Below are 113,531 nucleotides of genomic sequence, written 5' to 3'. Positions count from 1 at the left end.
CGCGCTCACGCCTCGAACGCGGCCGGCCGGATCGCGATGATCCGCGAGCCCGGGAAGCGCGCGGTGAACGTGCTGCCGCGCCCTTCCTCGCTCTGCACGTACAAGTGCGAGTCGTGCCGCTGCAGCACGTGCTTGACGATCGCGAGGCCGAGCCCCGTGCCGCCCGTATCGCGCGAGCGGCTGCGGTCCACGCGGTAGAAGCGTTCGGTCAGCCGCGGCAGGTCGGCGGCCGGAATGCCGAAGCCGCTGTCGGTGACGGAGAACACGCCCTGCGCGCCCTCGCGCCGCCACGACACGAAAATCTTGCCGCCGTCCGGCGTATAGCGGATCGCGTTGGTCACGAGATTCGCGAACGCACTGAACACTTCGGTCTGCGCGCCCGTGACGCCGAGCGTCTCGTCGATCGCGAACGTGATCTCGTGATGCCCGTTCGACAGCGTCTGCGCATCCTCCTTCAGATGATCGAACACGGCACGCATGTCGATCGCGTGATCCATCGGCGGCTTGCTTTCGCCCTCGAGCTTCGCGAGCACCAGCAGGTCGGTGACGATGTGCCGCATCCGCGACGCCTGCTGCTCCATCATCTCGAGATAGCGCGCGCGATCTTCCTCGTTCAGCGGCAGTTCGCGCATCGTCTCGAGGAAGCCCGACAGCACGGTGAGCGGCGTCTTCAGTTCGTGCGACACGTTCGCGACGAAGTCGCGCCGCATCGCGTCGGTCCGCTCGAGCTCCGTGATGTCCTGCGTGAGCAGCAGCTTGCGGTTCTCGCCGTACGGGAACACCTGCACTTCCAGCACGTTCTGCCGCGAGTCGCCCATCCCGCGCATCACGAGCGTCTCGTCGTAATGCTGCGCGTTCAGGTAACGGACGAACTCCGGATGACGCACCAGGTTCGTGATGTGCTGGCGCAGGTCGCGCTTCGCATCGAGGCCGAAGTGCACCTCGGCGATCGCGTTGCACCACTCGATCTGGTCATGGTCGTCGAGCATCGCGACGCCGTTCGGCGACGCCTGGATCGCCTGGATGAAGCGCGAATGCTGTTGCTCGACCTGGCGCACCTGCGCATGCCACTGCTTCGCGAGCTTGTGCAGCCGGTAGTAGATTTCGCCCCAGATGCCCGGTGCGCTCGGCACCTCGCCGTAGACGGGTGCATCGAGCAGACGCCACAGGCGTTGCGTATGGAAGGTGCTGAAGAAGCCCTGCGCGACCAGCATCACGGCCGCGAACCCGAGGGCCGCGGTCGGGCCGGCGAATACGCCGACCAATACGCTGATCAGCACGAGCAGCACGAGCGACACCAGAAAGCGCGCCCAGATGATGTTCATGATTCAGCGTCCGAAAGAATGAACGGCATGCCGCGGCACACGGCATGCCCGGATACGTTACGCGTGCTTGGCGAGCCGGTAGCCGCTGCCGCGCACGGTCTCGATCATCGCATCGCAGCCGGCCGGTTTCAAGGCCGCGCGCAATCGTTTGATATGGACGTCGACGGTGCGTTCCTCGACGAACACATGATCGCCCCAGACCTGGTCGAGCAGTTGCGTGCGGCTGTGCACGCGCTCCGGATGCGTCATGAAGAAATGCAGCAGGCGGAATTCGGTCGGGCCGAGATCGAGCTTGATCTCGCTGCCGTCGCCGTGCGCGGCGACCCGATGCGTGGCCGGATCGAGGCGCAGCCCGTTGATCGACACGACGTCCTCGGTCAGCTGCGGCGCGCGGCGGCGCAGCACGGCCTTGATGCGCGCCATCAGTTCCTTCGGCGAGAACGGCTTCGTCACGTAGTCGTCCGCGCCGATCTCGAGGCCGAGCACCTTGTCCTGCTCGTCGCCGCGCGCGGTCAGCATGATGATCGGGATGTGCTTGGTCCGTTCGTTGTTGCGCAGGTCGCGCGCGAACGCGATGCCGGACTTGCCCGGCAGCATCCAGTCGAGCAGCACGAGATCGGGCAGCACGTCGCTGATCAGGTTCTGCGCCTGCTCCGCGTTGTACGCGCGGATCGGGCAGTGACCGGCATGCTGGAGATTCACCGAGATCAGTTCGGAAATCGCTGGCTCATCTTCGACGACGAGAATGTTGCTGGGCATCGGCACCTCTGTTCTTCCTATACGGAGTCGATTAACTGTTGGCTTCGCGATCGAGCGTGTCGCGCGGCTGGTGCCGCACGTCGGTGCCCTTCACGATGTAGATGATGAATTCGGCGATGTTCTTCGCGTGGTCGCCGATCCGTTCGATCGCCTTCGCGATGAACAGATACTCGAGGCCGACCGAGATCGTGCGCGGATCTTCCTGCATGTACGACACGAGCTTGCGCACGAACGCGCGGAATTCGAGGTCGATTTCCTTGTCGTCCTTGACGATCTGCGCGGCCGCCACCGTATCGAGGCGCGCGAACGCGTCGAGCGCGCGGCGCAGGATCGTCACGGCCATCTCGCCCGACACCTTGATCTCGGCGATGTTCACCGTGCGCGCGGCCGGCTCTTCGATCAGGCGGCGCACGCGCTTCGCGATCTTCTCGGCCTCGTCGCCGGCGCGCTCGAGGTTCGTAATCGTTTTCGAAATCGACATCAGAAGACGCAGGTCGCGCGCGGCCGGCTGCCTCCGCGCGATGATGTTGCCGCACTCCTGGTCGATGTCGACTTCCATCGCGTTCAGCGTTTCCTCGGCCGCGATCACCTTCTCGGCCCGCTCGCGGTCGAATTCGTTCAGCGCATGCATCGCGCCGACGATCTGCGACTCGACGAGCCCGCCCATTTCCAGCACTTTCGACGACACGGCATTCAGGTCCGCGTCGAACTGGCTCGACAGATGTTTATCCGACATGGTTGTGATTCTCCGTCATCAGCCGAAACGGCCGGTGATGTAGTCTTCCGTTTCCTTGCGCACCGGCTTGATGAAGATCTTTTCGGTTTCGCCGAATTCGATCAGCTCGCCCAGGTACATGTAGGCCGTGAAGTCCGAGCAGCGCGCGGCCTGCTGCATGTTGTGCGTGACGATCACGACCGTGTAGTCGCTCTTCAGCTCCGCGATCAGTTCCTCGATGCGGCCCGTCGAGATCGGGTCAAGCGCCGAGCACGGCTCGTCGAGCAGCAGCACTTCCGGACGGATCGCGATGCCGCGCGCGATGCACAGACGCTGCTGCTGGCCGCCCGACAGCCCGTAGCCGCTCTGGTTCAGCTTGTCCTTCACTTCGTTCCACAGCGCGGCCTTCGTCAGCGCCCACTCGACGCGATCGTCCATCTCCGAGCGCGTGAGCTTTTCGAACATCTTCACGCCGAACGCGATGTTGTCGTAGATCGACATCGGGAACGGGGTCGGCTTCTGGAACACCATGCCGATCCGCGCACGCAGCAGCGAGATGTCGCGCTTGGTGGTCAGCAGGTTCTCGCCGTCCATCAGGATTTCGCCTTCGGCGCGCTGCTCCGGATAGAGCGCGAACATCTTGTTGAACGTGCGCAAGAGCGTCGACTTACCGCAGCCCGACGGGCCGATGAACGCCGTCACCTTCCCTTCGGGAATGCGCAGGTTGATGTTCTTCAGCGCGTGGAACTTGTTGTAGAAGAAGTTGAGGTTGTTGACCTCGATCTTCGCGTTCAGCGGCGCCAGCGGACGGCCATGCGCCGCATCGTGCGTGCCGGCGGGCGCAGCGGTGCGCTCGACGGGATTCAGGTGGCTTTCTGCCATATTCATCGGATTGCTCCGCCGTTACTTTTTCGAGAAGATCGAGCGCGCCAGGATGTTGAGTCCGAGCACCCCGAGCGTAATCAGGAACACGCCCGCCCATGCGAGCGACTGCCATTCGGCGAACGGGCTCATCGCGAACTTGTAGATCGTGACGGGCAGGTTGGCCATCGGCTGGCTCATGTCGACCGAGAAGAACTGGTTCGACAGGGCCGTGAACAGCAGCGGCGCCGTTTCGCCGGCGATCCGCGCGACCGCGAGCAGCACGCCCGTCACGATCCCGCCGACCGACGCGCGCAGCGTGATCTTCAGCACCATGCGCCACTTCGGCGTGCCGAGCGCGACGGCTGCTTCACGCAGCGCGTTCGGCACGAGCTTCAGCATGTTCTCGGTCGTGCGGATCACGATCGGAATCTGCAGCAGCGCGAGCGCGATCACGCCGGCCCAGCCCGAGAAGCGCCCCGACTTCGCAACGACGATCGCGTACACGAACAGGCCGATGACGATCGACGGCGCCGACAGCAGGATGTCGTTGATGAAGCGGATCGTGCTCGCCAGCAGGTTCTTCTGGCCGTATTCGGCGAGATAGACGCCCGCGAGGATGCCGATCGGCGTGCCGACCAGCGTGCCGAAACCGCACAGCAGCAGGCTGCCGACGATCGCATTCGCCAGGCCGCCGCCTTCGGTGTTCGGTGCCGGCGTCGATTCGGTGAACAGCTGCAGCGACAGGCCGCCGACACCGAGATGCACCGTCGTGTAGAGAATCCACACGAGCCACAGCAGGCCGAATGCCATCGCGCCGAGCGACGCGGTCAACGCGATCGCGTTGGTCACCTTGCGCTTGCGCTGCAGGCGGTTGCGCATCGCGTCGAGCGCGGCGCCGTTCGGCCCCGGGAAATTCATGATGGGCTCGCTCATTTCTTGCCCTCTCCCTTCTCGAGACGAAGCAGCAGCAGTTTGGAGATGGACAGCACGATGAACGTGATCACGAACAGGATCAGGCCCAGTTCCATCAGGGCGGACGTATGCAGGCCCGGTTGCGCTTCCGCGAATTCGTTCGCGAGCGCCGACGTGATGCTGTTGCCCGGCGCGAACAGCGACACGCTGTCGAGCAGGTTCGTGTTGCCGATCACGAAGGTCACGGCCATCGTTTCGCCGAGCGCGCGGCCGAGGCCGAGCATCACGCCGCCGATCACGCCGGTCTTCGTATAGGGCAGCACCACCTTCCACATCACTTCCCACGTCGTGCAGCCGATCCCGTACGCCGATTCCTTCAGCAGCACGGGCGTGACTTCGAACACGTCGCGCATCACCGATGCGATGTACGGGATGATCATGATCGCGAGGATCACGCCGGCCGCGAGAATGCCGATGCCGATCGGCGCGCCGGCCGTCAGCGGACCGAGCACCCACACGTCCTTGAAGAGATGGCCGATCGGCTTCTGGAAGTATTCGGCGAAGATCGGCGCGAATACGAGCAGGCCCCACATGCCGTACACGATCGACGGAATCGCGGCGAGCAGTTCGATCGCGATGCCGAGCGGGCGGCGCAGCCACACGGGCGACAGTTCGGTGAGGAACAGCGCGATGCCGAAGCTGACTGGCACCGCGATGACGAGTGCAATCAACGACGTCACGATCGTGCCGTAGATCGGCACGACTGCGCCGTAGACATCCGAGTTCGGATCCCACTCGGATTGCCACAGGAAGCCGAGGCCGAACTTCTGGATGGTCGGCAGCGACGCAATGATGAGGGAAACGATGATCCCGCCCAGCAGCAGCAGGGTCACGATCGCGGCGAGCCGTGCGAGGCCGCCGAACAGAACGTCTCCGAGACGGCTCGGCGCGCGTTGCTGCGCGGCATCGGACCGGGAGGACGTGTACGAAATATCAGACATGGGCGCCTGTTCTGGATCGCCGGGCGCCGTAACGCCCGGCCTTACCGCACACACTGCCCGGCCGGCACGACCGGGCAGCGAACCGCTGGATGGCTTACTCTGCGGCGACTGGCTTGCCCGATGCGTCCGTCACCTTCGTCTTCCACTGCTTGCGGATTTCCGTCTCGACCGATGCCGGCAGCGAGATGTAGTCGAGGTTGTCGGCGGCCTTCTCGCCGTTCTTGAACGCCCAGCTGAAGAACTTCAGCGTTTCGGCGCCCTGCTCCGGCTTGTCCTGCTTCGCGTGCAGCAGCACGAACGTCGCACCGACGACCGGCCATGCTTCCTTGCCCGGCTGGTTCGTCAGGATCTGGTAGAACGACTTCGACCAGTTCGCGCCTGCGGCAGCGGCCTTGAACGTTTCGGTCTTCGGCTCGACCACCGTGCCCGTCGAGTTCTTCAGGGCCGTGTAGATCATGTTGTTCTTCTTCGCGTACGCCCACTCGACGTAGCCGATCGCGCCCGGCAGGCGCTGCACGAACGCCGCGACGCCGTCGTTGCCCTTGCCGCCCGTACCCGTCGGCCAGTTGACCGTCGTGCCTTCGCCGATCTTCGACTTCCATTCGTCGTTGACCTTCGACAGGTAGTTCGTCCAGATGAAGCTCGTGCCCGAGCCGTCAGCGCGGCGAACGACCGCGACGTCCGTATCCGGCAGCTTGACCTTCGGGTTCAGCGCGGCGATCGCCGGGTCGTTCCACTTCTTGATCTTGCCGAGATAGATGTCGCCGAGCACCGGGCCCGACAGCGTCAGCTCGCCGGCCTTCACGCCCGGCACGTTGACCACCGGCACCACACCGCCGACCACCGTCGGGAACTGGAACAGGCCTCCCTTCGCGAGTTCGTCATCCTTCAGCGGCGCGTCCGAACCGGCAAAATCGACCGTCTTCGCGACGATCTGCTTCAGGCCGCCCGACGAGCCGATACCCTGGTAGTTCACCTTCGCGCCGCCGGACTGCTGGTAGTCCGCAGCCCATTTCGTATAGATCGGCATCGCGAACGTGCTGCCTGCGCCCGTGATGTCGGCAGCTTGCGCGGCGACTGCGAAAAGCGCGCCAGCCAGGCCGGCAATCGCGGTTTGCATCAATTTCATGAGACCTCCAGTGTGTGAGCGGATGACTACGGCACCGCGAAGGTTAGGGGCTCCTCATGACGATAATGTGACAATCGATGAAACTGGCGTGACAGTAACATGACTGGTTGAAAGGGTGTAGCGGACCCGGTTCGGGCAGCCGCACAAGCGCGGCGTGGCGGGGTTGGCGGCAAGAATTGCCGGCCGGGAAGAGGTAGATTGGTACCCGCCGATGCGGGGCGCGAGCGGATCGTATCGCAGCGCACGCCGGTCGGAAAGCCCCTTGCGCGGCTGTCGCGATTCAGGGTCGGAGTGTGCGTTTGATCAGACGAAATCCGCGTCGAAAGCGCCCTCTATTTAATAGCGCAAACCTTTGCGTCTGACGAATTGCGGCGCCCGCAGGCGCCGCATCTGAAATTACCGGAGCGGCGGCGCGCACACGGCCGGACCGTCGCGCGCCGTCGCCGAGCCGGTTCAGGCCGTCGCCGCGCGCACCGCGTCGGCGATCGCTTCCGCGTGACGCGTCGCGTCGGCCGCATGCCGGGCCTCGACCATCACGCGCAGCACGGGCTCGGTGCCCGACGCGCGGATCAGCACGCGGCCGTGACCGGCCAGCGCGCCTTCGGCCGCGTCGATCGCCGCGCGAATCGATGCGTTGCCCTTCCAGTCGGCACCCGGTTTCATCCGCACGTTGATCAGCTTCTGCGGGAACAGCGTGACGCCGTCGAGCATCTGCGCGAGCGTGCGGCCGCTGCGCTTGAGCGCGGCCAGCACGAGCAGCGCCGACACGATGCCGTCGCCGGTCGAATGGCGGTCGAGCGACAGGATGTGGCCCGAGCCTTCCGCGCCGAGCTGCCAGCCGCGCTCGCGCAACTGTTCGAGCACGTAGCGGTCGCCGACCGCCGCCCGCACGAACTCGACGCCCTCACGCTGCAGCGCAACTTCGACCGCGAGGTTCGTCATCAGTGTGCCGACCGCGCCGTCGACCTTGCCAACGGTCGCGATGCGGTCCTTCACGAGCACGTAGAGCAGCTCGTCGCCGTTGTACAGCCGGCCAGTCGAATCGACGACCTGCAGGCGGTCCGCATCGCCGTCGAGCGCGATGCCGAGGTCCGCATGGTTCGCCCGCACCGCGCGCACCAGTGCATCAGGCGCGGTGGCGCCGACGCCGTCGTTGATGTTGAAGCCGTTCGGCGCGACGCCGATCGGGATCACTTCCGCGCCGAGTTCGTGGAACACGTGCGGCGCGATCTGGTACGCGGCGCCGTGCGCGCAGTCGATCACGAGCTTCAGCCCGCGCAGATCGTAGGCGGCCGGGAACGTGCTCTTGCAGAACTCGATGTAGCGGCCGGCCGCATCGTCGAGGCGGCGCGCCTTGCCGAGCCGGTCCGACGATGCGCATTCGAGCGGCTTGTCGAGCCATGCCTCGATCTCGGCTTCCGTTTCGTCGGGCAGCTTGTTGCCGTCGGCGGAGAAGAACTTGATCCCGTTGTCCTGGTACGGGTTGTGCGATGCGCTGATCACGACGCCGGCCGACAGGCGCAGCGCGCGCGTCAGGTACGCGACGCCCGGCGTCGGCATCGGGCCGGCCAGCATCACGTCGACGCCGGCCGCCGAGAAGCCGGCCTCGAGCGCGGCCTCGAGCATGTAGCCCGACACGCGCGTGTCCTTGCCGATCAGTACCGTCGGCCGTGCACCGGCCGCGACGTCGGCCGCACCGGCCAGTACCTTGCCGGCTGCATAGCCGAGACGCAACACGAAATCAGGCGTGATGGGCGCCTCGCCCACCGTGCCGCGAATGCCGTCCGTGCCGAAATATCGACGTCCCATGGCGAACCTTCCTCCTTCGTCTTTCTGATTTCTGACTTATCGTTGCCGCGCGGCTTCGCGCACGGCGTTCCAGACCTTCAACGCATCGACCGTCGCCGCGACGTCGTGCACGCGCACGATCGCAGCTCCACGCTCGACCGCGCACAACGCGGCCGCCACGCTCGCCGCGACGCGTTCCATCGGCGGCTTGCCGCCGATCACCGCGCCGAGCATCGACTTGCGCGACATGCCCGCGAGAATCGGATACGCGCGCCCGTCGGGCCGCGCCGGCGCCGTGTCCGGCAACGCGGCCAGCAGCGCGTAGTTGTCGTCGACCACCGCCTTGCCGAACCCGAAGCCCGGATCGACGCAGATCCGTTCCGGCGCGACGCCCGCGTCGCGCAGCGCCTGCGCGCGCGCGGCGAGAAAATCGCGCACGTCGCTCACGACGTCGCCGTAATCGGGCTCGCCGACCTGCATCGTCTGAGGCTCGCCGAGCATGTGCATCGCGCACAGCCCGCTGTTACCCTCGCGCACCGCATCGATCGCGCCCGGCTGACGGAAACCCCAGATGTCGTTGATCAAGTCCGCGCCGGCAGCGAGCGCCGCGCGCATCACGGCCGGCTTGTAGGTGTCGATCGACAGCGGTACGTTCAGCGGCCGCAACGCTTCGACCAGCGGGATCACGCGCGCGAGTTCCTCGTCGAGCGGCACGGGCGGCGCGCCGGGACGCGTCGACTCGCCACCGATGTCGATCAGGTCGACACCTTCGGCGATCATCCGCTCGGCCTGGCGCAGCGCATCGTCGCGCGCGAGGAAGCGGCCGCCGTCGGAGAACGAATCGGGGGTGGCGTTCAGAATGCCCATCACGAGCGGGCGCTCGAACGTCAGGGAGAAACGGCCGCACTGCAGCGGCGCGGGAATGGATGCTGAAACAGCGGAATCGGGCACGGGCGGGAGGCGTTGATGAATGCAAAACGGGCCGGTGTGAAGCCACACCAGCCCGTGAACGGTGCTACGGCGAAGGTCAGGCCGGCGAAGCAGGCGCCGGCGCGTTGCCGGGCTTCACTTCGGCGGTGGTGCCGCCGCCCGACGAATCGCCGCCGACAGCCGGCGAACTCTTCGGCGAGCGCGGCGGACGCCCTTCCATGATGTCGTTGATCTGATCGGCGTCGATCGTTTCCCACTCCATCAGCGCGGCCGTCATTGCCTCCACCTTGTCGCGGTTCTCTTCGAGCAGGCGGCGTGCAAGGCCGTACTGTTCGTCGAGCACGCGGCGGATTTCGCCGTCGACCTTCTGCTGCGTCGCTTCCGAGATCGTGCGCGTGAAGCCTCGGCCGAACGGGCCGTTGTCGCTCTCGTCGTCGACGTAGACCATCGGCCCGAGCGCGTCGGTCATGCCGAAACGGGCCACCATCGCGCGTGCCGTCTGCGTCGCCTTGTTGAAGTCGTCCGACGCGCCGGTGCTGATCAGGTTCAGGAACAGCTCCTCGGCCACGCGGCCGCCGAACAGGATCGCGAGGCGGTCGAGCAGGTAATCCTTCGAATACGTCTCGTTGTCATGCTCCGGCAGTTGCCACGTGACGCCCAGCGCGCGACCGCGCGGGATGATCGTGACCTTGTGCACCGGGTCGGCCTTCGGCAGCAGCTTCGCGATCACCGCGTGGCCCGACTCGTGGTAAGCCGTCGCGCGCTTCGCTTCCTCGCGAATCACCGCCGACTTGCGCTCCGGACCCATGAAGATCTTGTCCTTCGCGTCCTCGAAATCCTGCATCTCGACGATGCGCTTGCCGCGGCGGGCAGCGAACAGCGCCGCTTCGTTCACCAGGTTCGCGAGATCGGCGCCCGAGAAGCCCGGCGTGCCGCGCGCGATCACCGCTGCGTCGACGTCGTTCGCGATCGGCACCTTGCGCAGGTGCACGCGCATGATCTGCTCGCGGCCGCGGATGTCCGGCAGGCCGACATAGACCTGGCGGTCGAAACGGCCCGGACGCAGCAGCGCCTTGTCGAGCACGTCGGAACGGTTGGTCGCGGCGATCACGATCACGCCCGAGTTCGCTTCGAAGCCGTCCATCTCGACCAGCATCTGGTTCAGCGTCTGCTCGCGCTCGTCGTTGCCGCCGCCCATGCCGGCGCCGCGATGACGGCCGACCGCGTCGATTTCGTCGATGAACACGATGCACGGCGCGTGCTTCTTCGCCTGCTCGAACATGTCGCGCACACGGGCCGCGCCGACGCCGACGAACATTTCGACGAAATCGGAGCCCGAGATGCTGAAGAACGGCACCTTCGCTTCACCGGCGATCGCGCGGGCCAGCAGCGTCTTGCCGGTACCCGGAGGGCCGACGAGCAGCACGCCGCGCGGAATGCGACCGCCCAGCTTCTGGAATTTCTGCGGGTCGCGCAGGAAGTCGACGAGCTCGGACACTTCCTCCTTCGCTTCGTCGCAGCCCGCGACGTCGGAGAAGTTCACCGCGTTGTTGTTCTCGTCGATCAGCCGCGCGCGCGATTTCCCGAACGAGAATGCGCCGCCTTTGCCGCCTCCCTGCATCTGCCTCATCATGTAGAACCAGAACACGATGATCAGGATCGTCGGCCCGAGGTAGTACAGCGCGGACATCAGCGCGTTCGGCTCGTCGTCGGCCTTGCCGCTGACCTGCACGCCGTACTTCATCAGATCGCCGACCATCCAGATGTCGCCGGGCGACACGATCTGGTATTTCTGGCCATCAGCCGGAGTGACGGTGAGGTTGCGCCCCTGAACGATGACGTTCTTGACCTTGCCGTTCTTGGCGTCGTCCATGAACTGCGAATAGGACACACCTTCCTGGACGCGGGGCTTGTCGAACTGCTTGAACACCGTAAACAGCACCAGTGCGATCACCAGCCACACTGCTGCCTTCGAAAACATATTGTTGTTCAAAGCACCACTCCTTCACTCGTAGACGAGCGCCTAGATTTTCCTTGCGGCGCTCCTCGGTCATTCTAATCCAGTCCGACCACCCCTGCCATAAGGATTGACAACCGCCGCGATAGCGCTTCGCTTGTCTGGCAAGGGCCGGAGCCCGTTTGCGGCACGCCGCTGCGCGTCAGCGCGGATGCTTCAGATGCCGACCCAAAATGAACGTTTCGGACGATTTGTCGCGGGACGCCTTCGGCTTGCGCGGCGCGACAGTCTTAAACTGCTGTTTGAACTTTTCGACGATCTGGCTGTAGCCGCTGCCGTGAAAGCACTTCACGAGCAGCGCACCGTCCGGCTTCAGATGATTCTGCGCGAATTCGAGCGCCAGATCGCACAGATGCTCGATGCGCGCCGCGTCCGCCGAGGCCACGCCGGAGAGGTTGGGGGCCATGTCGGAAATAACAAGGTCCACCGCGCGACCTTCGAGCACTTCTTCGAGCCGGTGGAGGACCTCGTCCTCGCGGAAGTCGCCCTGCAGGAAGTGGACGTCGGCGATCGGCTCCATCGGCAGGATGTCGAGCGCCACGATCGTGCCGTCGATGCCGCCTTCGCGCTCCGCGTCGCGCTTCTTGCCCTGCGCGAGCTTGTTGCGGGCATACTGGCTCCAGCTGCCCGGCGTCGCGCCGAGGTCGACGATCACCTGGCCCGGACGGATCAGCTTGTCCTGCTCGTCGATTTCCTTCAGCTTGTACGCGGCGCGCGCGCGATAGCCCTCCCGCTGCGCCATTTTGACGTACGGGTCGTTGATGTGGTCGTGCAGCCAGTGCTGGTTAAAGCGGTTTTTTGCCATTCGAGAGAGAGATTGCTGCTATTTGCTTCGTGAAGCCGTGCTTTTGGCGGATAATACGCGTCTTCTTCGCGCGGCTGCGGCCCCTTCCGGGCCCAAGCCGCGATTTTACGTGGTTTCGGCGCGCGGCTGATGCGGTAACTTCCCGCGATTCGCTTCTGGCGCAGCGCGCCCCTATTTAGATTTCGACATTTCCATGCCCGCCCTTTCGCTTTCCCCCGCCGAGCGCTCCGCGCTGCGCTCCCAGGCCCATGCGCTCAAGCCCGTCGTGCTGATCGGCGCCGAAGGGCTCACCGACGCCGTGCTGAAGGAAATCAAGGTGCACCTCGCTGCGCACCAGTTGATCAAGATCCGTGTGTTCGGTGACGAGCGCGACGAGCGCGTCGCCATTTACGACGAGATCTGCGACCGCCTGAACGCGGCGCCGATCCAGCACATCGGCAAGCTGCTGGTGATCTGGAAGCCCGAGGCTGCCGTGGCGGCCCCGGCCCGCGGCCGTCGTGCCGGCGCGCTGCCGAGCGCGGCCGAAGCCGTCGACGACAAGAAAGGCCGTGCACCGCGCACCGTCAAGGTCGTCAAGGTGTCGCCGAACGCGAGCCCGGTGCGCCGTCCGCGGCCGGTGAAGGTCACGGTGCGCGGCAACGAGCGCGTGACGGCAGGCGGCACGGTGAAGCGCGCGAAAAAGCGTCAGGCCAGCACGAAGCGGCCGCACCAGGGCAAGTAATCCTGCCGCGCGGCACGGGGCACCCCGTGCCGCGTTGCCCGCGCGGCGCTCAGGCCATTCAGGCGTCTTGCGCCGGCAGACGCCAGATCAGCATCAGCCCCAGCACGCTCTCGACGAGATAGAACAGGCTCGAGACGCCGTGCAGCATCCCGAAGCGGCTCGCATACGGCGAGTTCGCGATATCGGTGCCCGCCTCCATCGCGGCCACCCGCAGCGCGTTCATGAACGGCTGCAACGCAAAATACCCGACCAGCACGCACGCGACCATCGCCGCGACGATCCAGCGCACGCGACGATAATCGCCGCTGCCGCGCCGCACCTGCTGGTTCGACAGCGCGAGCAGCAGCACGCCGCATACCACACCGAGGATCGCCTCGATGCGGAACAGCTGGGCGGCGACCGAGCCGGCCGTCATCCGCTCCAGCGTCCGGAACAGCACGGGCGCGACCGCATACCCGATCGTCAGCAGGCTGCCGACCCACACGGCCGACAGCAGGCGGAACACGCGATGCGGCATCACGTCGCCCCGCTTCAGATATAGCTGACGGAGATGATTTCGTACTCGCGCACGCCGCTCGGCGCCTGCACGGCCGCGACGTCGCCTTCGGACTTGCCGATCAGCGCGCGCGCGATCGGCGAGCTGACCGAGATCAGGCCGTGATCGATATCGGCTTCGTCGTCGCCGACGATCTGGTACTTGACGGTGTCGCCGGACTCGAGATCCTCGAGTTCGACCGTCGATGCGAAGACCACGCGGCCTTCGGCGTCGAGCACGGTGGGATCGATGACCTGCGCGGCCGACAGCTTCGATTCGATTTCCGCGATGCGACCCTCGATGAAGCCCTGTTTTTCTTTCGCAGCGTCGTATTCCGCGTTTTCGGACAGATCGCCCTGTGCGCGGGCCTCCGCGATCGCGTTGATCACGGCCGGCCGCTCGACGGACTTGAGGCGCTGCAATTCATCGCGCAGTTGCTCTGCGCCACGCTTTGTCAACGGAATGGTGCTCATAAACGGCTCAATCGCTAAAAACGGCTATAAAAAAAATCACCGCGATTAAACGTATTTCCGGTGAACCGGAAACACCGCTTAATCGCGGCACGTGTTGCTTCGACAGGTAACTGACTGCTTAGTTTAGGCGAGCGTGAAGACCTTGTAAATCATAGACTTCCAGATCCTTCAGGTAGCGCAGGCCTTCGACGGCCGCGCGCGCGCCGGACATCGTCGTGTAGTACGTGACCTTGTGCGCCTGCGCGCTCATGCGGATCGAACGCGAATCGGCGATCGCCTGGCGCGTCTCGTCGACCGTCGTGAACACGAGTGCGATCTCGCCGTTCTTGATCATGTCGACGATGTGCGGACGGCCGTCCTTCACCTTGTTCACGACCTTCACCGGCACGCCGGCCGCTTCGATCGCGGCAGCCGTGCCCTTGGTCGCGACGATCGGGTAGCCGAGGTCGTGCAGCATGCGCGCGACTTCGACCGCCTTCGGCTTGTCGGCATCCATCACGGTGAGCAGCACCGTGCCCGACTCCGGCAGGCGCGAACCGGCCGCGAGTTGCGACTTGAACAGCGCTTCGCCGAAGGTCTGGCCGACGCCCATCACTTCGCCGGTCGAACGCATTTCAGGCCCGAGGACCGGATCGACGGTCGGGAACTTGACGAACGGGAACACCGCTTCCTTCACGCTGAAGTACGGCGGCTCGACTTCCTTCGTCACGCCCTGCTGCGCGAGCTTCTGGCCGACCATCGCGCGCGCCGCGATCTTCGCGAGCGGCAGGCTGGTCGCCTTCGACACGTACGGCACCGTGCGCGACGCGCGCGGGTTCACTTCGAGCACGTAGATGATGTCCTGCTTCGAACCGTCCGCCTGCGGCACCTGCTGGATCGCGAACTGCACGTTCATCAGGCCGACCACGTTCAGCGCCTTCGCCATCGCGCCCGTCTGGCGCTTCAGCTCGGCCACGGTTTCCTTCGACAGCGAGTACGGCGGCAGCGAGCATGCCGAGTCGCCCGAGTGGACGCCCGCCTGCTCGATGTGCTCCATCACGCCGCCGATGAACACCGACTCGCCGTCGCAGATGCAGTCGACGTCGCATTCGATCGCGTCGTTCAGGAAGCGGTCGAGCAGCACCGGCGAATCGTTCGACACCTTCACGGCCTCGCGCATGTAGCGCTCGAGGTCGCGCGGCTCGTGGACGATTTCCATCGCGCGGCCGCCCAGCACGTACGACGGACGCACGACGAGCGGGTAGCCGATTTCGGCCGCCAGCGCGAGCGCTTCGTCTTCGGCGCGCGCGGTGCGGTTCGGCGGCTGGCGCAGGCCGAGGTCCTGCAGCAGCTTCTGGAAGCGTTCGCGGTCTTCGGCCGCGTCGATCATGTCCGGCGACGTGCCGACGATCGGCACGCCGTGCGCCTCGAGGTCGAGCGCGAGCTTCAGCGGCGTCTGGCCGCCGTACTGGACGATCACGCCGACCGGCTTTTCCTTGTCGACGATCTCGAGCACGTCTTCCAGCGTCAGCGGCTCGAAGTACAGGCGGTCGGACGTGTCGTAGTCGGTCGACACCGTTTCCGGGTTGCAGTTGACCATGATCGTTTCGTAGCCGTCCTCGCGCATCGCGAGGGCCGCGTGCACGCAGCAGTAGTCGAACTCGATGCCCTGGCCGATCCGGTTCGGGCCGCCGCCCAGCACCATGATCTTCTTGTTGGTGGTCGGCTGCGCCTCGCACTCTTCCTCGTAGGTCGAGTACATGTAGGCCGTCTTGGTCGCGAACTCGGCCGCGCAGGTGTCGACGCGCTTGTAGACCGGGCGAACGTTCAGTTCGACGCGGCGGCGGCGGACGTCTTCCGGCGTCGCGCCGAGCAGCTTCGCGAGGCGGCGGTCGGAGAAGCCGCTCTGCTTCAGGAAGCGCAACTCGTCGAACGTCAGCGACGCGAGCGTGCGGCCCGCGAGCGCCTTTTCCTTCAGGATGATCTGCTCGATCTGCTCGAGGAACCACGGGTCGATCGCGGTTTCCGCGAAGATTTCCTCGGCCGTCATGCCGATGCGGAACGCATCGCCGACGTACCAGATGCGGTCCGGGCCCGGCTCGTGGATCTCGATCGCGATCTCGTCGCGGTCGGTCGACTTCTCGTCGAGACCGTCGACGCCGACTTCGAGGCCGCGCAGCGCCTTCTGGAACGATTCCTGGAACGTGCGGCCGATCGCCATCACTTCACCGACCGACTTCATCTGCGTGGTCAGGCGCGAATCGGCTTCGCGGAACTTCTCGAACGCGAAACGCGGGATCTTCGTGACGACGTAGTCGATCGTCGGCTCGAACGACGCCGGCGTCTGGCCGCCGGTGATTTCGTTCTTCAGCTCGTCGAGCGTGTAGCCGACCGCCAGCTTCGCCGCAACCTTCGCGATCGGGAAGCCGGTCGCCTTCGACGCGAGCGCCGACGAACGCGACACGCGCGGGTTCATCTCGATGACGACCATGCGGCCGTCCTTCGGGTTGATCGAGAACTGCACGTTCGAGCCGCCCGTGTCGACGCCGATCTCGCGCAGCACCGCGAGCGATGCGTTACGCAGGATCTGGTATTCCTTGTCGGTGAGCGTCTGCGCCGGCGCGACCGTGATCGAGTCGCCGGTGTGCACGCCCATCGGGTCGAGGTTCTCGATCGAGCACACGATGATGCAGTTGTCGGCGCGGTCGCGCACGACTTCCATCTCGTATTCCTTCCAGCCGAGCAGCGATTCCTCGATCAGCAGTTCGCGCGTCGGCGACAGGTCGAGGCCGCGCTTGCAGATCTCTTCGAATTCTTCGCGGTTGTACGCGATGCCGCCGCCCGAGCCGCCGAGCGTGAACGACGGACGGATCACGACCGGGTAGCCGCTGCCGCCGGTGCCGGCCATGATCTCGGCGTGCACCTGGGTCGCTTCTTCCATCGAGTGCGCGATGCCCGACTTCGCGGAACCGAGACCGATCTTGGTCATCGCTTCCTTGAATTTCTGGCGGTCTTCCGCCTTGTCGATCGCTTCCGGCGACGCGCCGATCAGCTCGACGCCGAACTTCTCGAGCACGCCGTGGTGGTGCAGGTCGAGCGCGCAGTTCAGCGCGGTCTGGCCGCCCATCGTCGGCAGGATCGCGTCCGGGCGCTCCTTCTCGATGATGCGTGCGACCACTTCCCACGTGATCGGCTCGATGTACGTAACGTCGGCCGTGTTCGGGTCGGTCATGATCGTCGCCGGGTTGCTGTTCACGAGGACGACCTTGTAGCCCTCTTCACGCAGCGCCTTGCAAGCCTGCGCGCCCGAATAGTCGAACTCGCAAGCCTGGCCGATGATGATCGGGCCGGCGCCGATGATGAGGATGCTTTTGATGTCTGTGCGTTTTGGCATGGCTTGTGAATTCAGTAAGTAATCTTTGTCGTGGCGTTGTCGTCGGTCGGCAGGCCGCGCTCAGCTCATGGTGGCGAGCGCGAGCTTCACCGAGAAACCGATGAACAGGCCGCCCACGCTGCTCGCCGCGCCCGCCGCGAGCCTGCGGCGGCGGCGGAAATGCTCGGCGAGCCGTGCGCCCGCGAAGATCAGCGTGCTCAGGTACAGGAAGCTCGCGCATTGCGCGATCGCCCCGAGCACGACGAACGACAGCGCGGGATGCGGGAATGCCGGGTCGACGAACTGGATGAAGAACGAGATGAAGAACAGGATCGCCTTCGGATTCAGGAGGCTCACGATCAGCGCCTTGCGAAACGGCTTGTCGAAAGACCGCTCGCCGTCGACCGCCTGCGGCGCGTCAGCCGGCGCATCGCTGCGCGCGCGCAGCTTCTGCCACGCGCTGCGCAGCATGCCTGAGCCGATGTAGAGCAGATACGCGGCGCCGCCGTACTTGACGACGGAGAACAGCAGCGGGTTCGCCTTCAGGAGCGACGCGACGCCCGCGGCGGACAGCACCATCAGCACCGTATCGCCGACGAACACGCCGCAAGCCGCGCGATAGCCGGCCTTCACGCCGCGCTGCGCCGCGAGCGACAGCACGTACATCGAGTTCGGCCCCGGCAGCAGGATGATGAAGATCACGCCGAACACGTAGGTCCAGATATCCGTGATGCCGAGTGCGTGGCCGAACATGATGCGAATCTCCCGTTCTTCGGTTGCTTCAGTTGCGTCAGGCGTTGCGCTGCTTCGCCGCGTCCATCAGTGCGGTGAAACGGTCGAACAGATAGCCGATGTCGTGCGGGCCGGGCGACGCTTCCGGGTGGCCCTGGAAGCAGAATGCCGGCTTGTCGGTCAGCTCGAAGCCCTGCAGCGTGCCGTCGAACAGCGACACGTGCGTCACGCGCGCGTTGGCCGGCAGCGAATCCGCGTCGACCGCGAAGCCGTGGTTCTGCGACGTGATCACCACGCGACCGTCGCCGAGATCCTTCACCGGGTGGTTCGCGCCGTGGTGGCCCGTCTTCATCTTGAGCGTCTTCGCGCCGACCGCGAGGCCCATGATCTGGTGGCCGAGGCAGATGCCGAAGGTCGGCACGCCGCGCTCGATGAACTGCTTCGTGGCCGCGATCGCGTAGTCGCACGGTTCCGGATCGCCGGGGCCGTTCGACAGGAAGATGCCGTCCGGATTCAGCGCGAGCGCATCTTCCGCGCTCGCTTGTGCCGGCAGCACCGTCACGTGGCAACCGCGCTCCGCGAGCATGCGCAGGATGTTGTACTTGACGCCGAAGTCATACGCGACGACGCGGTACTTCGGCGCTTCCTGCATGCCGTAGCCGCTGCCGAGGCGCCATTCGGTCTGCTTCCACTCGAACGGCTTGGTGGTCGATACGACCTTCGCGAGATCCATGCCCGCGAGGCCCGCGAACGAGCGCGCGAGCTCGATCGCCCTCGCCTCGTCGTCCGAGCCGGCCAGGATGCAGCCGCTCTGCGCGCCCTTGTCGCGCAGGATACGGGTCAGCTTGCGGGTATCGATGCCGGCGATCGCGACGACGCCTTCGTCGCGCAGGTAATCGCCGAGCGTGCGGTCCATGCGGAAGTTCGATGCGAGCGTCGGCAGATCACGGATGATCAGGCCGGCGGCATGGACTTTCGTGGCTTCGACGTCTTCGGCGTTGACGCCGACGTTGCCGATATGCGGGTAGGTGAGCGTGACGATCTGACGCGCGTAGCTCGGATCGGTCAGGATTTCCTGATAGCCGGTAATCGCGGTGTTGAACACGACTTCACCGATCGTGTGGCCTTCGGCCCCGATCGAATAACCACGAAAGACCGTGCCGTCGGCGAGTGCAAGCAAGGCGGGAGAAAAAGACGGCAACACGGGAGGCTCCTTGGGGAACACCCTGCTGCCGACCTGTTTACCCTGCCGCGCGAGCGCCGCGCTGCGTAGGCGCGCGGAATCGCTAGCTGGACGCGACCTGCGTTGTCGAGACGCGAACCCGGCGCGTGGCGCACGAGGCTTCGCGGCATCGCCCGACAGGCGGCGTGCGGCGGATGAACGGGATGAGTGAGGTAGGCGCTAGGGTGCGAGGTTGATCAGCACAAACTTTCAAATTATAGCCCGAAAATGGCCTTATCTTCAATCGATATGGCCGTCCGATCGTGCATGCGGCGCGCGTGACGGCGCGCAGTCGCGCACGACACTCGTTGCTGCGGCCCCGTTTCCGCAGCCGCCCTACCCGTCAGCGTACCGCCGGATCAACGTGCTTGCCAGCGCTGCGCGCGGGCCACACGCACCAGACCGCGCTCGCGAGCTGCAGCGCGAGCAGCACGCTCCATGCGGTAACGTGCGCGGCGGCCGGGTAATGGCCGTCGACGGCCGGCCAGTGCGACAGCACCGCGCCGATGCCGATCTGGAACGCAAAGATCAGCACGAAGATCACGAGCGTCAGCGTCGTATTCGCGCGGCCGATCAGATGCGCCGGAAAGTGACCGGCCAGCACCGCGTAGGTCAGGATCCCGACGCCGCCGAACATCCCGTAGGCCGCCCACAGCACGGCCGGCGGCAGCGGCACGCGCGCGACGATCGCGCCCTGCGTGGCGACGAACAGCGCCATGCCGATGCCGCAAAATGCCTGGACGGACACCCCGCGGCGCTCGAGCACGCGCGCCGCCGCGCCGAAGCCGACGCAGCCCGCCATCATCGCGAAGCCGAGCACCGACACGAGCCGCGCGGCGTGCTGCGCATCGAACCCCGCGACGTCGCGCAGGTACGGGCCGACCCACAGCGACTGCATCGCGTAGAACACGCCCTGCGTGACGATCGAGAACGACGAAATCTTCCAGAACGCACGGCTGCCCAGGATGTGCCACGTGCCCTTGAACTGGCTGACGATCCCGCCCTGCTGACGCGGCCGCTCGGCTTCCGGCGCACCGAGGCCGATCGCGGCCGCGACGACGATCGTCAGCACCGCGAGGCCGCCGCAGATCACGCGCCAGCTCGTCACGCCGAGCAGCCAGGTCAGCGGCGAGCCGACCGCGACACCACCCAGGCCGCCGACAGCCATCACGAGACCGTTGACGAGCGGAAGCCGGCCGACCGGAAAATGCTGCGCGAGCGCCTTGAACGCCGCGCCGAGACACACCGATACGCCGACGCCGATCAGGAGCCGGCCGACCATCATCGTGCCGAGATCGTGCGCGATACCGAACACGGCGGCGCCGGCGGCCGCGAACAGCAGCATCCCGGCCGCCACGCGGCGCGGGCCGAAATGGTCGAGCAGCACGCCGGCCGGAATCTGCGCGCCGGCGAAGCCGAGGAAATAGAGACTGGTGAGCAGCCCGAGATCGGCGGCCGACAGCCCGAGCTCGTGCGTGACGAACGGCGCGAAGCCGAGATTGACGCCGCGGAACACGTACGACACGAAATATCCGATCGCAAACAGCGCGAGCACCCTCACCTGCACCGACGACATCGCTTCTCCTTGTGACTGCGCGCAGCGGCAGTCGCGCTGCCGCGCACAAACGAAAACGCCGTCACCTCGGTGACGGCGTTGCTACGCGTTTCGTCGGATGATAACGCAATCGCGCGGCCCGGTCGGGCCGCCGCGCCGCGATCGCGGCCGCGTTACTTCTTGCCCTTGTGCGCAGCGGCCTTCGGTGCAGCCTTCGCGGGCGCGGCCTTGGCCGCACGGGCCGCCGGCTTCGCGGCACCGTGCTTCGCGCCGCGCGACTTGCCGCCGACGGACAGGCTCGCGCGCTCGATATGCGCGCCGGCGGTCGACGTCGCGATCCGCTCCGGCCCCGGCTCAGCCGGCACCGCGCGGCCGACCGGCACGTGCAGCACGAGCGCCTGGCCCGGCATCGCGAGATCGCGATGCGTGCGGTTCCATGCCTTCAGCTGCGCGACCGACACGCCGTAGCGGCCGGCGATCGCCGCCATCGACTGCTTGCGGCGCACGCGGATCAGCATCTTGCGCGTGTCGGGCACGTCGGGCTCCATCGCGAGCACGCCGTTTTCCGCGACGTCCGCGCTGATGTCCTCGTCGTCGTCATCGCCGCGCGGCACGACGATCGTCGAGCCCGGCTTCAGGCGCATGCCGGCCGGAATCTTGTTGACCGACATCAGCGTGTCGGCATCCACGCCGATCTTCTCGGCGATCGCGGCCGGGCGCGCGCGCTCGCTCACCGTATAGGTGGTCCACGTCGACAACTGGCCGTTGTAGGCCTTCAGGTTCTTCTCGAACGCCGCCGCATTGTCGAACGGCAGCAGGATCTGCGGCTCGGTCGCGCCGAGGATCACCGGCTTCGCGAACGACGGGTTCAGCGAGCGGAACTCGTCGAGCGACAGGTTCGCGAGCTTCGCGGCCACCGCCACGTCGATGTCGCGCGCCGTCGTGACCGTCACGAAATACGGGTGGTTGGGGATCTCCGGCAGCGTCAGGCCGAACTGCTGCGGATTCGCGATGATGTTCTTCACCGCCTGCAGCTTCGGCACGTAGTTGCGCGTCTCGTTCGGCATCCGCAGGCTCTGGTAGTCGGTCGGCAGGCCGGCCGCCTGGTTGCGCGCGATCGCGCGCTGCACATTGCCTTCGCCCCAGTTGTACGCGGCCAGTGCGAGATACCAGTCGCCGAACATGTCATGCAGGCGCGACAGGTAGTCGAGCGCGGCGCTCGTCGACGCGAGCACGTCGCGACGCTCGTCCTGCCACATGTTGCGCTTCAGGTTGTACGTGCGGCCCGTGCCCGGCATGAACTGCCACATGCCGGCCGCCTTCGCGACCGACAGCGCCTGCGGGTTGAACGCGGACTCGATGAACGGCAGCAGCGCGAGCTCGGTCGGCATGTGGCGCGCCTCGAGCTCCTCGACGATGTGATAGAGGTACTTCTGCGAGCGCTCGGTCATGCGCTGCACGTAATCGGGACGTTGCGTGTACCAGGTCGTCTGCATGTCGACGAGGTCGCTCTGCAGGTCGGGCATCTGGAAGCCGCGGCGAATACGGCCCCAGAGATCGGAGTCCGCACTGGTCAGGTCGCCGACGGATTGCTTGTCGACGTCGACAGTTTCTTTGGCGGTGGCTGATTTACGGAGGTAGTTGGACGTCGCCTGCGAATCGGCGGCGTTGTTGGCGACAGGGGCCTGGCTCGCGCAAGCGGCGAGCAGCAGGACCACCATCGCACTCAATATAAGTCGCATGAAAATCTCGGCTTCCGACGGCTGGAAATTGCTGGCGATACTACGGAAGTGCGTGCTTCACGTCAATAAAAACACCGAAAACTCAGCGAAATCCTACATTTGCAGCAATTTTTACAGACGCTACCTGAGGTTTGGAGTCCTCCCGAAATCGTCATCGGAACCGGTTTTTCCACTCGCGCATCAGCGTGAATGCCGCCAGTCGATCCGGCACCGTTTCGTGCAGCTCGGCCTCGAGCGTCGCATGGATGGCCGCGCTGTCCGACCGCATGAACGGGTTGACGGCACGTTCGTGCGCGATCGTCGTGGGCAGCGTCGGCACGCCGCGCGCGCGCAGCGCCTGCGCATCGTCGCGCCAGGCGGCGAGCGCCGCATTGCCCGGTTCGCACGCGAGCGCGAAGCGGATGTTCGACAGCGTGTATTCGTGTGCGCAATGCACGCGCGTGTCGCCGGGCAGCGCCGCGAGCGCGTCGAGCGACGCGAGCATCTGCGCGGGCGTGCCTTCGAACAGCCGGCCGCAACCGCATGAGAACAGTGTATCTCCGCAGAACACGTGAGGCGTGGCCGCGCCCTGCCCGGCCGCCTGGAAATAGGCGATGTGGCCGCGCGTATGACCCGGCACGTCGAGCACGTCGAACACAAGCGCCGGTGCGCCGAGCGTCACGCGATCGCCGCCCGCGAGCGGGCGCGTGACCACGTCGATCGATTCTTCCGCCGGGCCATAAACGACCAGCGGCACATCGTCCGGTTGGCCATCGCGCAGCGCCGCGACACCGCCGACGTGGTCGGCGTGATGGTGCGTGAGTAAAATAGCGGTCAAGCGCCAGCCGCGTTCGGCAAGAACACGGCGTACCGGCGCGGCTTCACCCGGATCGACGGCGATCGCATCGCGGCCGTCCGAGACGAGCCAGATATAGTTGTCTTCGAATGCCGGCACCGGCACATATTCCAGCTCGTTCATGGGCACGCAATCATCGTTATGTCCGATCGTCAAATTATAGACTGGCCCGCCTGGACCGACTCGCCACCCGGCCGCTACGTGCTGGACTGGGAGCAGGCGCAGCTCGACCGGATCGTGTCCGACGTCTTCGGGTTTCACGCGCTGCAGCTCGGCCTGCCGCAGCTCGACGCGCTGCGCGAGAACCGCATGCCGTATCGCGGCCTCGTGCTCGACCCGGCGAGCGGCGCGAGCGCGCCCTACCAGTATCCGTGGGCGCGCGAGGCGCATGCGCCCGAGCATGCGCCGGCCGATCGCAGCACGACCTGGTGCGACCTGCTCGACCTGCCGTTCGAGTCGCAGAGCGTCGACCTGATCGTGATGCCGCATACGCTCGAATTCACGTCCGACCCGCACCGCCTGCTGCGCGAGGCCGAACGCGTGCTGATGCCGGAAGGCCAGCTCGTGATCACCGGCTTCAATTCGCTGAGCCTGTGGGGCATGCGGCAGTCGTTCGGGCGCATGGCCAACCGCCCGTTCGTGCCGGCCGCACGCGACCAGATCGCGTTCATCCGGCTCAAGGACTGGATCAAGCTGCTCGGCTTCGATCTCGAGCGCGGCCGCTTCGGCTGCTACCGGCCGCCGCTCGTCACCGACAAATGGCTTGCCCGCTACGGCTTCATGGAAGCCGCCGGCGACCGCTGGTGGCCGATCTTCGGCGCCGTCTACATGGTCACCGCCGTCAAGCGCGTGCGCGGCATGCGTCTCGTCGGCCCGATCAAGATGAAGAAGCCCGTGCTCGCGCCGGGCCTGACGCCGGCGGCCACCCCGACCACCCATCAAGAACACTCATGACCACCGACACCATCGACATCTATACCGACGGCGCCTGCAAGGGCAACCCCGGCCCCGGCGGCTGGGGCGCACTGCTGCGCTACGGCGACCGCGAAAAGGAACTGTTCGGCGGCGAGCCCAACACGACCAACAATCGCATGGAGCTGATGGGCGTGATCGCCGCGCTCGAGGCGCTGAAGCGGCCGTGCCGCGTGATCGTCCATACCGACTCGCAGTACGTGCAGAAAGGCATCAGCGAGTGGATCCACGGCTGGAAGAAGAAGGGCTGGGTCACCGCGGCGAAAACCCCGGTGAAGAACGCGGACCTGTGGAAGCGGCTCGACGCGCTCGTCGCACAGCACGAGGTCGAGTGGCGCTGGGTGAAGGGTCATGCGGGCCATCCCGAAAACGAACGCGCGGACGCGCTCGCGAACCGCGGCGTCGCATCGCTCGCGGCCTGAATCGCAGCCTGAACGCAGGCCGCCCTACCGTCTTTCCCGATTTATCCGACATGCGCCAGATCATTCTCGATACCGAAACCACCGGCCTGAACCCCCGCACGGGCGACCGCCTGATCGAAATCGGCTGCGTCGAGCTGCTGAACCGGCGGCTCACCGGCAACAACCTGCACATCTACGTGAACCCCGAGCGCGACAGCGATCCGGGCGCGCTGGCCGTGCACGGCCTCACGACCGAATTCCTGAGCGACAAGCCGAAGTTCGCGGAAGTCGTCGATCAGATCCGCGACTTCGTGAAGGACGCCGAGCTGATCATCCACAACGCGCCGTTCGACCTCGGGTTTCTCGACGCCGAATTCGCGCGACTCGACCTGCCGCCGTTCACCGAGCATTGCGGCGGCGTGATCGACACGCTGGTGCAGGCCAAACAGATGTTCCCGGGCAAGCGCAATTCGCTCGACGCGCTGTGCGACCGGTTCGGCATCAGCAACGCGCACCGCACGCTGCACGGCGCACTGCTCGACTCGGAACTGCTCGCCGAAGTCTATCTCGCGATGACGCGCGGCCAGGACAGCCTCGTGATCGACATGCTCGACGACGCAGGCGCCGACGGCGGCGCGGCGAACGGCCAGCGCGTGGCGCTCGCGTCGCTCGACCTGCCGGTGCTCGCGGCGAGCGACGAAGAACTGGCCGCTCACCAGGCCCAGCTCGACGAACTCGACAAGTCGGTCAAGGGCGCCTGCGTATGGCGCAAGTCCGCCGACGCGGACGCCGCCGAAGCCGCCTGACGCGGCGTCTTACGCGCCGAAGCCGTGCCTGCAGCCGCGCTCAAGCGCGCGGCTGCAGTGCGATGACGGCCATCCCCCCGAGCGCGAGCATCGCACCCGCCACATCCCAGCGGGTCAGCGCGATGCCGTCGACCGCCCGCAGCCAGATCAGCGCCACCGCGATATACACGCCGCCGTACGCCGCATACGTGCGCCCCGCCGCGCTCGGGTGCAGCGTCAGCAGCCACGCGAACAACGCGAGCGACAGCGCGGCCGGCACCAGCAGCCAGACAGGCCTTCCCCCTTTCAGCACGAGCCACGGCAGGTAGCAGCCGACGATCTCGGCCAGTGCAGTGACGGCGAACAACGCCGCAATCCTGATCAGTTCGGTCATCCGGTTCCTCGCAAATTCGGCCCCATCCGGCGGGCCCGCGCGACCCCGCCGCGCGCCGCCGATCATACCGGAGCCGACCCCGCCGGAACCGCCGCCAGACGGGGGATTCCAGGCAATTTGCACGATCGTCTGTCATCGTGCTATCATGTCGCCTGTTTCAACATTCAATCTCTGTCTATTCGATTTCGCAAGAAGTCCGTCCGCGCATTGCGGGCCGGTGCTTCGACCGAAATTGCATCCACAGGAAAGCCCGCCCGACAGGCCCGCTTTTCTCGTTTCGTTGCCCCTCCGGGGCGCTTGCCGGAACGCCGGACTCCGTCCGCGCCGGCATCTGCCGCTCGCATCACGCGGCCCATTCTTCATGAGCGCACCGTCGCGACGGCCCATCGGGCCCGCGTCGAAGCAGTCCCTTACGGCCCTTTACCGCCTCATGTGCAGTAAGCGCTTAAATGGCCTGCCCCGACGCGCAGCACACGACATCGCGCTCGCCGGCAAACCGTGTCGGACGGCCCGCCCGTTCCGGCGCAGTCAAAGGAGTGCATGACCTTGACCGCAACACACGTCAGCCCGACCGCTGCTTCTTCCTCCACGTCGTCCGGCGACGCTCCGCTCGCCGCGGACGACATTACCGTCGTCGACCAGAGCCTGCTCAAGCGCGCCGTCAGCGCGATGGCCATCGGCAATGCGATGGAATGGTTCGACTTCGGCGTCTACAGCTATATCGCCGTCACGCTCGGTAAAGTGTTTTTCCCGTCCAGCAGCCCGTCCGCGCAGCTGCTCGCGACCTTCGGCACGTTCGCGGCCGCGTTCCTCGTGCGCCCGCTCGGCGGCATGGTGTTCGGCCCGCTCGGCGACCGCATCGGCCGCCAGCGCGTACTCGCCGCCACCATGATCATGATGGCCGTCGGCACCTTCGCGATCGGCCTGATCCCCAGCTACGCGTCGATCGGCATCATGGCGCCCGTGCTGCTGCTCGTCGCCCGCCTCGTGCAGGGCTTCTCGACCGGCGGCGAATATGGCGGCGCCGCCACCTTCATCGCCGAGTTCTCGACCGACAAGCGCCGCGGCTTCATGGGCAGCTTCCTCGAGTTCGGCACGCTGATCGGCTATGTGATGGGCGCCGGCGTCGTCGCGCTGCTCACCGCGTCGCTGTCGCAGGAAGCGCTGCTGTCGTGGGGCTGGCGCGTGCCGTTCCTGATCGCGGGCCCGCTCGGCCTGATCGGCCTGTACATCCGGATGAAGCTCGAGGAAACGCCGGCGTTCAAGCGCCAGGCCGAGGAGCGCGAAGCGCAGGACAAGGCCGTGCCGAAAGCGCGCTTCCGCGAGACGCTGATGCGCAACTGGCGCGCGCTGCTGCTCTGCGTCGGCCTCGTGCTGATCTTCAACGTGACCGACTACATGGTGCTGTCGTACCTGCCGAGCTTCATGTCGTCGACGCTGCACTTCGACGAGTCGCACAGCCTCGTGCTGGTGCTGATCGTGATGGTGCTGATGATGCCGCTGACGCTCGCCGCCGGCCGCCTGTCGGACAAGGTCGGCCGCAAGCCCGTGATGCTGGCCGGCTGCGTCGGCCTGCTCGCGCTGTCGATCCCGTCGATGATGCTGATTCATGCGGGCACCACCGCGTCGGTGTTCGGCGGCCTCCTGATCCTCGGCGTGCTGCTGTCGTGCTTCACCGGTGTGATGCCGTCGGCGCTGCCGGCGCTGTTCCCGACCGAGATCCGCTACGGCGCGCTCGCGATCGGCTTCAACGTGTCGGTGTCGCTGTTCGGCGGCACGACGCCGCTCGTCACCGCGTGGCTCGTCGACGTGACCCACAACCTGATGATGCCCGCGTACTACATGATGGGCGCGGCCGTGATCGGCATCGTGTCGGTCGTCGCACTCGCCGAAACCGCACGCCAGCCGCTCAAGGGCTCGCCGCCGGCCGTCGCGTCGCGCCGCGAGGCACACCAGCTGGCGCGCCAGCTGCGCGAGGAAGACGACGCGGAAATCTACGGCGTCGTGTCGCCCGCGCGCGCCTGAGCGTCGCCCGCTCGCCCATGAAAAAGCCCCGGCCGAAGCCGGGGCTCGATCGAACCCGATCCGCCCGACCGGCTTGCGCCGGCCGGGCGTTTTTTCATCCGACGATGCGACGCGGGTTCATGCGTGCGCTTCGCAGTGGCGGCAGAAGATCAGCGCACGCGAACGCGACACGGCTGCCTGCGCGCCCCGCGCGGCGACGATCAGGCCGACCTGGCCGAGATTGAAGTCGCGCTCGACCATCAGCTGCGTCAGCGCGGCAAGCGGCAACACGACGGACGGGTGGTACAGACTCGATTCGATCAGCGCTCTCATCATCGGCTCCATCAGGCAATGCATATTCGATGGAGTGGATTCTAGGGACGGCCCGCATCCGGATAAACAGCGCGAATGCGAAGTCACTTGTCAGCGGCGGAGAACAATCGGCACGTCCTTGCCGGACGGGGCCGGGCGGGCAGCGCACGAGCGCGCGGACGCATAAGACGCAGCGGCGCGACGTGGTTTTCAGCACGTCGCGCCGAACAATAACGCGCGGTCGGACGCGCCGCGGACTGCGGTTGGGTCGATACGCGCCGAATGCCGGCCCGGTTCCGACGCGGCGGGGCCGGACGCGCCGCCCTCGCCCGCCGTCGTTCCGGTGCCGCCGCGATCGACGCCGGATTCAGGCGAGCGGCGTCTCGACAAACGCCGGCAGCGCTTCCGCACGCGCCGAATGCGCGGCCAGCGCCGGATACCGGGCCGGATCGATCCGCGCGAGCGCCGGGTAATCGGCCGCCATGAATTGCGTGAAGCGCCAGGCGACGGCGACGGTCACGTCGGACTGCAGCAGCCGCGCGCCGCCGAACCAGCCGTTCGCGGCCGCGACGAGCGGCTCGAGTTCGCCGTACGCAGCCTCGAGCTGGCTCAGCACGCGCTCGAGCCACGGCGCGTGCTGCTTGTCGGTCGGTCGCAACGCGTGCTCGTACACCACCTGCACCGTCTTCTCGGCCGCCGCCAGCGCGAGGCCGACCGGCACCAGCGTGCGCAGCCGCGCGTCGGCGGCGTCGGGCAACAGGCGCCGCTCCGGCGCGACGCGATGGTCGAGGTAGTCGACGATCAGCGACGAATCGATCAGCGTCGCACCGTCGTCGGTCACGAGCGTCGGCGCCTTCACGACCGGGCTGAACGACCGGAACCGGTCGAACTGACGAAACACCGAGACCGACTCGTGTTCGAACGGCAGGTCGAGCAGCTTCGCCGATATGGCGACACGGCGCACGAACGGGGAATCCAGCATGCCGATCAGCTTCATCGCAAACGCTCCGCTTGAGGGAATGGGACCGACGACTGTAGCAGCGCCGTGCGCCGGTGCCTAGCGCGATGCCGCCGAAACGCGCGGCGAAATCCGCGTCGTCCGGTCACGTTTCCGACACCCGCTGCGCGCCCGGAGTGACCATAATGCAGATTCCCCCCCTTCCGCCTCGAGGTTCGCCATGTGGTACGACGTCGTCGAGCAGCAGCGGGAATGGATGCGCGCCTGGCGCGACGCGACGCGCCACGCGTTCGACGTATGGCCCGCCGCGACGCTGCCGCACGCCGTGTCGTCGTGCTACGACGACCTGTTCGAACCGCTCCTCGGGCCGGCCGCCGGGCCGCCGCGCTTCGAGATCCGGCGGCCGGCCGTCGACGAGCGGATCGTCGCGCGCACGCCGTTCTGTCAGTTGCGGCGCTTCGCACGCGACGATGCGCGGCGCGCGGTGCTGCTGTGTGCGCCGCTCGCGGGGCACGCGGCCGTGATGATGCGGGAGACCGTCGAGGCGCTGCTCGCGGACGGCGACGTCTGCGTGACCGACTGGGTCAATGCGCGCGACGTCCCGCTCGCGGCGGGCCGCTTCGGGCTCGACGAGTACGTGGCGACGCTCGACGGCTTCGTCGACGCGCTCGCCCGCGACGACCGGCCGCTGCACGTCGTCGCCGTATGCCAGGCCACCGTTCCCGCGCTCGGTGCACTCGCGCTGCGCGCCGCGCGCGGCCACGCACCGCCCGCGAGCGTCACGCTGATCGGCGGGCCGCTCGACGCACGCATCAACCCGACCACGCTCGGCACCACGGCCGCGTCCCGTTCGCTCACGTGGTGCCGCCGCCACCTGATCGACATCGTGCCGCCCCGCTTCCCCGGCCGTGGCCGGCACGTGTTCCCGACCTATCTTCAGCAGGGCGAGATCGCGCTGCTGTATCCGCAACGCTTCCTGACGCTGATCGAGGACTACGCGCGCGCCGCGTCGCACTTCGACCTGACGGCGCTGGCGGACGCGCGGCGCGCGCTGCGCGAATACACGGCGCTGCTCGACATGCCGGCCGAATACTTCCTGGACACCGTGGATATCGTGTTCCAGCGGATGTGCCTCGCGAACGGCACGTGGCAAGTCGGCGGCCAGCGCGTGGAGCCGGCCGCGCTGCGCGGCGTCGCGCTGCTGACGGTCGAAGGCGGTTGCGACGCCGTCACCGGCGCCGGCCAGACCCATGCGGCACTCGACATGTGCCGCGGCCTCAAGGCCGGCGAGCGCCAGCGTCTCGATATCGACGACTGCGATCACTACGGGCTGTTCACGGGCGCGCGCTGGCACGGCAACGTCCATCCGGCGCTGCAGCGCGTGTTCGCGCAGGCCGAAGCCGTTCGCCCGATATCGCGCCGGCGCCGGGTCAGGCGGACGTGAGGTCGTCGTCCGGCCCGTGGGCCGCATCGAGGAGCGCGCGCACCTCGTCGTCGCCGGTCTGGTCGAAACGCGTGTAGAACTGGCTGATCCCGAAGAAGCGCAGCGGCTGCGACACCGTCACGAACGCATCGGCCAGATCGTCGAACGCATGCTGGGCGCCGGCCGGCGCGACGGGTGCGGCGGCCACGATGCGCGCGGGATGGCGCTTGCGCAGCGCCTGCAGTGCGACGCGCATCGACGCGCCGGTCGCGATGCCGTCGTCGACGACGATCGCGATGCGGCCGTCGACCGGCAGCGGCGGCCGCGCGCCGCGATACAGCGTGTCGCGGCGCTGCAGTTCGGCGGTCTCGCGCACGATCACGTCGGCCAGCTGGGAATCGGACACGCCCATCGCGCGGATCGCCGCGTGCTGCAGGTGGATCGCCCCGCCGGTCGCGATCGCGCCGATCGCGAATTCGGGATCGGAGGGCATGCCGAGCTTGCGCACGACCAGCACGTCGAGCGGCGCGCGCAGCGCCTGCGCGATCGGGAATGCAACCGGTACGCCGCCGCGCGGCAGCGCGAGCACGACGACGTCGCGACGCCCCGCATAGTCGTGCAGCGCGAGCGCAAGCTGACGACCCGCGTCGGCGCGATCGGCAAAACACTCGGTCAAGATCGGCTCCCTGCCGTTGGGCCGGATGCGCGACCTGCGCGCCGGCACCTGTTCAACGAGCATGGTTCATCGGACACGCCGATGCAAGCGGGGTCATACCGGCGTGCGCGGCAGGCGGATCGCGGCACGGAAAAGGATGGGTGGCGTTCGCCCGGGGCGGGCCGCCGTCAAGCGCTCAGAGCCCGCCGGCCTGCCGATACAGCCGCCAGAACGACTGCGCGTACGACTGCGCGAGTTCCGGCGCGCGCTGGAACACGTTGACCGTTTCCGCGTGCGCGGCCGCGTCGTCGGACAGCGTCGTCAGCGCGACGCTGTCGTCGACGATCACGAAACGCGGTGCGGGGTCGCCGTGCCGCGAATCGATCGCGACGTCGATGCCGGCCGATTTCAGATAGCCCGCGCCGCTGTACTTGCCCGCGCGCGACGAGCGCACCAGCACGACCCGCACGTCGATCCCGCGCGAACGCGCCGCGCGCAGCGCCGCCGCGACCGCTGGCGGCACGTACGCGTAGCCGGCCAGCAGCACGCGACGCTGCGCCTGACCGATCAGGTCGACGGTCGCGTCGGCCGCCGCATTGTCATACGAAAAGTACCTGCCGACCGCGGCGGCGTCGGACGGAATCGGGCTGGCGTGGGCGGTCGCCGCACAGCAAAGCGCGGTGACGAGGAAGGCGGCTGGTCTCATGGCGGGCGCCATTGTAGCGACGCCAATTCGCATGACAAGCGCCTGCTGCAGCGCTGCTGCGCCGGCGCAACACCCGGCGCGGAACGACCGGTCGGCAGGCGGATTTCGAAGCGGAATTCGAAGCGGACTTGAAGCGGTTCCGGCGCGTGATCCGGCCGCTTGCACGCCGCCGGTCAGCCGGCCGCGACGCGCGCGAGCCAGCTCGCGATACCGTCGACCGAACGGAAATCCGCGACGCTGCGTGCCGGCAGCGCCGGATACGCGCTGCCCGCCATCTCGGCCAGTGCGCGGCCCGGGCCCAGTTCGAGAAACGCGGTCGCGCCGGCCTCGACGCACGCGGCCAGACAGGCCGCCCACTCGACCGGCTCCGCGATCTGGCGCGCGAGCTTGTCGAGCCCGGCGTCGACATCGAGCACCGACGCGCCGTCGATCCCCGAAAACAGTCGCGTGCCGGGCAGCGGCCGGCGCACGTTCACGGCGGCCAGCGATGCGCGAAACGCGGGCACCGCCGCCGCGAGCCGGTGCGTGTGCGACGCGATCCGCACGCACACGGGCGCGACACGCAGCGCACCGTCGCGTGCGGCGGCGTCGGCCACCGCGGCGACGTCGGCCTGCCGCCCGGCCAGCACGTAAGCATCGCCCGGATTGGCGATCGCGATCGCCGCATCGCGGCCGTCGCAGAGTTGCGCGAGCCGCGCACGCGTGAGCCCGCGCACGAATGCCATCCGTTCATCGCCGCCGCTCGCGGCATCCATGGCGCGCGCGCGCGCCTCGGCCAGCGCCAGCGCGTCGTGCGGATCGATCATCCCCGCGACGCTCCACGATGCGACTTCGCCGACGCTGTACCCCGCGACGCAACGACGCCGCGGCCACATCGCCTCGAGCAACATCGTCGCCGCAAGCGCCTGCACCGTGCAGAGGATCTGCGCAGCGCGGTTCTCGCGCAGCGCATCCGGTTCGGCGTGCCGCACCCAGTCGCGCGGATCGTCGCCGAGGAGCCGGCCGGCGTGCGCGAACAGCGCATCGGCTTGCGGCACCGCGCCGGTCAGCTCGAACATGTCCGCACGCTGCGCACCTTGCCCCGAACAGAGGATCGCCAGCGTCATCGTCCCGCCTCGTTCGTCTCGAGCGCATCGACGAACACGCTCATCGCCAGCAGGTCGGCCGCGCCGCCCGGGCTCAGCCGGCGCGCGACGAACGCGCGGTGCGCGGCGGCCGCGCGCAGTCGCCAGTCGCGGGCGCGGATGCCGCCGCGGGCAACGAATGCGCGTGCCGTGGCGCGCGCGAAATCGAGGCCGGCCTGCCCGCCGCGGTGCAGCAGGTTCGTATCGTCGAGCGCGGCGATCAGCGCGAAGCAGGCGTCGACGCGCGCGGCCTCCGGATCGTCCGGCATGCAGCGCCGCGCGCGGCGCAGGGCCGGCAGCCCGACGTCGTACACGGTCGTGAACCCGTCGGCCGCCTCGCGACGCGCGCCGCCGACGCCGTAGCGGCGGCTCGCGCGCTCACCGTGACTGTCGGGCAACCGCGGGCCGCCGAGGATCTCGGTGCCCCAGCGCCGCGCGACGAACGCGCCGAGCGTCAGCGTGCGTGCCGCGGTGCCCGGCACCGTGCGGCGGCCGGCGGCCGCGCACAGCAGCCCGAGCCCGAAGATCGCGCCGCGATGCGTGTTGACGCCGCCGGTCGCGGCAAGCATCGCGTGTTCCGCGCGCAGCCCGATCTTGCGCAGCACGGCCATGTCGGCGTCACGCGCACCGGCTTCGGCGAGCTCCGCGAAGTACGGCCGCAGCACGGCCGCGCTGCGCACGAACATCATGGCATCCATGTCCGCGTGACTGCCGGTGTCGACGTGACTGACGAGGCCCGGCTTCGGATAGGTGTCGATTTCCAGCACGAGGCTGTGCTCGGCGAGTTCGGCGATGCGCTCGGCATCGGACGGCGCCGGTGCACGGCAGGCGGCCCACGCACTCATCGCGTGCCTCCGGTGAATGCGTCGGCAGGCATCAATTCGACGGCGATCGCCGTCTTGACCGCGACTTCAGGCAGCCGCGCATGCAGCTCGCGCCAGTTCACGCCGGCGCCGTCGTCGCGCAGCAGTTCGCCGTCGATGCGCATCGGCGCGCGTGCGTCGAGTGTCGCCAGGCCGTCGAGCAGCGCGGCGAGCGATGCGGCGTCAGGCAGCGGAAACACGAGGTCGAGATCGGACGACGCGCTCAGGTAGCGCTCGCCCGTCAGCGCCTGCCATGCGAGGCTGCCGAATACGCGGCCCTGCACGCCGCAGCGGGCGCCGAGCGCAGCCAGGTCGCGCAGCGTCGCATGCCATGCGTCGGGCGCGACAGCGAGCACATCGGCGAGCGTGGGCAGCGGACCGACCGACGCGAGCGCGTCGGCGGCGACGTTCAGTGCAATGCGCCGCTTGCCCGCCGAAGGCGGCAGCGGCAAGCCGAGCGGGATGCGCCCAGCATCGGCCTCGTCGGGCGACGCGCGGCGCACGATCAGCGGCCAGCCGTGCGCGGCCCACGCCTGCACGAGCGGATCGGCCGCCAGCGCGGGATCGCGCGCGCAGGCCGCGCCCCACCCGGCCGCCGTCAGCGTGACGAGCGTGTGGCGGCGCAGCGGCGTGTCAGCGTGCGGCACGCGCGAGTGCCTCGACACGCCGCGCGACGTCGGCCGCGACCGGCCGGCCGCGCGCCGCACGCACGTCGTTGCGATCGGCCGGCTTGCCGAGCCATTCGGCGACCTGCGCGTCGAGCGCGCGTGCCGGGTCGAGCACGGCGTCGACGGCGCCCATCTTCACGAGATTGTCGAGCCCCGGCGCGAACACCGGCGTCGAGCGCGCCATCTCCTTCAGCACGTCGATCGGCAGCTTCGTCACGCGCGACATCGACGGCAGGTCCATCACTTCCGGCTCCGCGCCCGGCAACGCGAGCAGCGTGCGCGTCGCGAGCGCGGTCGCGATGAACGCGCCCGCGGCCGTATGGCCGTACAGCAGGCCGATCGTCCGGTGCCCGTCGAGCTCCGCGTGCATCAGGCATTTCGCGAGATGCGACAAGCCTTCGTTCAGGCCGAGCAGTTCGTCGCGCTTGCTCATCCGCTGGCTGTCGCTGTCGACGAGCACGAGAATCGGCGTGTCGCCGCCGCGCCCGATCGTGTCGAGCACGTGCGACGCAAGCGTCACCGCTTCGTCGATGCCGAACGGCAGACGATCGGCGACGCCGATCACGTCGACGCGCGTACCGGTCAGATCAGCGTGGCCCGCCAGCAAGCCGCCGGTCCGCGTGATCGCGTGGCCGTTCGGGAACAGCGAGGTCAGTACTTCATCGAGCGTCATGCTGCGGCTCCTGCAGTTGATCGGCGAGCTTCGCGAATTCATCGTCGGGCATGCCGGGAATCGCTTCCGGCTCGCTCGCGCCGAGCGCGCGCCACACGTCGAGCGCGTCCTTGCATGCGCCGAACCGTTCGACACGCGCTTCGAGACGCGCCTGCTCCGCGCGCAGCATCGCCGCGTCGAAGTTCGGCGCACGGCCGATCAGGTCGAGCGCGGCCGCGCGAAACGCGTCGGGCGTATCGGCCACGTAGCGGTCCGCGCCGCCGATCAGCCGGCGGTGCTTGCCGCCCATCGTGCGCCAGATCAGCGCGCGGTCCTTCGCATCGAATTCCTCGACGCCGCGATTGGTCTCGATCACCTCGGGCCCCGACACGCTGATGCGCCCCTGCTCCGACACCGCGAGCGCCGAACAGCACGCGGCGAGCAGGCCGCCGCCGCCGTAGCAGCCCGCGCGCCCGCCGATCAGCCCGATCACCGGCACGCCGGCCGCGCGCGCCTCGACGAGCGCACGCATGATCTCGGCGATCGCCAGTTCGCCCGCATTCGCTTCCTGCAGCCGCACGCCACCCGTATCGAACAGGATCAGCACCGGCGTGCCGAGGTCGCGCGCCGCACGCAGCAGCCCCGTGAGCTTCGCGCCGTGCACTTCGCCGAACGCGCCGCCCATGAAGCGGCCCTCCTGCGCGGCGACCAACACCGGCGTGCCGTCGAGCCGGCCGCGGCCGACCACCATGCCGTCGTCGAACTGCTGCGGCAGGTCGAACAACGGCAGGTGCGGGCTCGTCACACGATCGCCCGGCCCGAGAAATTCCGTGAAGCTGCCCGCGTCGAGCAGCCCGTCGACGCGCTGGCGCGCCGACGCTTCGTACCAGCTCGCGCGGTTCGCGACGAATGCGGGTGCGTCTTGGATCGCGTCGGTCATCATGCGCCTCCCTCGATCGCGCGCACGGCCTGCGCGAGCCGCAGCGACACCATGTCGGGCCGCGCGCCGCCGTCGTTGATCGACAGCTTCAGGCCGCCCGGCGCGCGCCGTTCGACGAAGTCCGACACGACGGCCTGCCACACCGCGCCGAAACCGACCGCCGCGGTGCGGATATCGATCTCGCATTCGTTGCCCGGCAGCACGCGCTCGACGAGCACCTCGAGATTGCCGGACGCGACCACGCCGACGAGCGCCGTGGCCAGTTCGCCCTGCGCGCGTTCGCGCGCGGTGAAGCGATAGTTCAACTGTTCCATGCCCTTGTCCTCACCAGTTGCGGAACCGGGCCGGCGGCGCATACAGGCCGCCCGACCAGTGCACGAGATCCTTGATCGAGCGCGCGGCAAGCCAGCGGCGGTCGGCGTCGAGCGGATCGATACCGAGATCCTCCGGGCGGCGGATCACGCCGCGCTCGCGCAGCCGCTCGACCAGCCTGCGATCGCGCCCGCGGCCGACTTCCGTATAGCCGGCCACGCCGCGGATCGCGTGCTCGCGTTCGTCCTTGTCGCGGCACATCAGCAGGTTCGCGATCCCTTCCTCGGTGACGATGTGCGTGACGTCGTCGCCGTAGACCATGATCGGCGCGAGGTCGAGCTGCAGCTTGTCAGCGAGCTTCAGCGCGTCGAGCTTCTCGACGAACATCGGCACGTTCTTGTCGCCGAACGTCTCGCCGATCTGCACGACCAGCTTGCGGCCGCGCCTGAGCGCCGCCGGCGTGTCGGGGTCGGCTTCCGCGCCGGCCTTCAGCCACGGCTCGCTCGGATGGCGCCGGCCGCGCGCGTCGCTGCCCATGTTCGGCGCGCCGCCGAACCCGGCGATCCGCTCGGCCGTGACCGTCGACGAATGGCCGGACAGGTCGATCTGCAGCGTCGAGCCGATGAACATGTCGCATGCGTAGAGGCCGGCGGTCTGGCAGAACGCGCGGTTCGAGCGCAGCGACCCGTCGGGGCCCGTGAACCATACGTCGGAGCGCGCGCGGATGTAGTCGTCCATCCCGACTTCGGAGCCGAAGCAGTGAACCTGCTCGACCCAGCCCGATTCGATCGCGGGAATCAGCGTCGGGTGCGGATTGAGCGCCCAGTGCGTGCAGACCTTGCCCTTCAGCCCGAGCTTCGCGCCGTAGGTCGGCAGCAGCAGCTCGATCGCGGCCGTGTTGAAGCCGATCCCGTGGTTCAGGCGCTTGATCCCGTACGGTTCGTAGATGCCCTTGATCGCGAGCATCGCGGTCAGGATCTGGGTCTCGGTGATCGCGGCCGGGTCGCGCGTGAACAGCGGCTCGACGTAGAACGGCCGGCCGGCCTCGACGACGAAATGCACGCGATCGCCCGGAATGTCGACGCGCGGCACCTTGTCGACGATGCGGTCGACCTGCGCGATCACGATGCCGTCCTTGAACGCGGTGGCTTCGACGACGGTCGGCGTGTCTTCCGTGTTCGGGCCGGTGTACAGGTTGCCGTCGGCATCGGCGCTGACCGCCGCGATCAGCGCGACCTGCGGCGTGAGATCGATGAAGTAGCGGGCGAACAGTTCAAGATAGGTGTGCACCGCGCCGAGCGCGATCTTGCCGCCGAACAGCAGCTTCGCGATGCGCTGCGACTGCGGGCCCGAATACGCGAAGTCGAGACGCTTCGCGATGCCGCGCTCGAACACGTCGAGATGCTCGGGCAGCACGACGCCCGACTGCACCATGTGAAGGTCGTGGATCTTCGCGCTGTCGACGTCGGCGAGCGCGGTGGCGAGCAGGTCGGCCTGCTTCTGGTTGTCGCCTTCGAGGCAAACGCGGTCGCCGGGCCGCAGCACCGCTTCGAGCAACGCGACGGTGTCGCGCGCATCGACCCGCTTGCCGCGCGCCCCGGAGGAAGTGGCCTTGGGCCACGCGAAAGCCGCGCCGGCCGCGAGGCGTGCATCGCGCGCCTGCCGCGCGTGATTCCATCCCGTCATGAACAGTTCTCCCGCTTCGATGGTTCAGCGGCATTCTAAGCCTGGCGCCGCCGCCGATTGATGATGTTGACGAATGCGACTCAGAGGACGCCGCGATGGATGCGGCCCCGCCGCGGCCCGCGCGCGCCGGCGCTTGCGCACCGGTCGCCCGGATCGCACGCTTGGGCGGCTATGCGCCGACCAGCGCGCGCGTCGTGAAGAACAGCACCGACGGCCCGAGCAGGCAGCCGACGCCGGTATGGAACGTCGCGACCAGCGCGCCGTACGGCACGAGCCGGCGATCCGTCGCCGCGAGGCCCGCGCTCACGCCGCTCACGGTGCCGGCGAGGCCGCCGAAGATCATCGCGGAGCGTGGCGTCTTCAGGCCCATGAAGTTGGCCGCGACCGGCGTGCCGACCATCACGATGATCGCCTTCACGAGGCCCGTCGCGATGCTGAGCGCGATCACGTCGGAGCTCGCGCCGATCGCCGCGCCCGTGACGGGCCCGACGATGTAGGTGACCGCGCCCGCGCCGATGGTCGTCATGCTGACCGCATCGGTATAGCCGAACGCGCGCGCGATGCACGCGCCGACGATGAACGGCAGCACGGTGCCGAGCAGCAGCGACACGACGCCGACGAGGCCGGCCTTGCGCGCCTCGGTCGGCTGCACTTCGAACGCGGTCGCGACGATCGCGAAATCGCGCAGCATCGCGCCGCCCATCAGGCCGACGCCGGCGAACAGCTTGACGTCGGCCAGCCCCTTCTCGCCGCCGGTGAACGCGCCGCCGACGTACGCAAGCACGAGGCCGATCACGATCGCGATCGCGGAGCCGTGCACGCGGCCGAAGGTGAGCTTGCGCGACACGAGCGACGACAGCCACATGATCAGGCCGACCAGCGCGAACGACGCGACGAGCCCGTTGTGGGCGACGGTTTTTTCGAGCATCTGCAGCATCGCGGCCTCCGTTACTGTTCTTCGAATTGCGGCACGCCCGCGAAGGCCGTGTCGTCGCGCCCGGTGCGCACGAGTACCGCGATGCAGCATGCGCAGATCGCGACCGCGCCGATGGCGGCGAGCAGCGCGACCGGCCCGCCCTTCAGCGCGGCGACGACGTTCTGGTTCGCGGCCATCGCGACGACGACCGGGATGTACATCGCGCCCCAGAAACCGACGCCGGCCTCGGTCTCCTTCGGCAGCCAGCCGCGCCGGTGCAGCCACAGGCGCAGGCAGATCAGCAGCAGCATCGCGATGCCGACGCCGCCGACGTTGGTCTTCACGCCGATCGCTGCGCCCAGCAGGTCGCCGAGGAACAGTCCGGCCAGATGGCAGAACGCCAGCAGCGCGGTTCCGTAGATGATCATGAGTCGTCTCCAGTCTCTTCGTGACGGGTGCCTGACGCGTGCGGGAGTCGGGCCCGCATGCCGGTTCCGGGCGCGGACTGGGTGTCTCCTGCGGCGGGGCGCCGCGGCCCGGCGGCTCGTCGTGCGAGCGCGTTCTCAGGCGGTCGATGGGATGATGCGGTTTCGGGCCGGACGCCGGATGGCTTAGACTGACCGATGGAGCCGGCGGCGCGACACGGGCTACGCGTCCGGTGCGCCCCGTTTGCATGGGCCGCACCAGCGCGTGATCCGATACTAGCGCCGCACCATCCGGCCATTTATGAAGTTGTCGAAACCGATTCAGTGGATTTAGCAATGCGTCCATTACCGCCCGAGCTGCTGCGCAGCTTCGTCGCCGTCGCCCAGTCCGGCAGTTTCACCGCCGCGTCCGAACGCGTGAGCCTGTCGCAGTCGACCGTCAGCCAGCACATTCGCCGCCTCGAGGAACTGCTCGACCGGCCGCTGTTCGAGCGCGACACGCGCAACGTGCACCTGTCGCAGCACGGCGATGCACTGTTCCGCTACGCGGTGCGCATCCTCGAGCTGATGGACGAGGCCGTCACGTCGGTGTGTGGCCCGCCGCTGTCGGGCAAGGTGCGGCTCGCGATGTCGGAGGATTTCGCGTCCGCGCACCTGACGGCCGCGCTCGCGAGCTTCGTGCAGCGCAATCCGGAAGTCGAGCTGGCGATCTCGACCGGGCTGTCGGGCGACCTGTTCGATGCGCTCGACGAAGGCCGTCACGACCTCGTGTTCGCGAAACGCGTCGCGGGCAGCCGGCGCGGCCGCGTGATCCGCAGCGAACCGCTGTACTGGTGCACCGGCCCCGATTCGCGGATCACCGGCCACGAGGCCGTGCTGCCGCTCGCGATGCATCCGGAGCCGAGCGTATCGCGCCGCCGCGTGCTCGAGTCGCTCGAGGCGGTCGGCCGCCCTTACCGGATCGCCGTCGTGAGCAGCAGCATCGCGGTGCTGCGCGCGGCCGCGAGCGCGGGGCTCGGCGTCAGCGCGTTCGCCGGCTACGTGATTCCGGCCGGGCTCGCGCGGCTCGACGCGGGGCTCCCCGAACTCGGCGAACTCGAATACGTGATCGACCGGCCGGCGGCCGCGTCGCGCTCGACGCTCGCGCTCGAAGCGACGCTGATCGCGGCGGCGGCCGAGCTGTAAGGCTGGCTGCCGCCTTCACGCCAACGCCGCCGCGGTGTTCGCGCGCAACTGACCATCTTGCCCGGAACGCGTCAGCGTCCGCGCAGTCCCCGCTCGCGACAATGGGCCGCATCGGAACGCACGGCAGTGTGCCGCGCGTCCGCTGTCCCGTCCCCTTGATCGGAGCACACCATGAACGTCGTGCGAATCGCCGTCGCGGCCGCCGCAGCCGCGCTGCTGTCCCCCGCCTTTGCGCAAACCGATGCCGCCGCCCCCGCGCAGGGCCTCACGCGCGCGGAAGTCGTCGCCCAGCTGAAGCAGGCCTACCTCGACGGCGAATTGCCGACCAACGACGGTAACTATCCGCCGGATACCGCGACGCGCGCGCGCAATCGCGAACTGGTGCAGGCCGCGCTGCCCGCGTGGCTCGCGCAGACGCCGCAGCCGGCACCGCAAACGGCCCTGCAGCAATAGCCTTCCCGGCGCGACCGGAACGCCGCGCGGCGACGCGCTCAGGGCAGGAAGCTGCGGCGGCGCGCGTCGATCAGCTCGACGAGCAGCCGGTCGCGCTCGGCCGCCAGTTCCTGCATCGAACGCTCGCCCTGGATCGCGCGCAGTTCGTCGTTCAGCTTGCGATCGACGGCCGGATCGAACGACGGCGTGCCGAGGTCGTCCCACCACGTCGTGATCGGCCCCGACAGGTGTTCGAGGAAGTGTGCGATCCCGCCCGCGCCACCGCCGAGGTGATAGGTCAGGCACTGCCCCATCAAGCCCCAGCGCAGGCCCGGCCCCCACGCGACCGCCTTGTCCGCATCGGCGACACTCACCACGCCTTCGCCGACGAGGTGATACACCTCGCGAAACAGCGCGGCCGCGAGCCGGTTCGCGACGTGGCCGGTCATCTCCTTGTTGAGCACGATCGTCTGCTTGCCGAGTGCGTCGTAGAACGCCTTCACGCGCGCGATCACGCTCGGGTCGGTCGCGCTGCCGCCGACCAGCTCGACGAGCGGAATCAGGTGCGGCGGGTTGAACGGATGCGCGATCAGGCAGCGTTCCGGATGCCTGTCGCACGCGGTCTGGATCTCGGACATCTTCAGGCCCGACGAGCTCGACGCGATCGGCACGCGCGCGGGCAGCACGTCGTCCATCTGCCGGTACAGCGCGCGCTTCAGGTCGAGCCGCTCGGGGCCGTTTTCCTGCACGAAATCGACGCCGTCGAGCGCGCGCACGAGATCGGCGTCGAACGACAGCCGCGCGGAAAGTTCGGCGGCCCGCTCGCCGAGGAAGGCCGCGAGCGCGTCGCGCAGCCGCGCGTCGGCCTGCGGTGCGGGATCGGTCGCGACGACGTCGAAGCCCTTCGACAGATAGAAAGCCGCCCAGCTCGCGCCGATCACGCCGGCCCCGACGATCGCGATGCGTTGAATCTCCATGTCCGTTCCGTCTCCGTGGTCTGTGGATAGCGCGACGATTGTCGCATCGATCCCCGTCACGACGCGTTGATGCCGATTGCACTTTCCCTCTTGAAATCCACCGCGGCGGCCTCTAATTACCCGTTGCCAGGCAGTGCCCGTCACGCGCACTGCCCCCGTTTCGACTCAGCGGAAAACCGTGCGTCGCACTCGCCATCGGCGTCGCGCCATCGTGTCTTTCGCGTCTCATGTTCCGGAGGATCCTCATGAGCGGTATTCATTTCGGTCACGACCTGTTCGACGAATTCGCCCGGGTGCAGCGGCAGATGGCGAGCCTGTTCGGCGAGCCCCCGACCGGCATCCGCGCGGTGCGGCCGAGCGCGTTCCCCGCGCTGAACGTCGGCGCGACCGACGACGCGATCGAGATCGTCGCGTTCGCTCCCGGCATGGCCGCGGCCGACTTCGACGTCTCGATCGACAAGGACCTGCTGACGATCAGCGGCGAGCGCAAACCCGCACCGCACGACGCCGGCGACGACGTACGCACCTACGCGCAGGAGCGCTTTCACGGCGCGTTCCGCCGCGTGGTCGAGCTGCCGCAGAACGCGGACGCCGACAACGTCAGCGCCCGCTATGAGAACGGCTGCCTGCTGATTCGCGTCGGCCGGCGCGAGGCCTCGAAGCCGCGCGCGATCACCGTTCAGTAACCTTCAGGAGAACGATATGAATACGAGCCAGAGCCAGACCCTGACCGAACGCCAGACCGGTGCCACGCAGGCAGCCGCCGCCGAAGCCGCGCGCCGGCCCGCGATCACGCCGGCCGTCGATATCGTCGAAGACAGGCAGCGCGTCACGCTGCGTGCCGACCTGCCCGGCGTGCCGCGCGAAAACCTCGACGTGAAGGTGCACGACAACACGCTGACGATCGAAGCCGACACACGCATCGACACGCCGGCCGACCTGCGCGTGCGTCACGCCGAAGTCCGCGCGCCGCGCTACGTGCGCACGTTCGTGCTGAGCCCCGACCTCGACACGTCGCGGATCGATGCGAGCCTGCGCGACGGCGTGCTCACGCTGACGATTCCGCGCCGCGAGGAAACGCGCCCGCGCCGCATCGACGTGACGGCCGGCAACGCGTAACGCCGTCGCGTAAGCGTCACGCGACGCGCATGACGAATGACGAAGCCCCGCCGGGCATGACGCGCGGCGGGGCTTTTTTTCGATGTGCCGAGCAGGACACGCTCGCCGTCGCGTTCAATCGAAATCGAACAGGTCGAACACCGACTTCTTGCGACGCCGGCCGTCGTGCCGGTAACGGTCGTCGGGCACGCGGCCGTCGCGCCCCCAGCCGTCATCACGCCCGCGCGGCGCCTGCGCATCGTGCCGCACCGGCACCTCGTCGCGGCGCGCCGGCCCGTCGCCGGTTTCGCGCGCGATCAGCTTGTCGAGTTCGCCGCGATCGAGCCACACGCCGCGGCACGTCGGACAGTAGTCGATCTCGATCGATTGTCGCTCGGCCATCAGCAGGTCAGGCGTCTTGCAGACCGGACATTTCATCGCGTTTCTCGTTTCGTCGGACATTCCGAATCGCGGGCGGGCCACGGCCCGCCCGCTTGGCTCAATGACCTTCGCGCCGCGCCACGCGCTTCGCCTTCGCACGCCGCGCCAGCATGTTCATGCCCTCGACGAACGCCGAGAACGCCATGGCCGCGTAGATATAGCCCTTCGGCACGTGCGACCCGAAGCCTTCCGCGATCAGCGTCATGCCGATCACGACGAGGAACGACAGCGCGAGCATCACGATGGTCGGGTTGCGGTCGATGAAACGTGCGAGCGGCTGTGCGGCGAACAGCATCACGGACACCGCGACGATCACCGCGACGAACATGATCGGGACGTGCTCGGTCATGCCGATCGCGGTCACGATGCTGTCGATCGAGAACACGATGTCGAGCATCACGATCTGGCCGATCGCGGCCCACATCGTCAGGCCGGCCGCGCCGCCGGATGCGCCCGCGCCGTCGCCGTCATGCGACACGTGGTGATGGATCTCGGTGGTCGCCTTCCATACGAGGAACAGGCCGCCCGACAGCAGGATCATGTCGCGCCAAGAGAACGCGTGATCGAACAGCGTGAACACGGGTTCGGTCAGGCTCGCGATCCACGCGACGCTGCCGAGCAGCGCGAGGCGCATCACGAGCGCGAGCGCGATGCCGAGGCGCTGTGTGCGGGCGCGCTGCGCTTCGGGCAGCTTGTTGCTGAGGATCGAGATGAAGATCAGGTTGTCGATGCCGAGCACGACTTCCATCACGACGAGCGTCAGGAGCGCGGCCCAGACGGCGGGGTCGGCGGCAAGCGTCAGCAGGTAGTCCATGAAAAGGGCCGATTCGAAGGTGGAAAGCCCGATGATAGGTGGCGCACGACTTCGCAAAAATCAGAGAAAATCTGATCTTTGGTTCGGTTTTTACGAAATAACGATCCGATGCTGAATTTCCGCCATCTGTACTATTTCTGGGTCGTCGTGAAGGAAGGCGGCTTCGCGCGGGCCGCCGAGCGGCTCGACATGGCCGTGCAGACGATCAGCGCGCAGGTCCGCGAACTGGAAAAGTCGCTCGGCCACCAGTTGCTGCGCCCGGCCGGGCGCGGTGTCGCGATGACCGACGCCGGCCAGGCCGCGTATGCGCGTGCGGAGGTCATCTTCGAGATGGGCCGGCTGATTCCCGACGAAGTGCGCGCGGCGGCCAGCCAGCCGACCGTGCGGCTCGCGGTCGGCCTCGCGGACGGGATATCGAAGCTCGCCGCGCATGCGCTCCTCGCGCCGGTGCTCGATACGCCCACGCTGCGGCTGCTGTGCCACGAGGGCGAGCACGACGCGCTGCTGGCGGAACTGGCGCTGCATCACCTCGACCTCGTGCTGGCGGGCCAGGGTGCACCGTCGGGGTCGAACCTGCGCGTGACGAGCGAGCGGCTCGTCGCGTCGCCGGTCGACTGGTACGGGCCCGCGGCGCTCGTCACGCCGGCCGCGCGACAGCGCTTTCCGGCGTGCCTCGCCGACCTGCCGGTGCTGCTGCCGACCGCCCACTCGGCGCTGCGCGCGCGCCTCGACCTGTGGCTGGAGCGGGAACGGATCGTGCCCCGCATCGCTGGCGAATTCGAGGACAGCGCGCTGATGGCCGTGTTCGCGGCGCGCGGCCTCGGCGTGTTTCCGCTCAGCGAACTCGGCGCGAACGACGCATCGCTGCTGCGCGGGCTGCGCCGGCTCGGCCGGGCGGGCGACGTGACGGAGGAAATCCATGCGATCCGCTCGCGGCGCGGCGAACACCACCCGCTGGCGTCGCGCTTGCTCGCCGCCGCGCGGCCGGCGCCGGCCGGCTGAAGCGAGCGCGACATCAAACGAAACTATAATGACGCCCCGGCCATACGAGATTGCCACGCGCATCGCACCGGCCCCGCCGCCGCGTGCGTTGCGCCCGCAGCCCCGCGCGGCATCTCGCCGAGCCTATTGAAAGACGCCATGCACAACCGATTTCGCCTGTTTTCCGTTTCGTGCGCGCTCGCGGCCGCGACCGTGCTGGCGGCGTGCTCGTCGCCACCCAAGCCGATCTACCAGCAGGAGCAGTTCGACGCGACCAGCAGCCCGTATGCGCACACGTTCCACTCGAAATCCGACGCTTCCTGCGAGGCCGCGCGGCGCGCGCTGCTGAGCCAGGGTTATGTCGTGTCGTCGTCGCGCAACGACGCGGTCGACGGCAGCAAGAATTTCCAGCCGAGCAACGACATGCACGTCGTGATCGAGTTTCACGTCGTGTGCGCGGACGCGACTGCCGACGGCTCGTCGAGCATCGCGTACGTGAACGCGGTGCAGGACCGCTACACGCTGAAGAAGTCGAATACGTCGGCGAGCGTCGGGCTCAGCGTGTTCGGTTCGCTGTCGCTGCCGATCGGGTCGAGCGACGACGCGCTCGTGAAGACCGCGAGCGAGACGATTCCCGCCGGCGTGTTCTACGAGCGCTTCTTCAATCTCGTCGAGCATTTCCTGAAGATCGATCCGGCCCGCCGCGATCGCGCGACCGTGAAGGCGGCCGAGAAGGAGCCCGTGACGCCGCTGCCCGAGCCCGCGCCGACGCCGCAGGGCGAGCCGATGAAGATGACGACGCCGGTCGTGCCGACGCCGCCGGCGGCGCCGGTGCCGCTGTCCGTGCCGAGCGTCGCGCCGACGTCGGGCACGTCGGTCGTGCCGGCCGTGCCTGCTGCGGCATCGGCCGTGGTCGCGCCGGGGACGATGCGGGCCGTCGGGTCGGGGTTGGGAGCCGGAGTGGGTTCGGGGGCTGCGGCGAGTGCCGCGCCGGGTTCGGGTTCGGGTTCGGGTTCGGGTTCGGGTTCGGGTTCGGGTTCGGGTTCGGCACAAGCTTCGGCCTCGGCGCGGGCTTCGGCGCCTGCTTCGGCTGCGGTACCTGCTAAGACCTCGGCGCCCACCTCGGCTTCGACGCCCGCGTCAGCCTCCGCACCCGCTTCAGCTTCGACGCCCACTTCCGCTTCGGCGCCTACGTCCGCTTCGACGCCGGCCACGTCGACGTCTGCCGCTACCACGGCGGCATCGTCCGTGCCTGCGCCGGCGGCGTCCGCGCCGACGCCCTCGAACGCTGCTCCGACGCCGGCAGGCAAGACGTCCGCACCCGCTGCTGCCGACCCCGTCGCGTCGTCCGCGCCGACCGGCGCCAGCGCGCCGTCCGCGAACTGACCGCGCGCGCCCTCGCCGCGCCGCGCGCCGTGCGCGCGGTGCGCCGGCCGATCCCCGCCCCGTCACCCTCAGACGAGAAGATCTTGCCCCCGGCCACTGGCTGCGCGCGCCCGGCGTGACTTAACCCGCGAGCGGAAACAGCCCGTCGCGACAGACGACACGCCCCCGACTCCGCGGATGCCCGCGACCGGTCCCGCCCCGCCGTCACTTCGCCGTCACTTCACCGTGACATCTTCGTCCGCATCACGATCCGGCTGCGCTGCGTCACATGCCCGAGCGCGTTACCGCAGCGTCGCGTTCAGCGTCCGCATCTGCTCGGCCGTTGCCGTCACGCCGCCGCACACGATCACCGCGATCTCCGACGCCGAAGCAAGCACCGGCACCGGTTCTTCGAGCGCGGCCAGCGCAGCACCGCACGCCGGCTCGACGACGATCCGGTGCTCGTCCAGGAACCGCAGCGACGCAGCCACCGCCTGCGCGTCCGACACGACGACCGGATGGATCGCGTGCCGCTTCGCCCATTCGAGCGCCGCGTCGCACGGCCGCTTCGCGCCGAGCGACGTCGCGATGCTCGTGATCGCCGGCAATTCGACCGGATGCCCGTGCGCGACCGAGCGCGCGTAGCTGTCGGCGCCTTCCGTCCCGACCGCGACGACCGGCACGTCGTGCCAGCCGTTGCGCGCGAGCCCCTCGAGCACGCCGCACAGCAGCCCGCCGCCGCCGACCGCCAGCACGATCACGTCGGGCTTCGGGCCGGCCGCCGCCATCTCGTCGATCATCGTCGCGTGCCCCTGCCACAGCACGGGATCGTCGAACGGATGCACGAACGCGTCCTGCGTACCGACGGTCGACAGCGCGAACGCATTCGCCTCGGCCCAGCTCGCGCCATGCACGACCACCTCCGCGCCCTCGACGCGGATCAGCTCCCGCGCGCGGGCCGACGCGGTTTCCGGCACGACGACGAGCACCGGCACGCCGAGCTCGCGGCCGCAATACGCGACCGCGATGCCCGCATTGCCGCCCGACGACGACACGAACCGGCGCGCGCCGGCCGCATGCCGCGCTTCGCACGCCGCGCCGATGCCGCGCAATTTGAACGAGCCGGACGGCTGCAGCGCGTCGAGCTTCAGCCGGATGTTCTTGCCGAGACGGCGCGACGCGATTTGCGAGCGGATATAGGGGGTCTGGATATGAAGCGGCATGGTGCGGGACACGGTCGGGAATCGGGGCAAGGAGAACGCACGGGCCAGTGAACCGGCACGGCAACGACGACCATCGTACGGCACGCCCGCCATGCTTTCCAATACCATTGGATGGCACTTGATATGCTTGACGGGCATATCCACCGAATCGAGACCGAACACCGGAGCCGACACCGCATGCGCCAGATCGAACTGCGTCACCTGCGTTACTTCGTGGCCGTCGCGCAAGCCGGCAGCGTGATGGCCGGCGCCCGCGCGGCCGGCATCGTCCAGCCCGCGCTGTCGCGGCAGATCCGCGAGCTCGAGGATGCGATCGGCACGCCGCTGCTGATCCGCCGCGCGACGGGCGTCACGCTCACGGCGGCCGGCGCGAGTTTCCTGCAGGATGCGACGGGCCTGCTCGCGACATTGCAGGACAGCCGCGAACGCGCGTTGCGCAGCGCGGCCGGCCAGCTCGGCGAACTGCGCCTCGGCGCGCTGCCGAACTGCCTGCCGCTGCCGGTCGTCGCGAACGTGCTGAAGGCGTTTCGCGACGCGTGTCCCGACGTGAAACTGTCGATCGCGCCGATGCTGTCGGCCGAACAGGCGGCGGCGCTGATGCGCGGCCAGCTCGACGGCGGCATCATGGCGTGGCGCCGCGACGAGGCGCCGCATCTGTCGGGCGTGCGGCTGCTGAGCGATCGCTTCGTGCTCGCGATGCCTGCGCCGCCCGGCGGCCGCTTCCACGCGCCGCGCACGCTCGCCGACGTCGCCCACGAGCCGTTCGTCTGGTTCGACGCGCAGCGCTCCGCCGCACACCACCGCTTCCTGATGGCTCAGTGCGACCGGGCCGGTTTCACGCCGCGCATCGCGCAGGTCGGCAGCGATATCCCGACGCTGATCGGTCTCGTCGCAGCCGGCATGGGCTGCGCATTCGTGCCGGAAAGCGCGTCGCCGACGTGCCCGCGCACGGTCCGGCTCGTCGCACTCGACGAACTCGCGAGCCGCTTCGACATCGAGTTCGTGTTCGACGATGCGGCGGCGCCGGCCTCGCCCGTCGTCGCGCGGTTTCTCGAGGCGGTGCGCGACGCGGCCGGACAGGCGGACTGACCGACCGGCCTGGCATGCGCGACCCGCGCGACGCCGGCGGATTCCGCCTCGTCGCGCGGCAGCGAATTCGGCCGTCTGCGCGCAGTCGTTTCGGACGACGGCCGGCATTGCCGTCATCGCGCACCCGGAACGTCCGTCCGAGTGCACGACCAATCTTTCGAATGGGTGACGATCGACGCCATCACGGCGGAATTTTCAAATTGACGCCAAAAAGGGCCGTTTAACGTCACTTCGAAACGTTATGCACCGAAATATACTGCGCCCGCATCCACCCTCGTGCCAAAGAGAGGATGCCTTTCCGCCCCGGTCACGGTCCCCCTGTGACCGGGGATTTTTTTGGGCGGCAAGCCGCGCCGGCAAAGGGTGGGTTGGCGGGAAGGATGACGCGCTCGCGCCGGGCCCGCCGGCTGTGCGGCCCGTCGCCCGACCGGCCTGACGACGCCGCGCGCCGGCCCGCCCCCGCCTGCCCCGCCTGCCGCCCGCATCACGTCGAACACCCGCCGCGTATCGAGCGCGACGCTCAAGCGGATCGCGCATCCGCCCGGACACCGCGTTCCGTCCGACGACGAAAACCTTGCTCCGGATACGGTTCGATCGTCCGCACGGCCGGCGGCCGGCCGTCGCGTCGCGGGAAGCTCCGCCCGGCGGGCCGTACGCGCGTGCCGCCCCAATCGCGCATTGTTGACATGAAATCAAGATAATTTCGCCCGAGCACGGCTTTTTCCGCAAAAGTAACGCAGGCACACTTCACCCTGTCCACAACGGCCCGGTGCCGTTGCCCCATGCTTACCGGAGCGCATCGCGTGAACACCACGACTTCTTCCCCTTCCCGCCCGGGCGGCAGCGCCGCGCTGCCGCTGCTGGCGCTCGCCGCCGGTGCGTTCGGCATCGGCACGACCGAGTTCTCGCCGATGGGCCTCTTGCCCGTGATCGCCGACGGCGTCCACGTGTCGATTCCGCAGGCCGGCATGCTGATCAGCGCGTATGCGATCGGCGTGATGGTCGGCGCGCCGCTGATGACGCTGCTGCTCGCGCGCTGGTCGCGCCGCTCGGCGCTGATCGCGCTGATGTCGATCTTCACGATCGGCAACCTGCTGTCGGCCGTCGCGCCCGACTACACGACGCTGCTGCTCGCACGACTCGTCACGAGCCTGAACCACGGCGCGTTCTTCGGGCTCGGCTCGGTGGTCGCGGCCAGCCTCGTGCCGCGCGAAAAGCAGGCCAGCGCGGTCGCGACGATGTTCATGGGCCTCACGATCGCGAACGTCGGCGGCGTGCCGGCCGCGACCTGGCTCGGCCAGATGATCGGCTGGCGCATGTCGTTCGCGGCGACCGCCGTGCTCGGCCTGATCGCGATCGCCGGCCTGTTCGCCGCGCTGCCGAAGGGCGCAGCCGGCAGGATGCCGAACCTGCGTGCCGAACTGTCGGTGCTGACGCGCCCGGTCGTGCTCGGCGCGCTCGCGACCACGGTGCTCGGCGCCGGCGCGATGTTCACGCTGTACACGTATGTCGCCCCGACGCTCGCACACCTGAGCGGCGCGACGCCCGGCTTCGTCACCGCGATGCTCGTGCTGATCGGCGTCGGCTTCTCGATCGGCAACATCGCCGGCGGCCGCCTCGCCGACCGCTCGCTCGACGGCACGCTGATCGGTTTCCTGGTGCTGCTGATCGTGACGATGGCCGCGTTCCCGCTGCTCGCGCGCACCCATGCCGGCGCCGCGGTCACGCTGCTGGTCTGGGGTGTCGCGACGTTCGCGGTGGTCCCGCCGCTGCAGATGCGCGTGATGCGTGCCGCACACGAAGCCCCGGGCCTCGCGTCGGCCGTCAACATCGGCGCGTTCAACCTCGGCAACGCAGTCGGCGCGGCAGCAGGCGGCGCGGCGATCTCGGCCGGCTTCGGCTACGCGGCGGTGCCGCTCGTCGGCGGGCTGATCGCCGCGGCGGGGCTCGCGCTCGTCGCGCTGCAGATGATCCAGCGCCGCCGCGCGCCGGTCGCCGCGAATTCGTGAGCGCCCGGTGATCCGCGTGGTGCCGATACGCGGCACCGCGATTGAGAAATGCCCGCGCCGGGATTCCGGTGCGGGCATTTTCGTTGACGGCCCGCACATCGCGCATCGCGGGCCGCCGCTTCGACGTTTCGACGTTTCGACGTTTCGACGTTTCGACGTTTCGACGTTTCGACGCATCGACGTATCGACGTCTCAGCGCCTCAGCGCGCGGCAGTGAACCCGCCGAAGAACGCGCGCGCATTCGCGTCGAGGCTCTCGAGGTGATAGCCGCCCTCCTGCACGATCACCGTCGGCAAACCGAGCGCACCGATCGCGCCGCCGAGCCGGCCGAACCCGTCGGTCGTGACGGCCACCTGCGATTGCGGGTCGTCCTTGTAGATGTCGAAGCCGAGCGCGAGCACGAGCGCGTCGGGCTGGAACCGCGCGAGCGCGCGCAGCGCGTCGTCGAGCCGCTCGAAGAACGCCGACTCGGGCGCGCCATGCGGCATCGGCAGGTTCAGGTTGTAGCCGTCGCCGGCGCCCGCGCCCGTCTCGTCCTCGTAACCGGCGACGACCGGATAGAAATTGGTCGGGTCGCCGTGGATCGATACGTACAGCACGTCGTCGCGGCCGTAGAAGATTTCCTGCACGCCCTGCCCGTGATGCATGTCGGTGTCGAGGATCGCGACCCGGCGATGGCGGCCGAGCAGCGCCTGCGCGGCGATCGCCGCATTGTTCAGGTAGCAGAAGCCGCCGGCCGCATCGCGGCGCGCGTGATGGCCGGGCGGCCGGCACAGTGCGTACGCATCGCGCGCGCCGTCGTTCACGTCCGCCGCGGCCGCGAGCGCGCTCTGCGCGGACCAGTACGCGGCGCGCCACGTGTTCGCGCCGACCGGGCAGCTGCCGTCGGCGAGATAGCGCGCGGCCTTCGCGAGCACGCCGCGCAGCGGGTTCGGGTCGCGCACGAACACGTTCGACATCACTTCGTCGCCCCAGTCGTCGGGCATCCGCTTCCAGTCGCGGTGCGCCTCCTCGAGAAAACGCAGGTAGTTCATGTCGTGCACGGCCGCGATCGGCGCGGTGCCTCGGTCGGCCGGCTCGCGCACGTCGAAGTCGAGCGCATGCACCGCCGCGACCAGCCGCGCCGCGCGCTCGGGCACCTCCTGCGGCTCGCGCATCCTGCCGCGCGACAGGTAGGTGCGCGGATGGTGCAGCAACTGTTCGGGGTGGAAATAGGTTTTCATCGTGGGTCCTCGTCGATTCGCCGTGTCATGCGTCGTGCGCGGCCGCGGCCACGCGCGTCGCGACGCCCGCGCGCGCGAGCACCGCGTGGAGCAGCACGTTCGTGCCGCGCGTCACGTCGTCGGGCAACGCGTCTTCGGCCTCGTTGTGCGACAGCCCGTCGACGCACGGGATGAACACCATCGCGGTCGGCACGCGGCGCGCGAGCAGGATCGCGTCGTGACCGGCGCCGCTGACGATCCGCTCGTTCGTGTAGCCGAATGCGGCCGCCGCCTGCGCGACCAGTTCGACGCAGGCGCGGTCGAACGGCGTCGCCGGGCTGCGCCAGCAGGTCTCGATCGACACCTGAACGCCGCGCGCGGCGGCCACGCGCGCGCTGGCATCGCGCAGCTCGCGCTCCATCGCATCGACCTGCGCGTCGTCGTGATGGCGCAGGTCGACCGTGAACGTCACGTCGCCTGCGATCGTGTTGCGCGACGCGTTGCGGATGCCGACCTGCCCGATCGTCGCGAGCCCGCGCGGCGCGTAGCCCGCGACGATCCGTTCCAGTTCGAGCGCGATCTGCGCACTCGCGAAATACGCGTCCTTTCGATACGGCATCGGCGTCGTGCCCGCATGCGCGGCCACGCCCGTCACGCTCACGTCGAGCCAGCGGATCGCCTGCCCGCCCGTGACGACGCCGATCGTCGTGCCGTTCGCCTCGAGCACCGGGCCCTGTTCGATATGCGCTTCGAAATACGCGTCGAGCGCGCCGCCCGGCGCGCGCGTGCCGCGGTAGCCGCATGCGTCCAGCGCGGCGCCGAGCGTGACACCGTCGGCATCCTGCTTCGCGAGCGCGTCGTCGAGCGGCAGCGCACCCGTGAACACCGCCGAGCCGAGCATCGCCGGTGCGAAACGCGCGCCTTCCTCGTTGGTCCACGACACGATCTCGAGCGGCTTGTCGGTCGCGATGCCCGCATCGTTCAGCGTGCGCACGAGCTCCAGCGCGGCGAGCACGCCGTACACGCCGTCGAAGCGTCCGCCTTCGGGCTGCGTGTCGAGATGACTGCCGATCAGCACCGGCGCGGCCTGCGCATCGGTGCCGGCGCGCCGCGCGAACAGGTTGCCGACCGCATCGACGCTCACCGTCATTCCCGCGTCGCGGCACCACTGCGCGAACAGGTCGCGCCCGCGCCGATCGTCGTCGGTCAGCGCAAGGCGCCGCACACCGCCGCGCGGCGTCGCGCCGATGCGCGCCATGTCGGCCAGGCTCCGCCACAGGCGGGCACCGTCGATTTCCAGCAGGTCTTTCATTTGCACTCCGATGAATTCGTTCGTTGAGTTTCAGCGCGAGCCGAGCGCTTCGGCGGCGGCCGGCCGGGCCGCGCGGCGCGCGTCGAGCGCGACGATGCAAAGCAGCGAGACGCCGGCGAGCCCCGTGTAGAACACCGCGAGCGGCCACCACTGGCCCGCGAAGCGATGCGCGAGCCAGGTGCCGACGAGCGGCGTCAGGCCGCCCGCGAGCGCGCCGCAGATCTGGTAAGCGAGCGAGATCGCCGAATAGCGCACGTGCGCGGGAAACACGCCGCTCACGAAGCCGGCGATCACCGAATAGAAACCGGCCATGCAGACGACCGCGAGCGCGATGCCCGCGACGAGCGACGCGGACGTGCCGCCCTGCACGAGCATGAACATCGGGTACGGCGACAGCATCGCGAGCAGCGCGGCGATCTTCAGGAAACGCGCGCCGCCGATGCGCTCGGCGATCCACGCGGCGATCGGCTGCGCGATGAACTGGATGATCGCGACCGCGAACAGGCTGTCGAGGATCAGCGAGCGCGACACACCGACGTACTGTGTCGTGTACGCGATCATGAACGTGTTGGTGAAATAGACGCCCGCGATCCCGATCGTGTTCGCGCCGATGCAGAGCAGCACGAGCCCCGATGCGGAGCGGAACACTTCGGCGACCGGCAGCTTCACGGTACGGTTCGTCTCCTTCACGCGCGCGAACTCCGGCGACTCGTTCACGCCGAGCCGGATCAGGATGCCGACGACGAGCAGCACCGAGCTCGCGAGGAACGGCAGGCGCCAGCCCCAGGCGAGAAAGTCGGCCTTGTCCATCGACGTGACCGCGCGGAACGCGACCAGCGACAGGATCAGCCCGGCCGGGCTGCCGAGCTGCGCGAACGACGCGAAGAAGGTGCGGCGGCCCTGCGGCGCGTGTTCGCCCGCCATCAGCACCGCGCCGCCCCACTCGCCGCCGACCGCGATCCCCTGCACGACGCGCAGCGCGATCAGCAGCACCGGCGCGAGCATGCCGACCTTCGAATAGTCGGGAAGCAGCCCGACGCAGACGGTCGCGACGCCCATCATCATCAGCGTCGTCATCAGCGCCTTCTTGCGGCCGATGCGATCGCCGAGGTGGCCGAACACGATGCCGCCGAGCGGGCGCGCGAAGAAGCCGACCGCGAACGTCGCGAACGACGCCATCGTGCTGACGAAGCGGTCATGCGACGGGAAATAGAGTTCCCCGAACACGAGCGCGGCGGCGGTCGCGTAGATGTAGAAGTCGTACCACTCGATCATCGTGCCGATGAACGCGGCCGTCGCGGCACGCGCCGGCTGGCGGGCGGAAGGAAGGGACTGGGTCATGCGGGCTCCTGGCGCGCGCCGCGGCACGCGCGATATCGTGATGGCCGGCCGTCTGTCGCGGCCTCGCGCCGCACGGTGCGGCGCCCCTCCTTTATCGGCGACCGCACATCATTAGTCAAATTTCAAGTTATTATTTCGCGCATAAATTCAGCTAATGACTGACCCGATGCGCGCCGACCTCGCCCCCTTCCTCAACGACCGCCTCGACTGGAACCTGCTGCGCACGTATCTGGTGATCATGCAGGAGCGCAGCGTGAGCCGGGCGGCCGCGCGCCTGCACGTGACGCAGCCGGCCGTGAGCCAGGCGCTGCGGCGGCTCGAGGAGGCCCTCGAGCGCAAGCTGATCGAGCGGCGCGGCGCGCACTTCGCGCCGACGCCGGCCGGCGAAGCCGTGTACCGGATCGCGAGCGACATCTACGGCGGCGTGTCGCGGCTCGAAACGGAGCTCGACGACAGCACGGCCGACCTCACCGGCTCGATCCGGCTGCTGACGGTGAGCCGCATCGAGTCGCCCGTCTACGACGAATTCCTCGCCGACTTCCATCGCGCGTATCCGCGCATCGACCTGCAGATCGAGGTGATGCGCTCGTCGGACATCCTGTCGTCGCTGCTGCAGAAGACGGCCACCGCCGGGCTCGGCCTGTGCCGCACGCCGCACGACAAGCTGGAGATGCGCTGCTTCCTGCGGCAGCGCTATGCGATCTACTGCGGCCGCCATCACCGGCTGTTCGGGCAGACGCAGTTGCGGATGGACGACCTACTCGCGGAAAACTTCGTGTCGTTTACGAGCGACCAGATCGGCGACAGCCTGTCGCCGCTCACCGTGTTCCGCGACCAGAAGGGTTTCACCGGGCGCATCGTCGCGTCGTCGCCGAGCCTCGAGGAAGTTCGGCGGCTGATCTTCGCCGGTTACGGCATCGGTTGCCTGCCCGAGCACATCGTGCGCGACGACATCGCGCAGCAACGCCTGTGGCGGCTGCCGCCGGACGATGGGCTCGTCGACGTCGACGTGTTCCTGCTGTGGCATCGCGACCGCAAGATGAACGCGGCCGAGCAGGCGTTCCTCGACGCGATGGAGCGCTGCATGCAGCGTCATTCGCTCGCGGAACGGCTGGGGATGTGAGCGCGCGGATGTTGGCGCGCGAATGTGGGCGCACGCATGCCGGCGCGCGATTGCGTGCACCCGTGACGGGAAACAGGCGCCGACCCGCGGCCCGGCGCCCGATGCCTCGTCAGAAGCGATGCACGATGCCGAGCTGCACGCCGCGCGCATTCGCGCCCGGATACGCGAGCGGCAGGCCCGGGTTCGCCGCGCCGGCGAGCGTGTAGCCGGCCTGGTTGCGGTTGCGCAGGTACGACAGCGCGCCGTAGAAGCTCGTGCGCTTCGACAGGTCGTATTCGTACATCAGCCCGAACTGGTCCGCGTTGTCGCCCTGCGACGTCTGGTCATGCAGGTACGCATAGCCGAGCGCGACGTAGTTCGCCGGATTGAGCTGGTACTTGACCGACAGCCCGTACACGCGCGAATCGATCCCGAGGTCGGCCCACTTCACCGTGGAGAAGCCGCCGTACACCGTCGCCTTGCCGATTGCGTACGACGCGCCGGCCATGATCGTGCGATCGGTCGTGGTCGCGGTCTTGTTCTTCAGCCACTGGCCTGCGACGAATGCCGCGAACGGCCCGTGCTCGTAGGTCAGGTCGAACTGCTGGCTCGAGCCAGCCGAGCGCACGCCGCCCGCGTCGCCGAATCCGAAATACAGGCCGGCCTGGAAACCGGCGATCTCGGGGCTCTGGTACGACAGCGTATTGCTGGTGCGGAACGCGAACACGGTCAGGTTGTCCATGCCGGACGCCTGCGTGACGCCGCCGAACGCGTCCTGCCCGCCCTGGTCGTTGAACAGCGGCGAATTCTGGCGGCCCGCGCGCACCTTGCCCCACTGCCCCGCGATGCCGACCCACGCCTGCCGGTTGAACATGCTGCCCGAGCTTGCCAGCGAACCGTCGTTCGGGTTGAAGCCGTTCTCGAGCGCGAACTCGATCTTCTGGCCGCCGCCGATGTCCTCGCCGCCCTTCAGCCCGAAGCGGCTGCCCCACTGGCCGCCCGAGCCGATCGCCGCGGTATAGCCGTTGCCGGTATTCACGTACTGCGCGAATTCGTCGATCACGCCGTACAGCGTGACGCCGTCCTGCGCGAGCGCGGCGCCCGACCCACCCAGGCATGCGGCCGTAACGGCCATGCGAAGACCGGCATGCGCCGATCGCGCCCGGGAACGATTGTCTCGTGCGTTCATCTGCTTAGTCTTACTATTCAATGAAAGGAGAATGGAACGATGCCGGGCACGGTGGTCTGCCATGCCGGCATCGCGGATGACGAAGGTGAGGTACAGCGCGGCAGCCGGTCGCGCCCGGTTCGGCGCGGCGGGCCGCTCAGGCCGGCTGCAGGCCGGCCCGGCGGACGACGCGATGCGTCAGTGATGAACCTCGCCGCGTTCGAGCGGCAGGATCAGGCGCTCGGGGATGCTGCGCCGCGACGCACGCGCGCCGACGTAGTACAGCACGGCCGGCACGATGAGGCCGAGGATCCACGAGATGTCGGTGCCGCCGAGCGCGTCGACGAGCGGGCCCGTGTAGATGTGCGTCGACATGAACGGCAGCTGCACCAGGATGCCGACCACGTAGATCGTGATCGCCATCGCGTTCCAGCGGCCATAACGGCCGTCCGGATCGGACAGCGCCGGCACGTCGTAGCGCGAGCGCGTGAAGCAGTAGTAGTCGACCAGGTTGATCGCGCTCCACGGCGTGAAGAACGCGAGCAGGAACAGGATGAATGCGGTGAATTCCTTCAGGAACGAATGGCGGCCGGCGAGCGCGATCAGCGTCGACACGCAGATCATCCCGAAGATGTACACGAGACGGCTCTTCGACGACACCGCGCCCTTGCCGCGGAAGCCGCTGACGATCGTCGCCATCGACATGAAGCTGCCGTACGCGTTGAGCGCGGTCACCGTCACCTTGCCGAACGCGATGCTGAAGTACAGCAGCGCGGCCACGGCGCCCGTCGAGCCGAGGCCGACGATGTACGACACCTCGTGGTGCGCGAACTGGCTGCCGGCCAGCGCCGCCGCGAACACGCCGAACACCATCGCCGCCTGCGCGCCGATCACCGAGCCGAGGCCGACCGCGAGGAACGTGGCGACCGACGACGTCGAGCGCGGCAGGTAGCGCGAGTAGTCGGCGACGTACGGGCCGAACGCGATCTGCCACGACGCGGACAGCGACATCGACAGCAGGAAGCTCGCGAGCGAGAAGTGCCGGTTCGCGAGCAGTGCGCCGACGTCGTGGTTCGCGAACAGCTGCGTGAACATGTAGACGAACGCGACGATGCCGATCACGCTCGCGATCCGGCCGACGAAGTGGATCGCGCGATAGCCGAACACCGTCAGCACGACGATCACGGCCGCGAACAACAGGATGCCGGCCGCGTCGTCGACGTGCAGCAATTGCGCGACGGCCTGCCCGGCAAGCACCGAGCCACTGGCGGAAAAACCGATGTACATCAGGCACACGAGCACGATCGGGATCATCGCGCCGTAGACGCCGAACTGCACGCGGCTCGAGATCATCTGCGGCAACCCGAGCTGCGGCCCCTGCGCGCCGTGCAGCGCCATCACCGCGCCGCCGATGAACTGGCCGAGCAGCAGCGCGACCAGCGACCAGAACACGTCGCCGCCGAGCACGACCGCCAGCGCGCCCGTGACGATGGCCGTGATCTGCATGTTCGCGGACAGCCACAGCGTGAACTGGCTCAGCAGTCCGCCGTGGCGTTCGGCGTCGGGAATGAAATCGATCGAGCGTACCTCGATCAGACCGCCGGCTTTTCCACTGGGATTCGTTGACACGGGTAAATCTCCAAGATACTGAGGATCGCAAATGGTTGGGACGAGACGGAAAACGTGCCGAGCCGCCCTTTCGGCTCGTCGGGTGCGGGGCGCCGTGGATCGCCGGCATGCGCCACGCACGCACGGTCAGCACGCTGGCGCGCAACGGGCACGACGTGTGCCGACATTGCCAGCGGATGATCTTGTATATACAACTTGGCTGATATCGGTGATTACCCGGAATCCGGGAATTTTAGAAATCGTCTGAGAGAACGGGATACGTCCGACCCGCGGAGCAGTCGGTTGTGCGTATGACAAATGCATGGAAAACGAAAGCTCAGGCGCCGGCGGGCGACACGGGATCGGGTGCGGCGACCATGTCGGCCGCAGGAAGGAGTGTCAGCATGCGCCGCACGGCCTCGACGTCGCGTGCATGCAGCCATTCGTCGTAGTCGTCGCGACGCAGGATCACGACGCCCCGCTTCTCGTCGCCGGGCCGGTGCATGCGCGCGAACACCGGATGATCGTCGGCGTTGACCGTGAGCATCGTCATGCCGATCCGCTCGCGGCCGTCGGCCGCTTCGTAGCGCCGCCAGATGCCGGCGATGCAGCACGGTTGCCAGCCGTCGACGCCGATCCGGTGCCACACGTTGCGGCCCATCTCGTAGCACGGCTCGAAGATCCAGCGCGCCGGAATCAGGCAGCGCTGGCCATTGCGCCAGGCGTTGCCGTAGAGTCGCGACTCACCGACCGTCTCCGCGCGCGCATTCACCGTATCGAGCTTCTTTCGCTTGCGGCCGTGCTCGTCGAGACGCTCGGGCTGCATGAACTTCGGCCAGAAGCCGAACACCGCGCTGACGACCGAGAGACCGTCGCCGTCGGCACGTGCGATGGGCGCCGCATAGTCCGGATATACGTCGGGTTCCCACGGATCGCGGCGGAACAGGTCGCCGATGCCGATCCTCAGCTCGCTGATGCCCGGGTCTTCATCGGGAGCGCGGTAGTGGGTGCACATGGTTGGGCAGACGATGGACGCGATGTCTTCATCGTAGGTCAGCATGCACGCCACATGTCCGCTATTGCCTGGTGTGACGAAACAGTCTTGCAACGGGTCGGCCCGCTTGACGGCGTCGTGCGCGAACCGCCGGCGCTGGCCGTCCGTTCGTTCAGCCGTGCCGCCGGCGGCACGTCGTCGCCGGTTCCGGTTCAGGCCAACCGTTCCGATCCGATCACCTGCACGCCCGGGCGCGCGTCGAGCGCGGCGTCGGCCTTGACCGATCGTCGGCAATCCGGATAGTCGAAGCGCGAACCGTCATGTCGAATCCGGCGCGGGAGACACGAAGCCGACGCCCGCGATCGACACAAACAAGAAGCCCCGCCGTGGCGGGGCTTCGATCAGCCGCACGGGCCGGCACATGCTCACACGTGCAGCGCATGTCCCAGCGCGCGCAACGCCGCCTCCTGCATCGCTTCGCCGAGTGTCGGATGCGCGTGGATCGTGCCGCCGATGTCCTCGAGCCGCGCGCCCATCTCGAGCGACTGCGAAAACGCGGCGGCCAGTTCCGACACGCCACGCCCCACCGCCTGCCAGCCGACGATCAGGTGCGTGTCGCGCCGCGCGACGACGCGCACGAAACCGTCGGTCGCCTGCAGCGTCATCGCGCGGCCGTTCGCCGCGAACGGGAACGACGCGCCGATGCAGTCGACACCGGCCGCCTTGGCGTCGTCGGGCGACCAGCCGGACGTGACGACCTCGGGATCGGTGAAGCACACGGCCGGGATCGAGGCCGGCGTGAACTTGCGGCGCCGTCCCGCGATCAGCTCGGCCACCATCTCGCCTTGCGCCATCGCGCGATGCGCGAGCATCGGCTCGCCGGCGACGTCGCCGATTGCCCATACGTTGCGCATCGACGTCCGGCATTCGTCGTCGATGCGCAGCGCGCGGCCGTTGCGATCGAGCGGCATCGATTCGAGCCCGAAGCCGTCGACGCGCGGCCGGCGGCCGACCGCGACCAGCACGCGATCGGCCGGCAGGGTTTTCTCCGCGCCGTCGGGTGCCTGCACGCGCACCGCGCCGTCGCTCGCGAGGCCCAGCACCTTGTGGCCCGTCCATAGCCCGACGCCGAGCCGCGCGAGCGAATCGGCGACCGGCTTCGCGAGTTCCGCGTCGTATGCGGGCAGCACGCGCTCGGCCGCCTCGACGATGCTGACGTCGACGCCGAGCTTGCGATAGACGAATCCGAGTTCGAGCCCGATGTAGCCGGCACCGACGACGACCAGCCGCTTCGGCAACGACGCGGGCGACAGCGCCTCGGTCGACGAGACGACGTGGCCGCCGAACGGCATCGACGGCAGCGCGACCGGCTCCGAACCCGTCGCGAGCAACAGGTGCTCGCAGGCGATCCGCGTCGTGTGGTCGCCGGCGACGACGTCGACCGTCTTGCCGTCGACGACGCGCGCGTCGCCGTGCAGCACGCGCACGCCGTGCTTCTTCAGCAGCGCGCCGACGCCGCGCGTGAGCCGCTCGACGATGCCGTCCTTCCATGCGACGCTTTTCGCGATGTCGATCTCCGGCGCGCGCACGCGAATCCCGAGCATCCCCTCGCCGGCCTGCCCGCGCGCCTGCTCGAACGCATCGGCGACATGGATCAGCGCCTTCGACGGAATGCAGCCGATGTTCAGGCACGTGCCGCCGAGCCGGTCGCGCTCGACGAGCACCGTCGGAATGCCGAGCTGCCCCGCGCGAATCGCGGCGACGTAACCGCCCGGCCCGCCGCCGATCACGAGCAGCGTGGTGTGTTCGTTCTTCATCGGGCTCACTCCACGAACAGCAGCGCCGGGCGCTCGAGCACCTCGCGCACGGCCTGGATGAATTCTGCCGCGTCCGCGCCGTCGACGACGCGATGGTCGAACGACGACGACAGGTTCATCATCTTGCGCGCGACGATCGCGCCGTCGCGGATCATCGGCCGCTCGACGATCCGGTTCACGCCGACGATGCCGACCTCGGGATGGTTGATGACCGGCGTCGACACGATGCCGCCGAGCGCGCCGAGGCTCGAGATCGTGATCGTCGAGCCGGTCAGCTCGTCGCGCTGCGCGCGGTTCGCGCGCACCGCGTCGGCGAGCCGCGCGATTTCCGCCGAGATCGACCATACGTCGCGCGCCTCCGCATGACGCAGCACCGGCACCGTGAGGCCGCCGTCCGTCTGCGTCGCGACGCCCATGTGCACCGCGCCGTATTGCGTGACGACACCGGCTTCGTCGTCGTAGCGCGCGTTGATCTGCGGGAAGTCGCGCAGCGCGATCACCATCGCGCGGATCAGCAGCGGCAGCGGCGTGAGCCGGCCGCGCGTGTCGCCGTGGCGCCGGTTCAGCTCGGCGCGCAGCGCTTCGAGCTCGGTGACGTCGATCTCCTCGACGTAGCTGAAGTGCGGAATGCGGCGCTTCGCTTCCTGCATCTTGCGCGCGATCGCGCGCCGCAGGCCAATCACCGGCACCTCGGTTGCGTCGTTGCGCTCGGCGTAGCCGCGCGCTTGCGATCCGCGCGCGGCGCCGCCGCCCGTGCGCGCATACGCGTCGAGGTCCGCATGCAGGATCCGCCCGGCCTCGCCGGTGCCGCGCACGTAGCGCAGCTCGATGCCCATGTCCCACGCGCGCTGGCGCACCGCCGGCGACGCGAGCGGCCGTTCGCCCGGCGCGAGCGCCGCGCGCGGCGGCGCCGCATGTTCCGCGCGGCGCGGCTCGGCCGGCGCGCGGGACGCGGCGTGCGTCGCTGCCTTCGACGACGCATGTGTTTCGGATCCCTCATCGATAGAAGATGAATCGGCAGGCACGTCGACCGCCGCCGGTCGCTGCGTCGCATCCCGGCCTGCATCGTGTGCTTTCGTGCCCGATTTCAGGTTGCCGTCGCCTTCGACTTCGAGACGAATCAGCTCGCTGCCGACCGCCATCATCTCGCCGATCCGGCCGCCGAGCTCCAGCACCTTGCCCGCCACCGGCGACGGAATCTCCACCGCCGCCTTGTCGGTCATCACATCGGCGAGCGGCTGGTCTTCGGCGATCGTCTGCCCCGGTTGCACGTGCCAGGCCACCAGCTCGACCTCGGCGATCCCTTCGCCGATATCCGGCATCTTGATGACATGAATCCCCATCTCAGGCCTCCATCACGCGTCGCAACGCTTCGCCGACCCGGGCCGGCCCGGGGAAATACGCCCATTCCTGCGCGTGCGGATATGGCGTGTCCCAGCCCGTCGTCCGCTCGACCGGTGCCTCCAGATGGTAGAAGCAGTGTTCCTGGACGAGCGACACCAGCTCCGCACCGTAGCCGCAGGTGCGCGTCGCCTCGTGCACCACCACGCAGCGGCCGGTCTTGCGCACCGACGCGACGATCGTGTCGAGATCGACCGGCCACAGCGTGCGCAGGTCGATCACTTCCGCATCGATGCCGGTCTCCTCGGCGGCCGCCAGCGACACGTGGACGGTCGTGCCGTACGTCAGCACCGTCACGTCGTTGCCGGGCCGCACGACGGCGGCCGTGTCGAGCGGCACCGTGTAATAGCCTTCCGGCACCTCGCTGCCCGGATGCTTGAGCCACGACGTGACCGGACGCTCGTGATGGCCGTCGAACGGCCCGTTGTACAGGCGTTTCGGCTCGAGGAAGATCACCGGATCGTCGTTCTCGATCGACGCGATCAGGAGTCCTTTCGCGTCGTACGGATTCGACGGCATCACCGTGCGCAGTCCGCAGACTTGCGTGAACATCGCCTCCGGGCTCTGGCTGTGCGTCTGGCCGCCGTAGATGCCGCCGCCGCACGGCATCCGGATCGTCATCGGCGCGGTGAACTGGCCCGCCGAGCGATAGCGCAGCCGCGCGCCTTCCGACACGATCTGGTCGGAGGCCGGGTAGAAGTAGTCCGCGAACTGGATCTCGCAGACCGGCCGCAAGCCATACGCGCCCATCCCGACCGCAGCGCCCACGATCCCGCCTTCCGAGATCGGCGCGTCGAACACGCGCGACTTGCCGTACTTGGCCTGCAGCCCCTCGGTGCAGCGGAACACGCCGCCGAAGTAGCCGACGTCCTGCCCGAACACGACCACGTCGTCGTCGCGGCCGAGCATCACGTCCATCGCGGAGCGCAGCGCCTGGATCATCGTCATCGGCTGGGCCGATGCCGTCGTTGTTTCATGTTGCGCCATGATCACGCTCCCAGTTCCTGGCGCTGACGGCGCAGATGCGCGGGCAGCTCCTTGTACACGTCGTCGAACATCGACGCGGGCGACGGAATGCGGTCGTCGGCCAGCGTCCCGAACTTCTCCGCCTCCTTCTGCGCGGCGATCACCTCGGCTTCCAGTTCGGCCGTGAGCGCATCGTGCGCGCTGTCCGACCAGATGCCCTTCGCGATCAGGTGCTGCTTGAAGCGGGCGATCGGATCGCCGAGCGGGAAATGGGCCCAGTCGTCGGCCGGCCGGTATTTGGTCGGATCGTCCGACGTCGAATGCGCGCCGGCGCGATAGGTGACCCACTCGATCAAGGTCGGGCCGAGATTGCGGCGCGCGCGTTCGGCGGCCCAGGTCGACGCCGCGTAGATCGCGAGGAAGTCGTTGCCGTCGACGCGCAGCGAAGCGATGCCGCAGCCGACGCCGCGCCCGGCGAAGGTCGTCCCCTCGCCGCCCGCGATCGCCTGGAACGTCGAGATCGCCCACTGGTTGTTGACGACGTTCAGCACGACCGGCGCGCGATACACGTGCGCGAACGTCAGCGCGGTGTGGAAGTCGGCTTCCGCGGTCGCGCCGTCGCCGATCCAGGCGGACGCGATCTTCGTGTCGCCCTTGATCGCCGACGCCATCGCCCAGCCGACCGCCTGGATGAACTGCGTCGCGAGATTGCCGGAGATCGAGAAGAAGCCGGCTTCGCGGTCCGAGTACATCACCGGAAGCTGGCGCCCCTTCAGCGGGTCGCCTTCGTTCGACATCAGCTGGCAGATCATCCGTTCGAGCGGCACGTCGCGCGCGATCAGGATGCTTTGCTGGCGGTAGGTCGGGAAGCACATGTCGCCGTGACGCAGCGCCATCGCATGCGCGGCGCCGATCGCCTCTTCGCCGAGGCTCAACATGTAGAAGGAGATTTTCTTCTGACGCTGCGCGATCATCATCCGCGCGTCGAAGATGCGGGTCTTCAGCATCGCGCGCATCCCGGCGATCAGGCGCGCATCGTCGAGATCCGGCGCCCACGGGCCGAGGGCTTCGCCGTGATCGTCGAGCACGCGCACCAGGCTGCGGGCGAGATGGGCGGTGTCCGCCGGCGCTACGTCGATCGGCGGGCGGCGAACCGCGCCGGCCGGCGATAGATGCAGATAGGAAAAATCCGTCTTGCAGCCCGGGCGCCCGGTGGGCTCCGGCACATGCAGACGCAATGGCTCTGACAGGCTCATCGTGTCGTCTCCACGCTCGATTGTGTCTCACGCTGATTGGAACGCGCGGCCGGTTGCCGGCTCACGCGCGGGCTGGCACGCGGATAAGCACGCCAACCTTGGGAATGTATGCCTTGCAGTGCCGGACGTCGATGCCCAACCCGCTCGTTCGGGGTGAGCAGATTTGCCATGGCGGCGACGATGGGCGAGCGGCGTTGCCGGTGGGTTTGAAGGACGGTTGCGTGTGCTGCGATGCGTCAATGCGTCGGGGAGCGCGGAATCGATGCGCGTCTGTCACGCGTGTCGGAGGGTACGAAGCGAAAGACCCCGCGAAATCCTGGATTTCGGCGGGGTCTTTGTCTTTGTCGGTGCGCGTCCGCGTGCTTCAGCGCTCGCGCGCCGGATCGTTCCGGCGCGCGATGGACGCGATGGCGCGACGCGTCGATGATGCGATGCGTCACGCGTCGGGGCGCGCGATGTCGAAGCGGCTGTCGGGCGTCACGTGCACATAGGCGGACGGGCCGCCCGCACGCAGAATGATGCCCGCGCCGAACGTGTCGAAGAGGCCGTCCTTCAGCAGGTCGTGACGGATATGCACGGCGACGACCTCGCCCAGCACCAGCGTGGCCGGCGTCTCGACGCCGCGGTGATCGCGAAGCCGGATCACGTCGGTCACCTTGCATTCGAAGTTGACGCCGCTTTCCGCCACGCGCGGCACGCCGACGAGGCGCGACGGAATCGCGGTCAGGCCGCCGAGTTCGAATTCGTCGACGTCGTACGGCACTGCGGCACAGGTCTGGTTCATCCGGTCGGCGAGGTCGCGCGTCGCGAGGTTCCAGACGAACTCGCCGGTTTCCTGCACGTTGCGCAGGCTGTCCTTCGCGGCCGTGCTCGAAAAGCCGATGATCGGCGGACGATAGTTGAATGCGTTGAAGAAACTGTACGGCGCGAGGTTGAGCGTGCCGTCGTTGCCGCGGGAGGAAATCCAGCCGATCGGGCGCGGGCCCACGATCGCGTTCAAGGGATCGTGCGGCAGCCCGTGGCCTTGCGACGGTTCGTAATAGTGGTAGTTCGAGTCGGTCATGGCGGGTGGTCTTGCGGGAGGGAAACGTCGTTTGATTCCATCGGCCGCGTCACGTGCGGCGACGGTGGTGGCGACGGCCTGTGCGACGTAGGTGCCAAGTATCACATGGCGGCGCTTTCGTCGCAGCGAAGTGGCCCGCCATGGCCTGGCGAGCCGACATTTCCCTTCAAGCCCGCAATTCAGGACTTTTTTACCCGCACATGACCGATAACCGCCCGGATAGCAGCGTCAGAAATGATGCAGCAGCGCGACACGCGCGACGTATTGATTCGGGCCTGACGAGATATCGGCGGCGCCCGGAATGTACGCGTAGTCGAAGTCGGTTCCAGTGTGCGCGTTCAGCGCATGCTGATAGACACCTTCGACGAACACCGACGTGCGTTTCGACAAGTCGTAGTTCAGCTTCGCGCTCAGTTGATGCCACTTCGGATTGAACGCGCCGACCGTCGACGCGACGCGGGCCTGCGTGTACGTGTATGCCGCGCCGACATAGAACGCCGTCGTGAAGTGATAGAGGCCGTTCACCTCGAAGTTGTCGAATTTCCACGACTTCCACGCACCGCCCGCCGGCTGCGTCGTACCGGTGAAATACGCGTTCGAAGTCGGATCGTAGACGTCGACGTGCGAATACGTGAATCCCACGAGGGCATTCGAGAACGCATAATTCACGCCGATGCCGATGTTCTGCTGCGACGATGCATCGAACGTGTTGTCGCCGGTGATCGCCCCGTTCGAATCGGCATTGCGTGCGTTGTTGATCTTCAAATACGAGGCGCCGACCGTCAGCCCGCCCTGCTGGTATTGCAGCGCGGCGCCATATAGACGGTTGTTCGCGAAGCCGCCCGCCTGATTGCTGAATCCATACATCGCCTCCGCGGTAACGCCGTGCCATACAGGCGACACGTACTTGACCGCATTGTTCACGCGGAACGAGTAGTCGGTGTTGTCGTTGTCGTACGGATGCGAGAACAGGTAGCCGGTCCAGTTGCCGTTTGCGGTGAGCGGCGAGAAGATGTCGACGCTCGGATCGTACTGACGACCGAACGTCAGGGTGCCGTATCGGTCCGACGCGATGCCGACGAACGCCTGACGGCCGAATTCCCGGCCGCCCTGGCTCATTTTTCCGTTGTTGACGTCGAAGCCGCTCTCGAGTGTGAAAATCGCCTGGTAGCCTGCGCCGAGGTCTTCGGTGCCCTTGATGCCCCAGCGGCTGCCGTAGTCGTAGCCGCTTTGCAGTTGCACGGTGCCGTGGCCGCGTGCGTTGCTCGTGTAGTTGATACCGTCCTCGATCTTGCCGTACAGCGTCACGCTGCTTTGTGCATGCGCCGCGGCAGCAAGCAAGGCGGCGGGTGCGATGATCCCCAAACGCATGTTCATGACGATTTACCCCCAGGTCTTTCGTTTGCTGGTCGCAACGGTTGCGTGCTGCGAATGTGCGTCGCATCGATGTTTCCCCGCGATGCGACGGGCGCAGTGTAATGAGCCGTTTTTCTACTGTTAGTGGCCTGCAGCGGAAAGGTGCTCTCCAAAACGCGGGCTATTTTTCGGTTCGGAAAGTGGATAGCCGGGTGTCGAAGCGCGCTTCATTCGGGCGACGCGTGGACGCAGGAAGCCAATCCCGGCGAATCGATATTTCAATCGCCGGTGCTGTTGGCAAGCGGTGGTGATCTGCAGGAACAGGCCGCCACATCGCAGCACGGCCTGAAAACAAAAAACCCGCGAGCGGCTTGTTTCTCGCGGGTTTTCGGAACGTCATGGAATCGCATGGAAGCGATCTTGGTGCCGGGGACCGGACTCGAACCGGCAAGCCAGTTAAGGCGGCGGATTTTCGTCACACTGCTTCTTTCAAAGCCGGCGTCGTCGAAACGAAGCCGTTCGTGCGCTGGACTATGCCTTCGCCGTCGCGCGCGGGCGGTATTACCGCCCGTGCGCCTTAGGCGCCCCCCGTCTAGTCTCTACACCTTCCTCGCTGCAGTCGTACCGCGAGGCTTGGCTCGGCGTTGCCTCGACGCACGGCGCGCGTCAGGGGTTTCACCGAATTTGAAGGGTTCTGCACCGGTCGTTTCCGGCCGGGCACTCAATCGTTTAAGTCCGCTATGTTTACCAATTTCATCACCCCGGCAAAAGGGCGGACGCGATTCTACCATTGCTTGCGCATGCATTAGCTGATTCGCGCGCATTGCATCGCGATGCAGCATGTCGGCCTGCCCTGTCCATACCCGAACTCGAGCGCCGCAATCGACGTCGGCGCGACACCGTCGCCGATTTCCCCCCGCGCCGCAGCATCCGCCGATACAATCGAATCCGCCCCGCTCGCCGGGCGCCAACCGTCTGATGTTTGTATCGCATCTTTTACGAAACAGACGTCTCGTCAGTCATCGCGAAGTCACAAACGCTTTCGATAATTCTCCCGTCGAAAACGTTTACATCGCGTAACTTCATGCCCCCGACCATCAAGGACGTCGCCGCGCTCGCCGGCTTCTCGATCGCCACCGTCTCGCGTGCGATCAACGCGCCGCATACCGTCAGCCCCGCCACGCTGGCGACCATCCGCACCGCCATCGACACGCTGCAGTTCCGCCCGAGCCCGCTCGGCCGGCAGTTGCGCGGCGAGCGCACGCGGCTCGTCGGCGTCGTCCTGCCGACGCTGTCGAACCCGGTATTCGCCGACTGCCTGCAGGGCATCGACGAACTCGCGACCGCGGCCGGCTTCAAGCTGATCCTGATGACGACCGAATACGACGCGGCGCGCGAGCGCCACGCGATCGAGACGCTGCGCGAGCAGCGCGTCGAGGGGCTGATCCTGACCGTCGCCGATGCGGACACGCATCCGCTGCTCGACATGCTCGACCGCGACGGCCCGCACTACGTGCTGATGCACAACGACACGCAACGCCGCCCGTCGGTGTCGGTCGACAACCGCAGCGCCGCCTATGACGGCGTGCGCATGCTGACGGCACGCGGTCATCGCCGCGTGCTGATGCTGGCCGGTTCGCTCGCCGCGTCGGATCGCGCTCGCCAGCGCCATCTCGGCTACGCGCAGGCGCTCGAGGAGGCCGGCGTCGCGACGCTGCCGCCGGTCGAGGTCGACTTCAACGCGGCCGAACTGCCCGACGCGGTGCTCGCGCACCTCACCGCGCGAGCCACGCGCCCGACCGCCCTCTTCTGCAGCAACGACCTGCTCGCGATGGTCGTGATGCGCGGCCTGCGCCGCGCGGGCTTCTCGATTCCCGACGACCTGTCGGTGCTCGGCTTCGACGGCATCGCGATCGGCGAGCTGCTCGCACCGCCGCTCGCGAGCGTCGCGACGCCGAACCAGGACATCGGCCGCCATGCATGGCAGCGCCTCGTCGAATGCATCGGCGGCGCGACGATCGAGCGCACGTCGCTGATCCTGCCGCATACGGTGCGCGACGGCGCGACGGTCGCGCCGCCGGCCGCCGACCTGCAGTTGCACCAAGCCTGAACGCGCGCGCCGCGCCATCGTGCACGGCGCGCGCAAGCTACCCCGACCCCGCCCGGAGATCCACCGTGTCCTTTCGCCTGACCTCGCTGCTGCGCGTGCTCGCAGCCCCCGTCGCCTGCGCCGCGCTCGTCGCGTTCGCACCCGCGGCCCATGCCGACGAATCCGCGATCTGCTACAACTGCCCGCCCGAATGGGCCGACTGGGCCGCGCAGATCGCGGCGATCAAGCAGAAAACCGGCATCCGCGTGCCGTTCGACAACAAGAACTCGGGCCAGGCGATCGCGCAGCTGATCGCCGAGCAGAAGAGCCCGGTCGCCGACGTCGTCTATCTCGGCGTGTCGTCGGCGTTCCAGGCGAAGGACAAGGGCGTGATCGCGCCGTACAAGCCCGCGCACTGGAACGACATCCCCGCGAACCTGAAGGACCCGCAGGGCTACTGGTTCGCGATCCACTCGGGCACGCTCGGCTTCTTCGTGAACAAGGACGCGCTCGACGGCAAGCCGGTCCCGCGCTCGTGGGCCGACCTGCTGAAGCCCGAATACAAGGGCATGGTCGGCTACCTCGATCCGTCGAGCGCGTTCGTCGGCTATGCAGGCGCCGTGGCCGTCAACCAGGCGCTCGGCGGCAGCCTCGACGACTTCAAGCCGGGGCTCGACTGGTTCCGCAAGCTGAAGGCGAACGCGCCGATCGTGCCGAAGCAGACCGCGTATGCGCGCGTGCTGTCCGGCGAGATTCCGATCCTGCTCGACTACGACTTCGACGCGTATCGCGCGAAGTACAAGGATCACGCGAACGTCGAGTTCGTGATTCCGAAGGAAGGCACGATCGCGGTGCCGTACGTGATGAGCCTCGTGAAGGGTGCGCCGCACGACGTGAACGGCAGGAAGGTGCTCGACTTCGTGCTGTCCGACGAAGGCCAGAAGCTGTGGGCCAATGCGTACCTGCGTCCGGTGCGCGCGCAGACGCTCGGCGCCGACGTCGCCGCGAAGTTCCTGCCGGCGAGCGAATATGCCCGGGCGAAATCGGTCGACTTCGGCAAGATGGCGGCCGGCCAGCAAGCGTTCGGCCAGCAATACCTGCAAGTGATGCAGTAAGCGCCGGACCCACGCCATGCTCGACCTGACTTTCCCGCTGCGCTGGCGCGTCGCCCTCGTCGCGCCGGCGCTCGCGGTGTTCGCCGCGTTCTGGCTGCTGCCGATGGCGGCGCTCGTGCGGGTGTCCGCCGACGGCGCGTTCTTCACGCAGTACGCGGCGCTGCTCGGCAACGCGCGTTACATGACGAGCCTCGGCGAAACGATAGCGTTGTCGGCCGGCGTCACGCTCGCGACGCTGGCGCTGTCGACGATCTCGGGCCTGCTGCTCGCGCGCCGCGAATTCGCCGGCAAGCGCGTGCTGCTCGCGCTGCTCACCTTTCCGCTCGCGTTCCCGGGCGTCGTGGTCGGCTTCATGGTGATCATGCTCGCCGGCCGGCAGGGGCTGATCGGGATGCTGTCCGCGAAGCTGACCGGCGACAAGTGGGTGTTCGCGTATTCGGTCGCCGGGCTGTTCGTCGGCTACCTGTACTTCTCGATCCCGCGCGTGATCGTCACCGTGATCGCGGCCGCGTCGAAGCTCGACGCGTCGCTCGAGGAAGCCGCGCGCTCGCTCGGCGCGTCGCCGTGGCGCATCTTCGTCGACATCGTCCTGCCGGCGCTCGCGCCGGGCCTGGTCGCGGCCGGCGCGATCTGCTTCGCGACCGCGATGGGCGCGTTCGGCACCGCCTTCACGCTCGCCACCGACCTGAACGTGCTGCCGATGACGATCTACACCGAGTTCACGCTGAACGCGAACATCGCGACGGCCGCCGGCCTGTCGATCGTGCTCGGCATCGTCACATGGGCCGTGCTCGCGCTCGCGCGCCGGTTCACCGGTCACACCGCCGCCGCCGCGGCCTGAGGATTCCTTCATGCAATCGCTTTCCGGTTCGTCCGCGCCGTCGCCGGCCCCCGCTCCGTCGCATGCGAACGGCGCCGCCCGACGCGCGCCGCGCGTGTCGGGCGCGCGCGCGATCGCCGCGCTGCAATGGGGCGTCACGCTGCTGCTGTGCGCGTTCCTGATCGTGCCCGTCGTGATGTCGGTACTCGCGGGCCTCACCGTCAACTATTTCCGCGGGCTGTCGAGCGGCCTCACGCTGCGCTGGCTCGAACAGGTGTGGCAGCAGTACCAGGGCTCGGTCGCGCTGTCGCTCGGCGTCGCGTTCGCGACGCTCGCGATCGTGCTCGCCGTCGGCGTGCCGGCCGGCTATGCGCTCGCGCGCAGCAAGAGCCGCGTCGCCCGCGTGATCGAGGAAGCGCTCGTGCTGCCGGTCGCGCTGCCGGGCCTCGCGTCGGCGCTCGCGCTGCTGGTCGTGTACGGCGGCTTCACCGCGTTCCGGATGAGCCTGTGGTTCATCGTCGTCGGCCACGTCGTGTTCACGCTGCCGTTCATGGTGCGCGCGGTCGCGGCGGTCGCCGCCGGCGCCGACCTGCGCACGCTCGAGGAAGGCGCGGCGAGCCTCGGTGCGTCGTTCGTCACGCGCTTCGTCACGATCGTGCTGCCGAACCTGCGCCCAGGCATCGTCGCGGGCGCGCTCGCGGTGCTCACGCTGTCGATCGGCGAATTCAACCTGACCTGGATGCTGCATACGCCCGACACGAAGACGCTGCCCGTCGGGCTCGCCGATACCTACGCGTCGCTGCGCCTCGAAGTCGGCAGCGCGTACACGATCGTGTTCCTGCTGATGACGCTGCCGCTCCTCGTCGCGATGCAGTGGCTCGGCGTCGATCCGTCCGGCACGCGCGCGCTGAAGCGTCGCCCGCGCTGACCCTGCGCTGACTTTACCCTTCCCATGAAACTCGATTCCACCCCCATCACCCTGACCCGCTGCGCGAAGACGTTCCGCGGCACGCGCGTGCTCGAACCGCTCGACCTGTCGATCGGCGCGGGCGAGACGCTCGTGCTGCTCGGCCCGTCGGGCTGCGGCAAGACGACGACGCTGCGCCTGATCGCGGGCCTCGACACGCCGGATGCCGGCGGCACGATCCGGTTCGGCGGCGACGACGTGACCGCGCTGCCGATCGAGCGCCGCCAGGTCGGCATGGTGTTCCAGAACTACGCGCTGTTCCCGAACCTCACGGTGCGCGGCAACGTCGGCTACGGACTGAAGATCCGCAAGACCGAGCCGCGCGCGCTGCGCGAACGCGTCGACGAGTTGCTCGCGATGATGCGGCTCGACGCGCATGCGGACAAACCCATCGATCAGCTGTCCGGCGGCCAGCGCCAGCGGGTCGCGCTGGCGCGGGCGCTCGCGGTGCGCCCGCGCGTGCTGCTGCTCGACGAGCCGCTGACCGCGCTCGACGCGAAGCTGCGCGACGTGCTGCGCCGCGAGATGAATACGCTGTTGCGCGAGCTCGGCGTGACGACCGTCTACGTCACGCACGACCAGGCCGAGGCGATGGAGCTCGGCGACCGGATCGTCGTGATGGGCGCGGGCCGCATCGAGCAGATCGGCACCCCGCGCGACATCTACTACCGCCCGGCGAACCGCACGGTCGCGCAGTTCATCGGCACGCTGAACCGGCTTGCAGGACAATGGCAGGACGGCGCGCTCGTGACGACGGGGGGCGCGATCGTCACGCCGCATGCCGCCGACGAGTGGTTCTTCCGTCCGGAGGATGCGCAGCTCGCCGATCCCGCGCATGCGCCGCTGCGCGGCGCGATCGGTGCGTGCGCGTTCCTCGGCGAACGCACGCGGCTCACGATCGAGCATGCGGCACCCGACGCGCTCGTGATCGACGTGCCGGGCCGCATCGAGCTCGCGCGCGGCACGGCGGTCGGCCTCACGATCGCGCCGGAAGGCCTGATCGCGCTCGCCGCGTAACACCGCCCCACGATAACCACACATTCCGAGGAACGACGATGCTGCTTGCTCAAATCAGCGATCTCCACATCAAGCGCCCGGGCCAGCTCGCGTACCGACGCGTCGACACGGCCGCCGCGCTCGCGCGCTGCATCGCGAAGCTGAACGCGCTGGTGCCGCGCCCCGACGCGGTGCTCGTCACCGGCGACCTGACCGACTTCGGCCACGACGACGAATACCGCCACCTGCGCGACCTGCTCGCGCCGCTCGAGATTCCGTATTACCTGATGGTCGGCAATCACGACGATCGTGCGGGGTTGCGCCGCGCGTTCGCCGATCGTCCAGAATTGCAGGACGGCGAGTTCGTGCAGTACGCGCTCGACGTCGGCGCCGTGCGCGTGCTCGCACTCGATTCGCAGGTGCCCGGCACGAGCCATGGCGACCTGTGCGATGCGCGGCTCGCGTGGCTCACCGCGCAACTCGACGCCGCGCGCGACCGGCCGGTGATCGTCGCGCTGCATCACCCGCCGTTCGTGTCCGGGATCGGACATATGGACGCGCTGCGCCTCGCGCCCGCCGCCGCCACGAAACTCGACGCGCTGCTGCGGCGCTATCCGAACGTCGAGCGCGTGCTGTGCGGCCACGTGCACCGGACGATGTTCACGCGCTTCGGCGGCACGCTCGCATCGGCCGTGCCGGCGCCCGCGCACCAGGTCGCGTTCGATTTGCGAGCGGACGCGCCGTCCGCGTTCCGGCTCGAGCCGCCCGCGTTCGCGGTGCACGTCCATACGCCGGACACGGGAATGACGTCCCACCACGTGTACGTGGACGAAGGCGACGGGCCGTATCCGTTCTATGAGCCGAGCGGGGAACTGGTCGACTGACCGTACGCAATCGCGGATGCATGACGAGCGGCTGCGGCCGGTCGGGGCCGCGTCGAATGATTGCGGTTGATTGCGGTTGATTGCGGCTGAGCGCGGCCCGCCATGCTGCGATCGCGCCAGCCGCGCAGCCGACCGCGCTTCTGCGCTTCTGCGCTTCTGCGCTTCTGCGCTTCTGCGCTTCTGGGCTTCTGGGCTTCTGGGCTTCTGGGCTTCTGACCGCTGGGCCCGCTGAACCGCTGAGCCGTTGGGCCGTTGGGCCGTTGGGCCGTTGGGCCGTTGGGCCGTTGGGCCGCTGGGCCGCTGGGCCGCTGGGCCGCTGGGCCGCTGGGCCGCTGGGCCGCTGGGCCGCAGCGCCGCAGCGCCGCAGCACCGCAGCACCGCAGCACCGCCGGCACGATTCCCGGTGCTCCGGTATGATCGGCACGCTCGCTCGGCGCCCGGCCGCCTGCGCCACCAATGCCGCGCCGCGCGCCACGCCGCCCAACTCCGTTCCGTTGCCGCCATGTCCGCCGCCTCCACCGACCGTCCGACCGACGCCGCCTCGCCCCACTACTCGCGCAGCCTGCTGTTGCTGCTCGCGACGATCGCGGGCGTATCGGTCGCGAACATCTACTACAACCAGCCGCTGCTCGACAGCTTCCGCTCGGCCTTCCCGGACGGCGCGTCGTGGATCGGCGCGGTGCCGACCGCGACGCAGCTCGGCTATGCGGCCGGGATGTTCCTGCTCGCGCCGCTCGGCGACCGCTTCGATCGCCGCGGGCTGATCCTGATGCAGATCGCGGGCCTGTCGATCGCGCTGATCGTGGCCGCGGCCGCGCCGTCGCTGGCGGTGCTGGCCGTGGCGAGCCTTGCGATCGGCGTGCTCGCGACGATCGCGCAGCAGGCCGTGCCGTTCGCGGCCGAGATCGCGCCGCCGGCCGAGCGCGGGCATGCGGTCGGCACCGTGATGAGCGGCCTGCTGCTCGGCATCCTGCTGGCGCGCACGGCGGCCGGCTTCGTCGCCGAATATTTCGGCTGGCGGGCGGTGTTCGGCGCGTCGGTCGCGGCGCTCGTCGCGCTGGCCGCGGTGATCGTGATGCGGCTGCCGCGCAGCTCGCCGACGTCGACGCTGCCGTACGGCAAGCTGCTCGGCTCGATGTGGCACCTGGCGGTCGAACTGCGCGGGCTGCGCGAGGCGTCGCTGACGGGCGCCGCGCTGTTCGCCGCGTTCAGCGCGTTCTGGCCGGTGCTCACGCTGCTGCTCGCCGGTGCGCCGTTCCACCTCGGCCCGCAGGCCGCAGGGCTGTTCGGCATCGTCGGCGCGGCCGGTGCGCTGGCTGCACCGTACGCGGGCCGTTTCGCGGACACGCGCGGCCCGCGCGCGATCATCTCGCTCGCGATCGCGCTGCTCGCGGCGTCGTTCGTGATTTTTGCGCTGTCGGGGACGAGCCTCGTCGGGCTCGTGATCGGCGTGATCGTGCTGGATGTCGGCGTGCAGGCCGCGCAGATCTCGAACCAGTCGCGCATCTACGCGCTGAAGCCCGAGGCGCGCAGCCGCGTGAACACCGTGTACATGGTGTGCTACTTCATCGGCGGCGCGCTCGGCTCGTCGGCCGGCGTCGCGGCGTGGCACGCCTTTGGCTGGATCGGCATGTGCGCGGCCGGCCTGCTGTTTACCGCACTCGCCGGCTGGTCCCACCATCGCGGCGCACGTCGCGACTGAACGCCGCGTCGCGCACCGGCGTCATGCGTCGGCCCGCGACGCGGCCGGATTGACGGCCGGCGGCGGCGTGAATGCCTGCGCGGGATCCATGACCGCGGCCGGGTCCACGACGGCGGCCGGTGCGGGCACCGCAAGCGGTACCGCGGAAGGCGCGAGGATCGGCGCCGGCTCCGGCATCGCCGCCTGAGCCGGTACTGACGCCGCATCCGCCGTCGATTCGGCGGCGACGGTTGCCGCGGTCGCCACGGTCACCACGCCCGGCGCGGCATCGGCCGCCGCGCGCGCCGCGGGCCGGCGCGCGGGATCGAACAGGAACGACAGCCCGACGCTGCCGAGGATCGCGACGGTGGCGACCACGGTTGCCGTCGTCACGGGCTCGCCGAGCATCAGCGCGCCGAGCGCGACCGCGACGATCGGGTTCACATACATGCAGCTGCTCGCGATGATCGGGCTCGTGTGGCGAATCAGGTAGCCGTACGCGACGTACGCGGCCATCGTGCAGAACACCATCAGGTACACGAACGCGAACACCGGCGCGACCGCGACCTGCTCGATGCGCTCGCCCATCAGCCACGCCCCGATCGTGGACATCAACCCGCCCAGGCCGATCTGCAGCGACGTCGACAGGAACAGGTCGGACGGCAGCTTGAGCCGCGTCGCGAGATGCGCGCCGCCCGCCCAGAACAGCGCGCCGGCCAGCACGCAGATCGTGCCGAGCGCCGAGTTCGCGGCGGCCGCGCCGCCCGAATTCAGCACGACGATGCCGACCATCCCGAGCGCGACGGCCGCCCACTCGCCCTTCGTCACCGCGCGCCCGGCGACCGCCGCGATCACGGTCGCGAACAGCGGCACCGTCGCGACCATCACCGCGGCCGAGCCGCTGCTGACCGTGCGCATCCCGAGCGCGATCGTGCCCGACGACAGCGCGACCAGCATCGTGCCGACGATCGCCGAGTTGCGGATTTCGAGCAGCGTCGGCCATTCGGGCTTGCGCCGCAGCGCGAAGATGAACAGGCCGATCCCGCCGAGCAGGTTGCGCAGCCCCGACAGCAGCAGCGGCGGGAACGACTGCAGCGCGAAATGCAGGCCGCTGTAGGTCGAACCCCAGACGAAATAGATGAAGACGAGGGCGAGCGCGACGCGGCCGCCGCGGCTTTGCGGCAGGCGGATCCGGATCGGCAGGCGGGCGAGGAAATCGAGGAGGCGGTCGAGCGGGGTCATCGTTCAGCCCGCCCGCACGACGTGTCGCGTGCTCCGCTGAAAGACGCCGGAGAGACCGGCAAACGGCCCTGACTGGACCGGGAAGGCGGAGACGGACGTGCGGAACGACATGGCAGTGCGAACGGCGACGAATAAGAACCGGCAAGCGGCGGCAGAGGGTCGAAAAGCGGGCGCGAGCCGCTTCGGCTGCGCACGCTCGGCATTATGGCATCAAGGATTCGAAAGCATCATCAGACCAGTCTGAAAGCTCATCCACTGATGTTTCGGCGCGACATTTGTCGGCATCCGGACCAACCGGATCGGGAGCCGGATACGCGCGGCGCGGGCGTCGCGCGGGCCGCCCGGCATCCCGTCCTGCAGCAGCGATCGCTCCATCGGCCTGATGGCCGGTCATGCGCTTCAGCGGTCGCTTCGCGCTTATGGTGATGATCGGTGACGGTCGGCAGGCGCATCCGGCCGCCGACATTCGCCCTTTCGACCCGCACACCACCAATACAAAATTTTGTATAATTCCACCATTCTTCCGCCGAAGCCCGTCGTGTTCGTCGGCACCGCACTCGACGACTTGCGCGGCTTTCCGCTTCTCGCGCGCCGCGAAGCCGGCCACCAGATCGACCAGGTGCAGCGCGGCCTCGCGCCCGACGACTGGAAGCCGATGCGCACCGTCGGCCCGGGCGTGCGGGAAATTCGCCTGCGCGACGCGAGCGGTGCGTTCCGGATCGTCTACGTCGCGACCTTCGCCGACGCGATCTACGTGCTGCATTGCTTCCGCAAGCAGTCGGCACGCACCTGCAAGACCGATATCGACCTGGCGGCCCGACGCTACCGGGCGCTGATGATGGAGAGGAAACGATGAGCAACGAACGTCATGCGAGCGTCTGGGACGCACTCGAAGGCCGGCCGGCCGAAGCCGAGAACATGAAGCTGCGCTCCGAGCTGATGATCGCGCTCAAGCAGCGCATCGCGCAGCTCGAGCTCAGCCAGGCGCAGGCCGCGCAACGGCTGGGCGTCACGCAGCCGCGCGTGTCCGATCTGCTGCGCGGCAAGATCAACCTGTTCGGGCTCGACGCGCTCGTGAACATGGCGGCGGCGGTCGGCCTGCGCGTCGACCTGCAGGTGCGCGAATCCGTGTGACACGCCGCGACGCAGGCAGCACGCGTTCGCGCGCCGCCGCTTCACGATCCGCCGAACCAGTTGTACCCCTGATCGACCCAGTAGCCGCCCGGGAAGGTATCGGTCACGAAGATTTCCATGATGTGTTTCGGATTCTTGTAGCCGAGCTTGGTCGGCATCCGCAGCTTCATCGGGAAACCGAATTCCGGCGGCAGGCGGTGGCCGTCGTAGTCGAATGCGAGCAGCGTCTGCGGATGCAGCGCGGTCGGCATGTCGATGCTTTCGTAGTAGTCGTCCGCGCATTTGAAGCCGACGTATTTCGCGTGCGTATCGGCGCCGGCACGCGCCAGAAACGCGCCGAACGGCGTGCCGCCCCAGCGGCCGATCGCGCTCCACCCTTCCACGCAGATGTGCCGCGTGATCTGCTCCGCGTGCGGCAGCGCATACAGCTCGTCGAGCGTCCACACGCGCTTGCCCGTCACGCGGCCCGACAGCACGAGCCGGTACGTCGATGCGTCGACGTGCGGCACGTCGTCGATGCCGTAATACGCGTTGAACGGGAACGGCCGCGTGATGTCGGCCTCGGTGTAGGTCGGCGCGAGCCGCTCGCCGCTGAAGAGCCACGCCTGCACGCGGTCGTTCATGCGCGACACCTTCTCGAGGAACGTGTTGACCGACGCGTCGTCCTTCAGCGTGCAGCCGGTCAGCATCGTCAGGCCGCCGAGCGTCAGGATGCGGCGATTGAACAGCCGCCGCGACGGCATCTCCAGCTCGCGGCGCACGTCGAGTTCGAGCGACTTGCGGTCGAGCGTCCAGCGCGAATCAGCGCGCCTGTATTCGGAATCCGACATGATGATTTCCTTCACCCGGAGTTGACGGGTCAGCGCCCGCGCAGCATCGCGAGCAGCGAGCGCGGCACCAGCAGCGCCATCGCGACGTGCACGACGAAGAACGCGACGAGCAGCGACATCGCCCAGAAATGCACGACGCGCGCGTTGTCGTAACCGCCGAACAGTTCGCGCAGCAGCGGAAACTGCACCGACTTCCAGATCGTCAGCCCGGACAGCACCAGCACGATCAGATCGACGATCGCGACCAGGTACGCGGCACGCTGCACCGCGTTGTAGACGCTCAGATCGTCGTGCGCGAGCCGGCCGCGCAGCGCGGCGCGCACGTCGCGCCACACGGACGCCGGCGTGACGGGCAGCATCTTGCGCGCGAGGCGCCCGGTCGCGATCGACATCGTCAGGTAGAACAGCCCGTTGCCGACCAGCAGCCACATCGCCGCGAAATGCCATTGCAGCGCGCCGCCGAGCCAGCCGCCGAGCGTGATGCCGTGCGGAAACACGAACGGCGGATAGATCGGCGACGCATCGTAGATGCGCCAGCCGGACAGCGCCATCAGGATCGCCGCGAGCGCGTTGAGCCAGTGGCTCACGCGCACCCACAGGGGATGAATCTTGCGGGCGGGCGGCGTGACGGCCGCGCGCCCGGTGGCGGGAACGGTTTGCATGATGAAGACTCCCGGAACGGGTCGACGAGACGAGTCGAGTCGAGTCGAGACAAAACGAGACGCGGGCGGCCGTCGTCGAGCACATGCGCCGGCCGCACGCCCTGCCCGGCTCCGTCAGTTCGACGGCGCCATCTTGTCGTCCGACTTCGCCTTGCCCATCTCGTCGTGCGACATCGCGTCTTTCTTCATCGCGTCCTTCTTCATCGCATGCTTCTTCATGGCGTCCTTCTTCATCGCGCCGTCCTTCGCCATCGCGTCGTGCCCCATCGCGTCCTTCGACATCGACGAGCCGTTTTGCGACATCGCGTCGTTCTGCGCATACGCGCCCGTTGCAAGCGTGGCGAAAGCAGCGACACAGGTGGCGATCAGTACGTTTTTCATGACATCTCTCCAAAACATGGGTTTAAGGAGCCGAATAGACGGACGACGTCGCGGGAAATGACAGCCGCTGCGAAATTTTTTTTGTGAGGTCGCGCGAAGGCGCGCCATGTTGCACCGCTTCGCCGCGGCCGGCCGAGCCGTGGGGCCGCGCGGCGGCGACGCGCGCTGTCATTTCGACGGGCCATCACACCGCCCGCCATGCTGCGGCCGCACCGGGACGGCCGATCCCGTCCCGGTTGAAACCGCCGCCAAGCCAGTGTATCGTGTGCGCTGCTAACGCGGGGGTCCTGCAATGCGTTCGGTCAAACAACCGGCATTGCGGGTGAGAAATACCCTTTGAACCTGATCTGGATAATGCCAGCGCAGGGAAGCGTACGGATTTCACCGCCATCCTTCTGACGAAATCCGCCGCCTCACCAAGCCTCGTCTCCTGCTTAGCTCGAGCCCCACATTCGTCAAGGGCTCCGGGCAAGCGCCGAAGCGCCTGCCCGGCGCTCACACAGGAGATTGCATGAACGCCAATCCGAAGTTTCTGTCTGCCGACGCCCACGTCGACGCCGCGGCCGTTGCCCCGCTGCCCAATTCGCGAAAGGTGTATGTAACCGGCTCGCAGCCCGACATCCGCGTGCCGATGCGTGAAATCACGCAGGCCGACACGCCGACCGGCTTCGGCGGCGAAAAGAATCCGCCGATCTACGTGTACGACACGTCGGGCCCCTACACCGATCCGGACGCGAAGATCGACATCCGCGCGGGCCTGCCCGCGCTGCGCCAGCGCTGGATCGAGGCACGCGGCGACACCGAAGTGCTCGACGGCCTGTCGAGCCAGTACGGCCTCGAACGCGCGGCCGACCCGGCTACCGCCGACCTGCGTTTCCCGGGCCTGCACCGCAACCCGCGCCGCGCGCAGGCCGGCAAGAACGTCACGCAGATGCACTACGCGCGGCAAGGCATCATCACGCCGGAAATGGAATACATCGCGATTCGCGAGAACCAGCGCCGCGCCGAATACATCGAGAGCCTGAAGTCGAGCGGCCCGAACGGCGCGAAGCTCGCCGCGATGATGGGCCGCCAGCACCCGGGCCAGGCGTTCGGCGCGGCGGCCTTCGGCGCGAACGCGCTGGCCGAGATCACCCCCGAGTTCGTGCGCGACGAAGTCGCGCGCGGCCGCGCGATCATCCCCGCGAACATCAACCACCCGGAATCCGAGCCGATGATCATCGGCCGCAACTTCCTCGTGAAGATCAACGCGAACATCGGCAACTCGGCCGTCACGTCGTCGATCGGCGAGGAAGTCGACAAGATGACGTGGGCGATCCGCTGGGGCGGCGACACGGTGATGGACCTGTCGACCGGCAAGCACATCCATGAAACGCGCGAGTGGATCATCCGCAACAGCCCGGTGCCGATCGGCACGGTGCCGATCTACCAGGCGCTCGAGAAGGTCAACGGCAAGGCCGAGGACCTGACCTGGGAAATCTTCCGCGACACGCTGATCGAGCAGGCCGAGCAAGGTGTCGACTACTTCACGATCCACGCGGGCGTGCGCCTGCAATACGTGCCGCTCACCGCGAACCGGATGACGGGCATCGTGTCGCGCGGCGGCTCGATCATGGCGAAGTGGTGCCTCGCGCATCACAAGGAAAGCTTCCTGTACGAACACTTCGAAGAGATCTGCGAGATCATGAAGGCGTACGACGTGAGCTTCTCACTCGGCGACGGCCTGCGCCCCGGCTCGATCTACGACGCGAACGACGAAGCGCAGCTCGGCGAGCTGAAGACGCTCGGCGAACTCACGCAGATCGCGTGGAAGCACGACGTGCAGGTGATGATCGAAGGCCCCGGGCACGTGCCGATGCAGTTGATCAAGGAGAACATGGATCTCCAGCTCGACTGGTGCAAGGAAGCGCCGTTCTACACGCTCGGGCCGCTGACCACCGACATCGCACCGGGCTACGACCACATCACGTCGGGCATCGGCGCCGCGATGATCGGCTGGTTCGGCACCGCAATGCTGTGCTACGTGACGCCGAAGGAGCACCTCGGGCTGCCGAACAAGGACGACGTGAAGGAAGGGATCATCACGTACAAGCTCGCCGCGCACGCGGCCGACCTCGCCAAGGGTCACCCCGGCGCGCAGGTCCGCGACAACGCGCTGTCGAAGGCGCGCTTCGAGTTCCGCTGGGAAGACCAGTTCAACATCGGCCTCGACCCGGACAAGGCGCGCGAATTCCACGACGAGACGCTGCCGAAGGATTCCGCGAAGGTCGCGCACTTCTGCTCGATGTGCGGCCCGCACTTCTGCTCGATGAAGATCACGCAGGACGTGCGCGAGTTCGCGGCGCAACAGGGCGTGTCGGAAAGCGAAGCGCTGAAGAAGGGGATGGAAGTCAAGGCGGTCGAGTTCGTGAAGACCGGCGCCGAGATCTATCACCGTCAGTAAGTCGGCCAGCGAGCGCGGCGGTCCGCACGGACCGCATCGTGGCGCACTGCACCAGGCCCGCTTTCGAGCGGGCTTTTTTGCGTGCCCGCGCATGCGTCGTGCCTGCCGGCGCAAGGGAAACAATTGATTACGAAACCGTCGGAGTCTTAACAAGTCCTTACAGCAGCCCGGTGGGACGGCAGGTAGATTGGTTTCATGCGCGGCCGCAATCCGGCCATGCGACCTTCCGTTCACTACCGCAAGGACAACGATCATGAATGCTTCGATTCGGCGTTTTGGGGTATGCGCGCTGCTCGTCACGACGGTGGCCAGCCTGTCGGCCTGCGATTCGATGACGCGGCGCCAGCGCGATACGGCAATCGGTGCGGGTGTCGGCGGCGTCGCGGGCGCGGCGATCGGCGGCAACGCATTGTCGACGCTGGGCGGCGCAGCCGCCGGCGGCATCATCGGCAACCAGGTCGGCAAATAAGCCGGCCGGCTTACCCGGCTGCCGCGCGACGCGCGGCAAGCTCCGGCCTGACGGCGTTTCCGCGCGGCGGAAGCGCCGTTTTTCGTATGCGGCGCCGCAACACGACGCAGCGGCCCGGAAATGATCCGTTACCGTTTTGCGCATCTTGTCATCGCCGCGCGGCCTAAGCTTAAGCATCTGCCGATTGCCGGCTCCGCCGGAGAGACATCATGAACAGGACCCTCGTCGCACTCGCCGCCGCGGCGCTCGCGTGCACGACGCTCGCCGGCTGCTACTACCCGTACGGCTATTATCCCGGCGGCTATTACGCGGCCGCACCGGTACAGCCGGCGCCCGTGTACGTCGATCCGGGCCCCGCCTACTATTACCCGGCGCCTGCGTATGCGCCGGCATGGGGCGGTTATTGGGGACCCGCGCTGTCGCTCAATTTCGGCTTCGGCGGACGCGGCGGCTGGCACCACCATCACTGAGCGCGCCGCTCCATCCGCAGCCGGTCTCGCGCTGCCGGTCGCCCCGGGCCGGCGACCGGCGACATTCCCGTTTCTGGCCGTTTCTTGCCGTTTCATCCGATCGTGAAACGACGGCGCGGTAACGCGGTGTAAGATCCTTTGCATCCCGTCCCCTCGCCCGCCACGCTCGATGTCGCCCAAGAACGCCTTTCTGCTGACCGTCCTCGCCGCCCTGTGGGGCGCGTCGTTCCTGTTCATCCGGGTCGGCGTCGCCGACTTCGGTGTCGCGCCGCTGATGGCGCTGCGCGTGGGTATCGGCGCGCTGTTTCTCACCGGCTTCGCGCTGACGCGCTTCAAGCCCGCCGAGCTCGGCGCGCAGCTGCGCCGTCGCGCATGGCCGTTGTTCGTCGTCGGCGCGCTGAACTCGGGCATCCCGTTCTGCCTGTTCGCGTTTGCCGAACTGACGCTGTCGGCCGGCGTGACGTCGGTGATCAACGCGACGACGCCGCTGTGGGGCGCGCTCGTCGCCTACCTCTGGCTGAAGGACAAGCTGTCGCTGCCGCGCGCACTCGGCCTCGTGATCGGCTTCGCCGGCGTGCTCACGCTCGTGTGGGACCAGGTCGCCAACGCAAACGGCAGCACCGGCGCCAGCGCCACCGCGCTGGCTGCCGCCGCCGCGCTCGGCGCGACGCTGCTGTACGGCATCGCGGCCAACTACACGAAGCGCACGCTCAGCGGCGTCGACCCGCTCGTCAACGCGACCGGCAGCATGATCGGCTCGACCGTGCTGCTGCTGCCGTTCGCGATCGCGACCTGGCCCACGGCTGCCGTCAGCGCGCATGCGTGGGGCGCCGTGCTCGCGCTCGGCATCGCCTGCACGGGCATCGCATATTTCATCTTCTTCTACCTGATCGCGCATGTCGGCCCGGCCCGCGCGATTACGGTGACGTTCGTGATCCCGGTGTTCGGCCTGCTGTGGGGCGCGCTGTTCCTCAGCGAACATGTGTCGGTCGTGATGATCGAAGGCTGCGCGATCGTGCTCGTCGGCACCGCGCTTGCGACCGGCGTGATCAAGCGGATTCCCGGATTGGGCCCGCGCGGCGGCGAAGCGACCTGAGCGACGCGCAGGGCCCGCACCCTGCCGGTTGCAGGTTTCCCGCGACGCGCCGGCCACCGTTCGTCGAGCGCCGCGCATGGACCGGAGCGCGACGGCGCAGGTCGTTTTGCATCTGATGCCGATGCAGCCGCATGGCTTGTCCGTTTTTCCGTTTTCCTGATCCGCCGGCCTTCTTCGCACGCAATGCACGCGGCACACGCGGCGCTGTCGCCGCGTGCACGACCGGCGGCCCTTGCGTGTCGCGCTTGCGGGCGGACAGCCCGGTCCACGCGACGGTGTAGCGTTTGCGTCTGGAGTTACCCTGATACGCGCGCCGCGCCATTCCCGTTACACTCGTAGCACTCATCCGCAGAAGGCGGTCACGATGCACCACGTTCTTTCGCGTCCACCTGCGCGTGCGACGGCTTCTGCGTGGCGCGCACGATACCGTCCCCCGATCGCCCCAGGGCGTCGTTGACATGAAGGCCGCCCGCGACATCTCTCTCGATTCCCTGCTCGAACGCCTGACACCGACGCCCAGCGGCTGGATCGCCACGTATCGCGACACGACGCTGCGCAGCGTGTTCCAACCCGTGCTGTCGATCACGCACAAGCGCGTGGTCGGCTATGAAGCGCTGCTGCGCGTCGTGGACGAGAACGGTACGCTGGCTTCGCCTGTCGCGCTGTTCGACAAGACGCGCGCTGCTGCCGACGCGCTGCTGCTCGACCGGCTCGCCCGCTGCCTGCATACGGCCAACTTCGTCGCGCAGGGCATCGGCGACGGCTGGCTGTTCCTGAACGTGACGCCACGCGTGCTCGATTCGGGCCTCGTGCAGCGCGAATTCGTCGAGGCGCTGTGCCGTCATTTCGCGCTGCCGCCGAACCGCATCGTGCTGGAAGTCGTCGAGCAGCCGTCGCGCGACGAAGCCGCGCTCGCCCGCACGATCGACATGATCCAGCATCGCGACTTCCTGATCGCGATCGACGATTTCGGCACCGGATTCTCGAATTTCGACCGCGTGTGGCGCGCGCGACCCGATATCGTCAAGCTCGATCGCTCGCTCGTCGAGCGCGCGAACGCGTCGGCCGACGATCGCCGCATCATGCATCACCTGGTATCGATGCTCCACCAGGCCGGCGCGATGGTGCTCGCGGAGGGTGTCGAAAGCGACGACGCGCTGCAGACGCTGATGGAAGCCGATATCGATTTCGTCCAGGGCTTCCAGTTCGGCCAGCCCGATGCGTCGATCGCGCACGCGAGCGCCGCGGCGCCCGCGATGCTCGACGCCGCGTGGCAACGCTTCATCGCGCGCCGGCATACGCCGGCGATCGCCGAGCAACCGGGTTTCGATGCGATCGAGCGGCTCGTGCTCACCGGCGCGGCTGCCTTTTCCGCGAGCGGCAACCTGCAGGACGCCGCGCAGCGCGTATTCGCGGTGCCGGCCGCGCGCCGCGTGTTCGTCACGGACGAGATCGGCGAACAGTTCCTGCCGTCGATCGGCGCGCGCCCCGAGGATGGCCAGGCGAGCGGCACGCGGCTCGCACCGTTGTTCCCGGAGACGCACAGCAACTGGTCGCGGCGCCCGTACTTCCAGCGCGCGATCGCGGCGCCGGGGCGCGTCGCGCTGATGGGCCCGCACTTCTCGCTGACCGAAGGCCGCGACTGCTACACGGCGGCCGTCGCGATTCGCGCGCAAAGCCGCCTCGTCGTGTTCTGCGTCGACTTCGTGCTCGACAGCGCGGGCACCGTGATGCGCTGACGGGCGCGGCGGCGCCCGCCATGCCGGCCGGGTCGATCTTCCGTCAGTCGATCACCTTCCCTCTTCCGGATTTCACCACGCTGCGGCGCGACTTGTGTTCGAGCCGCCGCTCCTTCGATGCGCGCGTCGGCCGTGTCGCCACACGCGCGCGCGGCGTGAACGCGACGCTGCCGATCAATGCATCGAGCCGCGCGAGCGCTGCCTCGCGGTTTTTCTCCTGGGTGCGGTATTCCTGCGACTTGATCACGACGATGCCGTCGCGCGTGATGCGCTGGTCGGACAGCGCGAGCAGCCGCTCCTTGATGACGGGCGGCAGCGACGACGCGCGGATGTCGAAGCGCAGGTGAATCGCGCTCGATACCTTGTTGACGTTCTGGCCGCCCGCGCCCTGTGCGCGCACGGCGGTCCATTCGACCTCGGCCGGATCGAGCGTGTAGCGGATCATCATCGCGACGTCTCCTTGCGGCGCCGCGCGAGTGCCTCGTCGACGCGGGCCGCGAGGCCCGAATCGCGTTGCGTGCGCGTCGCGACCGCCTGCGCCAGCACACGCCGCGGGCCGATCACCTGCACGCGCGTACGCGCGCGCGTGACGGCCGTATAGACGAGTTCGCGCGTGAGCACGCGGCTGAACGACGCCGGCAGCACGAGCGCGGCCTCGTCGAATTCGGAGCCTTGCGACTTATGGACGGTCAGCGCGAACGCCGTTTCGTGCGGCGGCAGCGCTGCAGGCGACACGGCGCGCGCGGTGCCGTCCGCGCGGCGGAACCACACGCGCAGCACGCCGTGAGCGTCCGGCAGCGCGATGCCGATGTCACCGTTGAACAGCCCGAGCGCATAGTCGTTGCGCGTCACCATGATCGGCCGCCCGGTGAACCAGTGTGCGCCGACCGCGAGCGGCACGCGCGCGGCATGCCGCACATGCGTGGCCACCAGCGCATTGACGTGCTCGGCGCCGCGCGAGCCCGTGCGCGTCGCGCACAGGATCCGGAAGCGGTTGAGCGCATCGAACAACGGCAACGGGTCGGGCACCGGCGCGGACAACGCGGCGCGCAACGCATCGAGGTAGGCGCCGAACCGGCGCGCGAGCCGCTCGACGGTCGACGCCGCAAGCGTGTCGCCCGCATCGTCATGAAACGACGCGGCCGCGGCCTCGTCCGTCGGCAACGCGTCGAGCGCGCCCTGCACGTCGCCGCGACGGATCGCGAGCGACAGGCGGCCGATCGCCGAATCGAGACCGAAGCGGTAATTGCGTTCGAGCCACACGACGCAGTCCGCGAGCGGTGCGGGTGCGGGGGACGCGGCGGCAACGCCTTCGGCGGCGCGCGTTGCAACGGTCGACGCCCATGCCGAATCGCCCGCAGCGGCCGGATCGAACGGCGTGAGCTCGACCGCGTCGAGCCACGCGAGCTCGCCGGCCTCGATCCATGCAGGATCGGCGGCGGCCGAGGTGCGATCGGTGTCGGTCGGCGCAAGCGCCGCAGGCGGCAACGAAGCCGCAGGTGGCGCGGCATCGGCCGGCGAAACCGCTTCAGCCTGCGGCTCGTCGTCGAACAGAGACGCCTGGCGCGTATCCACGTTCCGCCGCGCCGACGCCTTGCGCGCGGGAGCAGCCGGTAACGGAACGGATGCCGGCGCTGGAATTGGCGCGGCAACCGCCCCGGCCGCCCCCGCCGCCTCGCCGTCCGGCACCGGCAACGCCGCGACGAACGCCGCCTCGTCGACCCCGAGCGCGTCCGCGATGCGCGTGCGCGCCGTGGCGGTAAACGTCGGCCGGGCGCTGAGTTCGGCGAACACGGCGCCTGCTTCGACCGCGGCAAGCTGGTCCTTGTCGCCGAGCAACACGAGCCGTGCGCCGGGCGCGAGCGCATCGAGCAGATGCGCGGCGAGCGCGACGTCGATCATCGACGCCTCGTCGACCACGATCAGGTCGTACGGCAACGGATTGTCGCGATGATGGCGGAAGCCCGCCGCGCCGCCGCCACCCAGCAGGCGGTGCAGCGTGTAGGACGTGTCCGGCAGGCGCGCGGCAAGTTCCGGCGGCAGGTCGCCCGCCCGCCCGTGCAGCGCTTCCTGCATCCGCTGCGCGGCCTTGCCGGTCGGTGCCGCCAGCGCGATGCGCAAGCCCGGATGCGCGTCGAGCAGGCACGCCAGCACGCCGACGACGGTCGTCGTCTTGCCGGTGCCGGGGCCGCCGCTGACGATCGTCACGCGTCCCGTCAGCGCAACGATCGCCGCGACGCGCTGCCAGTCCACGTCGCCCGTCGCGGGCCCGAAGTAACGCGCGAGACTGTCGCGCAACCGGTCCGGCGACAGCGCGTCGCCCGGCGCGGCGATGCCGGCCTGCGCGACGAGCGCATCGGCGAGCCGACGTTCGTAGTCGAAATAGCGCGACAGATACAGATGGTCGAGCCGGTCGACGATCAGCGGCCGCTCGTCGCCGCGCGCGAGCGTGCCGAACGCCACCACGCCGCTCGCGGCAAGCGCCGCGCGCACGTCGTCGACCGGTTCCTCGTAGCGTTGCGCGAGCGCGCCGAGCGACACGCACACGTGACCGCCCGCGGTCGCCCGGCTCGTCGCGAACGCGGCGCGTGCCGCCCAGCGCGCGGCCGCGGCCGGCGCACCCGCGCGGCGCGACAGGTCGCCGATGCGCCGCGCGAACCCTTCCGCGAGCGCGATGCCGAAATCCGCGGGCTCGGGCAGGCGCGCGACGAGGCCACCGGTGAATTCGAGCGTATCGTCGGTGACGTTCATGCGCGGCCCCCTTCCATCATCCGGTCGAGCGCATCGACGAGTTCGCGCGCGGGCCGCCGCGCATGCACGCCGGCCGGTTCGCCGCCGCTGCGCCAGCCGGGCCGCACGCCGCGCACGAACAGGTACAGGTAGCCCGCCATGTGCGTGTCGTAGTCGTAGTCGGGCAGCCGCCCGCGCAGATAGCGATGCAGCGCGACCGTATAGAGCAGTGCCTGCAGGTGATACGCGTGATCGGCCATCGCGACGTCGAGCGCGCGCGGACCATAGGCATCCGGCGTATTGCCGAGGTGGTTCGACTTCCAGTCGACGATCCAGAAGCGGCCGTCGTGTTCGACGATCATGTCGATGAAACCCTTGATGAAACCGGCGAGCATGCCCGCGTCCAGCGCAACGTCCGGATAGCCGTGCGCGACCAGCAACCGGCGCAGCGCGCCCAGCTCGAGCGACGGCGCCGGGAACAGAAAACCCATTTCGTCGAGCCGCCTGGCGGGATCGAGATCCGCAAGCCGCATGCCCGGCACGAGCTCCGTGCGCACGACGTCGCCGACGAGCCGCGCCATCATCGCCGGCAGGCGCGTCGCGAGTTCGGGCTCGGCCTCGACCGGCCGGTCGTGCAGCGCGCCGAGCGCCGCCCGGTGCCACGAATCGGGCTCGGTGAACCGGCTGAGTTCGAACAGGCGGTGCAGGCATTCGCCCGCTGCCGCACCGCGCGGAAACACGAGGATGTCATCGTCCGGCGGCTCGACCGCAGCCGTGTCGGCCACGACGAACGCGCCGTCCGGCGCCACGGCGGCAAGCGCATCGTGATCGGGCCGCAGCTCGTCGTCCGGCACGAGCGCGACGCCTGCTTCCTCGCGTGCCATCGACGCGGTCAGCGAACTGAAGCTCGCCATCCGCCACGCGTCGCGCAACACGCGCGTCGCATGACGTGCCGCGAGCGTCTGCGATGCATCGTGCCCGGCCGCGAGCCGCTCGCGACGCGCCGGCACCGGCAACGGTGCAACGCTCACGGGCCCGCTCGCGAGTGCTTGCCACGCCGCGTCGAGCGCCGCTTCGTCGGGCGGCTCGTCGAGCCACGCGTCGAACGACTGGCCGGCGCCGGCCACGAGCCAGTTCAGCACGCTGCGCCTCGCCTCGCGGGTCGAGCGCGACGACAGATAAGGCCCGGCGACGAGATAGCACCGATAGACCGCGCGCGTGAGCGCCACGTAGACGAGCCGCGCGCGTTCGGCCGCCTGTTCGCGCAGCGCCTGGCGTGCGGCATGCTCGGCGGCTTCGTCGTCGCACCCGTAATGCAGCACGGCGTCGCCCGCGTCGTCGTGATACTCGCGGGCGTCGGGCAGCGCCGACGCGGGCGGCTCGCGCAGCCCGCCGTCGTTCAGGAACGGACAGAACACGACCGCGTATTCGAGGCCCTTCGACTTGTGCACGGTCACGATCTGCACGAGGTTGCGATCGGATTCGAGACGCAACTGGGCTTCCTCGCCGCCGCCGTCGAGCCGTTGCGCGGCGAGCCAGCGCAGCGTCGGCGCGATGCCCGGCTGCGCGGACGCGCGCGCCTGCGTCAGCTCGGCCAGATGGTTGATGTCGGTCACGCGGCGTTCGCCGTCCGCGCCGGCCATCAGCCGCTCGGCGATCCGCAACTCGCGCGTGAACGTGCGCCACATCACCGCGAAGCCGCGTTCGCGCCACAGCAGCCGATAACGCGAGAAGCGCTCGACCCAGCTCATCGCGTCCGCACTGTCGTCAGCTTCGCGCGACGCGTCGCCGTCGCCCTGCTCCATTCGCCACAGCGCACCCGCATCGAGGCCGAACCAGTCGGCCGCCAGCGCCGCGCGCAGGCGCCGCAGGTCGCCCGGCGCATCGATCGCCGCCAGCACGCGCTCGAGCTGCTCCGCGTCGCCGGTCGAAAACACCGACGCCTGCGCGAGCTCGACGCTGCCGATGCCCCACGTCGCGAGCACGCGCTTCACGAGGCTGCCCTGCCGGTGCGTCTGCACCAGCACCGCGATGTCGCCCGGCGACAGCGGCGTACGCCCGAGCCGCACGTGCCCTTCGCGCGCGCCGCGCATCAGCCGGGCAATCTCGGCCGCGCACGCCTGCGCGGCCTGTGCCTGTGCGTCGCGCTTGAGCAGCGTGCCGTCACCGCCCGGCAGCGCCCAGATCCGGAAATCGCCGGCCGGGCCCGGATCGGTGCCGTCGACGAACGGTGCACGCACGCGCGTGCCGGCCCGCACCGCGTAATAGTCGAGCCCGTCGAGCACGAACGCACGCGGGTTCGACATGAAGAAGCGGTTGCACGCATCGACGATCGCCGGCGTCGAGCGCTGGTTGACCGCGAGCGTGTAGCACGCGCTCGCGCTGGCTCGCGCGGCGAGATACGTGTGCAGATCCGCCGCACGGAAGCTGTAGATGGCCTGCTTCGGATCGCCGACGAGAAAGAGCGGGCCGCCCGGCGCGAAGATCCGGTCGAAGATCGCGAACTGCAGCGGGTCGGTATCCTGGAATTCGTCGATCAGCGCGGCCGGATAGCGCGCGCGCAGCGTCTCGGCGAGCCACGGATGCGCATGCAGCGCGTGATACAGGTTCGCGAGCAGGTCGTCGAACGACACGACGCGGCGCGTGCGCTTGCGTTCGGCCAGCGCGCCCGGCGCGGTGTCGAGCCAGTCGGCGATCAGCGCGAGCCAGCGCGCGCGCTGCGCGGCCTCGGCCGCGGCCACCGCCGCTTCGAGCGCATCGGCGACATCGAAGAACGCATGCTCGGGCGTTGCGCCGCCCTTTTTCGTCGCCTTCACGAGTGCGGTGCGCGTGAGCTTGAGCGCCGCCTTCGGCAGCGCGGCCGCGGCATTGCCCTGCGCGAAATGCGCGGACCATGCTGCGAGCGCATCGGCGAGCGCGTCGGGCTTGTGCGAACGCTGGTTGAGCGCGGGCTGCGCGGTGCGCAGCAACACGTCGATCGCGTCGCGCTCGGCGGCCCACATCCGCGCGGCTTCCGCAAAGCACTCGGCGGCAGCGGCCTCAGCCGATTCGTCCGGTTCGTCGACGCCGTCCCAGCGCAGCGCGGCGAGCGGCTTCTTCAGCCGGCGCGCGAGCTGCGCGTCGAGCGCGGCCGGGCCCGCGCCCGAATCGACGAGCCACGTCGCGAAGCCCGGCCAGCGTGCGGCCAGCGGTTCGACGCGCGTGCGCCAGAAGTCGGCCGCAAGCTCGAAGCGCAGCGCCGCGTCGTCGGCCTGCATGTCGAACGCGAACGGCATCGCGGCCGCGAACGGCGCTTCCTGCAGCGCACGCTGGCAGAACGCGTGGATCGTGTGGATCGCCGCCTGGTCGAATGCGCGCAGCGCACGCCGGATCCGCTTCGCGGCAGTCTCGGGGTCGAGCGCGCCGGCTGCGCCGAGCGTCGTCTCGAGCAGGCGCGCGACGAACGGGTCGCCGCCGTCGTCACCGGTATCGAGCACATGGGCGAGCTGCGCCAGCCGGCCGCGGATCCGTTCGTGCAATTCGGCCGTCGCCGCCTTCGTGAAGGTCACGACGAGGATTTCGTCCGCGCCGAGATCCTTCTCCAGCAACAGGCGCACGTAAAGCGCGCAAATGTTCCAGGTCTTGCCGGTACCGGCCGACGCCTCGATCTGGTTGACGCCGTCGAGCGGGCACGCGAACACGTCGAGCTCGAGCGCCGCCTGCGGCTGGGATGCGGCGCTCATGCGACCTCCTTCAGGTGTTCCAGCATCGGCTCGAACACGAGCCGCGCGAGCGTGCCGAACGGCTCGTCGAGCGATGGATGCGCGCCGCGCCATGCGATCGCGATGGCCGGATCGTCGGCTTCGCTCACCACCCGCTCGTTGATCCATACGCTCGCGGCCTTCGCCTCGCCGTCGGACACGCACGCCCATGCGCTGCGCGGGAAGAAGCGCAGCGGCATGCGCCGCCCCGCGCGAAACAGCGCGGCCAGCGGCGCGAGGCGCTCGAGCGGCGCCGCGACCGGCGTCAGCTCGAAGGCGCCGCCGCTGCCGAACCACAGCGTGCGGCGCGGACCGCCGGGCTCCACCGCGCAATAGACGAGATGCGCGAGCCACGCGGACAGGTAGTCGCGCGCGCTCGGCCGCGCATAGCGATAGATGATCTGGCCGGCCGGCGTCAGCCGGTTCAGCGTGCCGTGCAGCTCGAGCGGTGCACTCACCGCATCGCGCGACAGCATCGCGTCGTCGGCGCCGAACAGCGCCTGGTCGGTGTCGGGCCATGCGGGCGCGATCGCGAGCGTGAACGGCCGCCGTTCCATGCCGTCGGCCAGCGCGCGCCGCACGTTCGACGCGAGCTGCGTCATCGAGCCGAGCGCCTGGTCGCGCCACACCGCGCCCGTCGCGCCGCCCGGCAGTTCCGGGCTGGCGTCCGCGATGCGCAGCGCATGATCGTGCACGCCGCCTTCGTCCGATTCGATCAAAAGCGGCAGCACGCGCTCGGCGAGCGCGTCGCTGCCCGCGAAGTCGAGTGCGAACGGCTCCGTGTCGAGCAGTTCGGCCTGCGCGTCGGACAGCACGATGCCGAGCCGCGCACGCAGCAGCGCGCGGGCCGGATGCCGCCAGAAACGTTCGAATTCGCTGAACGCGACGGGCTCGACCGGCTCGGCCGGCAGCGGCTGCGCGAAAAACGGCTGCTCGCGCGTCGCGTCGCGCGCGGCTTCGGCTGCCAGCAGCGACGCGAGTGTCGCGCGCTCGGCGTCGTACGAAGCCAGTTCGCTGCCGGGCCGGAAATACTCGGCCGCGAACGGTTGCAGCGGATGTTCGACGATGAACGCGCGCCGCGCGGCATCGACCGCGTCCGGCGCGGCGTCCTCGCCGGCCGTGACGAGCGCGAGATGGTCGAGCAGTTCGTCGACGAGCGCCGCGGGCGGCAACGGCGCGTTGTCGCGAATGCTGCGCCCCGTATAGGCAATCAGCAGCCGGTCGCGCGCGGCGAGCAGCAGGTCGAGGAACAGGTTGCGCTCGTCGTCGCGGCGCTGCCGGTCGCCGAGCTTCGGCAACACGGCCATCAGGTCGAACTCGTCCGCGCGGGCGAGGCTCGGCAGCACGCCGTCGTCCATCCCGAGCAGGCACACGACGCGGTACGGCAGCCCGCGCAAGCTCGTCAGCGACGAGAACGTGACGCCGCCCCACGGCACCCCGCCGCGCGCCGGATCGTCGAGCGCGGCGGCCAGCCCCGCGCGCACGACGGCCGCGGGCAACGCCTCGTCGGACGCGCCTTCCGTCATCGCGGCGAGCATCGCGTCGAGCGCGTCGCGCACGCCCGAGAGCGCATCGGCATACGCGGCGCCGGAGTCGAAGAACCGTGCGAGCGTGTCGGCGAAAAGTTCGCTCCATGCGCGCGGCGTGTGTGCGTCGGCGAGCCGTCGCGAGAAGCCGTCGAGATCGTCCGTGAAGCGCGCGAGCCGGCCGAGCAGTTCGGCCTCGCTGCCGGTTGCCGCCTCGATCGGCAGCCACGCGCCGACCGGTGCCGCGCCTTCGGGCATCGCATAGCCGAGGAACAGCCGCGCGAGCGCATCGGAAAACGTATGGCGCGGCGCCGGCACCGCCGCATCGTCGCTCGCCGTCGGCGACAGCCCGCGCCGCGCGCCGGCGGCCGCGAGCCAGGTCTGCACCGTCTCGAGCGCGGCCGCGTCGATGCCGTAACGGGCCGCCACCGCGTCGACGCGCAGCCATTCGACCAGCTCCGGCGCGCCGACCTGCCGTTCCGGCAACGCGAGCCATTCGAGCAGCACGCGCGCGACCGGGTTCGCCTGCGATGGCGGCAGGCCGGTGATCCGGTAAGGCACGCGCGCGCCGCCGGCGCCCGCCGTGCCGAACACGGCATCGATCAGCGGCCCGGCCGCCGCGAGATCCGCGACCGCCACCAGCACGTCGGACGGCTGCAGCGTCGCGTCCGCATCGAACCACGCGAGCAGGCGGTCGTGCAGCACCTCGAGCTGGCGCGCGAGGCTGTGGCACACGTGCACCTCGATCCCGCGCTCGACCGGCGCTTCGCCGAGCGCGGCCTCCGGCTGCAGGTCGAGGATCGCGTTCTGTACGCGCGCAAGCCAGGTCGGCGCGGGATTCCCGACGAAACGCGACGCATCGCCCGACGCGGCGCTTTCAGTCAGTTCGTGCAACATGTGCAGCTGCGCCTGCGTCTGCCGGCCCCACTCGGCGAGCAGCGGATGGCCGACTTCCTGGTAGTCGAGCCGGCCGGCCGCGTCGAGCGCCTCGGCATGCGCGGCGGTGACGATGTCGAACCAGAATTCGCGGCACGGGTTGAGCGCATAGACGCGCACGTCGATCCAGCGCGACAGCTCGCGCAGCAGCGCGACGTGCAGCGGCGGCATCGTCGGCAGCGCGAACACGCTGACCGATTCCGGCCAGTCGGCACGCGGGACGGTTTCGGGATCGAGGTTGCGCGCCTCCACGAGGAAGCGATGCGCGGGCGGCGTGCCGCTGTCGCTCAGCTCCGCGAGCAGCGCGCGCCACAATGCGGCTTGCCAGCGCTCGTCGTCGCGTGCGGCGTCGCTGATCCCGCGCGGCGCGGCGTCGCCCGCGAGCACCGATTCGCCGGCCTGCCATGCGGCCAGCCATTCGGGCCGGTAAGTCAGGTAATGATCGAGCACGGCCGCGACGCGCTGCGCGAGCTCGTAGCGCATTGCATCGTCGGACGCGGACAGATACGCGGCCAGCCGCGGCGACGCGAGCCACGGCGCGCCGCCCGCGCCCTGCGCGAACAGCCGGTAGCAGCGCCACACGAGGCGATCGGGTGCGAACGGCGAGCGTGCCGGCACCGTCAGCACGCGGCCGATCTGCGCCCACAGCCATTGCGCGAGATACGTGAACTCGACGTTCGCGCACACGCCGTGGCGCGCGGCGATGTCGAGTTCCAGACGGCGGCGCAGCGCCGCGCTCGGCACGATGACCTGCTGCGGCGCCCACGGGCCGTTGCGGGCCGGGAACGCGGCCAGGTCGTCGAGCAGCGCGTCGGCCAGCGTCTCGTGACGGTTCGAATAGAAGAGATGGAGCATGAAGCGGGTGTCGGAGCCTCGCACCGGACGGGCCGGGCACACGGGAGCACCAAGGATAGCAAAAGGGCCGTCGCGATGAACCTCGTCCGAACGGCCAGGTTTTGCGGACCGCGAAATACGATAGACTCGTCGCCAGTCAATACGCCGCCCCGGGCGTCTTCGTCTGTCATTCAGCCCATCGATGCGCTATTCGGTCGAAATCAGAAAGTTTTTCTACAGCCAGTACTTTTTCGGCGGCCTGCGGATCGCGGTCGGCGTATCGCTGCCGGCCGTGCTGTGCCTGATCGTGTTTCACAACCGGGAGCTCGGCTTCACGATCTCGACCGGCGCGCTCGGCGCGTGCGTCGTCGACATGCCGGGCCCGCTGAAGTACAAGCACAACGAAATGCTCGCGTGCAGCGTGATCGGCTTCCTGGCCGCGCTCGCGACCGGCCTCGCCACGCCGAACATCTTTGCGCTGTGGCTGACGATCGTGCCGCTCACGTTCGTGCTGTCGCTGATCGTCGTCTACGGCAACCGCTGGCCGCAGATCAGCTTCGCGACGCTGTTCATGATGGTGATGACGCTCGAGGAGAAGTTCACGCCGCTGCAGGCGTTCATCAATGCCGGCTGGATTCTCGCGGGCGGCCTCTGGTACACGTACTGGGCGACGCTCGTGTCGCAATGGCAGGCGCGCCGGATCGAGCAGCAGGCGCTCGCCGAAAGCCTGTTCGCGTGCGCCGACTACCTGCTCGCGCGCGCGCGGTTCTACGATCTCGACGCCGATCTCGACGAGTGCTACCGCAATCTCGTCGCGAAGCAGATCACCGCGGTCGAAACGCAGGAAACCGCGCGCGACATCGTGTTGCGTAACCTGCCGAAGCTGCGCCGCGGCAAGCTCGATCCCGGCCGCGCGACGATGTACAACCTGTTCATCAACAGCGTCGACCTGCACGAACTGTTCGTTGGCGCACACACCGACTACCCGCTCATACGCAACACGTTCGGCGGCTCCGACCTGATCATTTTCTATCGCGACCTGATCTGCAAGGCGGCCGCCGATCTCGAGGAGATCGGCCTCGCGGTGCTCGAGAACCGCGCGCCGCATTCGCGCATCAGCGTGAAGGCCGAACTGCGCGCGATCGAGTACGAGATCGAGCTGATGCGCAAGAAGAGCTTCCCGGCCACCAACGCGGAAGCCTACGCGGCCGTGCTCGCGACGTTCCGGCGCATCTGGAGCGCGACGCGCCTGATCGACCGGATGCGCCGCAACCTGTCGGGCCATGCCGACCCGCAGCAGACCGAACTGAAGATCGACAAGGCGCTCACGCGCTTCCTGCAGCGGCGCCGGATGTCGCCGCTGCTGATCTTCTCGAACCTGAACATGCGCTCGCCGAGCTTCCGCCACGCGCTGCGCGTGACGATCGCGGTCGCGGTCGGCTTCTGGCTCGGCCGGCTGCTGCCGCTCACGAACGCGTACTGGATCGTGATGACGACCATCATCATCCTGAAGCCCGGCTACTCGCTCACCAAGCAGCGCAACGCCCAGCGTATCGTCGGCACGCTGATCGGCTGCGCGGCGAGCATCGCGCTGATCTACACGGTCAAGGAGCCGCACCTGCTGATCGCGATCATGTTCGGGTCGATGGTGATGAGCTACAGCCTGCTGCTGTTCAACTACGCGGCGAGCGTCGTATTCACGTCGTCTTATGTACTGCTGATGTTCCACCTGCTCGCGCCGGGCAGCATGCGGATCATCGGCGAGCGCGCGATCGACACGGTGGTCGGCTGCATGATCGCGATCGCCGCGAGCCGCCTGTTCCCGTACTGGGAATACCGGCTGATGGGCAAGCTCGTCAGCGACATGCTGACGTCGACCCGCAAGTATTTCGAGGCCGTCTGGCGCGCCGGGCGCGGTGCATCGCCGCCGCCGGTGCCGGCCGCCGACGGCGCGGCGGTCGTGCCGGTCGTCGCCGCGGCGATCGAGACACCGGCCGCCACCCTCGACGACGACTACCGCTACCGCCTTGCGCGCAAGGACGTGCACATCGCGTTCGCGAACCTCGGCCAGGCGTTCCAGCGGATGATGATCGAGCCGAAGGCGCACCAGCGCTTCGTGCCCGAACTGAACGACCTGCTCGTGCAGACGCACGTGCTCGGCGCGCAGATCACCGCCGCCGCACCGCTGATCCGAAGCGCATGCGCGGCCGACGCGCACCTCGTCCACGACGATGCGCTGCGCCGCGGCCTGTCCGCCGTGCTCGAGAATCTCGAGAAGGCGGAAGCCGGCGAGCCGCCGCCGGCCGACCAGCTCGACGCGACGAAGCAGATCACGCGCGAGCTCGACGCGATGGTCGTGTCCGCGGAAAAATCCGACGCGGTGGGCGCCGAGCTCACGCACGACCTGAAGGTGCTCGCGCACCAGTGCAAGCAGATGCTCGCGTCGTCGCTGCTGATCCGCAAGGACGCAAGCGTCATTCGCCTGCCCGCATGACGGCATGAAGTTGTCCCGCCGCCGGCCGCCCGCGCATGCAGGCCGGCCGGCGGCGCGCCCCGCTCCCGCAATCCCCTTCCGACGCATGCCCCGCCCGCCCCGCACGCCCCACAGGGCCCGCGCGCCCGCCGCGCGATGGTCCCACGCCCGATTCCGCCGGTTGCGCCAGTCAGGGAATACCCGATTCCGGTCACATGGCCCGGCTTGTTATCATTCGTTCACATTTAAGTTGTATAGACAACTTGAGCCATCGGGACCGGTCCCGCTTGCCCGGTCCGTCGCATAAAACGATATCGGAGACTCGATGAAAAACTTGCAGCGCCACCTGAGCGCGCGGCACATCCGCTTTCTCGCGCTGGGCTCGGCGATCGGCACCGGCCTGTTCTACGGCTCGGCGTCCGCGATCCAGCTCGCGGGCCCGGCGGTGATCCTGGCCTATATCCTGGGCGGCGCGGCCGTCTACATGGTGATGCGCGCGCTCGGCGAGATGGCCGTGCGCGAGCCCGTCGCGGGCTCGTTCGGCCACTACGCGACGGAAAACCTCGGGCCGTTCGCGGGCTTCGTCACCGGCTGGACCTACACGCTCGAAATGGTGATCGTCGCGATCGCCGACATCACCGCGTTCGGCATCTACATGGGCTTCTGGTTTCCGGATGTCCCGCAATGGATCTGGGTGCTCGGCGTCGTCGCGGTCATCTGCGGGCTGAACCTGTGCCACGTGAAGGTGTTCGGCGAGCTCGAATTCTGGCTGTCGATCATCAAGGTCGGCGCGATCGTCGCGATGATCGGCGGCGGCGTCGCGATCCTGCTGAGCGGCATGCATTTCGGCCATTCGGCCGACGTGCCGACATTCGCGAACCTGTGGAACCACGGCGGCTTCTTCCCGAACGGGATCGGCGGGTTGATCGCGTCGCTGTCGGTCGTGATCTTCGCGTACGGCGGCATCGAGGTGATCGGGATGAGCGCCGGCGAGGCGAAGGACCCGGAGCGCGTGATTCCGCGCGCGATCAACGCGGTGCCCGCGCGCATCCTGCTGTTCTACGTGCTGACGATGGTCGTGCTGATGTCGATCAGCCCGTGGACCGGCGTCGGCAGCGACGGCAGCCCGTTCGTGCAGATCTTCTCGGCGCTCGGCGTGAAGTCGGCCGCGACGATCCTCAACCTCGTGGTGATCAGCGCGGCGATCTCGGCGATCAACAGCGACATCTTCGGCGCGGGCCGGATGATGTTCGGGATGGCGCGGCAGGGCCAGGCGCCGCGCGTGCTGATGACGACGTCGCGGCACGGCGTGCCGTGGGTCACGGTGCTCGTGATGGCCGGCGCGCTGCTGGTCGGCGTGCTGCTCAACTACCTGATGCCGAAGGACGTGTTCCTGGTGGTCGCGGCGATCGCGACGTTCGCGACCGTGTGGGTGTGGCTGATGATCCTGCTGTCGCAGGTCGCGATGCGCCGTCGCCTGTCGAGCGCGGAAGTCGCGGCGCTGAAGTTCAAGGTGCCGCTGTGGCCCGTCGCGCCCGCGCTGACGATCGCGTTCATGGGCTTCGTGATCGTGATGCTCGGCTGGTTCGAGGATACGCGTGTCGCGCTCTACGTCGGCGCGGCATGGCTCGCGCTGCTCGCGGCCGTGTTCTACGCTCGGATCCGCCCGAAGTTTGCGCCTGCGTCACGATGACGCACGCCTGATCCTTGCATGCGGCGCGCCGGCTTCGGCGCCCGCGTCTCTCCCGGCACGGCGCGATGCCTCGCGCATCGCCCGCCGCGGCTTCCACCCTTCCCGCCGTTTCCGCGCATCGCCGGCTGCCCGACCGGGCCACGAAGCGATCATCCGCATCCGCATCCGCATCCGCGTTGGCGTCGGCGTCGGCGTCGGCGTCGGCGTCAGTGCGACGCGGCGCTCGCGGCCTCGGCCGGATGGGCCTCGTCGTACGCACGCTTCTGCGAGATCGCGTTGTACAGGATCGTCCCGATCACGAACAGCACGACCACGACGATCAGGATGCTCACGTTGCGGACAGGGTTCTTCTTGCGCTGATCGTTCATGGTCGGTGCGGCTCCGTCGAATTCGTTGAAGCGGGCATTCTACGCGCTTGCGCCCGTGCCGCGACGCCCCGTCGCCGTGCCCCTCCCCGTTCCTTCCGCAGCACTTTCCATCACCTTTCATTTGATAATCATTCCCATTTCGATCTAGAATCCGAAATCTTTCGCTTTGTAATGTTCCGGGTCGCTCGGGCGGCAGGCTCGCCCCGGAACGCTTCCTCGTCCGCCTGCCTCATTGGAGTCTCCATGTCGAATCCGCGCACATGCCTGCTGCCGCTCGCCGGCGCCCTCGCCCTTGCCGCCGCCACATTCGCGCCGCTGGCCCACGCGGCCGAGGAAGTGAGCCTGTACACCACCCGCGAACCGAAGCTGATCCAGCCGCTGATCGACGCGTTCACGAAACAGAGCGGCGTCAAGGTCAATACGGTGTTCGTGAAGGACGGCCTGCTCGAGCGCGTGAAGGCGGAAGGCACGCAATCGCCGGCGGACGTGCTGATGACGGTCGACATCGGCAACCTGCTCGATCTCGTCGACGGCGGGCTCGCGCAGCCGGTGCGCTCGAAGGTGCTCGACGACGCGATCCCCGCGAACCTGCGCGGCGCGCAGGGCGACTGGTACGCGCTGTCGCTGCGCGATCGCGTGCTGTACGTGGAGAAGGACCTGAAGGTCGACGCGTTCCGCTACGAGGATCTCGCCGATCCGAAATGGAAGGGCAAGGTCTGCATCCGCTCGGGGCAGCATCCGTACAACACGGCACTCGTCGCGGCGATGATCGCGCACGACGGCGAAGCCGCGACCGAAAAGTGGCTGCGCGGCGTGAAGGCGAACCTCGCTCGCAAGGCGACGGGCGGCGACCGCGACGTCGCGCGCGACATTCTCGGCGGCATCTGCGACGTCGGCCTCGCGAACGCGTACTACGTCGGTCACATGAAGAACGCGGAAGCCGGCAGCGACGCGCGCAAGTGGGGCGACGCGATCAAGGTCGTGCGGCCGACGTTCGCGAACGCGAAGAGCGGCGGCACGCACGTCAACATCAGCGGCGCGACGGTCGCGAAGCACGCGCCGCACAAGGCCAACGCGGTGAAGCTGCTCGAGTACCTCGTGTCGCCGGAAGCGCAGGCGCTGTATGCGCAGGCGAACTACGAATACCCGGTGCGCGCGAACGTGAAGCTCGACCCGGTGATCGCGAGCTTCGGCACGCTGAAGGTCGACCCGCTGCCGCTGGCCGACATCGCGAAGCACCGCAAGGCGGCCAGCCAGCTCGTCGACAAGGTCGGCTTTGACAACTGATGCAGCGTTCGTCCGCGCGCGCCGCCGGCCGCTCGGTTCGCGCGCGGGCAGCCTCTGGCTGGGCGCGGCCGTCGCGATCGCCGCGGTGGTCGCCGCGCCGCTCGCGGTGCTGGTCGCCGCCGCGCTCGGCGCCGATCTCGCGCACTGGCAGCACCTCGCCGAATTCGTGCTGCCGCAGGCGCTCGTCAATACGCTGCTGCTGCTCGCGGGCGTCGGCGCGATTGTCACGGTCGTCGGCACCGGCTGCGCGTGGCTCGTCACCGCGTACGATTTTCCGGGCCGCCGGATGCTGACCTGGGCGCTGCTGCTGCCGCTCGCGGTGCCCACCTACATCGTCGCGTTCGCGTATCTCGACCTGCTCCACCCGATCGGCCCCGTGCAGGGCGCGATCCGCTGGCTGCTCGGCTTCGACAGCCCGCGCCAGTTCCGCCTGCCCGACCTGCGCTCGCTGCCCGGCGCGATCTTCGTGCTCGGCTTCGTGCTGTATCCGTATGTGTACCTGAGCACGCGCGCGATGTTCGTCACGCAGTCCGCGAGCCTGCTCGAAGCCGCGCGCACGCTCGGCGCCGGACGCATCGCGACGTTCTGGCGCGTCGTCGTCCCGCTCGCGCGGCCCGCGATCGCGGTCGGCGTGAGCCTCGCGCTGCTCGAAACGCTGAACGACATCGGCGCATCGGAATTCCTCGGCGTGCAGACGCTGACCGTATCGGTCTACACCACGTGGATCACGCGCTCCGATCTCGCGGGCGCCGCGCAGATCGCGCTCGCGATGCTCGCGATCGTGGTCGGCATGATCGTGCTCGAACGCCGCGGACGCCGCCGCCAGCGCTACGCGCACGGCCGCGGCATGCGTCAGCTCGCACCGCGCAAGCTGACGGGCGCGGCCGCGTGGAGCGCCGCCGCGCTCGGCTGGCTGCCGGTGCTGCTCGGCTTCGGCGCGCCGGCCGCGTACCTCGCGGTCGAGACCGGCAAGCGGCTGCATCTCGTCGGCGGCGTATCCGCGCAGTTGCTGACCGGGCTTGCGAATACGCTGACGATCGCCGCCGCCGCAACGGTCACGACGCTCGCATGCGGGCTGGTCGTCGCGTGGGCGGCGCGCGCGCAGCGCGACAGCGCGCGCGCGGGCCCGGCCCGCGTGTGCGCGCGAATCGCGAGCCTCGGCTACGCGGTGCCGGGCACCGTGCTCGCGATCGGCCTGCTGATCCCGTTCGCGGCCGCCGACCGGCTGCTGAGCGCCGCGCTCGGCCGCGACGGGCTGCTGCTGATGGGGTCGGCGGCCGCGCTCGTGATCGCGTACACCGTGCGCTTTCTCGCGATCTCGGCCGGCAGCATCGAAGCCGGCCTCGCGCGCATTCCGCCGTCGCTCGAACAGGCCGCGCGCTCGCTCGGCGAGACGGCCGGCGGCACGCTGCGCCGCGTGCACCTGCCGCTGCTGCGGCCCGCGCTCACGACGAGCGCGCTGCTCGTGTTCGTCGATGCGATGAAGGAGCTGCCGGCGACGCTGCTGCTGCGTCCGCTGAATTTCGACACGCTCGCGACCTGGCTGTATGCGGAAGCCGCGCGCGGCACCTACGAGGAAGGCGCGGTCGCCGCGCTCGCGATCGTGCTGGCCGGGCTCGTGCCCGTGATCCTGCTCGCGCGCACCCGTCACAAGATCGGAGCCTGACACCGTGAACCTGCTCGAACTCGACGACCTCTGCGTCGCCTACGATACGCCGCACGGCCGCCGCACGGTGGTCGACGGGCTGAGCCTCGCGCTGCCGCGCGGCGACATCGGCTGCCTGCTCGGCGCATCGGGCTGCGGCAAGACCACCGTGCTGCGCGCGATCGCGGGCTTCGAGCCCGTGCGCATGGGACGCATCGTGCTGGACGGCACGCCCGTCTCGGCGCCGTCGCTCGACGTGCCGCCCGAGCGGCGGCGCATCGGCATGATGTTCCAGGACTATGCGCTGTTCCCGCACCTGAGCGCGGCCGACAACGTCGCGTTCGGCCTGCGGCGCATGCCGAAGGCCGAGCGGCGCGCCCGCGTCGCGGACCTGCTCGAACTCGTCGGCCTCGCCGCGTCAGGCAGCGCGTATCCGCACGAACTGTCGGGCGGCCAGCAGCAGCGCGTCGCCCTCGCCCGCGCGCTCGCGCCGTCGCCGGAGCTGCTGCTGCTCGACGAGCCGTTCTCGAATCTCGACGTCGATACGCGCGAGCGGCTCGCGTTCGAGCTGCGCGACATCCTCAAGCGCACGGGTCACACCGCGATCCTCGTCACGCACAACCAGGCTGAAGCGTTCGCGATCGCCGACCGGATCGGCGTGATGAAGGACGGCCGGCTCGCGCAATGGGACACGCCGTACGCGCTGCATCACCATCCGGCCAGCCCGTTCGTCGCGGAGTTCGTGCGCCGCGACGCGCTGGCGGACGAACGTGCACGCGCCATGTCGCGCGGCCGCTGAGCGGGCCATTACGACGACGTCGGGCCACGGCGGCGGGAACACGCAACCCACCCGCACCGACGCGATGCGCCGCGACGCGTTGCCGTTCCGCGCGCTACGCCGGCTCGGCCAGATCGCGCACCGGCAGCGCGGTCGAATACTTGATCTGCTCCATCGCGAACGACGAGCTCACGTCGAACAGCGGCACCGCGCGGATCAGTTGCTTGTACACGCGATCGAAATCGTCGATGCCGGCCACCACGACCCGCAGCAGATAGTCGGTCTCGCCGCTCATCCGGTAGACCTCGACGACTTCCGGCATGTCGCACACGACCTGCGTGAAACGCTGCGCCCACTCCTCGGTGTGCTGGTTCGTGCGGATCGCGACGAACACGGTCGTGCCGACCCCGAGCTTGCGCGGATCGCACAGCGCGACCTGCGCGCGGATCGCGCCGGTTTCCTTGAGCCGCTGCACGCGCTTCCAGCAGGGTGTCTGCGACAGGTTCACGCGCTGCGCGAGTTCCGCGATCGGCAATGTGGCATCTGCCTGCAACAGCTCCAGCAGCTTGCGATCGATGGCATCCATTTACCCAGTCCCTCGTAGATAGAAATTTTTTCTATGCATCCTGCATGACGGGGAACAATATGGAAACCGCTGCGCGGCGTCGACCGGGATAAATACCAATCAGGCTGGGACGGATCCGCGTCGCGCACGGATCGCGTGCACGTCGGTCCATGAATCATCGGCGCCCATACGAAAACGGGCGATTCCACCCGTCGAGATGGAATCGCCCGTGGTCACTGCGGCTGCGCTGCCCGCCGCGCGCCGCTCACGGCGAATGCGGCACTTGCGTGCCGCCTCGCCACGATGCCGCTCAATACGCGACGGTCGCGATCTCCCGCACGAAGCTGTCTTGCTCGAGCGCATCGACGAACGCGACCGCGTAGTCTTCCGCCGAGATCCTGCTGTTGCCCTGCGCGTCCACGATCAGCTTGCCGACGCCCGTGCGGAACGTGCCCGTGCGCTCGCCCGGTGCGATCAGCGCGGCCGGCGCGAAGAACGTCCAGTCGAGGTCGCCCACCGTCTTCAGATAGTCGAGCGCATCGCGGTGCGCGAGCGCGACCGCCTTGTACGCGTCCGGGAAACCTTCGGTGTCGACCAGTTGCTTACCCGGCGCGACCTCGAGCGACCCGGCGCCACCCACCACCACGAGCCGCTTCAGGCCCGCCTGGCGCGTGCTTTCCACCAGCGCCTTCGCCGCGGCGACGACCTTGGCGGGATCGTCCTGTTTCGGGCTGTACGCGCTGGCGACGACGTCGTGGCCCGGCAGCGCGGCCGCGATGCTGGCCGCATCGAACAGGTCGGCCGCCTTCGCGGTGATGCCGTCGGCCGCCGCCCCCGGATGGCGCGACAGCGCGGTCACGCGATGGCCGCGGCGCGCGGCTTCCGCGGCAATGCGCGAGCCGATCATCCCGGTGGCGCCAAACAGTGCGATGTTCAAGGAACGTTGCGTCATGTCGATTCTCCAGAAATAAATAAGTAACTACAGCAATTACATATAAGACCGAAAAAAAACGGAGCCGCACTCCGTCGTGCCGGGCGCCACGCAATGCGCGCCATCCGGCCTCCTGCCCTGCCTCATCCGCTGCCTGCGCTCAGCCGCTCGCGTTCCCCGCCGGCCGGCCGCGCTGCTCCGATGCGAGCACGTCGGCCGTGACGTCCGCGAGCGTGCGCGTGGCAAGCGATGCTTCCATCGCGCGCTGCGCGTCGCCGATATAGTCGATCAGCACGCCCTGGATGTGCCGCCCGACGAGACACGCGGGATTCGGCGCCTCGCGGTGCAGCGCGAACAGCTGCGCGTCGTCGACCGCGCGATACACGTCGAGCAGCGTGATCTCGCCCGGCTCGCGCGCCAGCAGCGCTCCGCCGCCCGCGCCGAGCTGCGACGTGGTCAGCCCCGCGGCCGCCAGCATCGACAACAGGCGGCGAATCAGCGCCGGATTCGTGTTCACGCTGCCCGCGATGATGTCGGACGACAGCGGCGCGCCTTCCTGCATCGACAGCAAGGCGAGCACGTGAACGGCAAACGCGAACCGGCTGCTGGTATTCATTCCTCACTCACTCGGCGACGCCGGCCCGAACGGCAGCCGGCGACAATGTGTAACCACTATAATTACATTTCGCGAATTGCGCAAGGCCCGCTACTCGCCGCTGGCCGGCTTCGCACCCGACGCGTTCTGCTGACTCCACTGCTGAAGCTTCTTGCCGGCCTCCGCGATCTTCGCGCCGGCTTCCGATGCCGCGTGCGCGACGACCGCGGAAGCGGCCGCATCGATCTGCGCCTGCGCGGCGGACGCGAGGCCGCTCGCGGACAGCGGCGGCACGGCCGATGCCGCGCTCGCGATGCCGGCCTTCGCGGCGTTGATCTGCTGGTTGACGGTGCTCGCCACCTGGTCGAGCGCCTTGGCCGCGTTGTTTGCGGCATCGGCGGCCGCGCTCGCGGCCGTATCGGGTTGCGTGGCCGGCGTGCCGGACTTCTCGCAGCCTGCGAGCAACAATACCGCGCCGACGGCCGCGGCCGCCAGCACGGACCCGGGCATGCGACGCGCCCGCGAAGTCTTCATCTTCATCAGCAATCTCCGGCCGTGCGCCGCACGGCCTGCAGGGTTGGACCGGTGTCGATGATACCGCCTGTGGAACAGCGCCAATGCCGACTCCCGATTAAAAATGCCTTTCAATTTCGGACTTGTCTGATTCAATCGCACGCGCGCCAGCACTAAAGTGAGCAGGCTTCCATCCGCTCCACCCGCTTTCCGCTTTCTTCATGGCTTTCCTCATCGACTGGTTCATCACGCTGGCCGCCGTGCTCGCCACCACCCTGTTCCTGTGCCTTCGCTCACCCTCCGCGGCACGCCTGCGTGACGCCGGGCGCCCGCGCCGCCTCGCCTGCGCCCGGCTGCTCGTGCAGGCGGTGATCGGCTTCTGGACGGCGGCGCTGATCGTGCTGCAAGGCATCCTCGGCCCCGCCGGCGACGACCAGTCGTACGCGGGCCTCGCCGCGCTTTCGTTCGCGGCGCTCGGGCTCTCGGCCGTCGCCGCCTACTGGTCCGCGAGCGCGTGGCGGCTGCGGCGCCCGCGCGCGCTGTTCGCGCGCCGCTGACGCGCCAGACCGGTGCATCGCGGCGCACCACGCCGCACCGCGGCGCGCATCGCACGCACCAGTTGCGCACGATTCGCACCACACACGTGCATGCCCCGCCGCATTCGCGCCGCACGCGGCCTGCCCGCCACCGTGCAGGCATCACCGGAATGCCGCACCGAACGGCGCTTCGCACCAATTGCACGCAACCGTTCACCAAGTTGGCTCGATACTTGCGTTCCTCGCCCGTTTTTTGCGCAAGGAAGCCACGGCATGGATGGTCTGAAATCCGGCGTCGATACACTGTTCCTGTTGATCGGCGCCGTCATGGTGCTCGCGATGCACGCGGGCTTCGCATTTCTCGAGCTCGGCACGGTCCGCAAGAAGAACCAGGTGAACGCGCTCGTGAAGATCCTGGTCGACTTCTCGGTGTCGACGCTCGCGTACTTCTTCATCGGCTATACGATCGCGTACGGCGTCGAGTTCTTCGACGACATCGGCACGCTGTCGCAGCACAACGGCTACGCGCTCGTGCGCTTCTTCTTCCTGCTGACGTTCGCGGCGGCCATCCCCGCGATCGTGTCCGGCGGCATCGCGGAGCGCGCGAAATTCAATCCGCAGCTCGTCGCGACGCTGATCATCGTCGGCTTCATCTATCCGTTCTTCGAAGGGATTGCATGGAACGAGCGCTTCGGCGTGCAAGCCTCGCTCACGCATGCATTCGGCGCGCCGTTCCACGATTTCGCGGGCTCGGTCGTCGTGCACGCATTCGGCGGCTGGGTCGCGCTGCCGGCCGTGCTGCTGCTCGGCGCCCGCCACGGCCGCTATGCGAAGGACGGCCGGATCGCCGCGCATCCGCCGTCGAACATCCCGTTCCTCGCGCTCGGCGCGTGGGTGCTCGCGGTCGGCTGGTTCGGCTTCAACGTGATGAGCGCGCAGACGCTCGACAAGATCAGCGGCCTCGTCGCCGTGAACTCGCTGATGGCGATGATCGGCGGCACGCTCGCCGCGTGGATGGCCGGCCGCAACGATCCGGGCTTCACGTACAACGGCCCGCTTGCGGGCCTCGTCGCCGTCTGCGCGGGCTCCGACGTGATGCACCCGATCGGTGCGCTCGTCACGGGTGCCGCGGCCGGCGCACTGTTCGTCGCGATGTTCACCTGCGTGCAGAACAAGTGGCGCATCGACGACGTGCTCGGCGTGTGGCCGCTGCACGGCATGTGCGGCGCGCTCGGCGGCATCGCGGCCGGCGTGTTCGGGCAACCCGCGCTCGGCGGCCTCGGCGGCGTGTCGTTCGTGTCGCAGTTGATCGGCACGCTCGGCGGCATTGCGATCGCCAGCGCGGGCGGCACGCTCGTGTACGGCGCGCTGAAGGCGACCGTCGGGCTGCGCCTCGATCGCGAAGCCGAATTCGACGGTGCCGACCTGTCGATCCACCGCATCTCGGCGACGCCCGAGCGCGACTGAGCGCAAACGCTTGCGACCGGCGTCCGGCAGCCCGCCTGACGGACGCCCGACATATCATTACGTTTTCTATTCAAAAAACTTTCATCTAGCGTCCCTACACTTCTGTCCAGTTTTCAACTTGCCTTCGCCTTGCTTGCTGATCGCCTGCTTCGCGGAAGGCCATTCTTCCAATATCTAAAACTGGACTCCACATGCCCGCGTTGCCCAATGCTTCCCGTCGTCAGGCCCTGAAGATCCTCGCCGGCGCGCCCATGCTGCCCCTCTCCGGCCTCGCGCTGCCGGCCTTGCTGACCGGCTGCGGCGGCGACGACAATCCGGTGGCGGCGACGCCGGCCGCCGCGTACACGTCGGCGGCGTTCTCGGCGATGGCCGCACCCACGCTCGACAACGCGGCCGCGATGGCCACGACGACGGTCGGCTCGACGCTGTCGGTGTCGTTCTCGGACGGCTCGTCGCGCAACTTCAAGCTCGCGTACCGGCCGTTCTTCGTGACGGGCGACATGGTGCCGGACGGCAAGGGCGGCACGACCCTCGCGGGCGGCTATTACGACATCAACAACCAGCCGATCATCGACCGCTCGGTGGCGGGCAAGGAGCGCCAGTTCTACTCGGACTGCCCGGACGGCAGCTCGCTGCTGACGCTGAAGAACGCCAGCGTCGCCGGCGTGAAGGGCAACACGGTCTTCGCGGTCGTGCAGTTCGAATACACGACGCGCGACCAGGCAAGCGCGTCGCAGTACGGCCAGCTGCCGTCGCCGATCGCGGTGATCACGCTCGACCAGGATCCGTCCAGCGGCGCACTGAAGGTCGTCAAGTATCACAACGTCGACACGTCGAAGGCGCACGGCCTGTGGATCACGTGCGGCGCGAGCCTGTCGCCGTGGGGCACGCACCTGTCGAGCGAGGAATACGAGCCGGATGCGACGAAGGCCGCGACCGACGCGCAGTTCAAGGCATTCAGCCGGAACACGTTCGGCGACGAGACGAAGGCGAACCCCTACCACTACGGCCACCTGCCCGAGATCACGGTGAATCCGGACGGCACCGGCACGGTGAAGAAGCACTACTGCCTCGGCCGCATCTCGCACGAGCTGATCCAGGTGATGCCGGACCAGCGCACCGTGATGATGGGTGACGACGCCACCAACGGCGGCCTGTTCATGTTCGTCGCCGACAAGGCGGCCGACCTGTCGGCCGGCACGCTGTACGTCGCGAAGTGGACGCAGACGTCGTCCGCCGGCGCGGGCAGCGCGACGCTCACGTGGATCAAAATCGGACACGCGACGAGCAGCGAGATCGAGACGCTCGCGAACACGCTGAAGACGTCGGACATCATGGACCTGACGACGACCGACCCGAACGACGCGAGCTACACGAAGATCCACTTCGGCGGCAAGTTCAACTGGATGCGCGTGAAGCCCGGGATGGAAAAGGCGGCCGCGTTCCTCGAGACGCACCGCTACGCGGCGCTGATCGGCGGCAGCATGGCGTTCACGAAGCTCGAAGGCACGACGGTCAACGCGAAGGACAAGATCGTCTACACGGCGATGTCGCGGATCGAGACGTCGATGGTCAGCGGCAATGCGGTGTCGCGCGACGTCGCGGTGGACAAGAAGATCGCCGCGGGCGCCGTCTACGCGCTGAACCTGAAGGCCGGCCAGCGCGACAAGTCGGGCAACGCGATCGACAGCGAGTGGGTGCCGGTCGACATGAGCGCGCCGGCCGCGCTCGTCGGCGAGGACCTCGCCGCGGCCGATGCGCTCGGCAACCTCGCGAACCCGGACAAGATCGCGAACCCCGACAACCTGAAGTTCTCCGAAAAGCTGCGCACGCTGTTCATCGGCGAAGACTCGGGCATGCACGTGAACAACTTCCTGTGGGCGTACAACGTCGACACGAAATCGCTCGCGCGCGTGCTGTCGTGCCCGGCCGGCGCCGAATCGACGGGCCTGCACGCGGTCGACGAGATCAACGGCTGGACCTACGTGATGAGCAACTTCCAGCACGTGGGCGACTGGGAGACGCCGCTGCACGACAAGGTCAAGGCGACGCTCGACCCGCTCGTGCGCGCGAACTACAAGGACCGCTTCGGTGCCAGCGTCGGCTACCTGACCGCCGAGCCGACCAGCATCAAGCTCGCGAAGGCCTGAGCCACCTAACCGGGCGTCCCTGGCCGGGCGCCTCTTTCTTCATCACGTTTCATTCGTCGGCGCTCCACGCCGTTTTACGCGCGATGCCCGTTGCGGGCGTCGCGCTTTTTTGCGTGCGGCCTGTATCGCGTGGTGCCGAATCCGCGTCAACGCAGGCCCGTCGGCACCTGTCCGGGCAGCGAGCCGCCCGGAAAACCGGACAGGCTCGGCGCACTGGCCGGCCGCGCCGGCGCCGCCGGCGACGCTTCGTCAGCCGATGCGGCCATACCCGGTGCGAGGTAAAGAAACTTCCATTGCCGATAGGTTTCGAGGCCCTCGAAGTCCCTGTATCGATCCGGGAATCCCGCGCGCTTGATCGGCGCGCCATCCGAGCTGCTGGATACGCCGTAGAACCGGTCGGCCCGCCACAGGAACGACCAGTCGTTCTTGCCGCTGACCGGATCCGGATATGCGCGACGCAGATGATGCATGGGCGTGGCAAAGCGCGTATCGTCCAGCAGGTCGTCGACCGTTTGCGGATATACGCGCCCGACACGGTAGTACGCGACGATGGCCCTGCGGTACTGATCGCCGACGAACAGCAGTTGCCGCTCCTGTTCGCGGCGCCGCTGCAGCGACCAGACGTCCAGCGCGCCGGCCAGCGCAATCGACATCAGCATCAGCGCGATCAGCAGCGCGAGCAGCACGAGCCCGCGCTGCCGCCCGCCGCGCAGGCGGGCATGCATCGCACGCGCGCGCGCGGCCCGGCCGGACCGGCTCATTTCACCGCTCCGGCCACGCCCGCCGTTGCCGCCGTTCCCGCCACGCCCGGCGGCGCGCCTTGCACACCGCTCGCGGGCCCCACATCGTAGACGCCCGGCTTGGTCTCGTCCGGCGATGCGATCGTCGCCCATTTGTCGTCGCCGTTCACCGGATCGACCGGAACCGCCCGCAAGTAGTGCTTCGCGACCAGTTCGTCGAGCGTGTCGGGGTATTGCCCGTTGTCACCGTAATACTGGTCGATCGCATTGCGCATCACCGCGAGGTTCTGCCGCCGCACCTGTTCCTTCCCGCGCTCGATGCTGTGCATGTAGCGCGGCACGGCCAAGGTCAGAAGCAGCCCGATGATGGCCATCACGACCACGATTTCGATCAGCGTAAAGCCGCGGATCCTGCGCATGCGAGCGGGTTTCATGATGAACCGTCACCATTGTTTGTACGGAATGCCGTTGATGCCGACACGAGCGGATTTCGAGGTCACGTCGAACACGTCCTTGCCGGGCTCCATGGCGGCAGGAGCCGCGTCGGCCGACGGGTCCGGCGGCGTGCCGTACGCGCGCACATCCCAGGTGTCCTCGGCCGGCGTATCGGGATCGCCGGCGAAGAACGGATCGCGCGGCACGCGGCGCAGGAACGTCATCATGCCGCCCTTCGGGTCGCGGACGTTCTTCACGCCCGTCACGAGCACGGCCAGCGACGGCGGATAGCCGGACGCTTCTGCCTCCTTTTCGATCTGCCCCGCATCGCTCGCATCCTTGTACGCATCGAGCGCCGTGCGAATCTCGCGCAACGCGGCACTCAGTTCCTGCTCCTTCTGGCGCTGCACGATCAGTTCGGAGAACGGCATGATCGCGAGCGCGAGGATCGACACGAGCGCGAGCGTGACGACCATCTCGATCAACGTGAAGCCGCGCCGGCCGACGCGGCCAATGCGAGGCGCTGCGCGGCGGGCGTTCACGGCTCACTTCCCGATCGGGCGAAGCGGGTTTTCGTTCGGGATATCGCCCGCCGGCATCTGCAGCGTCGGAGCGGGCGACGCCGGCGCGGCGGCCGGCGCATTGGCCGCCGCGGCCGCCTGCTCGGCCGGTGCCGGCGACGCAACCGGCGTCACGGTGGTGCCCGGCGCGGGCGCCACTTCATTGCCCGCCGGCGCGGCCGCCTGCGCCGCGCCGCCAGCCG

The 113,531-nt window shown here is 68.5% G+C and carries 103 protein-coding genes, 1 pseudogene and 1 riboswitch; of the genes and pseudogenes, 38 read left to right on the top strand and 66 right to left on the bottom strand.

All coding sequences use genetic code 11. The features are described from left to right. Window positions 1–5: 5 nt before the first annotated feature. The 11 genes from phoR to DIE16_RS13350 all read right to left on the bottom strand — a co-directional run bounded on the left by phoR (window position 6) and on the right by DIE16_RS13350 (window position 12,245). Entirely contained in the window at window positions 6–1,325 is a 1,320-nt protein-coding gene (gene phoR / locus DIE16_RS13405; RefSeq protein ID WP_124892415.1) for a phosphate regulon sensor histidine kinase PhoR, read from the bottom strand. 57 nt (window positions 1,326–1,382) lie between these two features. After that, window positions 1,383–2,084 carry a phosphate regulon transcriptional regulator PhoB gene (gene phoB, locus DIE16_RS13400; RefSeq protein ID WP_006750313.1) on the bottom strand — a complete coding sequence of 234 codons (702 nt, stop codon included), beginning with the start codon at window positions 2,082–2,084 and terminating at the stop codon, window positions 1,383–1,385. 31 nt (window positions 2,085–2,115) lie between these two features. Beyond that, complete coding sequence (gene phoU / locus DIE16_RS13395) at window positions 2,116–2,820, bottom strand: phosphate signaling complex protein PhoU (RefSeq protein ID WP_124892414.1); 705 nt, start codon at window positions 2,818–2,820, stop codon at window positions 2,116–2,118. Window positions 2,821–2,838: 18 nt separating this feature from the next. After that, window positions 2,839–3,687, bottom strand: a complete 849-nt coding sequence (gene pstB / locus DIE16_RS13390; protein WP_039319486.1) for a phosphate ABC transporter ATP-binding protein PstB — start codon at window positions 3,685–3,687, stop codon at window positions 2,839–2,841. A gap of 15 nt (window positions 3,688–3,702) precedes the next feature. Then, on the bottom strand, window positions 3,703–4,596 hold the full coding sequence (gene pstA / locus DIE16_RS13385) for a phosphate ABC transporter permease PstA (RefSeq protein ID WP_124892413.1): 894 nt from the start codon (window positions 4,594–4,596) through the stop codon (window positions 3,703–3,705). Further along, window positions 4,593–5,576, bottom strand: a complete 984-nt coding sequence (gene pstC, locus DIE16_RS13380) for a phosphate ABC transporter permease PstC (protein WP_044844890.1) — start codon at window positions 5,574–5,576, stop codon at window positions 4,593–4,595. The genes pstA and pstC overlap by 4 nt, the downstream gene beginning before the upstream one ends. A 94-nt stretch (window positions 5,577–5,670) precedes the next feature. Further along, on the bottom strand, window positions 5,671–6,705 hold the full coding sequence (gene pstS, locus DIE16_RS13375; protein WP_124892412.1) for a phosphate ABC transporter substrate-binding protein PstS: 1,035 nt from the start codon (window positions 6,703–6,705) through the stop codon (window positions 5,671–5,673). Window positions 6,706–7,158: 453 nt separating this feature from the next. Next, window positions 7,159–8,514 (bottom strand): phosphoglucosamine mutase, encoded by a 1,356-nt coding sequence (gene glmM / locus DIE16_RS13365; protein WP_124892411.1) that lies wholly within the window; start codon window positions 8,512–8,514, stop codon window positions 7,159–7,161. Between the two features lie 36 nt (window positions 8,515–8,550). After that, window positions 8,551–9,492 (bottom strand): dihydropteroate synthase, encoded by a 942-nt coding sequence (gene folP / locus DIE16_RS13360; RefSeq protein WP_185735461.1) that lies wholly within the window; start codon window positions 9,490–9,492, stop codon window positions 8,551–8,553. Window positions 9,493–9,520: 28 nt separating this feature from the next. Next, window positions 9,521–11,416, bottom strand: a complete 1,896-nt coding sequence (gene ftsH / locus DIE16_RS13355) for an ATP-dependent zinc metalloprotease FtsH (RefSeq protein WP_044844894.1) — start codon at window positions 11,414–11,416, stop codon at window positions 9,521–9,523. A 166-nt stretch (window positions 11,417–11,582) separates the two neighbouring features. Next, entirely contained in the window at window positions 11,583–12,245 is a 663-nt protein-coding gene (locus tag DIE16_RS13350; RefSeq protein WP_044844895.1) for an RlmE family RNA methyltransferase, read from the bottom strand. A gap of 193 nt (window positions 12,246–12,438) precedes the next feature. Between DIE16_RS13350 and DIE16_RS13345 the strand changes: the two genes are divergently transcribed. After that, window positions 12,439–12,966 (top strand): YhbY family RNA-binding protein, encoded by a 528-nt coding sequence (locus DIE16_RS13345; RefSeq protein ID WP_044844896.1) that lies wholly within the window; start codon window positions 12,439–12,441, stop codon window positions 12,964–12,966. 58 nt (window positions 12,967–13,024) lie between these two features. On the opposite strand, the gene DIE16_RS13340 is transcribed toward DIE16_RS13345, so the two are convergent. The 8 genes from DIE16_RS13340 to gloB all read right to left on the bottom strand — a co-directional run bounded on the left by DIE16_RS13340 (window position 13,025) and on the right by gloB (window position 23,535). Continuing rightward, window positions 13,025–13,483, bottom strand: a complete 459-nt coding sequence (locus DIE16_RS13340) for a DUF4149 domain-containing protein (protein WP_044844897.1) — start codon at window positions 13,481–13,483, stop codon at window positions 13,025–13,027. A 14-nt stretch (window positions 13,484–13,497) separates the two neighbouring features. Further along, entirely contained in the window at window positions 13,498–13,974 is a 477-nt protein-coding gene (greA, locus tag DIE16_RS13335; RefSeq protein ID WP_021163362.1) for a transcription elongation factor GreA, read from the bottom strand. Between the two features lie 118 nt (window positions 13,975–14,092). Further along, a complete protein-coding gene (gene carB, locus DIE16_RS13330) occupies window positions 14,093–17,347 on the bottom strand; it encodes a carbamoyl-phosphate synthase large subunit (protein ID WP_124667607.1) in 3,255 nt (1,084 codons plus the stop codon). A gap of 60 nt (window positions 17,348–17,407) precedes the next feature. Continuing rightward, on the bottom strand, window positions 17,408–18,079 hold the full coding sequence (gene leuE / locus DIE16_RS13325) for a leucine efflux protein LeuE (RefSeq protein WP_124892409.1): 672 nt from the start codon (window positions 18,077–18,079) through the stop codon (window positions 17,408–17,410). 37 nt (window positions 18,080–18,116) lie between these two features. Beyond that, a complete protein-coding gene (carA, locus tag DIE16_RS13320; RefSeq protein ID WP_124892408.1) occupies window positions 18,117–19,262 on the bottom strand; it encodes a glutamine-hydrolyzing carbamoyl-phosphate synthase small subunit in 1,146 nt (381 codons plus the stop codon). Between the two features lie 361 nt (window positions 19,263–19,623). Next, complete coding sequence (locus DIE16_RS13310; RefSeq protein ID WP_124523552.1) at window positions 19,624–20,856, bottom strand: nitrate/nitrite transporter; 1,233 nt, start codon at window positions 20,854–20,856, stop codon at window positions 19,624–19,626. 152 nt (window positions 20,857–21,008) lie between these two features. Further along, a complete protein-coding gene (locus DIE16_RS13305) occupies window positions 21,009–22,577 on the bottom strand; it encodes a transglycosylase SLT domain-containing protein (protein WP_124487579.1) in 1,569 nt (522 codons plus the stop codon). A 151-nt stretch (window positions 22,578–22,728) separates the two neighbouring features. Next, window positions 22,729–23,535 (bottom strand): hydroxyacylglutathione hydrolase, encoded by an 807-nt coding sequence (gloB, locus tag DIE16_RS13300; protein WP_124892407.1) that lies wholly within the window; start codon window positions 23,533–23,535, stop codon window positions 22,729–22,731. An 18-nt stretch (window positions 23,536–23,553) separates the two neighbouring features. On the opposite strand from gloB, the gene DIE16_RS13295 reads away from it, so the two are divergent. From DIE16_RS13295 to dnaQ, 3 genes are read left to right on the top strand one after another with little or no spacing between them, the layout of a single operon-like run. Further along, window positions 23,554–24,366 carry a class I SAM-dependent methyltransferase gene (locus DIE16_RS13295; RefSeq protein ID WP_044844904.1) on the top strand — a complete coding sequence of 271 codons (813 nt, stop codon included), beginning with the start codon at window positions 23,554–23,556 and terminating at the stop codon, window positions 24,364–24,366. Beyond that, window positions 24,363–24,806 (top strand): ribonuclease HI, encoded by a 444-nt coding sequence (rnhA, locus tag DIE16_RS13290; RefSeq protein WP_044844905.1) that lies wholly within the window; start codon window positions 24,363–24,365, stop codon window positions 24,804–24,806. Before DIE16_RS13295 ends, rnhA begins: the two co-directional genes overlap by 4 nt. Before the next feature lie 50 nt (window positions 24,807–24,856). After that, window positions 24,857–25,591: a DNA polymerase III subunit epsilon gene (gene dnaQ / locus DIE16_RS13285; RefSeq protein ID WP_124892406.1), complete on the top strand. Its 735-nt coding sequence runs from the start codon at window positions 24,857–24,859 to the stop codon at window positions 25,589–25,591. Between the two features lie 40 nt (window positions 25,592–25,631). Here the strand turns inward: dnaQ and DIE16_RS13280 are convergent, their stop codons facing one another. Continuing rightward, a complete protein-coding gene (locus tag DIE16_RS13280; RefSeq protein WP_044844907.1) occupies window positions 25,632–25,964 on the bottom strand; it encodes a YnfA family protein in 333 nt (110 codons plus the stop codon). Between the two features lie 540 nt (window positions 25,965–26,504). Here DIE16_RS13280 and proP point away from each other — a divergent pair. Continuing rightward, window positions 26,505–27,989, top strand: coding sequence for a glycine betaine/L-proline transporter ProP (proP, locus tag DIE16_RS13270; protein WP_124892405.1), 1,485 nt, complete (start codon window positions 26,505–26,507; stop codon window positions 27,987–27,989). A 117-nt stretch (window positions 27,990–28,106) separates the two neighbouring features. Here the strand turns inward: proP and DIE16_RS13265 are convergent, their stop codons facing one another. Next, the gene (locus tag DIE16_RS13265; protein WP_044844954.1) at window positions 28,107–28,304 is read right to left on the bottom strand and encodes a hypothetical protein; all 198 of its coding nucleotides are present in this window, start codon (window positions 28,302–28,304) and stop codon (window positions 28,107–28,109) included. 343 nt (window positions 28,305–28,647) lie between these two features. Further along, on the bottom strand, window positions 28,648–29,277 hold the full coding sequence (locus DIE16_RS13260) for a glutathione S-transferase family protein (RefSeq protein ID WP_124892404.1): 630 nt from the start codon (window positions 29,275–29,277) through the stop codon (window positions 28,648–28,650). A 181-nt stretch (window positions 29,278–29,458) separates the two neighbouring features. Here DIE16_RS13260 and phaZ point away from each other — a divergent pair, with 181 nt between their 5' ends. After that, window positions 29,459–30,682, top strand: coding sequence for a polyhydroxyalkanoate depolymerase (gene phaZ / locus DIE16_RS13255; RefSeq protein WP_124571579.1), 1,224 nt, complete (start codon window positions 29,459–29,461; stop codon window positions 30,680–30,682). On the opposite strand, the gene DIE16_RS13250 is transcribed toward phaZ, so the two are convergent. From DIE16_RS13250 to madL, 11 genes are all read right to left on the bottom strand, one after another. Next, window positions 30,669–31,337: a phosphoribosyltransferase gene (locus tag DIE16_RS13250; protein ID WP_124892403.1), complete on the bottom strand. Its 669-nt coding sequence runs from the start codon at window positions 31,335–31,337 to the stop codon at window positions 30,669–30,671. The genes phaZ and DIE16_RS13250 overlap by 14 nt on opposite strands. A gap of 175 nt (window positions 31,338–31,512) precedes the next feature. Continuing rightward, window positions 31,513–32,034: a phospholipase D-like domain-containing protein gene (locus DIE16_RS13245; protein WP_124523563.1), complete on the bottom strand. Its 522-nt coding sequence runs from the start codon at window positions 32,032–32,034 to the stop codon at window positions 31,513–31,515. A gap of 161 nt (window positions 32,035–32,195) precedes the next feature. Next, window positions 32,196–33,128, bottom strand: coding sequence for a malonate decarboxylase subunit epsilon (gene mdcH / locus DIE16_RS13240; RefSeq protein ID WP_124892402.1), 933 nt, complete (start codon window positions 33,126–33,128; stop codon window positions 32,196–32,198). Beyond that, the gene (gene mdcB, locus DIE16_RS13235; protein ID WP_124892401.1) at window positions 33,125–33,991 is read right to left on the bottom strand and encodes a triphosphoribosyl-dephospho-CoA synthase MdcB; all 867 of its coding nucleotides are present in this window, start codon (window positions 33,989–33,991) and stop codon (window positions 33,125–33,127) included. Before mdcB ends, mdcH begins: the two co-directional genes overlap by 4 nt. Continuing rightward, window positions 33,988–34,656: a malonate decarboxylase holo-[acyl-carrier-protein] synthase gene (gene mdcG / locus DIE16_RS13230; RefSeq protein ID WP_124892400.1), complete on the bottom strand. Its 669-nt coding sequence runs from the start codon at window positions 34,654–34,656 to the stop codon at window positions 33,988–33,990. Before mdcG ends, mdcB begins: the two co-directional genes overlap by 4 nt. Continuing rightward, complete coding sequence (gene mdcE / locus DIE16_RS13225; RefSeq protein WP_124892399.1) at window positions 34,643–35,350, bottom strand: biotin-independent malonate decarboxylase subunit gamma; 708 nt, start codon at window positions 35,348–35,350, stop codon at window positions 34,643–34,645. Before mdcE ends, mdcG begins: the two co-directional genes overlap by 14 nt. Continuing rightward, window positions 35,337–36,272 (bottom strand): biotin-independent malonate decarboxylase subunit beta, encoded by a 936-nt coding sequence (locus tag DIE16_RS13220; protein WP_124892398.1) that lies wholly within the window; start codon window positions 36,270–36,272, stop codon window positions 35,337–35,339. Before DIE16_RS13220 ends, mdcE begins: the two co-directional genes overlap by 14 nt. Next, window positions 36,269–36,583, bottom strand: coding sequence for a malonate decarboxylase acyl carrier protein (gene mdcC / locus DIE16_RS13215; protein ID WP_044844916.1), 315 nt, complete (start codon window positions 36,581–36,583; stop codon window positions 36,269–36,271). Before mdcC ends, DIE16_RS13220 begins: the two co-directional genes overlap by 4 nt. 10 nt (window positions 36,584–36,593) lie before the next feature. Further along, the gene (mdcA, locus tag DIE16_RS13210; protein WP_124892397.1) at window positions 36,594–38,267 is read right to left on the bottom strand and encodes a malonate decarboxylase subunit alpha; all 1,674 of its coding nucleotides are present in this window, start codon (window positions 38,265–38,267) and stop codon (window positions 36,594–36,596) included. Window positions 38,268–38,436: 169 nt separating this feature from the next. Continuing rightward, window positions 38,437–39,204, bottom strand: coding sequence for a malonate transporter subunit MadM (madM, locus tag DIE16_RS13205; RefSeq protein ID WP_124487563.1), 768 nt, complete (start codon window positions 39,202–39,204; stop codon window positions 38,437–38,439). 11 nt (window positions 39,205–39,215) lie between these two features. Beyond that, window positions 39,216–39,611 carry a malonate transporter subunit MadL gene (madL, locus tag DIE16_RS13200; protein ID WP_044844919.1) on the bottom strand — a complete coding sequence of 132 codons (396 nt, stop codon included), beginning with the start codon at window positions 39,609–39,611 and terminating at the stop codon, window positions 39,216–39,218. 333 nt (window positions 39,612–39,944) lie between these two features. Between madL and DIE16_RS13195 the strand changes: the two genes are divergently transcribed. Both DIE16_RS13195 and DIE16_RS13190 read left to right on the top strand, forming a co-directional pair. Continuing rightward, window positions 39,945–40,793 carry a LysR substrate-binding domain-containing protein gene (locus DIE16_RS13195; protein WP_039322076.1) on the top strand — a complete coding sequence of 283 codons (849 nt, stop codon included), beginning with the start codon at window positions 39,945–39,947 and terminating at the stop codon, window positions 40,791–40,793. Window positions 40,794–40,964: 171 nt separating this feature from the next. Next, window positions 40,965–41,246 (top strand): DUF4148 domain-containing protein, encoded by a 282-nt coding sequence (locus DIE16_RS13190; RefSeq protein WP_124487561.1) that lies wholly within the window; start codon window positions 40,965–40,967, stop codon window positions 41,244–41,246. A 38-nt stretch (window positions 41,247–41,284) separates the two neighbouring features. On the opposite strand, the gene DIE16_RS13185 is transcribed toward DIE16_RS13190, so the two are convergent. After that, complete coding sequence (locus tag DIE16_RS13185; protein ID WP_124487560.1) at window positions 41,285–42,202, bottom strand: 3-hydroxyacyl-CoA dehydrogenase NAD-binding domain-containing protein; 918 nt, start codon at window positions 42,200–42,202, stop codon at window positions 41,285–41,287. A 245-nt stretch (window positions 42,203–42,447) separates the two neighbouring features. Between DIE16_RS13185 and DIE16_RS13180 the strand changes: the two genes are divergently transcribed. After that, a complete protein-coding gene (locus tag DIE16_RS13180; RefSeq protein ID WP_044844922.1) occupies window positions 42,448–42,888 on the top strand; it encodes an Hsp20/alpha crystallin family protein in 441 nt (146 codons plus the stop codon). Between the two features lie 16 nt (window positions 42,889–42,904). After that, on the top strand, window positions 42,905–43,321 hold the full coding sequence (locus DIE16_RS13175; RefSeq protein WP_124892396.1) for an Hsp20/alpha crystallin family protein: 417 nt from the start codon (window positions 42,905–42,907) through the stop codon (window positions 43,319–43,321). A gap of 114 nt (window positions 43,322–43,435) precedes the next feature. Here the strand turns inward: DIE16_RS13175 and DIE16_RS13170 are convergent, their stop codons facing one another. Next, window positions 43,436–43,738 carry a zf-TFIIB domain-containing protein gene (locus DIE16_RS13170; protein ID WP_124571590.1) on the bottom strand — a complete coding sequence of 101 codons (303 nt, stop codon included), beginning with the start codon at window positions 43,736–43,738 and terminating at the stop codon, window positions 43,436–43,438. 61 nt (window positions 43,739–43,799) lie between these two features. After that, window positions 43,800–44,555: a TerC family protein gene (locus DIE16_RS13165; RefSeq protein WP_124487557.1), complete on the bottom strand. Its 756-nt coding sequence runs from the start codon at window positions 44,553–44,555 to the stop codon at window positions 43,800–43,802. A gap of 108 nt (window positions 44,556–44,663) precedes the next feature. Here DIE16_RS13165 and DIE16_RS13160 point away from each other — a divergent pair, with 108 nt between their 5' ends. Then, the gene (locus DIE16_RS13160; protein WP_124892395.1) at window positions 44,664–45,557 is read left to right on the top strand and encodes a LysR family transcriptional regulator; all 894 of its coding nucleotides are present in this window, start codon (window positions 44,664–44,666) and stop codon (window positions 45,555–45,557) included. 138 nt (window positions 45,558–45,695) lie between these two features. Beyond that, window positions 45,696–46,922: a DUF2242 domain-containing protein gene (locus DIE16_RS13155; protein ID WP_124892394.1), complete on the top strand. Its 1,227-nt coding sequence runs from the start codon at window positions 45,696–45,698 to the stop codon at window positions 46,920–46,922. Window positions 46,923–47,203: 281 nt separating this feature from the next. On the opposite strand, the gene DIE16_RS13150 is transcribed toward DIE16_RS13155, so the two are convergent. Further along, a complete protein-coding gene (locus DIE16_RS13150; RefSeq protein WP_124892462.1) occupies window positions 47,204–48,124 on the bottom strand; it encodes a pyridoxal-phosphate dependent enzyme in 921 nt (306 codons plus the stop codon). Between the two features lie 177 nt (window positions 48,125–48,301). On the opposite strand from DIE16_RS13150, the gene DIE16_RS13145 reads away from it, so the two are divergent. Both DIE16_RS13145 and DIE16_RS13140 read left to right on the top strand, forming a co-directional pair. After that, window positions 48,302–49,213 (top strand): LysR family transcriptional regulator, encoded by a 912-nt coding sequence (locus DIE16_RS13145; protein WP_124892393.1) that lies wholly within the window; start codon window positions 48,302–48,304, stop codon window positions 49,211–49,213. A gap of 803 nt (window positions 49,214–50,016) precedes the next feature. Further along, complete coding sequence (locus tag DIE16_RS13140) at window positions 50,017–51,222, top strand: MFS transporter (protein WP_124892392.1); 1,206 nt, start codon at window positions 50,017–50,019, stop codon at window positions 51,220–51,222. A gap of 200 nt (window positions 51,223–51,422) precedes the next feature. On the opposite strand, the gene DIE16_RS13135 is transcribed toward DIE16_RS13140, so the two are convergent. The 3 genes from DIE16_RS13135 to DIE16_RS13125 are packed head-to-tail and all read right to left on the bottom strand — an operon-like array spanning window position 51,423 to window position 55,077. Then, a complete protein-coding gene (locus DIE16_RS13135; RefSeq protein ID WP_124892391.1) occupies window positions 51,423–52,445 on the bottom strand; it encodes a histone deacetylase family protein in 1,023 nt (340 codons plus the stop codon). A 25-nt stretch (window positions 52,446–52,470) separates the two neighbouring features. Beyond that, window positions 52,471–53,736 (bottom strand): Zn-dependent hydrolase, encoded by a 1,266-nt coding sequence (locus DIE16_RS13130; protein ID WP_124892390.1) that lies wholly within the window; start codon window positions 53,734–53,736, stop codon window positions 52,471–52,473. 30 nt (window positions 53,737–53,766) lie between these two features. Then, window positions 53,767–55,077: an MFS transporter gene (locus tag DIE16_RS13125; protein ID WP_124892389.1), complete on the bottom strand. Its 1,311-nt coding sequence runs from the start codon at window positions 55,075–55,077 to the stop codon at window positions 53,767–53,769. A 166-nt stretch (window positions 55,078–55,243) separates the two neighbouring features. On the opposite strand from DIE16_RS13125, the gene DIE16_RS13120 reads away from it, so the two are divergent. Then, window positions 55,244–56,200, top strand: a complete 957-nt coding sequence (locus DIE16_RS13120) for a LysR family transcriptional regulator (protein ID WP_124487628.1) — start codon at window positions 55,244–55,246, stop codon at window positions 56,198–56,200. 109 nt (window positions 56,201–56,309) lie between these two features. On the opposite strand, the gene DIE16_RS13115 is transcribed toward DIE16_RS13120, so the two are convergent. The 3 genes from DIE16_RS13115 to DIE16_RS13100 all read right to left on the bottom strand — a co-directional run bounded on the left by DIE16_RS13115 (window position 56,310) and on the right by DIE16_RS13100 (window position 59,970). Continuing rightward, the gene (locus tag DIE16_RS13115; protein ID WP_124892388.1) at window positions 56,310–57,368 is read right to left on the bottom strand and encodes a porin; all 1,059 of its coding nucleotides are present in this window, start codon (window positions 57,366–57,368) and stop codon (window positions 56,310–56,312) included. Window positions 57,369–57,545: 177 nt separating this feature from the next. Beyond that, window positions 57,546–58,976: a cytosine permease gene (locus DIE16_RS13110; protein WP_124892387.1), complete on the bottom strand. Its 1,431-nt coding sequence runs from the start codon at window positions 58,974–58,976 to the stop codon at window positions 57,546–57,548. A gap of 316 nt (window positions 58,977–59,292) precedes the next feature. Next, entirely contained in the window at window positions 59,293–59,970 is a 678-nt protein-coding gene (locus DIE16_RS13100; RefSeq protein ID WP_124892461.1) for an SOS response-associated peptidase family protein, read from the bottom strand. Window positions 59,971–60,024: 54 nt separating this feature from the next. Between DIE16_RS13100 and DIE16_RS13095 the strand changes: the two genes are divergently transcribed. Next, the gene (locus DIE16_RS13095; RefSeq protein WP_124892386.1) at window positions 60,025–60,252 is read left to right on the top strand and encodes a hypothetical protein; all 228 of its coding nucleotides are present in this window, start codon (window positions 60,025–60,027) and stop codon (window positions 60,250–60,252) included. 122 nt (window positions 60,253–60,374) lie between these two features. Here DIE16_RS13095 and lpdA read toward each other — a convergent pair whose 3' ends face one another. The 6 genes from lpdA to DIE16_RS13065 all read right to left on the bottom strand — a co-directional run bounded on the left by lpdA (window position 60,375) and on the right by DIE16_RS13065 (window position 67,829). Next, window positions 60,375–61,766 carry a dihydrolipoyl dehydrogenase gene (lpdA, locus tag DIE16_RS13090; RefSeq protein WP_124487548.1) on the bottom strand — a complete coding sequence of 464 codons (1,392 nt, stop codon included), beginning with the start codon at window positions 61,764–61,766 and terminating at the stop codon, window positions 60,375–60,377. A 5-nt stretch (window positions 61,767–61,771) separates the two neighbouring features. Next, window positions 61,772–63,109, bottom strand: a complete 1,338-nt coding sequence (locus DIE16_RS13085) for a dihydrolipoamide acetyltransferase family protein (protein WP_124892385.1) — start codon at window positions 63,107–63,109, stop codon at window positions 61,772–61,774. 1 nt (window position 63,110) lies between these two features. Continuing rightward, window positions 63,111–64,154, bottom strand: a complete 1,044-nt coding sequence (locus DIE16_RS13080) for an alpha-ketoacid dehydrogenase subunit beta (RefSeq protein WP_124487546.1) — start codon at window positions 64,152–64,154, stop codon at window positions 63,111–63,113. A gap of 2 nt (window positions 64,155–64,156) precedes the next feature. Then, complete coding sequence (locus tag DIE16_RS13075; protein WP_044844942.1) at window positions 64,157–65,389, bottom strand: 3-methyl-2-oxobutanoate dehydrogenase (2-methylpropanoyl-transferring) subunit alpha; 1,233 nt, start codon at window positions 65,387–65,389, stop codon at window positions 64,157–64,159. A 436-nt stretch (window positions 65,390–65,825) separates the two neighbouring features. Then, the gene (locus tag DIE16_RS13070) at window positions 65,826–66,452 is read right to left on the bottom strand and encodes a flavin reductase family protein (protein WP_124892384.1); all 627 of its coding nucleotides are present in this window, start codon (window positions 66,450–66,452) and stop codon (window positions 65,826–65,828) included. Between the two features lie 228 nt (window positions 66,453–66,680). Beyond that, entirely contained in the window at window positions 66,681–67,829 is a 1,149-nt protein-coding gene (locus DIE16_RS13065; protein WP_124892383.1) for a porin, read from the bottom strand. A 1,063-nt stretch (window positions 67,830–68,892) separates the two neighbouring features. On the opposite strand from DIE16_RS13065, the gene DIE16_RS13055 reads away from it, so the two are divergent. From DIE16_RS13055 to DIE16_RS13020, 7 genes are all read left to right on the top strand, one after another. Beyond that, a complete protein-coding gene (locus DIE16_RS13055; protein WP_044844945.1) occupies window positions 68,893–69,918 on the top strand; it encodes a substrate-binding domain-containing protein in 1,026 nt (341 codons plus the stop codon). Between the two features lie 65 nt (window positions 69,919–69,983). Beyond that, window positions 69,984–71,012 carry an ABC transporter substrate-binding protein gene (locus DIE16_RS13050; RefSeq protein ID WP_124892382.1) on the top strand — a complete coding sequence of 343 codons (1,029 nt, stop codon included), beginning with the start codon at window positions 69,984–69,986 and terminating at the stop codon, window positions 71,010–71,012. A gap of 16 nt (window positions 71,013–71,028) precedes the next feature. Then, window positions 71,029–71,853, top strand: a complete 825-nt coding sequence (locus DIE16_RS13045; protein ID WP_044844947.1) for an ABC transporter permease — start codon at window positions 71,029–71,031, stop codon at window positions 71,851–71,853. Between the two features lie 10 nt (window positions 71,854–71,863). Continuing rightward, entirely contained in the window at window positions 71,864–72,760 is an 897-nt protein-coding gene (locus DIE16_RS13040; RefSeq protein ID WP_124892381.1) for an ABC transporter permease, read from the top strand. 24 nt (window positions 72,761–72,784) lie between these two features. Beyond that, window positions 72,785–73,816 (top strand): ABC transporter ATP-binding protein, encoded by a 1,032-nt coding sequence (locus DIE16_RS37530; RefSeq protein ID WP_124892380.1) that lies wholly within the window; start codon window positions 72,785–72,787, stop codon window positions 73,814–73,816. Window positions 73,817–73,854: 38 nt separating this feature from the next. Further along, complete coding sequence (locus tag DIE16_RS13030) at window positions 73,855–74,679, top strand: phosphodiesterase (RefSeq protein WP_124523888.1); 825 nt, start codon at window positions 73,855–73,857, stop codon at window positions 74,677–74,679. 502 nt (window positions 74,680–75,181) lie between these two features. Next, window positions 75,182–76,381: an MFS transporter gene (locus tag DIE16_RS13020; protein ID WP_124892460.1), complete on the top strand. Its 1,200-nt coding sequence runs from the start codon at window positions 75,182–75,184 to the stop codon at window positions 76,379–76,381. Window positions 76,382–76,402: 21 nt separating this feature from the next. Here the strand turns inward: DIE16_RS13020 and DIE16_RS13015 are convergent, their stop codons facing one another. Next, window positions 76,403–77,602: an EamA family transporter gene (locus DIE16_RS13015; RefSeq protein WP_044848005.1), complete on the bottom strand. Its 1,200-nt coding sequence runs from the start codon at window positions 77,600–77,602 to the stop codon at window positions 76,403–76,405. A gap of 502 nt (window positions 77,603–78,104) precedes the next feature. Here DIE16_RS13015 and DIE16_RS13010 point away from each other — a divergent pair. Next, the gene (locus DIE16_RS13010; RefSeq protein WP_044848006.1) at window positions 78,105–78,458 is read left to right on the top strand and encodes a type II toxin-antitoxin system RelE/ParE family toxin; all 354 of its coding nucleotides are present in this window, start codon (window positions 78,105–78,107) and stop codon (window positions 78,456–78,458) included. Beyond that, entirely contained in the window at window positions 78,455–78,736 is a 282-nt protein-coding gene (locus tag DIE16_RS13005) for a helix-turn-helix domain-containing protein (protein WP_124487536.1), read from the top strand. Before DIE16_RS13010 ends, DIE16_RS13005 begins: the two co-directional genes overlap by 4 nt. Window positions 78,737–78,777: 41 nt before the next feature. Here the strand turns inward: DIE16_RS13005 and DIE16_RS13000 are convergent, their stop codons facing one another. The 3 genes from DIE16_RS13000 to DIE16_RS12990 all read right to left on the bottom strand — a co-directional run bounded on the left by DIE16_RS13000 (window position 78,778) and on the right by DIE16_RS12990 (window position 80,609). Then, window positions 78,778–79,566, bottom strand: coding sequence for a molybdopterin-dependent oxidoreductase (locus tag DIE16_RS13000; RefSeq protein ID WP_124487535.1), 789 nt, complete (start codon window positions 79,564–79,566; stop codon window positions 78,778–78,780). Window positions 79,567–79,595: 29 nt separating this feature from the next. After that, window positions 79,596–80,228: a cytochrome b/b6 domain-containing protein gene (locus DIE16_RS12995; protein ID WP_124523886.1), complete on the bottom strand. Its 633-nt coding sequence runs from the start codon at window positions 80,226–80,228 to the stop codon at window positions 79,596–79,598. Between the two features lie 114 nt (window positions 80,229–80,342). Beyond that, a complete protein-coding gene (locus tag DIE16_RS12990; protein WP_044848009.1) occupies window positions 80,343–80,609 on the bottom strand; it encodes a pentapeptide MXKDX repeat protein in 267 nt (88 codons plus the stop codon). Between the two features lie 270 nt (window positions 80,610–80,879). Further along, a riboswitch (TPP riboswitch) is annotated at window positions 80,880–80,996 on the top strand. 124 nt (window positions 80,997–81,120) lie between these two features. On the opposite strand from DIE16_RS12990, the gene thiC reads away from it, so the two are divergent. The 5 genes from thiC to DIE16_RS12960 all read left to right on the top strand — a co-directional run bounded on the left by thiC (window position 81,121) and on the right by DIE16_RS12960 (window position 86,826). Further along, window positions 81,121–83,052 carry a phosphomethylpyrimidine synthase ThiC gene (gene thiC / locus DIE16_RS12985; RefSeq protein WP_044848010.1) on the top strand — a complete coding sequence of 644 codons (1,932 nt, stop codon included), beginning with the start codon at window positions 81,121–81,123 and terminating at the stop codon, window positions 83,050–83,052. Between the two features lie 253 nt (window positions 83,053–83,305). Beyond that, window positions 83,306–83,521, top strand: coding sequence for a glycine zipper 2TM domain-containing protein (locus DIE16_RS12980; RefSeq protein WP_044848011.1), 216 nt, complete (start codon window positions 83,306–83,308; stop codon window positions 83,519–83,521). 209 nt (window positions 83,522–83,730) lie between these two features. After that, complete coding sequence (locus tag DIE16_RS12975; protein ID WP_044848012.1) at window positions 83,731–83,991, top strand: hypothetical protein; 261 nt, start codon at window positions 83,731–83,733, stop codon at window positions 83,989–83,991. A gap of 169 nt (window positions 83,992–84,160) precedes the next feature. Beyond that, entirely contained in the window at window positions 84,161–85,087 is a 927-nt protein-coding gene (locus DIE16_RS12970; protein WP_124571812.1) for a DMT family transporter, read from the top strand. Window positions 85,088–85,545: 458 nt separating this feature from the next. Then, window positions 85,546–86,826: an EAL domain-containing protein gene (locus DIE16_RS12960; protein ID WP_044848014.1), complete on the top strand. Its 1,281-nt coding sequence runs from the start codon at window positions 85,546–85,548 to the stop codon at window positions 86,824–86,826. Between the two features lie 43 nt (window positions 86,827–86,869). On the opposite strand, the gene arfB is transcribed toward DIE16_RS12960, so the two are convergent. From arfB to recC, 4 genes are read right to left on the bottom strand one after another with little or no spacing between them, the layout of a single operon-like run. Next, window positions 86,870–87,274: an alternative ribosome rescue aminoacyl-tRNA hydrolase ArfB gene (gene arfB / locus DIE16_RS12955; protein WP_044848015.1), complete on the bottom strand. Its 405-nt coding sequence runs from the start codon at window positions 87,272–87,274 to the stop codon at window positions 86,870–86,872. Next, window positions 87,271–89,577: an AAA family ATPase gene (locus DIE16_RS12950; protein WP_124892379.1), complete on the bottom strand. Its 2,307-nt coding sequence runs from the start codon at window positions 89,575–89,577 to the stop codon at window positions 87,271–87,273. The genes arfB and DIE16_RS12950 overlap by 4 nt, the downstream gene beginning before the upstream one ends. Then, complete coding sequence (recB, locus tag DIE16_RS12945; protein ID WP_124892378.1) at window positions 89,574–93,278, bottom strand: exodeoxyribonuclease V subunit beta; 3,705 nt, start codon at window positions 93,276–93,278, stop codon at window positions 89,574–89,576. The genes DIE16_RS12950 and recB overlap by 4 nt, the downstream gene beginning before the upstream one ends. Continuing rightward, complete coding sequence (gene recC, locus DIE16_RS12940; protein WP_124892377.1) at window positions 93,275–96,613, bottom strand: exodeoxyribonuclease V subunit gamma; 3,339 nt, start codon at window positions 96,611–96,613, stop codon at window positions 93,275–93,277. The genes recB and recC overlap by 4 nt, the downstream gene beginning before the upstream one ends. Before the next feature lie 181 nt (window positions 96,614–96,794). Here recC and DIE16_RS12935 point away from each other — a divergent pair, with 181 nt between their 5' ends. Together DIE16_RS12935 and DIE16_RS12930 are read left to right on the top strand one after the other, a co-directional pair. Continuing rightward, complete coding sequence (locus tag DIE16_RS12935; protein ID WP_124892376.1) at window positions 96,795–99,086, top strand: FUSC family membrane protein; 2,292 nt, start codon at window positions 96,795–96,797, stop codon at window positions 99,084–99,086. A gap of 304 nt (window positions 99,087–99,390) precedes the next feature. Continuing rightward, window positions 99,391–100,758 carry an amino acid permease gene (locus tag DIE16_RS12930; RefSeq protein ID WP_124571816.1) on the top strand — a complete coding sequence of 456 codons (1,368 nt, stop codon included), beginning with the start codon at window positions 99,391–99,393 and terminating at the stop codon, window positions 100,756–100,758. 206 nt (window positions 100,759–100,964) lie between these two features. On the opposite strand, the gene DIE16_RS12925 is transcribed toward DIE16_RS12930, so the two are convergent. Continuing rightward, a complete protein-coding gene (locus tag DIE16_RS12925; RefSeq protein ID WP_124487525.1) occupies window positions 100,965–101,126 on the bottom strand; it encodes a hypothetical protein in 162 nt (53 codons plus the stop codon). Between the two features lie 243 nt (window positions 101,127–101,369). On the opposite strand from DIE16_RS12925, the gene DIE16_RS12920 reads away from it, so the two are divergent. Genes DIE16_RS12920 through DIE16_RS12910 form a run of 3 tightly spaced genes read left to right on the top strand, consistent with a single transcriptional unit; the run spans window position 101,370 to window position 104,857 of the window. Beyond that, window positions 101,370–102,413: a Fe(3+) ABC transporter substrate-binding protein gene (locus DIE16_RS12920; RefSeq protein ID WP_124523876.1), complete on the top strand. Its 1,044-nt coding sequence runs from the start codon at window positions 101,370–101,372 to the stop codon at window positions 102,411–102,413. Continuing rightward, the gene (locus DIE16_RS12915) at window positions 102,403–104,079 is read left to right on the top strand and encodes an iron ABC transporter permease (RefSeq protein WP_124892375.1); all 1,677 of its coding nucleotides are present in this window, start codon (window positions 102,403–102,405) and stop codon (window positions 104,077–104,079) included. The genes DIE16_RS12920 and DIE16_RS12915 overlap by 11 nt, the downstream gene beginning before the upstream one ends. Window positions 104,080–104,083: 4 nt before the next feature. Continuing rightward, window positions 104,084–104,857, top strand: a complete 774-nt coding sequence (locus DIE16_RS12910) for an ABC transporter ATP-binding protein (RefSeq protein ID WP_124892374.1) — start codon at window positions 104,084–104,086, stop codon at window positions 104,855–104,857. Window positions 104,858–104,951: 94 nt separating this feature from the next. Here the strand turns inward: DIE16_RS12910 and DIE16_RS12905 are convergent, their stop codons facing one another. The 4 genes from DIE16_RS12905 to DIE16_RS12890 form a co-directional block, all read right to left on the bottom strand. Further along, the gene (locus DIE16_RS12905) at window positions 104,952–105,422 is read right to left on the bottom strand and encodes an Lrp/AsnC family transcriptional regulator (protein WP_044848024.1); all 471 of its coding nucleotides are present in this window, start codon (window positions 105,420–105,422) and stop codon (window positions 104,952–104,954) included. 289 nt (window positions 105,423–105,711) lie between these two features. Beyond that, the gene (locus DIE16_RS12900) at window positions 105,712–106,353 is read right to left on the bottom strand and encodes an NAD(P)-dependent oxidoreductase (protein ID WP_124571819.1); all 642 of its coding nucleotides are present in this window, start codon (window positions 106,351–106,353) and stop codon (window positions 105,712–105,714) included. Between the two features lie 139 nt (window positions 106,354–106,492). Next, entirely contained in the window at window positions 106,493–106,948 is a 456-nt protein-coding gene (locus DIE16_RS12895; protein WP_124487520.1) for an Rrf2 family transcriptional regulator, read from the bottom strand. Window positions 106,949–107,038: 90 nt separating this feature from the next. Next, window positions 107,039–107,467 carry a hypothetical protein gene (locus DIE16_RS12890; RefSeq protein ID WP_124487519.1) on the bottom strand — a complete coding sequence of 143 codons (429 nt, stop codon included), beginning with the start codon at window positions 107,465–107,467 and terminating at the stop codon, window positions 107,039–107,041. A gap of 194 nt (window positions 107,468–107,661) precedes the next feature. Here DIE16_RS12890 and DIE16_RS12885 point away from each other — a divergent pair, with 194 nt between their 5' ends. The 3 genes from DIE16_RS12885 (at window position 107,662) to DIE16_RS12875 (ending at window position 111,593) form a co-directional block, all read left to right on the top strand. Then, window positions 107,662–107,997, top strand: a complete 336-nt coding sequence (locus DIE16_RS12885) for a hypothetical protein (protein WP_124892373.1) — start codon at window positions 107,662–107,664, stop codon at window positions 107,995–107,997. Between the two features lie 252 nt (window positions 107,998–108,249). Next, the gene (locus DIE16_RS12880; RefSeq protein WP_124892372.1) at window positions 108,250–109,443 is read left to right on the top strand and encodes an ammonium transporter; all 1,194 of its coding nucleotides are present in this window, start codon (window positions 108,250–108,252) and stop codon (window positions 109,441–109,443) included. 191 nt (window positions 109,444–109,634) lie between these two features. Beyond that, the gene (locus tag DIE16_RS12875; protein WP_124892371.1) at window positions 109,635–111,593 is read left to right on the top strand and encodes a PhoX family phosphatase; all 1,959 of its coding nucleotides are present in this window, start codon (window positions 109,635–109,637) and stop codon (window positions 111,591–111,593) included. A gap of 146 nt (window positions 111,594–111,739) precedes the next feature. On the opposite strand, the gene DIE16_RS12870 is transcribed toward DIE16_RS12875, so the two are convergent. The 4 genes and pseudogenes from DIE16_RS12870 to DIE16_RS36580 form a co-directional block, all read right to left on the bottom strand. Continuing rightward, entirely contained in the window at window positions 111,740–112,354 is a 615-nt protein-coding gene (locus DIE16_RS12870) for a type II secretion system protein (RefSeq protein WP_082088716.1), read from the bottom strand. Then, entirely contained in the window at window positions 112,351–112,767 is a 417-nt protein-coding gene (locus DIE16_RS12865; RefSeq protein ID WP_124892370.1) for a type IV pilin protein, read from the bottom strand. Before DIE16_RS12865 ends, DIE16_RS12870 begins: the two co-directional genes overlap by 4 nt. 9 nt (window positions 112,768–112,776) lie before the next feature. Then, window positions 112,777–113,310, bottom strand: a complete 534-nt coding sequence (locus DIE16_RS12860) for a type II secretion system protein (RefSeq protein WP_124892369.1) — start codon at window positions 113,308–113,310, stop codon at window positions 112,777–112,779. Window positions 113,311–113,313: 3 nt separating this feature from the next. Beyond that, window positions 113,314–113,531 (bottom strand): annotated as a pseudogene (locus DIE16_RS36580) (type IV pilus secretin PilQ); the annotation flags it as partial.

It is taken from the genome of Burkholderia sp. Bp9090 (genome assembly GCF_003857985.1).
Classification (GTDB): domain Bacteria; phylum Pseudomonadota; class Gammaproteobacteria; order Burkholderiales; family Burkholderiaceae; genus Burkholderia.
The sequence above is the reverse complement of the archived record's forward strand: the minus strand, read 5'-3'. Positions and strand labels throughout refer to the sequence as shown.

Excerpts from the sequence above, each read along its gene's own strand:
- phoR (WP_124892415.1), bottom strand. The coding sequence starts at position 1,325 with ATGAACATCATCTGGGCGCGCTTTCTGGTGTCGCTCGTGCTGCTCGTG.
- phoB (WP_006750313.1), bottom strand. The coding sequence starts at position 2,084 with ATGCCCAGCAACATTCTCGTCGTCGAAGATGAGCCAGCGATTTCCGAA.
- phoU (WP_124892414.1), bottom strand. The coding sequence starts at position 2,820 with ATGTCGGATAAACATCTGTCGAGCCAGTTCGACGCGGACCTGAATGCC.
- pstB (WP_039319486.1), bottom strand. The coding sequence starts at position 3,687 with ATGAATATGGCAGAAAGCCACCTGAATCCCGTCGAGCGCACCGCTGCG.
- pstA (WP_124892413.1), bottom strand. The coding sequence starts at position 4,596 with ATGAGCGAGCCCATCATGAATTTCCCGGGGCCGAACGGCGCCGCGCTC.
- pstC (WP_044844890.1), bottom strand. The coding sequence starts at position 5,576 with ATGTCTGATATTTCGTACACGTCCTCCCGGTCCGATGCCGCGCAGCAA.
- pstS (WP_124892412.1), bottom strand. The coding sequence starts at position 6,705 with ATGAAATTGATGCAAACCGCGATTGCCGGCCTGGCTGGCGCGCTTTTC.
- glmM (WP_124892411.1), bottom strand. The coding sequence starts at position 8,514 with ATGGGACGTCGATATTTCGGCACGGACGGCATTCGCGGCACGGTGGGC.
- DIE16_RS13350 (WP_044844895.1), bottom strand. The coding sequence starts at position 12,245 with ATGGCAAAAAACCGCTTTAACCAGCACTGGCTGCACGACCACATCAAC.
- DIE16_RS13345 (WP_044844896.1), top strand. The coding sequence starts at position 12,439 with ATGCCCGCCCTTTCGCTTTCCCCCGCCGAGCGCTCCGCGCTGCGCTCC.
- DIE16_RS13340 (WP_044844897.1), bottom strand. The coding sequence starts at position 13,483 with ATGCCGCATCGCGTGTTCCGCCTGCTGTCGGCCGTGTGGGTCGGCAGC.
- greA (WP_021163362.1), bottom strand. The coding sequence starts at position 13,974 with ATGAGCACCATTCCGTTGACAAAGCGTGGCGCAGAGCAACTGCGCGAT.
- carB (WP_124667607.1), bottom strand. The coding sequence starts at position 17,347 with ATGCCAAAACGCACAGACATCAAAAGCATCCTCATCATCGGCGCCGGC.
- leuE (WP_124892409.1), bottom strand. The coding sequence starts at position 18,079 with ATGTTCGGCCACGCACTCGGCATCACGGATATCTGGACCTACGTGTTC.
- DIE16_RS13310 (WP_124523552.1), bottom strand. The coding sequence starts at position 20,856 with ATGTCGTCGGTGCAGGTGAGGGTGCTCGCGCTGTTTGCGATCGGATAT.
- DIE16_RS13305 (WP_124487579.1), bottom strand. The coding sequence starts at position 22,577 with ATGCGACTTATATTGAGTGCGATGGTGGTCCTGCTGCTCGCCGCTTGC.
- gloB (WP_124892407.1), bottom strand. The coding sequence starts at position 23,535 with ATGAACGAGCTGGAATATGTGCCGGTGCCGGCATTCGAAGACAACTAT.
- DIE16_RS13295 (WP_044844904.1), top strand. The coding sequence starts at position 23,554 with ATGTCCGATCGTCAAATTATAGACTGGCCCGCCTGGACCGACTCGCCA.
- rnhA (WP_044844905.1), top strand. The coding sequence starts at position 24,363 with ATGACCACCGACACCATCGACATCTATACCGACGGCGCCTGCAAGGGC.
- dnaQ (WP_124892406.1), top strand. The coding sequence starts at position 24,857 with ATGCGCCAGATCATTCTCGATACCGAAACCACCGGCCTGAACCCCCGC.
- DIE16_RS13280 (WP_044844907.1), bottom strand. The coding sequence starts at position 25,964 with ATGACCGAACTGATCAGGATTGCGGCGTTGTTCGCCGTCACTGCACTG.
- proP (WP_124892405.1), top strand. The coding sequence starts at position 26,505 with ATGACCTTGACCGCAACACACGTCAGCCCGACCGCTGCTTCTTCCTCC.
- DIE16_RS13265 (WP_044844954.1), bottom strand. The coding sequence starts at position 28,304 with ATGATGAGAGCGCTGATCGAATCGAGTCTGTACCACCCGTCCGTCGTG.
- DIE16_RS13260 (WP_124892404.1), bottom strand. The coding sequence starts at position 29,277 with ATGAAGCTGATCGGCATGCTGGATTCCCCGTTCGTGCGCCGTGTCGCC.
- phaZ (WP_124571579.1), top strand. The coding sequence starts at position 29,459 with ATGTGGTACGACGTCGTCGAGCAGCAGCGGGAATGGATGCGCGCCTGG.
- DIE16_RS13245 (WP_124523563.1), bottom strand. The coding sequence starts at position 32,034 with ATGGCGCCCGCCATGAGACCAGCCGCCTTCCTCGTCACCGCGCTTTGC.
- mdcH (WP_124892402.1), bottom strand. The coding sequence starts at position 33,128 with ATGACGCTGGCGATCCTCTGTTCGGGGCAAGGTGCGCAGCGTGCGGAC.
- mdcB (WP_124892401.1), bottom strand. The coding sequence starts at position 33,991 with ATGAGTGCGTGGGCCGCCTGCCGTGCACCGGCGCCGTCCGATGCCGAG.
- mdcE (WP_124892399.1), bottom strand. The coding sequence starts at position 35,350 with ATGACGCTCGATGAAGTACTGACCTCGCTGTTCCCGAACGGCCACGCG.
- DIE16_RS13220 (WP_124892398.1), bottom strand. The coding sequence starts at position 36,272 with ATGATGACCGACGCGATCCAAGACGCACCCGCATTCGTCGCGAACCGC.
- mdcC (WP_044844916.1), bottom strand. The coding sequence starts at position 36,583 with ATGGAACAGTTGAACTATCGCTTCACCGCGCGCGAACGCGCGCAGGGC.
- mdcA (WP_124892397.1), bottom strand. The coding sequence starts at position 38,267 with ATGACGGGATGGAATCACGCGCGGCAGGCGCGCGATGCACGCCTCGCG.
- madM (WP_124487563.1), bottom strand. The coding sequence starts at position 39,204 with ATGCTGCAGATGCTCGAAAAAACCGTCGCCCACAACGGGCTCGTCGCG.
- madL (WP_044844919.1), bottom strand. The coding sequence starts at position 39,611 with ATGATCATCTACGGAACCGCGCTGCTGGCGTTCTGCCATCTGGCCGGA.
- DIE16_RS13195 (WP_039322076.1), top strand. The coding sequence starts at position 39,945 with ATGCGTCCATTACCGCCCGAGCTGCTGCGCAGCTTCGTCGCCGTCGCC.
- DIE16_RS13190 (WP_124487561.1), top strand. The coding sequence starts at position 40,965 with ATGAACGTCGTGCGAATCGCCGTCGCGGCCGCCGCAGCCGCGCTGCTG.
- DIE16_RS13185 (WP_124487560.1), bottom strand. The coding sequence starts at position 42,202 with ATGGAGATTCAACGCATCGCGATCGTCGGGGCCGGCGTGATCGGCGCG.
- DIE16_RS13180 (WP_044844922.1), top strand. The coding sequence starts at position 42,448 with ATGAGCGGTATTCATTTCGGTCACGACCTGTTCGACGAATTCGCCCGG.
- DIE16_RS13175 (WP_124892396.1), top strand. The coding sequence starts at position 42,905 with ATGAATACGAGCCAGAGCCAGACCCTGACCGAACGCCAGACCGGTGCC.
- DIE16_RS13170 (WP_124571590.1), bottom strand. The coding sequence starts at position 43,738 with ATGAAATGTCCGGTCTGCAAGACGCCTGACCTGCTGATGGCCGAGCGA.
- DIE16_RS13165 (WP_124487557.1), bottom strand. The coding sequence starts at position 44,555 with ATGGACTACCTGCTGACGCTTGCCGCCGACCCCGCCGTCTGGGCCGCG.
- DIE16_RS13160 (WP_124892395.1), top strand. The coding sequence starts at position 44,664 with ATGCTGAATTTCCGCCATCTGTACTATTTCTGGGTCGTCGTGAAGGAA.
- DIE16_RS13155 (WP_124892394.1), top strand. The coding sequence starts at position 45,696 with ATGCACAACCGATTTCGCCTGTTTTCCGTTTCGTGCGCGCTCGCGGCC.
- DIE16_RS13150 (WP_124892462.1), bottom strand. The coding sequence starts at position 48,124 with ATGCCGCTTCATATCCAGACCCCCTATATCCGCTCGCAAATCGCGTCG.
- DIE16_RS13145 (WP_124892393.1), top strand. The coding sequence starts at position 48,302 with ATGCGCCAGATCGAACTGCGTCACCTGCGTTACTTCGTGGCCGTCGCG.
- DIE16_RS13135 (WP_124892391.1), bottom strand. The coding sequence starts at position 52,445 with ATGAAAACCTATTTCCACCCCGAACAGTTGCTGCACCATCCGCGCACC.
- DIE16_RS13130 (WP_124892390.1), bottom strand. The coding sequence starts at position 53,736 with ATGAAAGACCTGCTGGAAATCGACGGTGCCCGCCTGTGGCGGAGCCTG.
- DIE16_RS13125 (WP_124892389.1), bottom strand. The coding sequence starts at position 55,077 with ATGACCCAGTCCCTTCCTTCCGCCCGCCAGCCGGCGCGTGCCGCGACG.
- DIE16_RS13120 (WP_124487628.1), top strand. The coding sequence starts at position 55,244 with ATGCGCGCCGACCTCGCCCCCTTCCTCAACGACCGCCTCGACTGGAAC.
- DIE16_RS13115 (WP_124892388.1), bottom strand. The coding sequence starts at position 57,368 with ATGAACGCACGAGACAATCGTTCCCGGGCGCGATCGGCGCATGCCGGT.
- DIE16_RS13100 (WP_124892461.1), bottom strand. The coding sequence starts at position 59,970 with ATGTGCACCCACTACCGCGCTCCCGATGAAGACCCGGGCATCAGCGAG.
- DIE16_RS13095 (WP_124892386.1), top strand. The coding sequence starts at position 60,025 with ATGTCCGCTATTGCCTGGTGTGACGAAACAGTCTTGCAACGGGTCGGC.
- lpdA (WP_124487548.1), bottom strand. The coding sequence starts at position 61,766 with ATGAAGAACGAACACACCACGCTGCTCGTGATCGGCGGCGGGCCGGGC.
- DIE16_RS13085 (WP_124892385.1), bottom strand. The coding sequence starts at position 63,109 with ATGGGGATTCATGTCATCAAGATGCCGGATATCGGCGAAGGGATCGCC.
- DIE16_RS13080 (WP_124487546.1), bottom strand. The coding sequence starts at position 64,154 with ATGGCGCAACATGAAACAACGACGGCATCGGCCCAGCCGATGACGATG.
- DIE16_RS13075 (WP_044844942.1), bottom strand. The coding sequence starts at position 65,389 with ATGAGCCTGTCAGAGCCATTGCGTCTGCATGTGCCGGAGCCCACCGGG.
- DIE16_RS13070 (WP_124892384.1), bottom strand. The coding sequence starts at position 66,452 with ATGACCGACTCGAACTACCACTATTACGAACCGTCGCAAGGCCACGGG.
- DIE16_RS13065 (WP_124892383.1), bottom strand. The coding sequence starts at position 67,829 with ATGAACATGCGTTTGGGGATCATCGCACCCGCCGCCTTGCTTGCTGCC.
- DIE16_RS13055 (WP_044844945.1), top strand. The coding sequence starts at position 68,893 with ATGCCCCCGACCATCAAGGACGTCGCCGCGCTCGCCGGCTTCTCGATC.
- DIE16_RS13045 (WP_044844947.1), top strand. The coding sequence starts at position 71,029 with ATGCTCGACCTGACTTTCCCGCTGCGCTGGCGCGTCGCCCTCGTCGCG.
- DIE16_RS13040 (WP_124892381.1), top strand. The coding sequence starts at position 71,864 with ATGCAATCGCTTTCCGGTTCGTCCGCGCCGTCGCCGGCCCCCGCTCCG.
- DIE16_RS37530 (WP_124892380.1), top strand. The coding sequence starts at position 72,785 with ATGAAACTCGATTCCACCCCCATCACCCTGACCCGCTGCGCGAAGACG.
- DIE16_RS13030 (WP_124523888.1), top strand. The coding sequence starts at position 73,855 with ATGCTGCTTGCTCAAATCAGCGATCTCCACATCAAGCGCCCGGGCCAG.
- DIE16_RS13020 (WP_124892460.1), top strand. The coding sequence starts at position 75,182 with ATGTCCGCCGCCTCCACCGACCGTCCGACCGACGCCGCCTCGCCCCAC.
- DIE16_RS13015 (WP_044848005.1), bottom strand. The coding sequence starts at position 77,602 with ATGACCCCGCTCGACCGCCTCCTCGATTTCCTCGCCCGCCTGCCGATC.
- DIE16_RS13005 (WP_124487536.1), top strand. The coding sequence starts at position 78,455 with ATGAGCAACGAACGTCATGCGAGCGTCTGGGACGCACTCGAAGGCCGG.
- DIE16_RS13000 (WP_124487535.1), bottom strand. The coding sequence starts at position 79,566 with ATGTCGGATTCCGAATACAGGCGCGCTGATTCGCGCTGGACGCTCGAC.
- DIE16_RS12995 (WP_124523886.1), bottom strand. The coding sequence starts at position 80,228 with ATGCAAACCGTTCCCGCCACCGGGCGCGCGGCCGTCACGCCGCCCGCC.
- DIE16_RS12990 (WP_044848009.1), bottom strand. The coding sequence starts at position 80,609 with ATGAAAAACGTACTGATCGCCACCTGTGTCGCTGCTTTCGCCACGCTT.
- thiC (WP_044848010.1), top strand. The coding sequence starts at position 81,121 with ATGAACGCCAATCCGAAGTTTCTGTCTGCCGACGCCCACGTCGACGCC.
- DIE16_RS12980 (WP_044848011.1), top strand. The coding sequence starts at position 83,306 with ATGAATGCTTCGATTCGGCGTTTTGGGGTATGCGCGCTGCTCGTCACG.
- DIE16_RS12975 (WP_044848012.1), top strand. The coding sequence starts at position 83,731 with ATGAACAGGACCCTCGTCGCACTCGCCGCCGCGGCGCTCGCGTGCACG.
- DIE16_RS12970 (WP_124571812.1), top strand. The coding sequence starts at position 84,161 with ATGTCGCCCAAGAACGCCTTTCTGCTGACCGTCCTCGCCGCCCTGTGG.
- DIE16_RS12960 (WP_044848014.1), top strand. The coding sequence starts at position 85,546 with ATGAAGGCCGCCCGCGACATCTCTCTCGATTCCCTGCTCGAACGCCTG.
- arfB (WP_044848015.1), bottom strand. The coding sequence starts at position 87,274 with ATGATGATCCGCTACACGCTCGATCCGGCCGAGGTCGAATGGACCGCC.
- DIE16_RS12950 (WP_124892379.1), bottom strand. The coding sequence starts at position 89,577 with ATGAACGTCACCGACGATACGCTCGAATTCACCGGTGGCCTCGTCGCG.
- recB (WP_124892378.1), bottom strand. The coding sequence starts at position 93,278 with ATGAGCGCCGCATCCCAGCCGCAGGCGGCGCTCGAGCTCGACGTGTTC.
- recC (WP_124892377.1), bottom strand. The coding sequence starts at position 96,613 with ATGCTCCATCTCTTCTATTCGAACCGTCACGAGACGCTGGCCGACGCG.
- DIE16_RS12935 (WP_124892376.1), top strand. The coding sequence starts at position 96,795 with ATGCGCTATTCGGTCGAAATCAGAAAGTTTTTCTACAGCCAGTACTTT.
- DIE16_RS12930 (WP_124571816.1), top strand. The coding sequence starts at position 99,391 with ATGAAAAACTTGCAGCGCCACCTGAGCGCGCGGCACATCCGCTTTCTC.
- DIE16_RS12925 (WP_124487525.1), bottom strand. The coding sequence starts at position 101,126 with ATGAACGATCAGCGCAAGAAGAACCCTGTCCGCAACGTGAGCATCCTG.
- DIE16_RS12920 (WP_124523876.1), top strand. The coding sequence starts at position 101,370 with ATGTCGAATCCGCGCACATGCCTGCTGCCGCTCGCCGGCGCCCTCGCC.
- DIE16_RS12905 (WP_044848024.1), bottom strand. The coding sequence starts at position 105,422 with ATGGATGCCATCGATCGCAAGCTGCTGGAGCTGTTGCAGGCAGATGCC.
- DIE16_RS12900 (WP_124571819.1), bottom strand. The coding sequence starts at position 106,353 with ATGACGCAACGTTCCTTGAACATCGCACTGTTTGGCGCCACCGGGATG.
- DIE16_RS12895 (WP_124487520.1), bottom strand. The coding sequence starts at position 106,948 with ATGAATACCAGCAGCCGGTTCGCGTTTGCCGTTCACGTGCTCGCCTTG.
- DIE16_RS12890 (WP_124487519.1), bottom strand. The coding sequence starts at position 107,467 with ATGAAGATGAAGACTTCGCGGGCGCGTCGCATGCCCGGGTCCGTGCTG.
- DIE16_RS12885 (WP_124892373.1), top strand. The coding sequence starts at position 107,662 with ATGGCTTTCCTCATCGACTGGTTCATCACGCTGGCCGCCGTGCTCGCC.
- DIE16_RS12880 (WP_124892372.1), top strand. The coding sequence starts at position 108,250 with ATGGATGGTCTGAAATCCGGCGTCGATACACTGTTCCTGTTGATCGGC.
- DIE16_RS12875 (WP_124892371.1), top strand. The coding sequence starts at position 109,635 with ATGCCCGCGTTGCCCAATGCTTCCCGTCGTCAGGCCCTGAAGATCCTC.
- DIE16_RS12870 (WP_082088716.1), bottom strand. The coding sequence starts at position 112,354 with ATGAGCCGGTCCGGCCGGGCCGCGCGCGCGCGTGCGATGCATGCCCGC.
- DIE16_RS12865 (WP_124892370.1), bottom strand. The coding sequence starts at position 112,767 with ATGAAACCCGCTCGCATGCGCAGGATCCGCGGCTTTACGCTGATCGAA.